The organism is Alphaproteobacteria bacterium (genome assembly GCA_041396705.1).
Taxonomy (GTDB): Bacteria; Pseudomonadota; Alphaproteobacteria; order CALKHQ01; family CALKHQ01; genus CALKHQ01.
The window spans coordinates 56,768-166,146 of the sequence record JAWKYB010000007.1; the positions used below are offsets into that span (position 1 = coordinate 56,768).

The 109,379-nt window shown below is 71.8% G+C and carries 114 protein-coding genes and 1 tRNA gene (1 of these 115 cut by a window edge); 57 read left to right on the forward strand and 58 right to left on the reverse strand.

All coding sequences use genetic code 11. From position 1 onward, the window contains the following. The 7 genes from hisH to R3F55_11370 all read left to right on the forward strand — a co-directional run. Positions 1-173, forward strand: the 3' portion of a protein-coding gene (hisH, locus tag R3F55_11340) for an imidazole glycerol phosphate synthase subunit HisH (GenBank protein ID MEZ5668004.1). It extends 490 nt beyond the left edge of the window; 173 of the gene's 663 nt are visible here — the last part of the coding sequence; the start codon falls outside the window, past its left edge; it ends in the stop codon at positions 171-173. A gap of 3 nt (positions 174-176) precedes the next feature. Beyond that, positions 177-746 (forward strand): GNAT family N-acetyltransferase, encoded by a 570-nt coding sequence (locus R3F55_11345; GenBank protein MEZ5668005.1) that lies wholly within the window; start codon positions 177-179, stop codon positions 744-746. A gap of 128 nt (positions 747-874) precedes the next feature. Continuing rightward, positions 875-1,624: a 1-(5-phosphoribosyl)-5-[(5-phosphoribosylamino)methylideneamino]imidazole-4-carboxamide isomerase gene (gene hisA / locus R3F55_11350; GenBank protein MEZ5668006.1), complete on the forward strand. Its 750-nt coding sequence runs from the start codon at positions 875-877 to the stop codon at positions 1,622-1,624. Continuing rightward, positions 1,618-2,394 carry an imidazole glycerol phosphate synthase subunit HisF gene (gene hisF / locus R3F55_11355; GenBank protein ID MEZ5668007.1) on the forward strand — a complete coding sequence of 259 codons (777 nt, stop codon included), beginning with the start codon at positions 1,618-1,620 and terminating at the stop codon, positions 2,392-2,394. Before hisA ends, hisF begins: the two co-directional genes overlap by 7 nt. A gap of 251 nt (positions 2,395-2,645) precedes the next feature. Then, positions 2,646-3,014 carry a phosphoribosyl-ATP diphosphatase gene (locus R3F55_11360; GenBank protein MEZ5668008.1) on the forward strand — a complete coding sequence of 123 codons (369 nt, stop codon included), beginning with the start codon at positions 2,646-2,648 and terminating at the stop codon, positions 3,012-3,014. After that, positions 3,011-3,373, forward strand: coding sequence for a histidine triad nucleotide-binding protein (locus R3F55_11365; GenBank protein MEZ5668009.1), 363 nt, complete (start codon positions 3,011-3,013; stop codon positions 3,371-3,373). Before R3F55_11360 ends, R3F55_11365 begins: the two co-directional genes overlap by 4 nt. Before the next feature lie 22 nt (positions 3,374-3,395). Continuing rightward, positions 3,396-3,830 (forward strand): integron, encoded by a 435-nt coding sequence (locus R3F55_11370; GenBank protein MEZ5668010.1) that lies wholly within the window; start codon positions 3,396-3,398, stop codon positions 3,828-3,830. Between the two features lie 444 nt (positions 3,831-4,274). Here R3F55_11370 and R3F55_11375 read toward each other — a convergent pair whose 3' ends face one another. From R3F55_11375 to R3F55_11385, 3 genes are all read right to left on the reverse strand, one after another. Further along, positions 4,275-4,958: a hypothetical protein gene (locus R3F55_11375; GenBank protein ID MEZ5668011.1), complete on the reverse strand. Its 684-nt coding sequence runs from the start codon at positions 4,956-4,958 to the stop codon at positions 4,275-4,277. Between the two features lie 264 nt (positions 4,959-5,222). Continuing rightward, positions 5,223-6,740 (reverse strand): YifB family Mg chelatase-like AAA ATPase, encoded by a 1,518-nt coding sequence (locus tag R3F55_11380; GenBank protein ID MEZ5668012.1) that lies wholly within the window; start codon positions 6,738-6,740, stop codon positions 5,223-5,225. A 284-nt stretch (positions 6,741-7,024) separates the two neighbouring features. Beyond that, positions 7,025-8,086: a S8/S53 family peptidase gene (locus R3F55_11385; GenBank protein MEZ5668013.1), complete on the reverse strand. Its 1,062-nt coding sequence runs from the start codon at positions 8,084-8,086 to the stop codon at positions 7,025-7,027. Between the two features lie 269 nt (positions 8,087-8,355). Here R3F55_11385 and R3F55_11390 point away from each other — a divergent pair, with 269 nt between their 5' ends. Beyond that, a complete protein-coding gene (locus tag R3F55_11390; protein ID MEZ5668014.1) occupies positions 8,356-9,156 on the forward strand; it encodes an ankyrin repeat domain-containing protein in 801 nt (266 codons plus the stop codon). Positions 9,157-9,168: 12 nt separating this feature from the next. Here R3F55_11390 and gshB read toward each other — a convergent pair whose 3' ends face one another. From gshB to rsmI, 5 genes are all read right to left on the reverse strand, one after another. Beyond that, positions 9,169-10,107: a glutathione synthase gene (gene gshB / locus R3F55_11395; GenBank protein ID MEZ5668015.1), complete on the reverse strand. Its 939-nt coding sequence runs from the start codon at positions 10,105-10,107 to the stop codon at positions 9,169-9,171. A 115-nt stretch (positions 10,108-10,222) separates the two neighbouring features. Beyond that, positions 10,223-11,110 carry a tetratricopeptide repeat protein gene (locus tag R3F55_11400; protein ID MEZ5668016.1) on the reverse strand — a complete coding sequence of 296 codons (888 nt, stop codon included), beginning with the start codon at positions 11,108-11,110 and terminating at the stop codon, positions 10,223-10,225. Positions 11,111-11,163: 53 nt separating this feature from the next. Continuing rightward, positions 11,164-11,472 (reverse strand): BON domain-containing protein, encoded by a 309-nt coding sequence (locus R3F55_11405; protein ID MEZ5668017.1) that lies wholly within the window; start codon positions 11,470-11,472, stop codon positions 11,164-11,166. 484 nt (positions 11,473-11,956) lie between these two features. Then, positions 11,957-12,178 (reverse strand): hypothetical protein, encoded by a 222-nt coding sequence (locus tag R3F55_11410; protein MEZ5668018.1) that lies wholly within the window; start codon positions 12,176-12,178, stop codon positions 11,957-11,959. A 180-nt stretch (positions 12,179-12,358) separates the two neighbouring features. Beyond that, complete coding sequence (rsmI, locus tag R3F55_11415) at positions 12,359-13,105, reverse strand: 16S rRNA (cytidine(1402)-2'-O)-methyltransferase (protein MEZ5668019.1); 747 nt, start codon at positions 13,103-13,105, stop codon at positions 12,359-12,361. A gap of 135 nt (positions 13,106-13,240) precedes the next feature. Between rsmI and R3F55_11420 the strand changes: the two genes are divergently transcribed. After that, positions 13,241-14,449: a penicillin-binding protein activator gene (locus R3F55_11420; protein MEZ5668020.1), complete on the forward strand. Its 1,209-nt coding sequence runs from the start codon at positions 13,241-13,243 to the stop codon at positions 14,447-14,449. A 19-nt stretch (positions 14,450-14,468) separates the two neighbouring features. Beyond that, positions 14,469-15,092, forward strand: a complete 624-nt coding sequence (locus tag R3F55_11425) for a glutathione S-transferase family protein (GenBank protein MEZ5668021.1) — start codon at positions 14,469-14,471, stop codon at positions 15,090-15,092. 93 nt (positions 15,093-15,185) lie between these two features. Here the strand turns inward: R3F55_11425 and hemW are convergent, their stop codons facing one another. The 3 genes from hemW to rph form a co-directional block, all read right to left on the reverse strand. Further along, a complete protein-coding gene (gene hemW / locus R3F55_11430) occupies positions 15,186-16,382 on the reverse strand; it encodes a radical SAM family heme chaperone HemW (protein MEZ5668022.1) in 1,197 nt (398 codons plus the stop codon). Positions 16,383-16,386: 4 nt separating this feature from the next. Beyond that, positions 16,387-17,007 carry a non-canonical purine NTP pyrophosphatase gene (locus R3F55_11435; GenBank protein MEZ5668023.1) on the reverse strand — a complete coding sequence of 207 codons (621 nt, stop codon included), beginning with the start codon at positions 17,005-17,007 and terminating at the stop codon, positions 16,387-16,389. 105 nt (positions 17,008-17,112) lie between these two features. Further along, positions 17,113-17,853: a ribonuclease PH gene (gene rph / locus R3F55_11440; protein ID MEZ5668024.1), complete on the reverse strand. Its 741-nt coding sequence runs from the start codon at positions 17,851-17,853 to the stop codon at positions 17,113-17,115. A 184-nt stretch (positions 17,854-18,037) separates the two neighbouring features. Here rph and hrcA point away from each other — a divergent pair, with 184 nt between their 5' ends. From hrcA to R3F55_11460, 4 genes are all read left to right on the forward strand, one after another. Next, positions 18,038-19,150: a heat-inducible transcriptional repressor HrcA gene (gene hrcA, locus R3F55_11445; GenBank protein MEZ5668025.1), complete on the forward strand. Its 1,113-nt coding sequence runs from the start codon at positions 18,038-18,040 to the stop codon at positions 19,148-19,150. An 80-nt stretch (positions 19,151-19,230) separates the two neighbouring features. Then, the gene (grpE, locus tag R3F55_11450; GenBank protein ID MEZ5668026.1) at positions 19,231-19,872 is read left to right on the forward strand and encodes a nucleotide exchange factor GrpE; all 642 of its coding nucleotides are present in this window, start codon (positions 19,231-19,233) and stop codon (positions 19,870-19,872) included. 164 nt (positions 19,873-20,036) lie between these two features. Then, positions 20,037-20,702, forward strand: a complete 666-nt coding sequence (locus tag R3F55_11455) for a hypothetical protein (protein ID MEZ5668027.1) — start codon at positions 20,037-20,039, stop codon at positions 20,700-20,702. Between the two features lie 479 nt (positions 20,703-21,181). Continuing rightward, on the forward strand, positions 21,182-21,583 hold the full coding sequence (locus R3F55_11460; GenBank protein MEZ5668028.1) for an adenylate/guanylate cyclase domain-containing protein: 402 nt from the start codon (positions 21,182-21,184) through the stop codon (positions 21,581-21,583). On the opposite strand, the gene R3F55_11465 is transcribed toward R3F55_11460, so the two are convergent. Continuing rightward, the gene (locus tag R3F55_11465; GenBank protein MEZ5668029.1) at positions 21,561-22,382 is read right to left on the reverse strand and encodes a class I SAM-dependent methyltransferase; all 822 of its coding nucleotides are present in this window, start codon (positions 22,380-22,382) and stop codon (positions 21,561-21,563) included. The genes R3F55_11460 and R3F55_11465 overlap by 23 nt on opposite strands. An 834-nt stretch (positions 22,383-23,216) precedes the next feature. On the opposite strand from R3F55_11465, the gene dnaK reads away from it, so the two are divergent. Together dnaK and dnaJ are read left to right on the forward strand one after the other, a co-directional pair. After that, entirely contained in the window at positions 23,217-25,142 is a 1,926-nt protein-coding gene (gene dnaK, locus R3F55_11470; protein ID MEZ5668030.1) for a molecular chaperone DnaK, read from the forward strand. Between the two features lie 179 nt (positions 25,143-25,321). After that, positions 25,322-26,488, forward strand: coding sequence for a molecular chaperone DnaJ (gene dnaJ, locus R3F55_11475; protein ID MEZ5668031.1), 1,167 nt, complete (start codon positions 25,322-25,324; stop codon positions 26,486-26,488). Positions 26,489-26,551: 63 nt separating this feature from the next. Here dnaJ and R3F55_11480 read toward each other — a convergent pair whose 3' ends face one another. Further along, positions 26,552-26,818, reverse strand: a complete 267-nt coding sequence (locus R3F55_11480; GenBank protein ID MEZ5668032.1) for a hypothetical protein — start codon at positions 26,816-26,818, stop codon at positions 26,552-26,554. A gap of 96 nt (positions 26,819-26,914) precedes the next feature. Between R3F55_11480 and R3F55_11485 the strand changes: the two genes are divergently transcribed. Further along, a complete protein-coding gene (locus R3F55_11485) occupies positions 26,915-27,835 on the forward strand; it encodes a LysR substrate-binding domain-containing protein (protein MEZ5668033.1) in 921 nt (306 codons plus the stop codon). 196 nt (positions 27,836-28,031) lie between these two features. Then, the gene (locus R3F55_11490) at positions 28,032-28,421 is read left to right on the forward strand and encodes a hypothetical protein (protein ID MEZ5668034.1); all 390 of its coding nucleotides are present in this window, start codon (positions 28,032-28,034) and stop codon (positions 28,419-28,421) included. Positions 28,422-28,433: 12 nt separating this feature from the next. On the opposite strand, the gene R3F55_11495 is transcribed toward R3F55_11490, so the two are convergent. The 6 genes from R3F55_11495 to R3F55_11520 all read right to left on the reverse strand — a co-directional run bounded on the left by R3F55_11495 (position 28,434) and on the right by R3F55_11520 (position 35,591). Beyond that, positions 28,434-29,216 carry a class III extradiol ring-cleavage dioxygenase gene (locus R3F55_11495; protein MEZ5668035.1) on the reverse strand — a complete coding sequence of 261 codons (783 nt, stop codon included), beginning with the start codon at positions 29,214-29,216 and terminating at the stop codon, positions 28,434-28,436. Positions 29,217-29,806: 590 nt separating this feature from the next. After that, positions 29,807-30,703, reverse strand: coding sequence for a LysR family transcriptional regulator (locus tag R3F55_11500; protein MEZ5668036.1), 897 nt, complete (start codon positions 30,701-30,703; stop codon positions 29,807-29,809). Between the two features lie 116 nt (positions 30,704-30,819). Beyond that, positions 30,820-31,794: a thioredoxin-disulfide reductase gene (gene trxB, locus R3F55_11505; protein ID MEZ5668037.1), complete on the reverse strand. Its 975-nt coding sequence runs from the start codon at positions 31,792-31,794 to the stop codon at positions 30,820-30,822. 121 nt (positions 31,795-31,915) lie between these two features. Beyond that, positions 31,916-33,841, reverse strand: coding sequence for a hypothetical protein (locus R3F55_11510; GenBank protein MEZ5668038.1), 1,926 nt, complete (start codon positions 33,839-33,841; stop codon positions 31,916-31,918). 29 nt (positions 33,842-33,870) lie between these two features. Next, positions 33,871-34,545 (reverse strand): 2OG-Fe(II) oxygenase, encoded by a 675-nt coding sequence (locus R3F55_11515; GenBank protein MEZ5668039.1) that lies wholly within the window; start codon positions 34,543-34,545, stop codon positions 33,871-33,873. 20 nt (positions 34,546-34,565) lie between these two features. Continuing rightward, entirely contained in the window at positions 34,566-35,591 is a 1,026-nt protein-coding gene (locus tag R3F55_11520) for a mitochondrial fission ELM1 family protein (GenBank protein MEZ5668040.1), read from the reverse strand. Between the two features lie 98 nt (positions 35,592-35,689). Here R3F55_11520 and R3F55_11525 point away from each other — a divergent pair, with 98 nt between their 5' ends. Continuing rightward, positions 35,690-36,199 carry an Lrp/AsnC family transcriptional regulator gene (locus R3F55_11525; GenBank protein ID MEZ5668041.1) on the forward strand — a complete coding sequence of 170 codons (510 nt, stop codon included), beginning with the start codon at positions 35,690-35,692 and terminating at the stop codon, positions 36,197-36,199. A 39-nt stretch (positions 36,200-36,238) separates the two neighbouring features. Here the strand turns inward: R3F55_11525 and R3F55_11530 are convergent, their stop codons facing one another. Continuing rightward, positions 36,239-36,790, reverse strand: a complete 552-nt coding sequence (locus R3F55_11530; protein ID MEZ5668042.1) for an ankyrin repeat domain-containing protein — start codon at positions 36,788-36,790, stop codon at positions 36,239-36,241. Positions 36,791-36,918: 128 nt separating this feature from the next. Between R3F55_11530 and R3F55_11535 the strand changes: the two genes are divergently transcribed. Genes R3F55_11535 through rsmD form a run of 3 tightly spaced genes read left to right on the forward strand, consistent with a single transcriptional unit; the run spans position 36,919 to position 39,183 of the window. Further along, positions 36,919-37,680, forward strand: coding sequence for an SDR family NAD(P)-dependent oxidoreductase (locus R3F55_11535; GenBank protein MEZ5668043.1), 762 nt, complete (start codon positions 36,919-36,921; stop codon positions 37,678-37,680). Next, a complete protein-coding gene (locus R3F55_11540; protein MEZ5668044.1) occupies positions 37,677-38,651 on the forward strand; it encodes a pseudouridine synthase in 975 nt (324 codons plus the stop codon). The genes R3F55_11535 and R3F55_11540 overlap by 4 nt, the downstream gene beginning before the upstream one ends. A 16-nt stretch (positions 38,652-38,667) precedes the next feature. Further along, on the forward strand, positions 38,668-39,183 hold the full coding sequence (rsmD, locus tag R3F55_11545) for a 16S rRNA (guanine(966)-N(2))-methyltransferase RsmD (protein MEZ5668045.1): 516 nt from the start codon (positions 38,668-38,670) through the stop codon (positions 39,181-39,183). 8 nt (positions 39,184-39,191) lie between these two features. Here rsmD and R3F55_11550 read toward each other — a convergent pair whose 3' ends face one another. Both R3F55_11550 and R3F55_11555 read right to left on the reverse strand, forming a co-directional pair. Then, entirely contained in the window at positions 39,192-40,325 is a 1,134-nt protein-coding gene (locus R3F55_11550) for a M14-type cytosolic carboxypeptidase (protein MEZ5668046.1), read from the reverse strand. A 12-nt stretch (positions 40,326-40,337) separates the two neighbouring features. Beyond that, positions 40,338-40,991: a hypothetical protein gene (locus R3F55_11555; GenBank protein MEZ5668047.1), complete on the reverse strand. Its 654-nt coding sequence runs from the start codon at positions 40,989-40,991 to the stop codon at positions 40,338-40,340. Positions 40,992-41,163: 172 nt separating this feature from the next. On the opposite strand from R3F55_11555, the gene phhA reads away from it, so the two are divergent. Further along, positions 41,164-42,033 carry a phenylalanine 4-monooxygenase gene (phhA, locus tag R3F55_11560; GenBank protein ID MEZ5668048.1) on the forward strand — a complete coding sequence of 290 codons (870 nt, stop codon included), beginning with the start codon at positions 41,164-41,166 and terminating at the stop codon, positions 42,031-42,033. A gap of 14 nt (positions 42,034-42,047) precedes the next feature. On the opposite strand, the gene R3F55_11565 is transcribed toward phhA, so the two are convergent. Further along, the gene (locus R3F55_11565; protein ID MEZ5668049.1) at positions 42,048-43,091 is read right to left on the reverse strand and encodes a glycosyltransferase family 4 protein; all 1,044 of its coding nucleotides are present in this window, start codon (positions 43,089-43,091) and stop codon (positions 42,048-42,050) included. A gap of 114 nt (positions 43,092-43,205) precedes the next feature. On the opposite strand from R3F55_11565, the gene R3F55_11570 reads away from it, so the two are divergent. The 12 genes from R3F55_11570 (at position 43,206) to R3F55_11625 (ending at position 55,802) form a co-directional block, all read left to right on the forward strand. Further along, positions 43,206-44,105 (forward strand): DMT family transporter, encoded by a 900-nt coding sequence (locus R3F55_11570; GenBank protein MEZ5668050.1) that lies wholly within the window; start codon positions 43,206-43,208, stop codon positions 44,103-44,105. A 109-nt stretch (positions 44,106-44,214) separates the two neighbouring features. Continuing rightward, a complete protein-coding gene (locus R3F55_11575; GenBank protein ID MEZ5668051.1) occupies positions 44,215-45,492 on the forward strand; it encodes a glutamate-5-semialdehyde dehydrogenase in 1,278 nt (425 codons plus the stop codon). Positions 45,493-45,554: 62 nt separating this feature from the next. Further along, on the forward strand, positions 45,555-46,214 hold the full coding sequence (locus R3F55_11580; GenBank protein MEZ5668052.1) for a nicotinate-nucleotide adenylyltransferase: 660 nt from the start codon (positions 45,555-45,557) through the stop codon (positions 46,212-46,214). Beyond that, positions 46,204-46,581 carry a ribosome silencing factor gene (gene rsfS / locus R3F55_11585; protein ID MEZ5668053.1) on the forward strand — a complete coding sequence of 126 codons (378 nt, stop codon included), beginning with the start codon at positions 46,204-46,206 and terminating at the stop codon, positions 46,579-46,581. Before R3F55_11580 ends, rsfS begins: the two co-directional genes overlap by 11 nt. Before the next feature lie 27 nt (positions 46,582-46,608). Further along, positions 46,609-47,061, forward strand: a complete 453-nt coding sequence (locus R3F55_11590) for a 23S rRNA (pseudouridine(1915)-N(3))-methyltransferase RlmH (protein MEZ5668054.1) — start codon at positions 46,609-46,611, stop codon at positions 47,059-47,061. A 94-nt stretch (positions 47,062-47,155) separates the two neighbouring features. After that, positions 47,156-48,439 carry a peptidoglycan DD-metalloendopeptidase family protein gene (locus tag R3F55_11595; protein MEZ5668055.1) on the forward strand — a complete coding sequence of 428 codons (1,284 nt, stop codon included), beginning with the start codon at positions 47,156-47,158 and terminating at the stop codon, positions 48,437-48,439. Further along, positions 48,436-49,695, forward strand: a complete 1,260-nt coding sequence (locus tag R3F55_11600; GenBank protein MEZ5668056.1) for a S41 family peptidase — start codon at positions 48,436-48,438, stop codon at positions 49,693-49,695. Before R3F55_11595 ends, R3F55_11600 begins: the two co-directional genes overlap by 4 nt. Before the next feature lie 76 nt (positions 49,696-49,771). After that, complete coding sequence (locus R3F55_11605; GenBank protein MEZ5668057.1) at positions 49,772-51,532, forward strand: divergent polysaccharide deacetylase family protein; 1,761 nt, start codon at positions 49,772-49,774, stop codon at positions 51,530-51,532. 8 nt (positions 51,533-51,540) lie between these two features. Next, entirely contained in the window at positions 51,541-52,059 is a 519-nt protein-coding gene (locus R3F55_11610; GenBank protein ID MEZ5668058.1) for an RNA pyrophosphohydrolase, read from the forward strand. A gap of 54 nt (positions 52,060-52,113) precedes the next feature. Continuing rightward, positions 52,114-52,899, forward strand: a complete 786-nt coding sequence (locus tag R3F55_11615) for a putative metalloprotease CJM1_0395 family protein (protein MEZ5668059.1) — start codon at positions 52,114-52,116, stop codon at positions 52,897-52,899. A 119-nt stretch (positions 52,900-53,018) separates the two neighbouring features. Next, on the forward strand, positions 53,019-54,062 hold the full coding sequence (locus R3F55_11620) for an alpha/beta fold hydrolase (protein MEZ5668060.1): 1,044 nt from the start codon (positions 53,019-53,021) through the stop codon (positions 54,060-54,062). A gap of 300 nt (positions 54,063-54,362) precedes the next feature. Further along, positions 54,363-55,802 carry a PASTA domain-containing protein gene (locus tag R3F55_11625; protein ID MEZ5668061.1) on the forward strand — a complete coding sequence of 480 codons (1,440 nt, stop codon included), beginning with the start codon at positions 54,363-54,365 and terminating at the stop codon, positions 55,800-55,802. 27 nt (positions 55,803-55,829) lie between these two features. Here R3F55_11625 and R3F55_11630 read toward each other — a convergent pair whose 3' ends face one another. From R3F55_11630 to R3F55_11645, 4 genes are all read right to left on the reverse strand, one after another. Then, positions 55,830-56,933 (reverse strand): DNA methyltransferase, encoded by a 1,104-nt coding sequence (locus tag R3F55_11630; protein ID MEZ5668062.1) that lies wholly within the window; start codon positions 56,931-56,933, stop codon positions 55,830-55,832. 88 nt (positions 56,934-57,021) lie between these two features. Then, complete coding sequence (locus R3F55_11635) at positions 57,022-57,648, reverse strand: ribonuclease HII (protein MEZ5668063.1); 627 nt, start codon at positions 57,646-57,648, stop codon at positions 57,022-57,024. 88 nt (positions 57,649-57,736) lie between these two features. Continuing rightward, positions 57,737-58,900 (reverse strand): PA0069 family radical SAM protein, encoded by a 1,164-nt coding sequence (locus tag R3F55_11640; protein ID MEZ5668064.1) that lies wholly within the window; start codon positions 58,898-58,900, stop codon positions 57,737-57,739. 288 nt (positions 58,901-59,188) lie between these two features. Beyond that, a complete protein-coding gene (locus tag R3F55_11645) occupies positions 59,189-60,166 on the reverse strand; it encodes a LysR family transcriptional regulator (protein MEZ5668065.1) in 978 nt (325 codons plus the stop codon). A gap of 173 nt (positions 60,167-60,339) precedes the next feature. Here R3F55_11645 and R3F55_11650 point away from each other — a divergent pair, with 173 nt between their 5' ends. Next, complete coding sequence (locus tag R3F55_11650) at positions 60,340-60,933, forward strand: DUF924 family protein (GenBank protein ID MEZ5668066.1); 594 nt, start codon at positions 60,340-60,342, stop codon at positions 60,931-60,933. Between the two features lie 37 nt (positions 60,934-60,970). Here R3F55_11650 and R3F55_11655 read toward each other — a convergent pair whose 3' ends face one another. The 4 genes from R3F55_11655 to dgcN form a co-directional block, all read right to left on the reverse strand. Then, positions 60,971-62,026 carry a phosphotransferase gene (locus tag R3F55_11655; GenBank protein MEZ5668067.1) on the reverse strand — a complete coding sequence of 352 codons (1,056 nt, stop codon included), beginning with the start codon at positions 62,024-62,026 and terminating at the stop codon, positions 60,971-60,973. Beyond that, entirely contained in the window at positions 62,023-62,898 is an 876-nt protein-coding gene (locus R3F55_11660) for a hypothetical protein (protein ID MEZ5668068.1), read from the reverse strand. The genes R3F55_11655 and R3F55_11660 overlap by 4 nt, the downstream gene beginning before the upstream one ends. 81 nt (positions 62,899-62,979) lie before the next feature. Then, positions 62,980-63,987, reverse strand: coding sequence for an N-acetyl-D-Glu racemase DgcA (gene dgcA / locus R3F55_11665; protein MEZ5668069.1), 1,008 nt, complete (start codon positions 63,985-63,987; stop codon positions 62,980-62,982). Continuing rightward, positions 63,984-64,982: an N-acetyltransferase DgcN gene (gene dgcN / locus R3F55_11670; protein ID MEZ5668070.1), complete on the reverse strand. Its 999-nt coding sequence runs from the start codon at positions 64,980-64,982 to the stop codon at positions 63,984-63,986. Before dgcN ends, dgcA begins: the two co-directional genes overlap by 4 nt. A gap of 115 nt (positions 64,983-65,097) precedes the next feature. Between dgcN and R3F55_11675 the strand changes: the two genes are divergently transcribed. Then, positions 65,098-66,882, forward strand: a complete 1,785-nt coding sequence (locus R3F55_11675) for a gamma-glutamyltransferase family protein (GenBank protein MEZ5668071.1) — start codon at positions 65,098-65,100, stop codon at positions 66,880-66,882. Positions 66,883-67,081: 199 nt separating this feature from the next. After that, on the forward strand, positions 67,082-67,810 hold the full coding sequence (locus R3F55_11680; protein MEZ5668072.1) for a protein phosphatase CheZ: 729 nt from the start codon (positions 67,082-67,084) through the stop codon (positions 67,808-67,810). A gap of 33 nt (positions 67,811-67,843) precedes the next feature. On the opposite strand, the gene R3F55_11685 is transcribed toward R3F55_11680, so the two are convergent. Beyond that, positions 67,844-68,821 carry an ABC transporter ATP-binding protein gene (locus tag R3F55_11685; GenBank protein ID MEZ5668073.1) on the reverse strand — a complete coding sequence of 326 codons (978 nt, stop codon included), beginning with the start codon at positions 68,819-68,821 and terminating at the stop codon, positions 67,844-67,846. 247 nt (positions 68,822-69,068) lie between these two features. On the opposite strand from R3F55_11685, the gene lepA reads away from it, so the two are divergent. Further along, a complete protein-coding gene (gene lepA, locus R3F55_11690; GenBank protein MEZ5668074.1) occupies positions 69,069-70,871 on the forward strand; it encodes a translation elongation factor 4 in 1,803 nt (600 codons plus the stop codon). Positions 70,872-70,905: 34 nt separating this feature from the next. Beyond that, positions 70,906-71,733: a TIM barrel protein gene (locus R3F55_11695; protein MEZ5668075.1), complete on the forward strand. Its 828-nt coding sequence runs from the start codon at positions 70,906-70,908 to the stop codon at positions 71,731-71,733. A gap of 156 nt (positions 71,734-71,889) precedes the next feature. Here the strand turns inward: R3F55_11695 and R3F55_11700 are convergent, their stop codons facing one another. The 6 genes from R3F55_11700 to R3F55_11725 all read right to left on the reverse strand — a co-directional run bounded on the left by R3F55_11700 (position 71,890) and on the right by R3F55_11725 (position 77,047). Beyond that, complete coding sequence (locus tag R3F55_11700; GenBank protein ID MEZ5668076.1) at positions 71,890-72,063, reverse strand: hypothetical protein; 174 nt, start codon at positions 72,061-72,063, stop codon at positions 71,890-71,892. A 329-nt stretch (positions 72,064-72,392) separates the two neighbouring features. Beyond that, positions 72,393-72,737 (reverse strand): hypothetical protein, encoded by a 345-nt coding sequence (locus tag R3F55_11705; GenBank protein MEZ5668077.1) that lies wholly within the window; start codon positions 72,735-72,737, stop codon positions 72,393-72,395. A gap of 132 nt (positions 72,738-72,869) precedes the next feature. Then, complete coding sequence (locus R3F55_11710) at positions 72,870-73,178, reverse strand: hypothetical protein (GenBank protein MEZ5668078.1); 309 nt, start codon at positions 73,176-73,178, stop codon at positions 72,870-72,872. Between the two features lie 12 nt (positions 73,179-73,190). After that, positions 73,191-74,600: an MBOAT family protein gene (locus tag R3F55_11715; protein ID MEZ5668079.1), complete on the reverse strand. Its 1,410-nt coding sequence runs from the start codon at positions 74,598-74,600 to the stop codon at positions 73,191-73,193. Between the two features lie 139 nt (positions 74,601-74,739). Continuing rightward, positions 74,740-76,197: a GDSL-type esterase/lipase family protein gene (locus tag R3F55_11720; GenBank protein ID MEZ5668080.1), complete on the reverse strand. Its 1,458-nt coding sequence runs from the start codon at positions 76,195-76,197 to the stop codon at positions 74,740-74,742. Then, on the reverse strand, positions 76,190-77,047 hold the full coding sequence (locus tag R3F55_11725; GenBank protein ID MEZ5668081.1) for a DUF459 domain-containing protein: 858 nt from the start codon (positions 77,045-77,047) through the stop codon (positions 76,190-76,192). The genes R3F55_11720 and R3F55_11725 overlap by 8 nt, the downstream gene beginning before the upstream one ends. A 242-nt stretch (positions 77,048-77,289) precedes the next feature. On the opposite strand from R3F55_11725, the gene R3F55_11730 reads away from it, so the two are divergent. Next, positions 77,290-77,377, forward strand: a tRNA-Ser gene (locus tag R3F55_11730). Positions 77,378-77,428: 51 nt separating this feature from the next. Here the strand turns inward: R3F55_11730 and R3F55_11735 are convergent. Beyond that, entirely contained in the window at positions 77,429-78,028 is a 600-nt protein-coding gene (locus R3F55_11735) for a TetR/AcrR family transcriptional regulator (protein MEZ5668082.1), read from the reverse strand. Between the two features lie 60 nt (positions 78,029-78,088). Between R3F55_11735 and R3F55_11740 the strand changes: the two genes are divergently transcribed. After that, positions 78,089-78,775 carry a hypothetical protein gene (locus tag R3F55_11740; protein MEZ5668083.1) on the forward strand — a complete coding sequence of 229 codons (687 nt, stop codon included), beginning with the start codon at positions 78,089-78,091 and terminating at the stop codon, positions 78,773-78,775. A 7-nt stretch (positions 78,776-78,782) separates the two neighbouring features. Here the strand turns inward: R3F55_11740 and R3F55_11745 are convergent, their stop codons facing one another. Both R3F55_11745 and R3F55_11750 read right to left on the reverse strand, forming a co-directional pair. Further along, on the reverse strand, positions 78,783-79,517 hold the full coding sequence (locus tag R3F55_11745; GenBank protein ID MEZ5668084.1) for a peptidoglycan-binding domain-containing protein: 735 nt from the start codon (positions 79,515-79,517) through the stop codon (positions 78,783-78,785). 4 nt (positions 79,518-79,521) lie between these two features. After that, positions 79,522-80,625: an LLM class flavin-dependent oxidoreductase gene (locus R3F55_11750; GenBank protein MEZ5668085.1), complete on the reverse strand. Its 1,104-nt coding sequence runs from the start codon at positions 80,623-80,625 to the stop codon at positions 79,522-79,524. Positions 80,626-80,773: 148 nt separating this feature from the next. Here R3F55_11750 and R3F55_11755 point away from each other — a divergent pair, with 148 nt between their 5' ends. The 3 genes from R3F55_11755 (at position 80,774) to R3F55_11765 (ending at position 82,819) form a co-directional block, all read left to right on the forward strand. Continuing rightward, entirely contained in the window at positions 80,774-81,697 is a 924-nt protein-coding gene (locus tag R3F55_11755) for a glycosyltransferase family 9 protein (protein ID MEZ5668086.1), read from the forward strand. A gap of 174 nt (positions 81,698-81,871) precedes the next feature. After that, the gene (locus tag R3F55_11760; protein MEZ5668087.1) at positions 81,872-82,261 is read left to right on the forward strand and encodes a tautomerase family protein; all 390 of its coding nucleotides are present in this window, start codon (positions 81,872-81,874) and stop codon (positions 82,259-82,261) included. Positions 82,262-82,393: 132 nt separating this feature from the next. After that, entirely contained in the window at positions 82,394-82,819 is a 426-nt protein-coding gene (locus R3F55_11765; GenBank protein MEZ5668088.1) for a CARDB domain-containing protein, read from the forward strand. A gap of 24 nt (positions 82,820-82,843) precedes the next feature. On the opposite strand, the gene R3F55_11770 is transcribed toward R3F55_11765, so the two are convergent. Beyond that, positions 82,844-83,185 carry a DOPA 4,5-dioxygenase family protein gene (locus R3F55_11770; protein ID MEZ5668089.1) on the reverse strand — a complete coding sequence of 114 codons (342 nt, stop codon included), beginning with the start codon at positions 83,183-83,185 and terminating at the stop codon, positions 82,844-82,846. Between the two features lie 143 nt (positions 83,186-83,328). Between R3F55_11770 and R3F55_11775 the strand changes: the two genes are divergently transcribed. Next, positions 83,329-84,216 carry an alpha/beta hydrolase gene (locus tag R3F55_11775; protein ID MEZ5668090.1) on the forward strand — a complete coding sequence of 296 codons (888 nt, stop codon included), beginning with the start codon at positions 83,329-83,331 and terminating at the stop codon, positions 84,214-84,216. Positions 84,217-84,223: 7 nt separating this feature from the next. Here the strand turns inward: R3F55_11775 and R3F55_11780 are convergent, their stop codons facing one another. Beyond that, a complete protein-coding gene (locus R3F55_11780; protein MEZ5668091.1) occupies positions 84,224-85,045 on the reverse strand; it encodes a GNAT family N-acetyltransferase in 822 nt (273 codons plus the stop codon). Positions 85,046-85,320: 275 nt separating this feature from the next. Between R3F55_11780 and R3F55_11785 the strand changes: the two genes are divergently transcribed. After that, positions 85,321-86,031: a TetR/AcrR family transcriptional regulator C-terminal domain-containing protein gene (locus R3F55_11785; GenBank protein MEZ5668092.1), complete on the forward strand. Its 711-nt coding sequence runs from the start codon at positions 85,321-85,323 to the stop codon at positions 86,029-86,031. Positions 86,032-86,053: 22 nt separating this feature from the next. Here the strand turns inward: R3F55_11785 and R3F55_11790 are convergent, their stop codons facing one another. Further along, positions 86,054-86,665, reverse strand: a complete 612-nt coding sequence (locus R3F55_11790) for a pyridoxamine 5'-phosphate oxidase family protein (protein MEZ5668093.1) — start codon at positions 86,663-86,665, stop codon at positions 86,054-86,056. A 763-nt stretch (positions 86,666-87,428) separates the two neighbouring features. Between R3F55_11790 and R3F55_11795 the strand changes: the two genes are divergently transcribed. The 3 genes from R3F55_11795 to arfB all read left to right on the forward strand — a co-directional run bounded on the left by R3F55_11795 (position 87,429) and on the right by arfB (position 89,672). Further along, complete coding sequence (locus tag R3F55_11795) at positions 87,429-87,869, forward strand: cytochrome c (GenBank protein ID MEZ5668094.1); 441 nt, start codon at positions 87,429-87,431, stop codon at positions 87,867-87,869. Between the two features lie 78 nt (positions 87,870-87,947). Then, entirely contained in the window at positions 87,948-88,922 is a 975-nt protein-coding gene (locus R3F55_11800) for a cytochrome c (GenBank protein ID MEZ5668095.1), read from the forward strand. Between the two features lie 327 nt (positions 88,923-89,249). Then, on the forward strand, positions 89,250-89,672 hold the full coding sequence (arfB, locus tag R3F55_11805) for an alternative ribosome rescue aminoacyl-tRNA hydrolase ArfB (protein MEZ5668096.1): 423 nt from the start codon (positions 89,250-89,252) through the stop codon (positions 89,670-89,672). Positions 89,673-89,702: 30 nt separating this feature from the next. Here the strand turns inward: arfB and R3F55_11810 are convergent, their stop codons facing one another. From R3F55_11810 to R3F55_11845, 8 genes are all read right to left on the reverse strand, one after another. After that, a complete protein-coding gene (locus tag R3F55_11810) occupies positions 89,703-90,734 on the reverse strand; it encodes a VIT1/CCC1 transporter family protein (protein MEZ5668097.1) in 1,032 nt (343 codons plus the stop codon). A gap of 27 nt (positions 90,735-90,761) precedes the next feature. After that, positions 90,762-91,247: a YajQ family cyclic di-GMP-binding protein gene (locus tag R3F55_11815; protein ID MEZ5668098.1), complete on the reverse strand. Its 486-nt coding sequence runs from the start codon at positions 91,245-91,247 to the stop codon at positions 90,762-90,764. A gap of 128 nt (positions 91,248-91,375) precedes the next feature. Beyond that, a complete protein-coding gene (locus R3F55_11820; GenBank protein ID MEZ5668099.1) occupies positions 91,376-91,924 on the reverse strand; it encodes a hypothetical protein in 549 nt (182 codons plus the stop codon). An 87-nt stretch (positions 91,925-92,011) separates the two neighbouring features. Next, entirely contained in the window at positions 92,012-93,589 is a 1,578-nt protein-coding gene (locus R3F55_11825) for a polyamine aminopropyltransferase (GenBank protein ID MEZ5668100.1), read from the reverse strand. 48 nt (positions 93,590-93,637) lie between these two features. Next, positions 93,638-93,862 (reverse strand): DUF350 domain-containing protein, encoded by a 225-nt coding sequence (locus tag R3F55_11830; protein ID MEZ5668101.1) that lies wholly within the window; start codon positions 93,860-93,862, stop codon positions 93,638-93,640. Positions 93,863-93,890: 28 nt separating this feature from the next. Then, positions 93,891-94,040 carry a hypothetical protein gene (locus R3F55_11835; GenBank protein ID MEZ5668102.1) on the reverse strand — a complete coding sequence of 50 codons (150 nt, stop codon included), beginning with the start codon at positions 94,038-94,040 and terminating at the stop codon, positions 93,891-93,893. A gap of 39 nt (positions 94,041-94,079) precedes the next feature. After that, positions 94,080-95,342: a DUF4178 domain-containing protein gene (locus R3F55_11840; GenBank protein MEZ5668103.1), complete on the reverse strand. Its 1,263-nt coding sequence runs from the start codon at positions 95,340-95,342 to the stop codon at positions 94,080-94,082. Continuing rightward, entirely contained in the window at positions 95,339-95,965 is a 627-nt protein-coding gene (locus R3F55_11845; GenBank protein MEZ5668104.1) for a DUF4178 domain-containing protein, read from the reverse strand. Before R3F55_11845 ends, R3F55_11840 begins: the two co-directional genes overlap by 4 nt. A 160-nt stretch (positions 95,966-96,125) precedes the next feature. Here R3F55_11845 and R3F55_11850 point away from each other — a divergent pair, with 160 nt between their 5' ends. From R3F55_11850 to R3F55_11875, 6 genes are all read left to right on the forward strand, one after another. Then, entirely contained in the window at positions 96,126-97,025 is a 900-nt protein-coding gene (locus R3F55_11850) for a phytanoyl-CoA dioxygenase family protein (GenBank protein ID MEZ5668105.1), read from the forward strand. 210 nt (positions 97,026-97,235) lie between these two features. Beyond that, on the forward strand, positions 97,236-98,633 hold the full coding sequence (locus tag R3F55_11855) for a nitronate monooxygenase (protein MEZ5668106.1): 1,398 nt from the start codon (positions 97,236-97,238) through the stop codon (positions 98,631-98,633). 77 nt (positions 98,634-98,710) lie between these two features. Next, positions 98,711-99,178 carry a Fur family transcriptional regulator gene (locus R3F55_11860; protein ID MEZ5668107.1) on the forward strand — a complete coding sequence of 156 codons (468 nt, stop codon included), beginning with the start codon at positions 98,711-98,713 and terminating at the stop codon, positions 99,176-99,178. A 166-nt stretch (positions 99,179-99,344) separates the two neighbouring features. Beyond that, on the forward strand, positions 99,345-99,764 hold the full coding sequence (locus R3F55_11865; protein ID MEZ5668108.1) for a rubrerythrin family protein: 420 nt from the start codon (positions 99,345-99,347) through the stop codon (positions 99,762-99,764). Between the two features lie 123 nt (positions 99,765-99,887). Then, positions 99,888-101,231 (forward strand): heterodisulfide reductase-related iron-sulfur binding cluster, encoded by a 1,344-nt coding sequence (locus R3F55_11870; protein MEZ5668109.1) that lies wholly within the window; start codon positions 99,888-99,890, stop codon positions 101,229-101,231. Positions 101,232-101,256: 25 nt separating this feature from the next. Beyond that, entirely contained in the window at positions 101,257-101,865 is a 609-nt protein-coding gene (locus R3F55_11875) for a DUF3501 family protein (protein ID MEZ5668110.1), read from the forward strand. Positions 101,866-101,889: 24 nt separating this feature from the next. On the opposite strand, the gene R3F55_11880 is transcribed toward R3F55_11875, so the two are convergent. From R3F55_11880 to R3F55_11905, 6 genes are all read right to left on the reverse strand, one after another. Next, complete coding sequence (locus tag R3F55_11880; GenBank protein MEZ5668111.1) at positions 101,890-102,531, reverse strand: glutathione S-transferase; 642 nt, start codon at positions 102,529-102,531, stop codon at positions 101,890-101,892. 7 nt (positions 102,532-102,538) lie between these two features. After that, positions 102,539-104,161, reverse strand: a complete 1,623-nt coding sequence (locus tag R3F55_11885) for a Rieske 2Fe-2S domain-containing protein (GenBank protein ID MEZ5668112.1) — start codon at positions 104,159-104,161, stop codon at positions 102,539-102,541. 14 nt (positions 104,162-104,175) lie between these two features. Further along, the gene (locus tag R3F55_11890; protein MEZ5668113.1) at positions 104,176-105,027 is read right to left on the reverse strand and encodes an aromatic ring-hydroxylating dioxygenase subunit alpha; all 852 of its coding nucleotides are present in this window, start codon (positions 105,025-105,027) and stop codon (positions 104,176-104,178) included. Positions 105,028-105,088: 61 nt separating this feature from the next. Then, positions 105,089-106,150 carry a BMP family ABC transporter substrate-binding protein gene (locus R3F55_11895; GenBank protein MEZ5668114.1) on the reverse strand — a complete coding sequence of 354 codons (1,062 nt, stop codon included), beginning with the start codon at positions 106,148-106,150 and terminating at the stop codon, positions 105,089-105,091. Between the two features lie 147 nt (positions 106,151-106,297). Continuing rightward, positions 106,298-107,362: a BMP family ABC transporter substrate-binding protein gene (locus R3F55_11900; GenBank protein MEZ5668115.1), complete on the reverse strand. Its 1,065-nt coding sequence runs from the start codon at positions 107,360-107,362 to the stop codon at positions 106,298-106,300. 117 nt (positions 107,363-107,479) lie between these two features. Then, the gene (locus R3F55_11905; GenBank protein MEZ5668116.1) at positions 107,480-108,040 is read right to left on the reverse strand and encodes an SH3 domain-containing protein; all 561 of its coding nucleotides are present in this window, start codon (positions 108,038-108,040) and stop codon (positions 107,480-107,482) included. Positions 108,041-108,240: 200 nt separating this feature from the next. On the opposite strand from R3F55_11905, the gene R3F55_11910 reads away from it, so the two are divergent. Continuing rightward, the gene (locus R3F55_11910; protein MEZ5668117.1) at positions 108,241-109,227 is read left to right on the forward strand and encodes a D-glycerate dehydrogenase; all 987 of its coding nucleotides are present in this window, start codon (positions 108,241-108,243) and stop codon (positions 109,225-109,227) included. Positions 109,228-109,379 lie beyond the last annotated feature (152 nt).

A 109,379-nucleotide genomic window follows, 5' to 3' on the forward strand; every position in this document is an offset into this window, starting at 1 on the left:
GCTATCACTACGTGCCCGACGACCGGCACGCGGTGCTCGCGCAAACCGACTATGGCGGCCCGATCGCCGCGGTGGTCGGACGCGACAGCCTGGTCGGCACCCAGTTCCACCCGGAAAAGAGCCAGGCGGTGGGGCTGGAAATCCTGTCCAACTTTCTGAACTGGCGGCCCTGACCCATGAACCGACGCTCCCCCGGCGCCCTGCGGAAGATCAATCACGAGCCGACCGTCGCGGTCGAACGGCTGCAGTCGTTCACCGACGGCGACCTAGCCGACCTGTGCGACGCGGCCTGCGACGCGATCGAGGCCGGCGGCGGCTTCGGCTGGGTGACGCCGCCGATGGCGGACGTCCTGGAGGCCTACTGGCAGGGCATCCTGCTGGTGCCGGGGCGCGAGCTGTTCGTCGGCCGGCTCGACGGCGTGATCGCCGGCTCGGCCCAGCTGGTCCACCCGCCGAAGAACAACGAGGCGCAGGCCTTCGCCGCCAGCCTGACCACCAGCTTCGTCGCGCCGTGGGCGCGCGGCCACGGGCTGGCGCGCGAGCTGGCGCTGGCGGTGGAGCGCGAGGCGCGCACCTGCGGCTACGAGATCCTGCGGCTTGACGTGCGCGAGACCCAGACCGCGGCCATCGCGCTGTACGAGAGCCTGGGCTATCTGCGCTGGGGCGAGGATCCGCACTATGCCCGCGTCGACGGCAAGGTGCTGCGCGGCTTCTACTACAGCAAGGCGCTGACCGCCGCGGGCTGAGCCGGCGCGCCGGCGCCGAACGCGGCGCTTGCCCTGCCGGCCGCACGCTCCCTATCCCGACGCCGGGGCCGCCGTGTGCGGCTCCCGGCCGCCCGCACGGGCGGCGGGCGGCGAGGAGCGAGCGCGGCGTGATCCTGTTTCCGGCAATCGACCTGAAGGGCGGCGCCTGCGTGCGGCTGCTGCGCGGCGACATGGCCGCGGCGACCACCTACAACCCTGACCCGGCGGCGCAGGCGCGGGCGTTCCGCGACGCCGGCTTCCGCTGGATCCACGTGGTCGATCTCGACGGCGCCTTCGCCGGCCGCAGCGAGAACGGCGCGGCGGTGGAAGCGATCCTGGCCGCGGTCGACCTGCCGGTGCAGCTGGGCGGCGGCATCCGCGACATGGCGGCGGTCGAGGGCTGGCTCGGCCGCGGGGTGCGCCGCGCGATCCTGGGCACCGCGGCGGTGCGCACGCCGGCGCTGGTGCGCGAGGCCTGCCGCGCCTTTCCCGGGCGCATCGCTGTCGGCATCGACGCGCGCGGCGGCCGGGTGGCGGTCGAGGGCTGGGCCGAGACCTCGGACATGCTGGCGGTCGACCTGGCCCGCGCCTTCGAGGACGCCGGCGTCGCCGCCCTCATCTACACCGACATCGACCGCGACGGCGCGCTGAGCGGCCCGAACGTGCAGGCGACGGCGGCGCTGGCCCGCGCGGTGTCGATCCCGGTGATCGCCTCGGGCGGGGTGTCGTCGCTGGACGACCTGAAGGCGCTGCAGGCGGTGGAGGCCTGCGGCGTGGTCGGCGTGATCAGCGGCCGCGCGCTCTACGACGGGCGAATCGACCCGGCGGCGGCGCTGGCGCTGCTCGACGGCGCGCCGGCACAGGCCGCGCCATGCTGAAGGCACGCGTCATCCCCTGCCTCGACGTCCATGCCGGCCGCGTGGTCAAGGGCGTCAACTTCGTCGACCTGCGCGACGCCGGCGACCCGGTGGAGCAGGCGGCGATCTACGACGCCCAGGGCGCCGACGAGCTGACGTTCCTCGACATCACCGCCAGCCACGAGGAACGGGCGACGATCTACGACGTGGTCGCGCGCACGGCCGAGCGGGTGTTCATGCCGGTGACGGTCGGCGGCGGCGTGCGGACGGTCGAAGACATCCGCCGGCTGCTGCTGTCGGGCGCCGACAAGGTCTCGATCAACACCGCCGCGGTGGCGCGGCCGGCGTTCGTCGCCGAGGGCGCGGAGAAATTCGGCACCCAATGCATCGTGGTGGCGATCGACGCCAAGAAGGTCTCGGCCGACGGCGAGGCGCCGCGCTGGGAAGTGTTCACCCACGGCGGCCGCCGGCCGACCGGCCTCGACGCGGTCGACTGGGCGCGCCGCATGGTCGACCTCGGCGCCGGCGAGCTGCTGCTCACCTCGATGGACCGCGACGGCACCCGCAAGGGATTCGACCTGCCGATGACGCGGGCGATCGCCGACGCGGTCAGCGTGCCGCTGATCGCCAGCGGCGGCGTCGGCAATCTCGACCACCTGGTCGAGGGCGTGCGCGACGGCCACGCCTCGGCGGTGCTGGCCGCCTCGATCTTTCATTTCGGCGAGGCAACGATCGGCCAGGCCAAGGCCCACATGCGCGCCGCCGGCGTGCCGGTGCGGCTGGACGACTGAACGCGCGCCGGTCTATCGAGGGGCGGGCGCATCGCAACGGCGCGGTGCGTCCTTCGAGACGCCGCCCAAGGGCGGCTCCTCAGGATGAGGATGGAGTCGTGGTGGCACGGGCCGCTGCGCCGGCGGTTGACCGGCAACGGTGTGCCGCCGCACCCCCGTCCTCATCCTGAGGAGGCGTCCGCAGGACGCCGTCTCGAAGGACGCACCTGCGTCGATGCGGCGTGTGGCAGCGGACGCGGGGAGGAAGCGGCATGACGGAACGGCCGGGAGCGGAGGTGCTGGAGCGGCTCTATGCCACCATCGCGTCGCGGCGCGGGGCCGACCGGGCCTCGTCCTACACCGCGCGGCTGTTCGCCGACGGGCCGGAGAAGATCGCCCAGAAGGTCGGCGAGGAGGCGGTGGAAACGGTGCTGGCCTCGGTCGGCGCCGACAGCCGCGGCTGCGGCCGGCTGGTGTCGGAAAGCGCCGACCTGCTCTATCATCTGCTGGTGCTGTGGGCGGCCTGCGGGGCAGAGCCGGCGCAGGTGTGGGCGGAGCTGGCCCGGCGCGAGGGCACCTCGGGCGTCGCCGAGAAGGCGGCGCGCGCAACGATGGCGGAAGGGGGAGACGACGGCGAATGAGCTATGACGACGGCAACATCTTCGCCCGCATCCTGCGCGGCGAGATTCCGTGCGACCGGGTCTACGAGGACGCGCATGTGCTGGCCTTCCGCGACATCGCCCCTCAGGCGCCGGTGCATGTGCTGGTGATCCCGAAGCGGGCCCATGTCTCGGCGCAGGACTTCGGCGCCAACGCCACGCCGGAGGAGGCGCAGGCGCTGTGGGCGGCGATCCCGCGGATTGCTGCGCAGGAAGGGCTGGACGGCGACGGCTATCGCCTGATCGCCAACACCGGCCGCAATGGCGGCCAGGAAGTGCCGCATTTCCATGTTCATATCCTCGGCGGCCGGCCGCTCGGCCGGATGGTGCAGAAGGCCTGAACCGGGCCGGGAGGATTTCGAGATGTCGCGACGCGCGGGATTGCTGGCGGCCGGCTGCGCCGGGTTGGCATTGGCGGGTTTGGCCCTGGCCGGCGCCGCCCAGGCGCAGCAGACGCCGGAGGTGCCGGTGATGGTCGGCGTGCAGCCCGACCTCGATGCCTGCCTGACCCAGGGCGTGGTCAGCGGCCTCGACGCCAGCGGCGACAATTTTCTGGCGGTGCGCTCGGGTCCCGGCTCCGGCTATGGCCAGATCGACGCGCTGCACACCGACGACGTGGTCGCGATGTGCGAGACGCGCGGCCGCTGGATCGGCATCGTCTACCAGCCCGGCGACCGCCAGGTGCCCGGCCCGTCCGATTGCGGCGTCGGCTCGCCGATCTGGCCGCGCCAGGCCTATCCCGGCACCTGCCGCAGCGGCTGGGTCTTCGAGGCCTACGTCACGCCCTACGCCGGCTGACCCCGGCCGCCGGCGTGCCTCCTTCGAGACGGCGCGCGCGGCGCACCTCCGCGGGATGAGGACAGGCGGTGCTCGGCCGGCGGTGCGTCCTTCGAGACGCGGGGCTGCGCCCGGCTCCTCAGGATGAGGACGGTCGGTGCCGGATTGGCGGCGCGTCCGTTCGAGACGGCGCGCGCGGCGCACCTCCGCGGGATGAGGACAGGCGGGGCGGCGGGCGTCCTCGAGACGCTGGCTGCGCCCGGCTCCTCAGGATGAGGACGGTCGGTGCCGAGGCGGCGCGTCCGTTCGAGACGGCGGCGCGGCGCTCCTCGAAGAGACAGGCGGGCCGTCGACGGCGGCGGATGGAGCGCACACACCCATCCTCATCCTGAGGAGCCGCCCGCAGGGCGGCGTCTCGAAGGACGCACGTCGCCGGACCGCGAACCGTGGAGAACCCTCGCGCGCTCAGTAGCTGCCCGGCAGCGACGGGAACTCGAAGTAGCGCTGGGAGAAGACGAAGCGGTTGCCGCGGCCGGACTCGAACACGAAGCCGACCACCGGGTTGCGGGCCTCGGCTCCGTCCTGCGGCGGCGCGCAGGCGCGCGGGGCGCCGTCGGGCCCGTATTCGCAACGCCCGGCGAAACCGTTGCGGAACACGTCCTGCTCGCTCTCGCGCAGCCAGGCCTCGAACGACGGCTGGTCCTTCAGGCCGTCGAAATAGTCGTCGAAGGCGACGCCGACATTGGTCAGGTAGAGGGTGGCGTCGATCGCCAGCCGCTTGGTCTCGCCCGGCCGGAATTCCAGCGGCGCCTCGACCAGCGTGCGCGGCGCGTCGGCGCCGGAATCGGACAGGCGCAGGCTGCACTCGGCCGCCGCGAAATCGGGGAAGAAGTCGCCGGCCAGCCCGCAGCGGATCAGCCGCGCCTCCACCGCCGACAGGTTGGTGACATAGAGCGACCACGTCGTCGCCAGCGCCACGGTGCGCTCGTCGTCGCGAATGTCCAGCGCGGTCGACGCCTTGTGCAGCTGGAAGCCGAAATTCTCGCGGGTGCCCTGCCAGGCGTCGTAGGCGAAGAACACCGCGCCGGCCGAGATCAGCACGGCGACCGCGGAGACGACGATGGAGGGCGTGATGCGCGGGCGGGCCATGCGGGCGGCGGGCTTGTCTGCGGGATGGCCGGACCATAGGCGGCGGGCGGGGCAAACACAACGGATCGCGCCGCGGTGCGTCCTTCGAGACGCCGTCCGGCGGACGGCTCCTCAGGATGAGGATGACCGGTGCGGGTCCGGCGTCGGCGCCGGATGGCGCGCTCCCAACCTGCCTCATCCTGAGGAGGCGCGCGCAGCGCGCCGTCTCGAAGGACGCACCGGCCATCTCCGCTCGTCCAGATGCACCGCCGCGTGTGCCGCGGCTCAGGCCGGGGGCTGGCGGCGGTAGCTGAGCGCTTCGGCGATGTGCGGGCGGGCGACGCGGTCGTCGCCGGCGAGGTCGGCCAGCGTGCGGGCGACGCGCAGCACGCGGTGATAGGCGCGGGCCGACAGGCGGAAGCGGTCGACCGCCTGGGTCAGCAGCGCCTGGCCGGCGGCGTCGGGGCCGGCGATCGCGGTCAGCAGTGCGCCGTCGGCCTGGGCGTTGGTGCGCACCGACGGGTCGGCCTTCAGCGCGGCGAAGCGGCGGGTCTGGCGGTCGCGGGCGGCGGCGACCCGGGCGGCGACCGCCGCGGTCGGCTCGGCCGGCGCCGGGGTCGCCAGCGCGTCGGGGCGCAGCGCGCGCACCGCGACGAACAGGTCGATGCGGTCGAACAGCGGGCCGGAGATGCGGCCCTGATATTCGACCCCGCACTTCGGCGCGCGGCCGCAACCCTGGGCCGGGTCGTCGAGATGGCCGCAGCGGCATGGGTTCATCGCCGCCACCAGCTGGACCCGGGCCGGATAGCTGACATGGTGGTTGGCCCGCGCCACCACGGCGCGGCCGCTTTCCAGCGGTTGGCGCAGCGCCTCCAGCGTCGCCCGGTTGAACTCCGGCAGCTCGTCGAGGAACAGCACGCCGTGGTGGGCCAGGCTGATCTCGCCGGGCCGGGCGCGCAGGCCGCCGCCGATCAGCGCCGGCTGCGAGGCGGAATGGTGCGGGTCGCGGAACGGCCGGGCACGCAGGATGGCGCCGCCGGCGAGCAGGCCGGCGACCGAATGCACCATGCTGACCTCCAGCGCCTCCTGCGCGGTCAGCGGCGGCAGCAGGCCGGGCAGGCGCGCGGCCAGCATCGACTTGCCGGCGCCTGGCGGCCCGGTCATCAGCAGGTTGTGGCCGCCGGCCGCGGCGATCTCCAGCGCCCGCTTGGCGGTCTCCTGGCCCTTGACGTCGGCGAGGTCGGGCACCGCCGGCAGCGGCACCGGCCGCGGCTCCGGCGGCGGCGGGATCGGCTGGCTGCCCTTGAAGTGGTTGATCAGCGCCAGCAGGCTGGGCGCGGCCACCACCTCCACGTCGCCGGCCCAGGCGGCCTCCGCCCCGCAGGCCGCCGGGCAGATCAGGCCCAGGTCCTCGGCGCTGGCGCCCATCGCCGCCGGCAGCACGCCGGCGACCGGCAGCAGCGCACCGTCCAGCGCCAGCTCGCCCAGCACCATGAAGCCGGCCAGCGCGTCGGCCGGGATCGCGTCCATCGCCGCCAGGATCGCCAGCGCGATCGGCAGGTCGAAGTGGCTGCCTTCCTTGGCCATGTCGGCCGGCGCCAGGTTGACCGTGACCCGGCGTGCCGGCAGGGCGAGGCCGAGCGCGTTCAGCGCGGCGCGCACCCGCTCGCGGCTCTCGGCCACCGCCTTGTCGGGCAGGCCGACCACGGTGAAGGCGGGCAGGCCGGCGGCGAACTGCACCTGCACATCGACCGGCATCACCTCGATGCCCTGGAAGGCGACGGTGGCGCAGCGGGCAACCATGGGTGGAAGGCGGCTCCGGTCGGACAGGTGGAGCGCGCAGTCTACAGGCGGATCGCCGCGGCGCCAGCGCGGAATGGCGGGTCGCGGGGCGGGTCGGTTCCCAGGATGCCGTTGCAGGTCGCGGATCGGTGCGTCCTTCGAGACGGCGCGCGGTGCGCGCCTCCTCATCCTGAGGAGTTTCGGTGCGGCGGCCGCAGGATCGCCGCGGCGCTTTCGCGCCTCGCGATGACGGCTTCCGTCATCGCGGGCCGCCGCGAGGCGGCGCGGCAATCCGGGCGCGCCGGCTACAGGTGCATGGCGGCGGCGTCGGGTTGGGCGCGCTTCAGCCTGTCCGGCTTCGGCCAGGCGGGAAAGGTGTTGAGCACGCCGGGGAACTGGACGACGGCGCCGTCCTGGCCGGTGCCGCGCACGGTCTTGGCGTTGCGCTTGAGCAGGGCGCGAAACAGCTCGACCCGCCGCCAGCCGTCATAGCCTTTCCTGGCGAGGTCGTCGGCGAAGCGGCGCACGAACAGGGCGGCCAGGCCGGCGACGACGGCGGTGGCGTAGGACGTGCCCTCGCCCCAGTCGTAGCGGTAGGTCGCGGTGCCGTTGTCGGGCGGCGCGGCCTGGGCGCGCCACACCGCGGCACCGGGGGCCCAGATGTCGGGCCGGGCGCCGGACGGGCGATAGGTCCAATAGGGCCAGTTGCCGGGACGGATGCCGCCGGCGCTGACCGTCTGCGGATATTTGCCGGGATAGACCACCTCGCTGATCACCTGGCCGGCGGCGGCGACCACGATGACGCCGTTGTCGTAGGCGTGGTCGACCGCCTCGCCCATCGCCTGCCAGCCGAACAGGCTGCCCAGGCTGATCGAGATCACCGGGCACTCGTTCTGGTCGACCGCATGGCGGATCGCCTTGGCGACGTTGGTGCCCTCCGGCTCCAGCAGGGTGCCGCCGGGCAGGTCCAGCACGCTGCGGTTGGTGACGCGATAGGGGATCAGCGGCACCTTGGGCGCGACGCCGAGATAGCCCTGCTGCGGGTCGAAGCCGGCCAGCGTCGAGCCGGTGCGGGTGCCGTGCCCGCGCACGCCGAAGGTCTCGGCATAGTCCATCGGGTCGCGCGGGTCGTCGCTGCCGGGGTCCATGTAGTTGCGGCCCAGCTTCGGGTGCACGCTGCCCAGGGTCGCCGGGTGCAGGGTATAGCCGTGGTCGACTTGGCCGACCGTGACGCCGGCCCAGTCCCAGCCGGCGATGCGGGCCCAGTCGGGGTTGGCCGGGTCGACCGCCGCGCCGCCGAACACCATCTGCCAGGCGCGCGGCACGCCGGCGGTGGTCAGGAACCAGGTTTTCGCGGGCGCAGGCAATCGTGCATCCTCCCGGTGTGGAATGCGGCGTCATGGTTGCGCCGCGACCCTATCATGCACGCGCAGTGGGGCATGGGCGAGGGCCCGGCGGCTGTGGCCTTTGCCACGCGGCACGCGCTTCCACGCCGGGCGATCCGGCCCGGTGCGCGCAGGCGGCTGGACATGCCGGCCAACGTCGATCACCCTCGCCGCGCGGCTGAGACCGGAGGCGCCGGCTGTCGCCAATGCAACCGCCGCGCCCAGTCGGGACAACCAGCGGGAGGCTATTCATGCGACGAACGATCAAACCTCGCGGCGTCGTCGCGGCGTGCCTGCTTGCGATGCCGGCCTTCATCGCCGGCGGCAAAGGCGCGGCGGCCGGCGCGTTGCATGACGCCGTCGCGGCGGGCGATGCGGCGGCACTGGCCGCGCTCATCGACGACGGCGCACCCATCGACGAATCCGACGGGGTGTCGGGCTCGGCGCTGATCGTCGCCGTCACCCGGGGCAGCACCGAACTGGCCGCGGTCCTGATCGACCGCGGCGCCGACGTGGAGGCGCAGAGCGTGCAGCGGGACTATCGCCCGCTCCACCTCGCCGCGGACCGCGACGACGTCGCCATGCTGCAGTTGCTGCTCGACAGCGGCGCCGACATCGAGGCCCGCTCCGCCCGCGGCGAGACGCCGTTGTTCATGGCTGCCGGCGGTGCCCGCCTGGAGGCGCTGCGCCTGCTGATCGCCAGCGGCGCCGAGATCGACGGGCGGGTGCCCGGCCCCGAATGGACGCCGCTGATGATGGCGGCGATGATCACCAGCCCGGAGACGGTGCGCATGCTGGTCGAGGCCGGCGCCGACGTCGACGCCCGCGACCAGACCGGCGACACGGTGCTGATGCTCGCCACGGCGCCGCTGACCTGGCACTCGGCCGGCTCCGACGCGATCGTCGCGATCCTGGCCGAGGCCGGCGCCGACCTCGACGCCGCGGACCGCAACGGCATGACCGTGCTGGATCGCGCCATGGCGCGCGCGGCCGAGGACGACGCCTATGTGCCGCTGGTCGCGCAGCTGCAGGACCTCGGCGCGACGCAATAGCGGGGACGACGGCTACAGCCGCGCCTCGATCGCGTCCCAGATCTGCGCTTCCAGGCTGACGCCGTCGAAGCGGTCGATTTCCTGCAGGCCGGTCGGGCTGGTGACGTTGATCTCCGTCATATAGTCGCCGATCACGTCGATGCCGACGAAGATCAGCCCGCGTTCCTTCAGCACCGGGCCGATCGCCGCGCAGATCGCGTGCTCGCGGGCGGTGATCGCGGTCTTCATCGCCTTGGCGCCGGCGTGCAGGTTGGCGCGGGCCTCGCCGGCCTGGGGCACCCGCAGCACCGCGCCGGCGGCGCGGCCGTCGACCAGGATGATGCGCTTGTCGCCGCCGCGCACGGCCGGCAGGTAGCGCTGCACGATCACCGGCTCGCGGTAGATCTGGGTGAACAGCTCCAACAGTGCGTTCAGGTTCTCGTCGTCGGGGCCGATATGGAACACGCCGGCGCCGCCGTTGCCGAACAGCGGCTTGACGATGATGTCGCGGTGCTCGGCGCGGAATTCCTGGATCGCGGCGCGGTCCGAGGTGATCAGCGTCGGCGGCATCAGCTCCGGGAAGTGGGTGACGAACAGCTTCTCCGGCGCGTTGCGCACATGCACCGGGTCGTTGACCACCAGGGTCTGCGGGTGGACGTGCTCCAGCAGGTGGGTGGCGGTGATATAGGCCATGTCGAACGGCGGGTCCTGGCGCATCAGCACCACGTCGGCGTCGGCCAGCGCCAGCGTTTCCGCCGCGCCGAGGGTGTAGTGGTCGCCCTGCACCCGGCGCACCGCCAACGGGCGGGCCCGGGCGGTGACCGTGCCGTGGTTCAGCGACAGGTCGCGCGGCAGGTAGTGGTAGAGGCGGTGGCCGCGCCGCTGCGCCTCCAGCGCCAGCACGAAGGTGCTGTCGGCGTTGATGTCGATGGCGTGGATCGGGTCCATCTGGATGGCGACGACTAGGCTCATGCGGGTCTCGTGCGGTTGGGCGGGTTGGCGCGCATCTATGCCACGTCCGCGGCTGCGGCAGAAGGTGGTGCGGGCGGCGGGGCGGGTCCAGCCGGTCGCGACAGCGGGCGGCGGCTCAGTTCAGGCGCTGGCGCAGCTTCTGGATCAGCGCGGCGGTGAGGTGGCGGCGCGAAGGCTGGTCGTCGCAGCCGAGCGATTCCTCCAGCGTCATCAGCGCGGCGCGCAGGTTGCCGAGCTCGGCATGCAGCATGCCCATGTCGCGCCAGGCGGCGGCATCGTGCGGGTTGAACCAGGTCACCGCCTCGGCGGCCAGCAGCGCCGGCTCGAACGCACCCTGGCGCACCAGCCGGGTGCGCAGGTTGTTCTGCAGCCGGGTCAGGATCGCGCGGTTGCCGGCCGGCGCGAACAGCGCGGGCGACAGCTCCGCCTCCGGCCCCTGCATGCGCTTGGCCAGCGCGCGCAGTTCGTGCGGCTGGCGCGGCGCGCCGCCGTCGAACGGGTCGAGGATGGCGCGCCCGCCGGCGCCGTCGAGCGCGACCAGGAAATGGCCGGGGAAGCCGAGGCCGTGGATCGGCCAGCCCAGCGCGCGGCCGACGTGCAGATACAGGATCGCCAGCGTGATCGGCAGGCCCTTGCGGCGGTCGATCACCCGGATCAGGCTGGCGTTGGCCAGGTCGTCATAGGTCTCGGCGTCGCCGGAGAAGCCGTAGTCGCCGGCGATCGCGCCGGCCAGCGCCGCGGCCCGGTCGCTGAGGCCGAGCGCGTTGCGGCCGCCCACGGCCGCGGTCATGTCGGCCAGCAGGGCGCGATAGGGGTCGAGGTCGGCGCCCGGCTGCAGCAGCAGCGCGATGTGCAGCGCCGCCTCGGTCAGGTCGATGGCGTCGTCGTCGAGGCTGCCGAGCGCGCGCAGATGGTCCCTGGCCCGCGGGTCGACCGCGCCGTCGCGATCCCAGTCCTGCCCCGGCCCGTTCCGCCCCGGCCCCACCCCCCCCGGGTAGACCATGCCGCGGGCGCCGCTTCCTTCCGAGGCCGGCCCGCGGCCTGGCGCGCCCCTCGCTACGGCTCCGGTGCGGCCGCGTCCGCGCGCACACGCACATGGCTGACCACGCCGCGCACATAGGGCGTGTTGCGGGCGTGGGCGATCACGCGGTCCAGTTCCCACGCGCTGCGCGCGACGCCCATCAGATAGACCACGGCGTTGTGGGTCAGCACCCCATAATTGACCGCCTTGATTCCGCTGTCGAACAGCAATGATTCCAGCCGCTGGCTGATGATGGTGTCCTGGAACGTTGAGTTCGCCGCGGGGCCGACCGACAGCTCGTCATGAACCGCGACCACGCCGGGCACCGCGGTGGCCAGGCGCACCGCCTCTCCGCCTGGTCCGCCTCGGTCGGCACGCCGCGACCAGTAGCACGGCGCGGCCCTCGCGCACCATGGTGGCGACCGGCCGGTTCGCCGGCCTCGTCGAGGAAGGCGCGGTTGACCGCCAGCTGTGAAGCCGGTGTCGTTGAAGGTGCCGTCGATGCCGCGGTCCTCGAACGCCGCCAGCCTCCGACGCGGGCGCCGGCGCCGACCACCATCGAGGCCGGGCTGCAGGCGCCGAGCAGGCGGCGGCGGCCAGCACCAGCTCCTGGCCAGCATGGCGCTGACCCCCGCACTGCTGCTGCTGCCCCACGGGCGCGATCGCGGCTGCCATCGCCAACGTCCTGGCCGGCGTCGGCCAGGGTGGCGGGCAGCCGGCCCGGCACGATGGCGACGACGTCGAACTGACCGCGAGCGGCGAGGTCGGCCCGGCGGCCGAGAAAGGCGCCGCGGCCGCCAGCCGGCTCGCTGGCGCAGGTCACCGCCGTCAGCGCGCCGTCGGCGTCGCCGCGCTGCTTGACCTCGACCACGGCCGCACGCCGCCGCGGCGCGGCGACCAGGTCGATCTTTGGCCGGCGGGGGTGCGCACGTCGGCGGCGACGATGGCATAGCCCTTCAGCCGCAGCCACCAGGCGGCCAGCCGCTCGGCGCGCAGGCCGCGGCGGCGGGCGGCCTGGCGCAGCTGCCGGTCCGCGCCCGCCATGGTCATCGCGCCGTGCCGGCGCCGGCGAAGCGGCGGGCCAGCGCCCGGCCGTAGACCCGGCGCCGCGGCAGGCCGCGCGCGCGGCGACCGCGTCGGCGGCATCGCGCACGCTCATGGTGGCAAGCGCGTCGTCGAGGCGCGGTCGACGGCGGTGTCGTCGGCTCGCCGCGGCCGGCGCCGGGCCGATCACCAGCACCACCTCGCCGCGCGGCGGCCCGGCCTCGCGCATAGTGGGCGGCCAGCGCGGCCAGCCCGCCGCTGCGCACCTCCTCGTGCAGCTTGGTCAGCTTCGCGGGTAGATCGCGGCCGGCCGGTCGCCCAGCCGGGCGGCCAGCAGGGCGAGCGTGTCCGGCAGCCGGCGCGCGGCCTCAGCACCAGGCTGCCGGGTGCGGCCGCCAGCCGGTCGAGCAGCGCGGCGCGGCCCGACGCCTTGGCCGGCAGGAAGCCGGCGAAGGTGAAGGCGTCGGTGGGCAGCCCGGCCAGGCTCAGCGCCGCCATCACCGCCGACGGGCCCGGCGCGCAGTGGACCGGGATGCCGCGCTCGCGCGCCTCGACCACCAGCCGGTAGCCGGGGTCGGAGATCAGCGGGGTGCCGGCGTCGGAGACCAGCGCCAGCGTTTCACCGGCGGCGAGGCGCTGCAGCAGCCGCGGCCTGACTTTCGCCGCATTGTGCTCGTGATAAGGGGCGGTCGGGGTGGCGATGGCGTAGTGGCGCAGCAGCACGGCGGTGACGCGGGTGTCCTCGCAGGCGATCAGGTCGGCATGGCGCAGGGTGTCGAGCGCGCGCAGGGTGATGTCGCCCAGGTCGCCGATCGGCGTCGCGACCAGGTGCAGGCCGGGCTCGGGAAGGCGGCGCGGCGCCCGGCCGGCGGCCGCATCGCCGGGCCCGGCGGCGGGATCCGGCGGCGGGGTGCGGCGTTTACTTCCCGGCATGGCGCCGATAGGCTCGGCCCCGACGGCCGGGAGCGGCTGAAACAGACGATTCGCGCGGCGACATGAGCGTGATATTAGCATGATCCCCCCACGCACGACCCCCTGCGTGACCGGTACAGCGAAGGAGAGCGCGCAATGACGGCGATGGCCAGCGGACGGACGGTGACAGAGGCACTTGCGCGTCTCGCGCGCTGGACGGCGCTTGGGCTCGGGCTGGCCGCGCTGGCCGCGTGCCAGGGCTCGCGCCAGCAGACCGGCGGCCCCGCCGGCCCGACCGGTCCCCTGCCCGCCATCGGCGCGCCGACCGCGCTGGCCACCCCGGACGCGTTCGGCGACGGCGTCACCACGGTGGCGATCCTGGCGCCGCTGACCGGCGCCGACGCCGCCATCGGCCAGCAGCTGGTCAACGCCGCCCAGATGGCGGCGGTGGAGCGCGGCGGCCAGAACTTCGTGCTGATCGCCAAGGACACCCAGGGCACGCCGACCGGCGCGGCGGCGGCCGCACAGCAGGCGATCCTGGAACGGGCCGACATCATCATCGGGCCGCTGCGCTCGCAGAACGTCGCCGCGGTCGCGCCGATCGCCGCGCAGGCGGGCATCAACGTCGTCGCCTTCACCACCGACGCCACCGTCGCCGGCCCGAACGCCTTCGTGCTGGGCCTGACGCCGGAGGGCGAGGTGGAGCGGATCCTCAGCTATGCCGCGCGCCAGGGCTCGTCGGTCATCGCCGCGCTGGTGCCGCAGACCGCCTATGGCTCGGTCGCGGCCAACGCGCTGCAGGCGATCGCGCCGCGCGTCGGCCTCGCGGTCGGGCCGATCCAGGTCTACAACCCGACCGATTCCGATCATACCCCGGCGGTGCAGTCGCTGCAGTCCGGCGGCTTCGACACGCTGTTCGTGCCCGGACGGCGGGGCCAGCCTGGCCCGGGTGATGCCGTTCGTCGCCTACTACAACGTCGACCGCGGCCGGCGGGTGCTGGGCACCGGCCAGTGGCTGGACGCGAACACGCTGACCGACCCGTCGACCAACGGCGGGCTGTTCGCCACGCGTCGACCAGACCCTGCGCGACGCCTTCTTTCGCCAAGTACCAGAGCGCCTATGGCACGGCGCCGTCGCTGGTCGCCGGCCTGGCCTACGACGCGGCAGCGATGGCGGCGGAGCTGGGCCGCGCCAACAATTTCTCCGGCGCGGCGATCGCCAACCAGAACGGCTTCGGCGGCGTCTACGGCGCCTATCGCTTCGGCGCCGACTCCGTTGCCGACCATGCGCTGGCGGTGCTGCAGGTCGCCAATGGCGGCTTCGTGGTGATCGACCCGGCGCCGACCAGCTTCGTCGGCTTCTGACCGGTCGCCGGCGCGGCGCATGCAGCTCTACGGCCGCAAGCTCTGGGGCTCGATGCTGATCGAGCCCCAGCTCGACTGGTACGGCATGGCCTATGACTTCGTGCCGGTCGGCGACCTGCTGGCCGCGCCGGAGGCGCGGGCGCAGATCCTGCCGCTCAACCCGGTCGGCCAGATCCCGATCCTGGTGCTGGATTCCGGCGTCGTCATGACGGAATCGGCGGCGATGACGCTGCATCTGGCCGACCTGGCCGGCAGCGACGACCTGGTGCCGGGCCCGCAGGCGGCGGAGCGCGCCGCCTTCCTGCGCTGGCTGACCTTCCTGGTCGCGACGCTGTATCCGGCCTATTTCTACGGCGACGATCCGGCCCGCTTCGTCGCCGACGAGGCGGCGCGCCCGGCCTTCCGCGCGGCGACCGACGCCCATCTGCAGCGGATGTTCCGCATCGTCGACGCCGCCGCCGGCACCCCCTGGTTCCTCGGCGAGGGGCTGTCTGCGCTCGACATCTTCGTCTGCTGCATGACGCGGTGGCGGCCGGGGCGTGACTGGTTCGCGGCCGAGGCGCCGCGGCTGCACGCCATCGCGCTGCGCGCCGACAGCCACCCGCGGCTGCTGCCCGCCTGGCAGCGCAACCTGGCGCCGTAGCGGCCGCCGCTGCGCATCCTGTGTCCTCAAGGACGCAGACTGGCTGCTCTAAGCTATCATGACCGATAAACATTTCTCCGATCGGCGGTTGATCTAGCCGACCAGATAGGCGAGCACCGCGTTCAGCCGCTTGGCGCCCTGGGCGGTGGCGCGCAGCGCGGTGTCGTCGTCGACGAGGTCGCCGGACGCGACCAGCCGCGCGATGCGGTCGGCCGGCAGTGCGTCGGCCAGCGTCCGGCCGGTATTGGCCGCGAAGCGGGCCTTGTCGATCCCGGCGGTCAGCCTCAGCCCCATCATCGCCGCCTCCTCCGCCGCCGCATCCGGCGCGACCGGGTCGCGCAGCCGCTCGCCATGGCCCTGGCCGGCGACCGCGTCGGCCCAGGCCTCCGGCGCGCGGATCGCCTCGGTGGCGATGCGGGCGGCGTCCCCGCCGGGCGGCGCCGGCAGACGGCCGTGGGCGCCGGGGCCGACGCCGACATAGGCGTCGTAGCGCCAGTAGGTCAGGTTGTGCCGGCATTCCGCCCCCGGCCGGGCGTGGTTGGAGATCTCGTAGGCCGGCAGGCCGGCCGCCGCCAGCGCCTCCAGCGTGGCGTCGTACAGCGCCTCGCCGGCGGCCTCGTCCGGTATGGCCAGCCGGCCCTGCGCGAACGCGCGGGCGAAGGCTGTGCCCGGCTCGATGGTCAGCTGGTAGACCGAGAGGTGGTCGCCGGCCAGCGCCAGCGCCTCGCCCAACTCGCGCCGCCACGCCGCCACGGTCTGGCCGGGCCGGGCATAGATCAGATCGAAGCTGAAACGATCGAAGGTGCGCGCGGCGATCGCAAGGGCGGCCCGGGCCTCGGCGGCGTCGTGGCGCCGGCCGAGGAAGGCGAGCGCGGCGTCGTCCAGCGCCTGCACGCCGATCGAGACGCGGTTGACGCCGGCGGCGCGATAGCCGGCGAAGCGCCCGGCCTCGACCGAGTTCGGGTTGGCTTCCAGCGTGATTTCAAGGCCTTGCGCCACCGGCCAGCGTGCGGCGACGCGGTCGACGATCCGCGCCACCGCGGCTTCCGGCAGCAGCGACGGCGTGCCGCCGCCGAAGAACAGGCTGGTGACCCTGCGCCCTGCCGTTTCGTCAGCGTAACGATCCAGCTCGCGCAACAGCGCCGCGACGAACGTTTCGGTGTCGATACGGTCTCGGACGTGGCTGTTGAAGTCGCAATAGGGGCATTTGGCGACGCAGAACGGCCAGTGGACATAGATGCCGAGCGGCTCGGCCAACAGGTCCGGCCGGGGCGCCGCGGCGCCGCGCATCGGCTCAGGCGTCCGACACCGCGGCCAGGAAGGCGCGGATGGCGCGGCCGCGGTGGCTGATCGCCTGCTTGGCGGCGAAGGGCATCTCGGCGAAGCTGCGGCCGGCGGCGGGATCCTCGCCCTCCGGCACGAACATCGGGTCGTAGCCGAATCCGCCGTCGCCGCGCGGCGGCCATACCAGCGTGCCGTCGACCCGGCCCTCGAACACCTGCTCGCGCCCGTCGGGCAGCGCCAGCACCACGACCGAGATGAAATAGGCGTCGCGCGCCGGCCCGGCGGCGCAGACCGCGCGGTTGAGCCGGTCCATCGCCATGGCGAAGTCGCGCGCCGGCCCGGCCCAGCGGGCGGAATGGATGCCCGGCGCGCCGCCGATCGCCGGCACCACCAGGCCGGAATCGTCGCCGACGGCGGCCAGCCCGGTGGCGTCGCGGGCCGCCTCGGCCTTCAGCCGGGCGTTGGCGACAAAGCTGTCGCCGGTCTCCTCCGGCTCCGGCAGGCCGCGCTCGCCGGCGCTGGTCACCGGCACGCCGAGCGGCGCGACCAGGTCGCGCATCTCGACCAGCTTGCCGGCGTTGTGGGTGGCCAGCACCAGACCGTCGCGCAGGACTTCGAGGACGTTTCGCATCTGCAACAAACCTTCTGCCGGACCGGCTCGATCGTTTCGCAATCGAAACCGGATCGGCGGGGATCGTTTCGACGTCGAAATCGTGTCGGCGGCGGGCGGGTCCGCCTAGCCGCCGATGACCAGCCCGCCGAGCGCGGCGCGCTGCAGCACCACCAGCTTGCCGACCGCGCCTTCCGCCATCGACAGCATGGTCGACAGCACCTGGCGCGGGAACGGCGCGGATTCGGCGGTGCCCTGCACCTCGACGATCAGCCCGCCGGCGGTCAGCACGAAATTGGCGTCGGCGTCCGCGGTCGAGTCCTCGGCATAGTCCAGGTCCAGCACCACCTCACCGCCGACCAGGCCGCAGGAGATCGCCGCCACATGGTCGCTGATCGGGATGCGGTCAAGCGCCCTGGCCTCGACCAGCTTCTGGAAGGCCAGCGCCAGCGCGACGAAGCCGCCGGTGATGGCGGCGGTGCGGGTGCCGCCATCGGCCTGGATCACGTCGCAGTCGATCTTGATCTGCCGCTCGCCCATGCGGTTGAGCTCGGTGACCGAACGCAGGCTGCGGCCGATCAGCCGCTGGATCTCGAGCGTGCGGCCGCCCTGCTTGCCGCGCGAAGCCTCGCGGTCGGTGCGGGTGTTGGTCGCGCGCGGCAGCATGCCGTACTCGGCGGTCACCCAACCCTGGCCGCTGTTGCGCAGGAACGGCGGCACCCGCTCCTCGGTCGAGGCGGTGCACAGCACATGGGTGTCGCCGAAGCGCGCCATGCACGAGCCCTCGGCGTGCTTCGACACATTCGGCTCGAGCACGATGCGGCGCAGCGCGCCGGCTTCGCGGCCCGACGGGCGCTTGCTGGTCATTGGGCCGCCTCTGCCACCGTTCCCCCGCTTTGCTGTTCGGTCGGCGGCACGCTACCCCGCCGCCCGGCGGGCGTCTACCGCGCCGGGCGGCGCTTCCGGAAAAAGCCGCCCGGGGCGCGGCGTTGACGCACCTCCGCCGCTTGCCTACATAGCCTGCAGTCAACCGGGGGCGGCAGAACGGACCATGGACAGGCCGGACGAACGGTGCAGCGGCGGGATCGGACGGTCCGGCTTCGACGCGATCGACAGCCGGTCGCGCGACATCCTGCGCCACATCGTGGACGCCTATGTCGAGACCGGCGCGCCGATCGGCTCGCGCACCATCTCGCGCTCGATGGGCATGCGGCTGTCGCCGGCGACCATCCGCAACGTGATGGCCGACCTCGAGGAGGCCGGGCTGCTCTATGCGCCGCACACCTCGGCAGGGCGGCTGCCGACCGAGGCGGGGCTGCGCCTGTTCGTCGACGGCATCCTGCAGGTCGGCCAGCTCGGCGACCAGGAGCGGGCCAGCATCGAGGCCAGCTTCGGCGGCGAGAACCGCTCGCTGCAGTCGGCGTTGGAGGATGCCTCGCAGATGCTGTCGGGGCTGGCCGCCTGTGCCGGGCTGGTGATGGCGCCGAAGCAGGAAAGCCCGCTGAAGCATATCGAGTTCGTCAGCCTCGGCCCCGGTCGCGCGCTGGTGATCATCGTGCACGAGAACGGCCAGGTGGAGAACCGGGTCATCGACCTGCCGCAGGGCCTGCCGCTGTCGGCGCTGGTCGAGGCGACCAACTACCTCAATGCCCGGCTGGGCGGGCGCACCCTGGGCGAGGCGCTGAACGACATCGAGGCCGAGCTGACCAGCGACCGGGCCGAGCTCGACGCGCTGAGCGCCAAGGTGGTGGCGGCGGGCCTGGCCTGCTGGACCGACGACGGCAGCGACGACGGGCTGCTGATCGTGCGCGGCCAGGCCAACCTGCTGGAGGACGTCACCGCGCTCGACGACCTGCAGCGCATCCGCCGGCTGTTCGACGCGCTGGAGCGCAAGCGCACGATCCTGGAGGTGCTGCGCCAGACCGGCGACGCCGAGGGCGTGCGCATCTTCATCGGCGCGGAGAACGAGCTGTTCAGCCACGCCGGCTGCTCGCTGATCATCGCGCCGTTCCGCAACAGCCGGGCCCAGGTGGTCGGCGCCATCGGCGTGATCGGCCCGACCCGCCTGAACTATGCCCGCATCATTCCGGTGGTCGACTACACCGCCCAGGTCATCGGCCGGCTGATGCCGGGCGGGGCCGCCATGCAGGACGTCGACCGCTAGCCACAGCCGACCCACGCCGCCCCGCACCGCGCCAGCAGGCCTGCGGGCGCCGGGGCCAACGATACAGGATCGAAGCGACCATGACCGGACAGGACAGGCCCGACCCGACCCCCGAAGACACCGCCGCGCCGCAGCAGGACGGCGAGCCGGCGCCGGTGGAGCCGGGCCAGGCCGCGGCCGCCTATGCCCGCGCCCAGGGCGCGACGGAGCCGGCGGCCGACGCCGGCGCCGCACCCGAGGGCGCCGCCGATGCCGAGGCGCTGGCCGCGCTGGCGGCGGAGAACAGGGACCTGCGCGAACAGATGCTGCGCACGTTGGCCGACATGGAGAACCTGCGCCGGCGCACCGCGCGCGAGAGGGAGGACGCGGGCAAGTTCGCCATCTCCAAGTTCGCCAAGGACCTGCTCAGCGTGGCCGACAACCTGCAGCGCGCGCTGCAGGCGATCCCGACCCACGGCGCGGACGACGACGACCTGATGCGCACGCTGGCCGAGGGCGTGTCCGCGGTCGACCGCGAGCTAGCGGCGGTGCTGGAGCGCAACGGCGTCAGCGCCATCGACGCGCTGGGCCAGCCGTTCGACAGCAACCTGCACGAGGCGGTGATGGAGCAGCCGAGCGCCGAGCATCCGGCCGGCCACGTCGCCCAGGTGTTCCAGACCGGCTATCTGCTCAACGACCGGCTGCTGCGTCCGGCGATGGTGGTGGTGGCGAAGGCGCCGTAGCGCTGCGGCCGGAGACGCGCCGACGCATCGGCCCGACGAACCGACCGGCTGACCAGACTGCGCGTTGAACCAAGCCCGCAGCCGGCGCGACCGACAACGGCGAAGAGCAACAAGCGAGTCCGCCAGGCAAGATATCGGGCCGGCGCGGCCGGAGGAGGCACGTCTTGCTGGGGATCGAACCGGCACGGACCAGGTGGGGCACCAGGCTTGCCCTGGTCGCTGCCGTCGGCGCGGTAATGTGGGCATACGGGCCGAGCCCGGATTCATTGAAGCGTGACATCGCGGTCGGGCCGACGGCGGACGATCTGCGCCACGACATCTATGGCGGCAGCCGCCCCGAAACGGTCGCCGACGTTGGCGCGATTCTGTCCATCCTGGAAACGCACCCGTGGGTCTGTGTCGACCCGGCAGTCGACGGCAGCTGCGGCCGGCTCGAGCAACTGTCCGCAGAATCGCCCGGCGCGCTCACCGCGACGACGCAGGTGGTGATGTCCTGGCATGGCATGACAGCCTTCGTCGAAGGGACCGTAGCACAGCGGGTTACGGACATCGGCTTCTGCGCGCCGGCACGCGCCGGTTTCGAGAATGTCACCGTGGACGGCCCAGCCGCCCTGGAGGACCGGATCGCCGAACAGATGGATTTCCTGGCGGATGTCTATGACGAAGCCGGCGAGCTGCTGTGTACGCTGTACGCTCCACCGCAATACGACGCCGCGAGCGATAGCTTCGCGTCTTTCCAGTATGACGCCTTGGATTCGGGCTTCGCCACCGAGCCCTTGCCGGTCCGCTTCCTTGCGGCCCCGCCAGCATTGCGGCCGCGTGAACTGTGAGGCGCCGGCGGGTCCGGCTGGCAGCCTCGTTGCCATGCGCACGAACGGGTGCAGTCGGGTCCCGCGAAGCGGGCCGGGCTCTTGCGGGCTGCACGTGCAAGTCGAATGAACCGCAAGGCGCGGAGCGCCGGTCACGCTCGCCCACGGCGCATCGGCCTTCGCATCACCGGCCACGACGTGCGACAACCACTTGGGGGCGCGGCAATTCCGCCATGGTGATCGAGAATTCGGAGGGCCCGCTCACGACCCCGTCGTTGGTGGCGTTCCCGGACGCCGGCGTGCGGCTGTGCGCCAGCTTGGCTCAGCCGCGACGTGGCGCTGCGCGCAACGTCAACGAGTTCCTGCAGCGCTTCTCGCTGCGTGGCGACCACTGCGCGCGGCCCGTGCCCCCGTCGGGCGGGCCGCCGTCGCCCCGGGTAGACGGTGCCGCCGGGCATTCATAGGAACGCGGTCCCGTCCGCGCCTCTGCAGAGGGCTCCATGTCAGAGGCACGCGTCCAGCGTCGGCTTGGGGCGATCGTCGGCGCCGACGTGGTCGGCTGTTCCGGCATGATGGGCCGCGACGAGGCGGGCACGCTGGCGCGGCAGAGGGCGCTGCGCGCCGAGCCGATCGACCCGAAGGTCGTGGATCTTGGCGGCCGGCCGGTCGAGACCTCCGGCGACGGGCTGCTGATCGAGTTTCCCAGCGCGGTGGATGCAGTCGCCTATGCGCGCGATGTCCAGCGCGGGCCTGAGCAGCGCTACCGCGACGTGGCCGTAGACCCGGCGATCCGGCTGCGAGTCGGGATCAATGTCGGCGACGTCATCGTCGACGACGACGGCCACATCGATGGCGACGGCATGAACGTCGCCGCCCGGCTCAGCCGCCCGCATTCTCCATGACCATGACGAAACCGAGCGGCGGCTTGGTCGGGCTGCGCTCCAGGTCGCTGCAGAACATCGAGATGTCGTAGTCGAGCTCCTTGAAGCTTTCCAGGCGGAGGCCGTTGCCGAGTCCCGCCATCAGGATCTCGTCGAGCCGATGCATGAAGCTGAAGCAGGGCTTCGCGGCGTAGGCGGTGCCGCCGTAGTAGTCCAGGCCGCCGGTCTCTTCCCAGATCTGCCGGGCGAAGTACGAATAGGCGACCGTCGAGACGCCGGTCGCGGGATTCGGCTCGTACATCAGCAGGACCGGGTGCATTTCCTCCATGACCAGACGGCCGCCCGGCTTCAGCAGGCGACGAATGACCCCGAAGAAGGCGTCGATATCCGGCATCCAGCCGACCACGCCGATCGTGGTCAGCACGATATCGAAGCAGCCGTCGAGTGCGGCGGGCAGATCGTAGATGTCGGCGCAGACGAACTCGACGTCGTCCGCGACCCCGGCCGCTTCGGCGAACTGCCTGCCGTGCGCCAGGAATTCCTCGGCGGCATCGACGCCGACACAGCGCGCCGCCCCCATGTTGCGCAACGACACGGTCTCGCGCCCGTTGTTGCAGGCGAGCTGGATGACGGCCTTGCCTTCGACGCCGACCCGCCTCAGCGCCTCGAGGATATCCCGTGTGAAGGTGACGCGACCGGGATGCGCGAACGCGTCGAGCAGACGCGCGTTGTTGTGCGCGGCGTGGAAGTGCGGTGCCGCCTGTTCCAGGCCGCCCGGTTGGCGGCGGTATACTGTCTCGCGATTTCGGCATCTTCGCAACCGGCGCAGGTTTCCCATGGCGCATAGGCTGTGCTTTTTCCAATCGGTCAACGCCTTTGGCCCTGCCCGGACGAACGCTCTGACCGGGGCCCTGGCCTCGCGGCCTGCCCTGAAGGGTGTCTGCGGCGGAGGGAGCGGTAGCCCTGCCGGCCGCCGGTTTCAATGCCGCCGACGCCGTGCCGGCCGGCCTGTCGCGCGCTGGCGGGCGACGACGAATGCGCCGGTCAGCACGATGCCAAGGGCGATATCGAGCAGGACGCTCTATGTCTCTGCCGCTGGAGCCGCCAGGAGCAGCGTGCCGCGGCCGCCGATCTGCCGAGCGTAGCCGCCCTTAGGGTCCGCGACTGAACAATGCGGATCGCGAACAGGGACCAGCAGCACGATGAGGGCCACGCTCTCGACCACGGTGCGGAAATGCGCCGGCCGGCGGCGCGACCGCGCGATGGCGAGGGCGACGCCGGCAACGATCAGGCCGACGATCCAGGGTGCCGCGGCACAGCCGAGCGCACGGCCCAGCCGGTCGTGCCGGCCAGCGCACCGAGCGCGTCGTAGCGACATAGGCCAGGCCGGCGGTGAGCGCGGCCAGCAGCAGCGTGAAGGCGTTTCGCATGCGCATATCGGCGGTTCGGCTGCCGCGCCGATTCGGTGCACGGCGGTTGCGGCTGTCGGAGTCGGACCCTATATACGAGCCAATGCCGGCGCGAAAAGGGCGAACCGCGCCCGCTTGCCGGCACTTTCGTCCACTGCGCGCGGCCGCGCGCGACAACCACATGGGGGCCTCGAACGGCGCCGTCGAACGGGCCGTAGCAGAGCCTGCCGCAAAGGGGTGTGACCATGAGCAAAGTGATCGGCATCGACCTCGGCACGACGAACAGCTGCGTCGCCGTGATGGACGGCAAGGATGCCAAGGTGATCGAGAATTCCGAGGGCGCGCGCACGACCCCCTCGATGGTGGCATTCTCGAATTCCGGCGAGCGGCTGGTCGGCCAGCCGGCCAAGCGCCAGGCGGTGACCAACCCGAAGTCGACGCTCTATGCGATCAAGCGGCTGATCGGCCGGCGCTATACCGACCCGGTGATCGAGAAGGACCGCGACATCGTCCCCTACGAGATCGTCAAGGCCGACAATGGCGACGCCTGGGTGCGTGCCGCCGACAAGACCTACAGCCCCAGCCAGATCAGCGCCTTCATCCTGCAGAAGATGAAGGAGACCGCCGAGGCCTATCTCGGCGAGGAGGTGACCAAGGCGGTCATCACCGTGCCGGCCTATTTCAACGACAGCCAGCGCCAGGCGACCAAGGACGCCGGCAAGATCGCCGGGCTGGAGGTGCTGCGCATCATCAACGAGCCGACCGCGGCCGCGCTCGCCTACGGGCTTGAGAAGAAGAACAGCGGCACCATCGCGGTCTACGACCTCGGCGGCGGCACTTTCGACGTGTCGGTGCTGGAGATCGGCGACGGCGTGTTCGAGGTGAAGTCGACCAACGGCGACACCTTCCTCGGCGGCGAGGACTTCGACAAGCGCATCATCGACTACCTGGCCGACGAGTTCAAAAAGGAGCAGGGCATCGACCTGCGCGGCGATTCGCTGGCGCTGCAGCGGCTGAAGGAAGCGGCCGAGAAGGCGAAGATCGAGCTGTCGTCCTCGAACCAGACCGAGGTCAACCTGCCGTTCATCACCGCCGACCAGTCCGGCCCGAAGCACCTGAACATCAAGCTGACCCGGGCCAAGCTGGAGGCGCTGGTCGACGACCTGATCCAGCGCACCGTCGGCCCGTGCAAGGCGGCGCTGAAGGATGCCGGGCTGAAGGCGAACGAGATCGACGAGGTGATCCTGGTCGGCGGCATGACCCGCATGCCCAAGGTCATCGAGACGGTGAAGCAGTTCTTCGGCCGCGAGCCGCACCGCGGCGTCAACCCGGACGAGGTGGTCGCGATCGGCGCGGCGATCCAGGCCGGCGTGCTGCAGGGCGACGTCAAGGACGTGCTGCTGCTGGACGTGACCCCGCTGTCGCTGGGCATCGAGACGCTGGGCGGCGTGTTCACCCGGCTGATCGACCGCAACACCACGATCCCGACCCGCAAGAGCCAGACCTTCTCCACCGCCGAGGACAACCAGAACGCGGTCACCATCCGCGTGTTCCAGGGCGAGCGCGAGATGGCGGCGGACAACAAGCTGTTGGGCCAGTTCGACCTGGTCGGCATCCCGCCGGCGCCGCGCGGCATGCCGCAGATCGAGGTCACCTTCGACATCGACGCCAACGGCATCGTCAACGTCTCGGCCAAGGACAAGGGCACCGGCAAGGAGCAGCAGATCCGCATCCAGGCCTCCGGCGGCCTGTCCGACGCCGACATCGACCGCATGGTCAAGGAGGCCGAGGCGCACGCGTCGGAGGACAAGGAGCGGCGGTCGCTGGTCGAGGCCCGCAACCACGCCGAATCGCTGGTCCACCAGACCGAGAAGAACCTGGCGGAATATGGCGACAAGGTTCCGGCCGCCGACAAGGCGGCGATCGAGGCCGGCGTGGCCGACCTGCGCCAGGCGCTGGAAGGCTCCGACAAGGCTGCGATCGAGGCCAAGACCCAGGCGCTGGCCCAGCTGGCCATGAAGCTGGGCGAGGCCATGTACAAGACCGAGGAGGGCGCCGGCGACGGTGCCGCCGCCTCGGCCGAGGGCGGCAGCGCCGAAGGCGACGACAAGGTCGTCGATGCCGACTTCGAGGAAGTCGACGACGACGACCGGAAGAACGCGGCCGGCTGATCGCGGCTGGCGAATCACGGCACCGGGCCGGGCCTGCATGCCGGGAACCTCCACCATCATCGCCGGAGTCCGGCCCCGCGACCTGAATGCGCCCCGTCCGCCGCGGCGGGGCGCCCGGGTGCGCGGCGGCCGGGCCGGCCACGCGGCCGCGCGGCGGGCGCGGCGCTGAGGGCGCAGCCATGGCAAAGCGCGACTACTACGAGGTCCTGGGTGTCGCCAAGGGGGCCGGCGCGGCCGACCTGAAGGCCGCCTATCGCAAGCAGGCGATGAAGTTCCATCCCGACCGCAACCCGGACGACCCGGAGGCGGAGCGGAAGTTCAAGGAAGTCAACGAGGCTTACGACGTCCTCAAGGACGACGAGAAGCGCGCCGCCTACGACCGCTTCGGCCATGCCGCCTTCGAAGGCCCCGGCGCCGGCGGCGCGGGCGCCCGCGGCTTTTCCGGCGAGTTCAACTTCGGCTCCGGTTTCGCCGACTTGTTGGACGAGTTGTTCGGCGACTACATGGGCCGCAGGGGCGGGCGCGGTGCCGGCGGCGGCCGCCGCGCCGGGCGCGGCGCCGACCTGCGCTATGCCATGGAGATCACGCTGGAGGAGGCCTTCGCCGGCAAGCAGGCCTCGCTGCGGGTGCCGTCGTCGGTGAAGTGCGACAGCTGCGGCGGCAGCGGCGCCGAGAAGGGCTCGTCCACGGTGAACTGCTCGACCTGCGGCGGCGACGGCCGGGTGCGGGCGCAGCAGGGTTTCTTCACGGTGGAGCGCACCTGCCCGGCGTGCCAGGGCGCGGGCCAGGTGATCGAGAAGCCATGCAAGGGCTGCAGCGGCAGCGGCCGCCAGCAGAAGGAACGCCAGCTGTCGGTCAACATCCCGGCCGGCGTCGAAGACGGCACCCAGATCCGCCTGTCGGGCGAGGGCGAGGCCGGGCTGCGTGGCGCCGCCAGCGGCGATCTCTACATCTCGCTGTCGGTGCGCCCGCACGCCTTTTTCCGGCGCGAGGGCGCCGACATCAGCTGCACCGTGCCGATCACCATGGTCGACGCCGCCCTCGGCGGCGCCATCGAGGTGCCGACCATCGATGGCGGCCGCGCCAAGATCAACCTGCCGCCGGGCACGCAGAACCAGCAGACCTTCCGCCTGCGCGGCAAGGGCATGTCGGTGATGCGGTCGTCGGCCCGCGGCGACATGTACATCGACATCCACGTCGAAACGCCGGTCAACCTGTCGCCGCGACAGCAGGAGTTGCTGCGCGAGTTCGAGGCGGAGGGCGGCGCCAAGCGCAGCCACAGCCCGCAGTCGGCCGGCTTCTTCAGCAAGGTCAAGGAGTTCTGGGAGGACCTGACCGACCGCTGACGTACCTCGGTGGGCTTCTCACCGAACGCCCCGCCGGCGCGCGCCGCCGTTCAAATCTCCCGGTCAGCAGGCGGCCGGTGCCGCCGCGCCGGCCGCAACCGCACGCCCGCGGTCGTGTCGCCGTGCCGGCGCCGTTGCGCAGACGCATGCGTCGCCGGGGTCGATCGCCCGCGGATCGAACGGCAGGTCGGCCAACTGGTCGGCCGTCATCGCACGCAGTGCCGGGTGGGCCAGCGGGTCGCTGCACCAGCAGCGGCAGGCGTCGTGCCGCCGCCGCCCGCCGTGCGGCCTGGACCGGCCGCGGGCGAAGATCTTCAAGAAAATCTGCATGGCGGCGAATCCCCGAACCTGTGATATCGGGAGATATCGGCTCTTTTGCCGTACCGACAAGCGAGATTGGCTGTTGGCAGGTTCAGGAAAACTGAAGTGAAGGCCCTGTCGCGCGTCCACCTCAACGGCCTGCGTGCGCTGGAGGCGACCGGCCGACTCGGTTCGCTGCAGGCGGCGGCGGACGAACTCGGCGTCTCGCCGGGCGCGGTCAGTCAGCAGGTCGGCAAGAGCGAGTCCCAGCTCGGCCGCGCCGTGTTCCGGCGCACGCCGCGCGGGCTGGTGCCGACCGCGTTCGGGTCGACCGTGCTGGCCCGCCTGACCGCCGGGTTCCGCGAGCTGGAGCGGGCGGTGGCGCTGGCCGACATCCGCGCCGAGGCGGTGCTGACCGTCAGCGTGCCGCCGGTGCTGGCCGCCAAGTGGCTGGTGTGGCGGCTGGCGCATTTCCGCGCGGCCAACCCCGACCTGCAGGTGCGGATCGAGGCGACGACCGAGCTGGCGGCGCTCGACGGCTCCGACATCGACCTGGCGATCCGGCTGGGGCGCGGCGGATGGCCCGGGGTACGGGCGGAATGGCTGATGGATCAGGAGGTCTTTCCGGTCTGTACGCCGGAACTGGCCGGCAAGATGAAGACGCCGCGCGGCGTGCTGTCGCTGCCGGCGCTGATCGACGCCAACGCGCGCTTCGGCTGGGACCTGTGGCTGGCCGAGGTCGGGCTGGCCGGCCAGCCGATGAACAGCGGCTACACCTTCACCGACGCGGCGCTGTGCCTGGATGCCGCCATCGCCGGCCAGGGGCTGATGCTGGCCTGGCCGACGCTGGCCTGCGACGCCATCGCGCGCGGCTGCCTGGTCGCGCCGTTCCGCGAGCGGGCGCGCACCGGTCACGGCTACTGGCTGGTCACGGCCGGGGACGAGCGCGAGTCGGCCAAGGTGGCGCGGTTCAAGGCCTGGGTGCGACAGGAGATGGCGGAGACCGCGGCGCTGTTCGCGACGGCGGTGCCGGAACGCCCCGCCTGAGGCCGGTCGGCCGATGGCCGCGCCAGGGGGGTTGCGAAGGCCCTTGCCGGCCGCCACGGACTGGACGAACAATCGGCGGCGCCCCGTGCGGCCGGACGGCGGCAGCCGCAGCCGGCCTCGCAGGGTTCGCGACCGTCCGCCGTATCAGACGCCCAGGCCGCGGCGTTCCCGCGGCCCTTGTGGAAGGAAAATGTCGATGAGAAGCCTGACGCGTCTTGTCTCCGTCGCCTCCCTGCTTGCCGCGGTCGGCCTGTCCGTCCCGGCCATGGCCGAAGAGCCGGCCCAGTTCAACCCCGAGGACGGCGTGTCCAGCGCCACGATCCGGGCGCAGGGCTTCCAGCTGCAGCTGACCGACGGCACGGTGGTGAAGCTGATCGGCGCCAGCATGCCGCGGCGGCCGAACCAGGACTGCCTGGTCCACATCCCGAGCGTGCGGCTGGCCGTCGAGCGCGGCATCCGCGCCGGCACGCTCGGCCCGATCGGCACGGCGGCGCAACAGATCAACCTGCAGGCGCTGCAGGACCCGAACACCGGCGAGGTGTGGTGCCGCGGCGCCGGAACGGGCTGCGCGATCATCATCCAGTAGCGGCCGCGCCGCTCAGGCCGCGGCGTCGAAGCGATAGCAGTCCATCGCCAGCGCGCCGTATTCGAGGCTGGTGTGATCGCGACGGCCGGGTTCGCCGTCGTCGGCGGCGCCGACGGCGGCGAACAGCGGCAGCAGGTGCTCCGGCGTCGGGTGGTTGGCGCGCGCCGACGGCGCCCGGGTCCAGTCGCGCAGCGCCGCATCGTCGCGGGCGGCCAGCGCGCCGGCCAGCCAAGCCGCGAAGTCGGCGACCCAGGCGGGTGCCGTTCGGGCCCGGGGGTCGAGCGCGCCCAGATTGTGCGTCGCGGCGCCGCTGGCCAGCACCAGCACGCCGTCGTCGCGCAGCGGGCGCAGCGCCCGGCCGACGGCGATGTGATGGGCGGCGTCGCGCCGGGGCTGGATCGACAGCGGCACCACCGGCACGTCGGCCTGCGGCCAGGCCAGGATCAGCGGCACCCAGGCGCCGTGGTCGAGCCCGCGCACCGGGTCGGGCGCCGGGTCCAGCCCGGCGGCGGCCAGCAGCTCGAGCGCCCGCGCCGCCACCGCGGCATCGCCGCGGGCGGGATAGCGCATGCGGTAGAGCGCGTCGGGGAAGCCGCCGAAGTCGTGGATGGTCTCGAACGCCGCCGCGGTACCGACCAGCGGGCGCTGGCTGCCCCAATGGGCCGACAGCACCAGGATCGTCCGCGGCCGCGGCACGGTCGCCGCCAGCCCGCGCAGATAGCGGCTGGCCGGGCTGTCCTCGACCGCCAGCATCGGCGACCCGTGGGAGACGAACAGGACCGGCGGTCTCGGCATCGGCTTGCCCCGGTTGCTGCGCGCCGCAGGCTGCGGACGCGCCTGCCGCTCTATGTACCGCGCCCGCGCCGGAGGCAACGGCTGACGCGTCGGTGCGTCCTTCGAGACGCCGGCCTGCGCGGCTCCTCAGGATGAGGGGCTGGGCGTGGCGGCGAGGATCGGTGCGGGCAGTGGCGCAGTGCGCCCTCGAGACGCCGCGGGGCGGCTCCTCAGGATGAGGTGGGCTGGTGCGTGGCGGCAACGGCGGGCCGGGATAGCAGTGCACCGCGGCGCCGCTCGCCATCCCGCCGTCGATGGCGCCCCGACGCTCCTCGATCCTGAGGAGGCCGCCGGCAGGCGCCGTCTCGAAGGACGCAACGGCCTGCCGGCGCGCCGTCGATGGCGCTCTCCGACGCCTCATCCTGAGGCCGCCGGCAGGCGGCCGTCTCGAAGGACGCAAGCCTCCGCGCGCCGTCGATGGCGCCCCCGACGCTCCTCATCCTGAGGAGGCCGCCGGCAGGCGGCCGTCTCGAAGGACGCAACGGCCCTGCCGCGGCGCGCCGTCGATGGCGCCCGCACGCGGCCGGAGGCGCAGCCCGGCAGGCCGCCGCTCAGAACGGCGTTTCCGGAATGCGGCTCAGCAGGAAGTCGCGGAAAACCTGCAGGCGGGCGGAGTTGCGCAGCTCGGACGGGTAGACGAAATAGGCGTCGTAGCTGGGCCCGTCGATGGTGGGCAGCACGCGGACCAGGCCGCTGACCGATTCGGTGATGAAATCTGGCAGGCCGGCGATGCCGATGCCGCTCGCCACCGCCCGGCCGATGGCATAGATGTTGTTGATCTCCAGCACCGGCGTGCGCGGCTGGGTGTCGTCGCGGCCGACATAGAGCGCCCAGTTGATGTCGTTGACCGGCGGCCGGCGCGAAAAGCCGTAGGCGATCATGCGGTGGCGGTCCAGGTCTTCCGGCCGCTCCGGCGCGCCGTAGCGGTCGAGATAGGGCCGGGCGGCGTAGACGTGGGTGTGCACGGTCATCAGCTTGCGGCGGACCAGGTCGCCCTGTTGCGGCTGGCCGAGCCGCACGGCGCAGTCGGCCTCGCCCATGCCGAGGTCGACGTCGCCGTCGTCGGCGATCACGGTGACCCGGATTTCCGGATAGCGGTCGATGAAGGCCTGGATGCGCGGCGCCAGCCACGAGGTCGCCAGCGCCAGGGTGCAGGTGATGCGCAGCGTGCCGACCGGCGCCGCCTTGCTGTCGGTCAGCGCCCGTTCGGTCGCCGCCAGCTTGCCGAACACCTCGTGCACGGTGGCATAGAGCCGCTCGCCCTGCTCGGTCATGATCAGGCCGCGCGCATGGCGGTGGAACAGCGGCACCGACAGGCTTTCCTCCAGCGCGGAGATCTGGCGGCTGATCGCCGACTGGCTCAGCTTCAGGGTCTGGCCGGCATGGGTGAAGCTGCCGGCCTCGGCGACGGCGTGGAAGACGCGCAACTTGTCCCAGTCAAGCGCCATGGCGCGTTGTTCCGTTCGTTTCGGCCACCCGCGGCGGGGGCCCTGGCGGGCCGGAGCGCACGCTCCGGCGGGGGGCGGGCCGGAGCGCGGGCTCCGGGGCAGGGCGGGGCGCCGGCCTATTCCGCCGCGCTGCGCAGGGACGAATCCTGCTCGGCGAGGAATTTCTCCGCCTCCAGCGCGGCCATGCAGCCCATGCCGGCGGCGGTGACAGCCTGGCGGAACACGCGGTCCTTGACGTCGCCGGCGGCGAACACGCCGGGCACGTCGGTCGCGGTGCTGTCGGGCCGGGTGACCAGATAGCCGCCCTCGTCCATCCGCAGCTTGCCCTTGAACAGGGCGGTGGCCGGGTCGTGGCCGATGGCGACGAAGACGCCGTCCAGCGCGACGTCGGACTCGGCGCCGGACTCGCGGTTGCGGATGCGGATGCCGGTGACGTATTTCATCGGCCCGCCGCTCTCGCCCAGCACCTCGACCAGCTCGCTGTTCCACACCACCGCGATCTTCGGGTTGGCGAACAGGCGATCCTGCAGGATCTTCTCCGCCCGCAGGCTGTCGCGGCGGTGGATCAGGGTCACCTTGGCGGCGTGGTTGGTCAGGTACAGCGCCTCCTCGACCGCGCTGTTGCCGCCGCCGATCACCGCCACCTGCTTGCCGCGGTAGAAGAAGCCGTCGCAGGTGGCGCAGGCGGAAACCCCGAAGCCCTGGTAATGCTGCTCGCTGTCCAGCCCCAGCCAGCGCGCCTGCGCCCCGGTGCAGATCACCAGCGTGTCGCCCAGATAGGTGTCGCCGCTGTCGCCGACGGCGCGGAACGGCCGGCTGTCCAGGTCGACCGACACGATGGTGTCGGTGATCATCCGGGTGCCGACGTGGGCGGCCTGCGCCTGCATCTGCTCCATCAGCCACGGCCCCTGGATCACGTCGGCGAAGCCGGGATAGTTCTCCACGTCGGTGGTGATGGTCAGCTGTCCGCCGGGCTGCAGGCCCTGCACCACGATCGGCGCCAGGCTGGCGCGCGCGCCGTAGATCGCCGCGGTGTAGCCCGCCGGCCCCGAGCCGATGATCAGCATGCGGGTGGAATGGGTCTCGGGCATGGCGGCTGGCTCCGGCGGATCGGCAACGACGACTTCGGGTTGAACATAGGCAGAGGCCGGGGCGAGGGCAATTGCCGATGGCCGGCGGGCGGCGCGCCCGGTCGAACGGACGCCGCGCCGCTCAGAACCCGAACATGTGGTCCAGGCTGAACGCCCGTGCGGAGGTCAGGCCGTGATAGCCGAACAGCCGGCAGGTGGTGTCGCGGATCAGCACGTAGGTGCCGGGGCCGGCGGCGTGGGCGGCGGCGCGGGCGTCGTCGTCGAACATCTCCGACATCCGCCACAACAGCGAGCCGGAGCAGGCGATGGCGATGCGCTTCTCGGCGACCGGCCGGCCGTCGGCGGCGTGCAGAGTCAGCGTCGTGTCCGAGGTCGCGTGCCACGGGGTCGAGGCCGGGTAGATCAGCTGGCACAGCGTGTCCAGCGGCGGCGCGCCGACGCGCAGGAACAGCCGGGTCGACAGGCCGGGCGGGCGGCCGGCGTAGGACTGCGGCTCGCCGCGATAGGTCAGCACGGTGTTGAAGACGTGGCCGCCGAAGCTGGTCTCGGCGGTGTGGCCGGTGGCCGCGTCGTGATAGCGGAACAGGCCGTGCAGCCAGCCGTCGGCGCCGCCGCCGTCGGCAAAGTCGTAGACCAGCTCCATGTGGCCGTAGCCGCCGGGCAGCGCGCGGCTGTCGAGCAGCTCGGCGGCATCCAGCGCGGCGGCGTGGTCGCGCGGCAGCCGTCCGAATGCCCGGCGGCCGACCTCGCGGCCGTCGCGGTCGTACAGGATCGCGGCCAGCGGCAGGTCGGCCTGGCCGCGCGCCATCGGCGTCGGCAGCGCGATCGAGCGGAAGCGGTCGACCGGCAGCACCGGCGCCGGCAGCAGGTGACCCTTGCCAAGCAGGTTGGCAAGCTCGCGGATCTTCGGGTCGGGCTTCAGGTCGATGCGCTGGACGTTGGGGTGGGCGATGCGCTGGCGGCCGACGCCGTCCGGGCCTGCGTCCTCCAGCACCTCGTAGCGCGGGCGGACGAAATGGCGGCCGGCGGTGATCTCCACCTGCTCCGGCCAGCGCAGGCCGGGCAGCAGGTCGGCCACGTCCAGCGGCGCGGTGCCGTAGGCCGGCACGGCCCGGTCGAACGCCGCCTCCTCTGCCCGGCCCATGCGGTTGAGCCGGACGGCGCCGGCCGGGATCGGGCAGGGATGGCTGTTCTGCACCCACAGCACCACCCGCTCGCCGTCGCGCGGCGCCGGCAGCCCGGCGTAGTAGTCGGCCGGCCAGGCATTGGCGTCGTGGGTGCACGACAGCACCGCGTCGTCGTCGCCATAGGTGTCGAGCGCGTATTTGACCACGTCGTGGCCGTGCGCGCCGACCACGTGGATGAACAGCTGGCCGCAGAAGGCGGGCAGGCCGAACCGTGCGCGTACATCGGCGCTGTCGAGCACGATCGCGGCACCGTTGCCGGCGACCGGCTGTTCCCACTCCGCCAGCGTGCGGCCGTCGGCGTCGAACAGCCGCAGCCACAGACGCACGTCGGGCGCGCCGTAGCCGGACCAGTAGTTGCAGGTGGCGACCCGGGTGTGGTGGCCGTCGCCGTCGCGGAAGAAGGCGAAGTTGGTGGCGAAGTTGAGGCCGTCGAGGTAGCGCCGCGGGTTCGACAGCAGGCTGTCGGGCAGGCGCACCCGGTCCAGCGTCACCACCTCGCAGCCCGCCGGCACCAGGTGGCGGATGTGATCGACCAGCCGGCCGGCGTCGAACGCCGGCAGCAGCAGCGCGTCGATGCGGGCGTCGGCCAGCGCGGTGACCGGCTCGGCGGAACAGCCGAGGACGGGCGTGCCGACCGCGGTCACCGCCTGCACGTACACCGCGACCGGGTCGAGCGCGGCGATGTCGAACAGCTCGGCCAGCGGCGCGGCCAGGCCGTCCGGGTCGTACAGGGCGACGCGCCGGCCGTGCAGGCCGGCGAGCAGCGCCTGCAGCCGCTCCGCGGTGTAGGGATGGCCGACCGCCTTGAAGAAGGACGAGCCGCCGGTGGCGTTGTCGAAGGTCTCGATTCTGAGTGCCATCAGGCCGCTCCGCTGTCGTAGGGCGCCGCTCAGCCCGCCGCGGCGCGGGCGCGGCCCGAGGATAGCCGCTTGCCGAAGGCCGACAGGCTGTGGCGCAGCTGCTCCTTGACCACGTAGCGCCGGCTCGACACCCAGTTGAGCTGGATCGCGCGGCGCGGCCCGCTGAAAGGTTTGTGGCCGTGCCAGCTGCGGTCGCTGCGGCGGAAGGCCAGCATGGAGCCCGCCTCCGGCGGCGCCTCGGCGGCATAGTCGTCCAGGTCGGTGCCGGAGCGCAGGATGCGCAGGCGCCCGCCCCGGTCCTGCCAGTCGGGATTGAGGTAGATCAGCACGGTCACGACCTTGTCGACCGAATCGGTGTGGATCTTGCCGTCGGTCGGCCGGCATTCGCCGCGCACCGTGACCATGGTCGGCAGGCCGGCGAGTTCCAGCCCGAACTTGGCGGCGAAGGCGTCGCGCACCGCCGGCCCGCGCAGGGCGGCGAGCAGGGCGGCGAAACGGGGCCCGTAGTGCAGGCCGCGCACCGGGAAGCTGCCGGGGCCGCCGGGGTCGGGGAAATCCGCCATCACGCCGGCGATCGCCTCCGGCCGCAGGAAGGCGGGCACGATCACATGATCATAGGGGTCGCGCACCAGCGGCGCCGCGGCGAAGGCCGCGAGGTCGATCATCGCGTCGCCGGCGGTCGCGGCAGTGTCCGAGTCGGTCATGGCACCCACGATAGCGGCGCTCACCCGGCGCGGCGCGCAGCATTATCGTCGCACCGCCCGGCCGTACCGGTCCGCTGCCGGTCGAACAACGCGGTGACGGCCGCGACCGCGCGGCGCATGTCGTCGGGCGGGTCGTAGGTCCAGTGCTCGAGCCGGCCGGCGAACGGTCGGGTCAGCCCGTGGCTGCGCAGCGCCTCATGGAAGCGGGCGAACTTCGGCGAACCGCCGGGCAGGTCGGCCACGTGGACCGGCTTGCCGGTGGCCAGCGCCTCGGAGACCATGTTGACCGAATCGCAGGTGACCACGATGGCGTCGGCCAGCGCGAGCAGCCCGAAATAGGGGTTGTCGCCGCTGCCGTCCCACAGCGCGGCGGGGGCGTCGGCCAGGGCGTCGCGCAGGGCGGCGACCGCCTCGCCGCCGGTGCGGCGCGATGCGGTGACGGCCAGCCCCGCGCCGGACTGATGCGCCATCCGGGCCAGGCCGGCGCCGAGCGCCGCCGCCGTGTCCGCGCCGAATGTGAAGGCCTTGTTGGCGCCGCCGACCAGCACCGCGACCAGGGGGCGCGGCAGCGCGGCATAATGCGCCTCGAACCGGGCCTTGGCCTCGTCGAGCCGCGCCTGGCTGACCCGGTGCATCGAGCCCATGGTGCTGAGCACGTTCGGGCCCTCCACCTGGTCATGCGCCGGTGTGATCACCAGGTCGAAGGCGTCCAGGCGCACGCCGGGATTCTGGATCTGCACCAGCCGCAGGTCGGGCCCGGCCCGGCGCTTGACCGCCAGCACCGGCGCCACCGAATGGCGGCCGGTGGCGATGATCAGATCCGGCCACGGCGGCTGCAGCCGGTCGCCCTTGGCGCGCAGGCTGCCGAGCGCGTTCAGGGTCAGCGTCGGCTGCAGCCAGCGCCACGGCTTGCCGACGACGATGCGCTTGACCTCGGGCGCAAGGCCGAGCGCCTCCGCCAGGCCGAGGCACTGGGTCTCCATGCCGACCTTGCCGTCGGAAACGATCCAGCTGGAGCGGATCGCGGGGGGTGGCCGTTGCAGCATGCCGTTGAAAGAATCTTTCGTGCGCGTGGCTGCGATCGCTATAGTGCAGACGGCGCATCCGCGCCAGCCCCACGACTTCCGGAGACGGATCGCCCGCCGTGCGCGAATTGAAGCTGGACCGCATCGACCTGAAGATCCTGCGCGACCTGCAGGACGACGGGCGCATGACCAATGTCGAGCTGTCGCGCCGCGCCGGCATCTCCGCGCCGCCGTGCCTGCGGCGGATGCGGGCGCTGGAGGATGCGGGCTATATCCGCGGCTATCACGCCAGTCTCGACGGCGAGCGGCTGGGCTGGGAGGTCACGTTTTTCGCGCTGGTCGGCCTGGACAGCCAGGCCGAGGCGGTGCTGACCGGCTTCGAGGCGCTGGTCGCCGACTGGCCGGAGGTGCGCGAGTGCCACATGGTGCGCGGCGGCGGCGACTTTCTGCTGCGGCTGGTCGCCCGCAACACGGCGCACGAGAACCGGCTGACCACCCGCCTGACCTCGGCCGACCACGTGGTGCGGGTCACCACCTTCCCCGCGATCCGCACGGCGAAACAGGTCGCCGGCGTGCCGGTCGATCCGGAGCGCGCGACGGACCACGCCCCCGACCAGGCCGCGGGCTGAATGGCCGGCGCGCGGTGGGGCCGCGGCGCGCGGCGCCGGTCAGGAATGGGTCGCCGCGCCGCGCAGCAGCTCGGCCGCGCGCTGGTGGTTGTTGATGTCGGCCCACGAGGCGGCGTCGCGGCCGGTGTAGTCGGTCAGGTCGACCAGCGCGCCGGCATCCAGCAACAGCCGGATCGCACCGATCGCGCCGACCTGGGCCGCGCGCATCAGCGGCGTGATGCCCTGCTGGTTGGCCCAGTTGATCTGCGCGCCGGCGGCGATCAGCTTCTCGACCGCCTCGACGTTGCCCAGCGCGCAGGCATGGACCAGCGGGCTGTTGCCCAGGTTGTCGGTCTCGTTCGGGTTGGCGCCGAATTCCAGCAGCAGACGCAGCATCGCCGCGTCGTCGTTGGCGACCGCAATCACCGTCAGCGGCCTGCGGTTGGTGTCGCGGCCCTGCGGCGCATTGCCGGCCAGCAGCAGCGCCCGGGCGGCGCCGAGGTCGCGGCCGAGCACGGCGGAGACGAGCGGATCGCCGCCCAGCAACGGCTGCTGGGCAAGGGCGGAGCTTGCAAGGGCCAGGGCACACAACAGCGCGACGACGGCTCTCAAGGCGCTCCTCGGTTCTCGGTTCGACGTTGCCGCAATTCAGTCCCCGACGGCGAATGGCGTCAAGGGGCATTACCATGTGGCAAGGATTCGCAGCGCCATTGCAGCGCGGAACAGAAGGGGTGCGGGCGATGACGGGCGTGGCGGCGCGGTTCCGGCTGGACGGGAAACGGGCGCTGGTCACCGGCGCCGGCGCCGGCATCGGGCGCGCCACGGCGCTGGCCCTGGCCGAGCTGGGCGCCGGCGTGATCGCCAGCGACCGCGACGCCGCCGCCGCGGCGGCGACGGCCGGGCTGGTCCCGGGCGCGCAGGCGCTGGCGCTGGACGTGACCGACCAGCCGGCGGTCGCCGCCGCCTTCGCGGAGATGGCCGGCGCCGGCGGGCTCGACATCCTGGTCAACAACGCCGGCCGCGGCGCGCGGGTGCCGGCCACCGACATGGCGACGGCGGACTGGGACGCCGTGCTCGCCGTCAACCTCAGCGGCGCCTTCCACTGCGCGCGGGCGGCGGCACCGCTGTTGCGGGCGCGCGGCGGCGGCGCCGTGGTCAACGTCGCCTCGATCATGGGGCTGGTCGGCGGCGGCCTCTATCCCAACGCCGCCTATCACGCCAGCAAGGGCGGGCTGGTGACCCTGACCAAGGCGCTGGCGCTGGAATGGGCGGGCGACGGCATCCGCGTCAACGCGGTGGCGCCGACCTTCGCCCGCACGCCGCTGACCGAGCGGCTGTTGAGCGACGCGGCGATGGAGCGGGCCATCGTCGGGCAGACCCCGCTCGGCCGGCTGGTCGAGCCGGAGGAGGTGGCGGCGGCGATCGCCTTCCTGGCCAGCGACGCGGCCGCCATGATCACCGGCGTCACCCTGCCGGTCGACGGCGGCTGGCTGGCGCGATGACCGCGGCGGCCGGCAAGCGGGCGGCCGCCGCCGACGCGGCGGAGCGGATCGCCAAGGTGATCGCGCGTTCCGGCCGCTGCTCGCGGCGCGACGCCGAGAAGCTGATCGCGGAGGGGCGGGTCAAGCTGGCCGGGGCGGTGGTGACCACGCCGGCGACCCTGGTCCGCGCCGGCGACCCGATCCTGGTCGACGACGCGCCGCTGCCGGAGCGCGAGAAGGCGCGGCTGTGGCGCTATCACAAGCCGGAAGGACTGGTCACCAGCCATCGCGACGAGAAGGGCCGGCCGACGGTGTTCGACCGGTTGCCGGACGGCATGCCGCGGGTGATCTCGGTCGGCCGCCTCGACCTGACCTCGGAAGGGCTGCTGCTGCTGACCAACGACGGCGAACTGGCCCGGGTGCTGGAGTTGCCGTCGACCGGCTGGAAGCGCCGCTATCGCGTGCGCGCCTTCGGCCGGGTGACCGACACGGACCTGGAGAAGCTGGGCAAGGGCCTGACGGTCGACGGCGTGCGCTACGGCCCGGTCGAGGCGGCGCTGGAGCGCGAGCAGGGCGGCAACGTCTGGCTGACCGTCAGCCTGCGCGAGGGCAAGAACCGCGAGGTGCGCAAGGTGCTGGAGCATCTCGGCCTCACGGTCAACCGGCTGATCCGGATCGCCTACGGCCCGTTCCAGCTCGGCACCCTGGACCGCGGTGCGGTCGAGGAGGTCAGGCGCGGCGTGCTGCGCGCCCAGCTGGGCAGCCTGCTGCCCGACGGCGGCGGCACCGAGGGCGCGGCTGTGGCCCGGCCGCGCCCGGCGCCGACCCCGGGCGAGCGCGCGGCGCGCCGGCGCGCCCAGGCCAAGGCAGCCGAGGGCGGCGATGCGGCGCCCAGCGCCGCCGGACGCGACCGGACACCACGTGCGGGCAGCAAGGCCGGTGGACCGCGGCCGGGCGGCGCGGGCCATGCGCATCGTCGGCGGAAGCCTTAGGGGCCGGCGGCTGGTCGTGCCGCCCGGCGACGCGGTGCGGCCGACCGCCGACCGGGTGCGCGAGGCCGTCTTCTCCATGCTGGAGTCCGGGCGCTATGGCGGCAACCGGGTGGCCGGCGCCCGGGTGCTCGACGCCTTCGCCGGCAGCGGCGCATTGGGGCTGGAGGCGCTGTCGCGCGGCGCGGCCCATGCCACCTTCATGGACAATGCGGGTCAGGCGATTGCCGCGGTCGAGGCCAACGTCCGCGCGCTCGGCGTCGGCGCGCGGGCGCGGGTGCTGCGCGCCGACGCGACCCGGCCGCCGCCGGCGCCGGCGGCCTGCGACCTGCTCTTCCTCGACCCGCCCTATCGCGACGGCGCGATCGGTGCGGCGCTGGCCGCGCTGGCCGCGGCGGGCTGGATCGCCGCCGGGGCGCTGCTGGTGGTCGAGCGCGAGGCGAAGTCGCCTTTGGACCTGGCTGAAGGCATGCGGCTGGAGGCCGAGCGCCGCTATGGCCGCGCCGCGATCGCGCTGGTCGCGGCGGCAGGCTGACCGGCGGCTCAGCGCAGCTCGTCGACCACCGCGGCGAGCGCGTCGAGGCTGGACCGGGCCAGCTTCATCGAACGGTCGGGCGACCAGCCGAAGTCCGGGTCCGGCGCGGCGGCATTGTCCTTGAACGGCATCTCCAGCGTCATCGCCAGGCAGCCGAAGGTCTCGGCGACGGCGTTGGTGGCCATGGTCAGGTTGGCGCGGCCGGGCGGTGCCTTGCCGTAGCCGTGCTCGGTCTGGAAGTCGGGATTGGCGCGGACATGGGCGGCGCAGAAGCCGTCGTGCAGCCGCTCCAGCCGGTCGCTCCACGACGGGATGCCGTGCGCCCCGGCGATGAAGTTGTAGGGGATCTCCTCGTCGCCATGGACGTCGAGGCAGAAGTCGACGCCGGTCTCGCGCATGCGCGCCAGTACCAGCGCGACCTCGGGCGACGCCTCCATCGTCGGCTCCGCCCAGGCCCGGTTCAGGTTGGTGCCGGCGGCATTGGTGCGCAGATGCCCGCGGCGGCTGCCGTCCGGGTTCATGTTCGGCACCACGTGGAAGGTGCAGCGCTCCAGCAGCGCGCGGGCCAGCGCGTCGGCCGGATCGGTCAGGCGGGCGAGGAAGCCTTCCATCCACCACTCGGCCATCGACTCGCCCGGATGCTGGCGGGCGATCACCCAGCAGCTGCGCCGTGCCGGCACCGGTGCGCCGACGGTCAGCAGGTCCAGGTCCTGGCCGTCCAGCGTCCGGCCCAGCGTCTGCAGCCGCACCCCCGGCTTGGCCGCGGTGGCGGCGACCAGGGCGTGGTGCCGCTCCATCGGATAGGGTGCGAAATAGCTGAAGGCGACGCTGTCGGCCTGCGGCGTGTGGCGGATGGTCAGCACGCCGTCGTCATAGGCGGTTTCGGCGCGGCGATGGGTCTGCCGGTCCTCGGTATAGACCGCACGGTAGCCGGGCCAGCCCTTCGGATAGGCGCAGGCCCCGGCGTTGGTCAGGCGCACCGTCAGCGGCACGCCGCGCACCCCGGCCAGCCGGAAATGGAACCACTGCAGGAAGTCCGAGCGGTGGTCCGGGGCGATGGCGATGCGGATGTCGTTCGGGTCTTCCGCCGCCTCGACGATGCCGTTGCCGCTGTCGAAGGCGGCCGAGACCTGGATTGCCACGGGGCCGGCCGCTCAGCGCTTCGGCGTCACGCACTGGTAGGCGTAGTAGTAGCCCCAGGCGAACAGCCAGCCGATCAGCCAGATCACCCAGAACAGCCCGCCGACGGCACCGCCGGTGATGGACAGCACCAGGATCAGCCCCAGGATCTGCAGCCCGGCATAGACCCAGGCCATGACCAGGCTGAAGGTGCGGGCGGTGTTGATGTTGCCGTCACGCAGGGCCTTGTAGCCGACCAGGAAGGTCAGGATGCTGATGCCGGCCTGAATCACCAGGCTGAAATAGTCGCCGCCGATCAGCGACAGCACGGCAAAGATGCCGACGATGATGCCGAGCGCGAGCAGGATCGATTCGGCGCGTTTGACCCCGGCCGGGTCGACGTCGCCCACCGGCGGGCGGGCCGGCGACGGCCGCGGCCGTGGTGCAGCCGACGGCCCCGACGCCGCGGATGCGCCCGAGCCGGCGCCGGCCGCGGCGCGCTGCTGGTCGATCTTCTCCAGCCGGGCGATGTCGGCCTGGACCTGCTCGAACTCGTTGGAAAGCGCGTCGATCTTGGCGCGTTCCTCGTCGTTCAGCGACCGGCCCAGCGCCTCGGCCGCGGTGCGGATGGCGTCGGACTGCTTGCTGATCTCGCCCAGCCGGGCGCGCAAGGATGCAATGTCGCTCATGGTTCCGTCCCCCAGTGCCCTTTCGGCCGCCTCGCCGCGACGATATCGTGGCGCGACGCTGCGTGGCAATCGTGGCGCGACCATGGGCGATCCGAAGCGGCACCCCATATCAATGGCTTGATCGGCGCGCCGGCGACCGGCCGCCGACGGGCCACAGCCAGGGAGACGGGGCATGGGCGCGTCCAGCCCCCAGCCGCCGGCGGCCGTGCCGGACTTCACACCCTTCGTTGTCGCGCAGCCGCGCGACCGCTACACGGCGGAGGACCATGCCACCTGGGCCACGCTGTTCCGGCGCCAGGCGGCGCTGCTGCCGGGCCGCGCGTGCACGGCGTTCGTCGACGGCATGGCCAGGCTGGGCATGGCGGCGGCCGGCATCCCCGATTTCGAACGGCTCGGCGACCTGATGGAGGCGGCTTCGGGCTGGCGCATCGTCGCGGTCGAGGGGCTGGTGCCCGACGACGCCTTCTTCGCCATGCTGGCGGCGCGCCGGTTCCCGGTGACCTGGTGGATCCGCGCGCCGGCCCAGCTCGACTACATCCAGGAGCCGGATGCCTTCCATGACCTGTTCGGCCACGTGCCGATGCTGATGAACCCGGTGTTCGGCGACTACATGGCCGCCTATGGCCGCGGCGGGCTGAAGGCGCTGCGGCTCGGCGCGCTGCAGCGGCTGGCCCGGCTGTACTGGTACACGGTCGAGTTCGGCCTGATCCGCGAGGGCGACGGGCTGCGCATCTACGGCTCCGGCATCGTCTCCAGCCACGGCGAGGCGCTGTACTGCCTCGACAGCCCGAACCCGAACCGGATCGGCTTCGATCTGGAGCGGATCATGTGCACCCGCTATCGCATCGACACTTTCCAGCAGAGCTATTTCGTGATCGACAGCTTCGACCAGCTGTTCGCCGCCACCCGGCCGGATTTCGCCCCGATCTACGCGCGGCTGCGCGACCGGGCGGACATCGGCGCGGGCGAGGTCGTGCCGGGCGACCGGGTGCTGCAGCGCGGCGCGGGCCGCGACTGGACCGCCGATTCGCCCGACGTGTGAGGCGGGATGCCGCGCTATGCCGCGCGGCGCGCCGCCGAGACCCGCAGCGAGCGCAGATAGATGGTGAAGCCGAGCCCGAGCAGCGCCGCGCCGGCGATGCCGATCGCCCAGTGGACCGCCTCGCCGGCCAGCGCCAGCCCGACCAGCCCGGCGTTGCAGCCGAGGATCAGGACGCAGACCCGGGCATGGTCCAGCCCGCGCTGGTGGGCGCGCTGATAGGCGTGCTCGCGATGCGCCTGCCACGGCTTCTCGCCCCTCAGCGTGCGGCGGGCCAGCGTCAGCGTGGCGTCGGTCAGATAATAGGCCGGCAACACCAGCGCGGCGACCCAGGCGCCGTCGGCGGCCAGCCGGACCAGCATCCAGCCGAGCAGGAAGCCCAGCGGCACGCTGCCGACGTCACCGAGGAACAGCCGGGCCGGGTGCCAGTTCCAGGCCAGCCAGCCGAGCGCGGCCGCCGCCAGGATCAGGCCCTCGAGCGGTTCGCTGCCGACGGGGCCGAACACCCAGGCGGTCAGCGCGGTGCCGATGCCGATCGACAGCGTCTCGACCCCGCTGATGCCGTCGATGCCGTCCATGAAGTTGAAGATGTTGATGAAATAGACCACCGCCAGCCCGGCGGCGATGCGGTCGGCCCATAGCGGCAACAGCCCCTGGGCGACCAGCGCGCCGGCCGGCAGGCTCATCACCGCGATGGCGGCGGCGAGGATGTGCGCGGCCAGCCGCGGCCAGGCGCTGAGCGTGCGGGTGTCGTCCAGCCAGGACACGGCGGCCAGGATCGCCGCGGCGACGACCACGGCATAGCCGCCCCATGCCGCCGGGTCGCGGCCGATCCACAGGATGGCCAGCGCCGGCAGCAGCGCCAACATCAGCCCGATGCCGCCACCGCGCGGCACCGGCACGGTGTGCGAGCTGCGCGCATTGGGCCGGTCCATGATCGCGCGCCGGCGCAGCCAGGCCAGCACGCGGCCGACGGCCAGCCAGCTGGCGACGCCGGCGGCCGGAACCAGCAGCAGGTACCAGGACCAGTCCATCGCCGGGTTATAGGAGCGGCGCGGCACCCTGCCAACAGCCGCCCGCGGCCGGCCGCGATGCGCCGATTGCATTTTTTCGGCCGCTGCGGCGATGTGGGGCGACGCCGCCGGGACAGGGACATTCGCCGCTTGCGCTCCTCGATGCCGTTTACCTTCGCCCTGCTCGCGATCGGGCTGGCCGCCGTCGCCCACGGCGCGATCTTCGCGCGGCTGGCCGAGGCCGATCCGATCCTGATCTCCGCCGCACGCACCGGCATCGGCGCGCTGGTGCTGCTGCCGGCGGGACTGGCGACCGGCTGGGCGGCGATGCGTGCCGGCGGCCTCGCCGCGCTGGGCCGGTCGTTCGTCGGCGGCGCCTTCCTGGCGGCGCATTTCGCCGCCTGGATCGCCTCGCTGGACCACACCTCGATCGCCAACAGCGTGGTGCTGGTCGCGCTGTCGCCGATCTGGCTGTCGCTGTGGGCTGTGCTGGTGCGCGGCGAGCCGGTGACCCGGGCCATGGTGCTGAGCGTCGGGCTGAGCGTCGCCGGCAGCGCGGTGATCGGTTTTGCCGGCGCCGAGGGCGCGGCCGGCGAGACCGGCCTGCTCGGCGACGGGCTGGCTCTGGCCGGCGGGGTGTTCGTCGCCGGCTATTTCCTCGCCGGGCAGCGGGCGATGGTGACCGCGCCGGACCGGCGGCTGCCGCTGCTGGCCTATCTCGGCCAGTGCTACGCCATCGCGGCGCTGCTGCTGTGGGCGGCCGTGCTGATCCTCGACCTGCAGGTCGCCGGCCTCGGCCAGACCACCTACCTGGCGATGGCCGGGGCCGGCGTGGTGTCGCAGGTGATCGGACACAGCACCTACAACTGGGCGCTGGGCCGTTTCAGCCCGCGCTTCGTCGCGGTCTGCCTGCTCGGCGAGCCGATCCTGACCACGCTGCTCGGGCTCGCCTATTTCGGCGAGGCGGTGCCGGCGCTGGCGGTGCTGGGCGGCGCCATGGTGCTGGTTGCGATCTATGTCGGCGCGATGGCGGAACGGCGCCCCGAGCCTGCGCCGTCCTGAGCCCGGCCCGGCCTGCCGGGGCCGCGGGATTTGACGTTGCGGCGTTGTGCGCTATGAGTCGCAGCACCCGAACGAGGCGAGCGAGCGGACGATGACGGTGGTCAAGCAGATGGCGGCGGATGCCGGCGCCGACGCGATCGAGGCGCAGATGCGCGCGCTGGGCGCCGCGGCGCGCCAGGCGGCGCGCACGCTGGCGCTGACTCCGCCGGCGGCGAAGGTCGCGGCGCTGCACGCGATGGCCGCGGCGATCCGTGCGCGCCGGGCCGAGATCCAGGCGGCCAACGACGCCGACATGGCCGCGGCCGCCGACAAGGGTCTCGGCGGCGCGATGCTGGACCGGCTGAAGCTGAACGACGCCCGGATCGAGGCGATGGCCGTCGGGCTGGAGGACATCGCCGCCCTGCCCGACCCGGTCGGCGCGGTGATCGCCGAATGGACGCGTCCGAACGGGCTGAAGATCGCACGCATACGCACGCCGCTGGGCGTGATCGGGGTGATCTACGAATCGCGGCCGAACGTCACCGCCGATGCCGGCGGCCTGTGCCTTAAGGCCGGCAACGCCGTGATCCTGCGCGGCGGCTCGGAGAGCGTGCACTCGGCCCGCGCCATCCACGCCTGCCTGCAGCAGGGCCTGATGCAGGCAGGTCTGCCGGAAACGGCGATCCAGATGGTGCCGACCACCGACCGGGCCGCCGTCGGTGTGTTGCTGACCATGGCCGAGTATGTCGACGTGATCGTGCCGCGCGGCGGCAAGTCGCTGGTCGAACGCGTGCAGCGCGAAAGCCGCGTGCCGGTGTTCGCCCATCTGGAGGGCATCTGCCACACCTATGTCGACCGCGCCGCCGATTTGGACAAGGCGGTGCGGCTGGTGGTCAACGCCAAGATGCGGCGCACCGGCATTTGCGGCGCGACCGAGACGGTGCTGGTCGACGCCGCGGCGGCCGAGCGGCTGCTGGCGCCGGTGGTGGGCGCGCTGCTGGACGCCGGCTGCGCCGTGCGCGGCGACGCGGCGACCCGGGCGGTCGACCCGCGGGTGGAGCCGGCGCAGGAGGCGGACTGGAGCACGGAGTATCTCGACGCCATCGTCTCGGTGAAGCTGGTCGACGGCGTCGCCGACGCGATCGAGCATATCGCGCGCTACGGCTCCAGCCACACCGACTGCATCGTCACCGAGGACGCGGCGACGGCGGAGCGGTTCCTTGCCGACGTCGATTCGGCGATCGTGATGCACAACGCCTCGACCCAGTTCGCCGATGGCGGCGAGTTCGGCATGGGAGCGGAGATCGGTATCGCGACCGGACGGATGCACGCACGCGGGCCGGTCGGCGCCGAACAGCTGACCAGTTTCAAATACGTCGTGCGCGGTACCGGGCAGACCCGGCCCTGAGCGACGGCACGCCGCGCCGCCGGACGCCCTTCGCGGCGCCGCCGTTTCCGCGGTCGGCGCTGGTGCCGCGCGGCGCCGGCTGGCGGATCGGCATACTCGGCGGCTCGTTCAACCCGGCCCATGCCGGCCATCTGCACCTCAGCCGCCAGGCGATGCGCTGGCTCGGCCTCGACCGGGTGTGGTGGCTGGTGTCGCCGCAGAACCCGCTGAAGCCGGCGGCGGGCATGGCTTCGCTGGCCGATCGCGTGGCCGGGGCCCGCGCCGTCGCCGCGGCCGACCGGCGGATCGTGGTCAGCGCGATCGAAGCGGAGCTCGGCTTGCGCTTCACCGCGGACACGGTCGCCTGCCTGCGCGCGCTGTGGCCGGGCCAGCGCTTCGTCTGGCTGATGGGCGCCGACAATCTGGGCCAGATCGCGCGCTGGCAGCGCTGGTCACGGATTTTTCACACCTTGCCGATTGCGGTTTGCGATCGCGATTCCTATGCTTATGGGGCGTTGGCAGGCAAAGCCGCCACTCGATTCCGGCAGCGGCGCCTGACCGGCCGGACGGCGCGGCAACTGGCCGACATGCGACCGCCGGCCTGGGTCTTTCTGGCGGTCCGCCGGCACACGGCATCTGCCACCGCAATCCGGGCGCAGCGCGCTGCGGACACGCATGCGACCGGTGTCTTGGGAACGTCCGCAGGAGGAAAGCGCCATCACAGCGGTTGTGATGCCGTTTAACAAACGGTCGATTGGGGTCGAGTCCGTCTTGAATGCGGTCACACGATCCCTGGACGACGACAAGGCCCTCGATGTCGTCACGATTGATCTGCGGGGCAAATCCTCGATAGCCGACTACATGGTCATCGCCTCCGGGCGCAGCCATCGTCACGTGCACGCGATCGCGGAGCACCTGATGACGGCGCTGAAGCACCTGGGGCTCGGCCGGGTCGCGGCGGAAGGCCTGCAGCAGTCGGACTGGGTGCTGCTGGATGCGGGCGACGTGATCGTCCACCTGTTCCGGCCCGAGATCCGCAGCTTCTACAACCTCGAAAAGATGTGGGGCCACGACGCCCCGGCGGCGGATCTGGCGGGTGCCACCGCCTGAGCGGCGCAAGCGCTAGCCGATACCGGCTTGCACCTCCTCGTCGCAGCCGTCGGCCGGATGCGCGGATCGCCGCTGCGCGCGGCCTGGGACGACTATGCCGGGCGGATGGGCTGGCGGGTCGATCTGCGCGAGGTCGAGGCGCGCGCGGCCGACGGACCGCAGCGGACCGCCGAGGAGGGCGCGCTGCTGCGCCGCGCGATCGCGCCGGCGGCCTGCCGGGTGGCGCTGGATCGCGGCGGCGAGAGCCTGTCCAGCGAGGCGCTGGCAGGACGGCTGGGCGGATGGCGGGACCAGGCGCGGATGCCGGTCGCCTTTCTGATCGGCGGCGCCGACGGGCTGGCCCGCGACCTGGTCGAAAAGGCCGACCTGGTGATCGCCTTCGGCCGGCAGACCTGGCCGCACCTGCTGGCCAGGGTGATGCTGATCGAACAGCTGTATCGCTGCCAGGCGATCCTGTCCGGACATCCCTATCATCGCTAGGCGGGCCGAGGGCCGGGCGGCGGAACCGGCGGGCGCGAATGCGCTTGCGCCGGCCGCCCTATGGTTGCCACAGTCCCCGGCGAGCAATGGGAGGATGAACATCGTCCGTGGGCGGCAATTGAGGCGGGCGGGCGTCGCGCTGCTGGCGGCGGCGTGCCTGATGCGGCCGCTGGCCGCCCAGGACCCGGCCCGGATCCCGACCCAGATCCCCTCGGCGGGCCTGGCCGAGGCGCTGGCCGCCGCGGCCGAGGCGAAGGCCGAGGCCGAGGCCCGCGCCGCGCGGATGGCGGCGGAGACGGCGCTGGCCGCCGAGCGGCTGGAGGCCCTGCGGCAGGAGCTGGTCGTCGCCGCCTATGCGGTGCAGGACGCCGAGACCGTGGTCGACGCCTTGCAGCGGCGCATTGCCGGCGTGCGCGCGGAGCGGGACGTGCTGGCGCCGTCGCTCGGCGACACCCAGGCCCGGCTGTTCCAGTCGGTGCTGGCGCTGCACCGGGTGGCGACCGATTCGCCGCTGGCCCGGCTGGCGGCGCGCGAGGACCCGAACCGGGTGGTCCGTGCCGGCATCGTGATGGCGACACTGGTGCCGGCACTGGAGCTGCAGGCACGCGAGACCGCGGCGCGGCTCGATGAACTGCGGGTGCTGGACGCCACGCTGTCGGGCCAGCTCGACGAGGTCAGCGCCGCGCGGGACCGGCTGGCGGCCGAGCGGGCGCGGCTCGATGCGCTGCGGGCCGAGACCGACAGCCTCTATGCCAGCCAGAGCGCGGCGCTCGGCGCCGCCCGCGCCCGTGCCGATGCGCTGTCCGGCGAGGTGGAATCGCTGTCGGGGCTGATCGCCGCGCTGCGGCGGGCGGCGGCGGAGGCACCGCAGGTGACGGTGGAGATTGCGGCGGCGGACCCGGCCCAGGCAGGCGCCGCGGCGCCCGCGCCGGGTGCCGCGCTGGCGCGGGGCAGCCTGGTGGCGCCGGTGCACGGAACGGTGGTCGAGCCGTTCGGCGCCGTGGTGGCGGGCGTGCGCGCCAACGGCTTGCGGCTGCAGGCGATCGACGATGCCCAGGTGGTCAGCCCGCAGGCGGGGCACGTCGCCTATGCCGGCGACTTTCCGGGCCGTGGGCTCGTCTTGATCATCGATCACGGCGAAGGATCTCATAGCGTGTTGACCGGTCTGGCCCGGATCGACACGGCGGTCGGCCGTCTGCTGCTTGCCGGCGAGCCCGTCGGTGTGCTCGGCGGTCGGGAAGCGGCGGCAAGTGGTGAGATCAGCGATGGCGGACCGAACCCCGGCGGCGCGTCGCTCTATTACGAGCTGCGCCGGGATGGCGTGCCCATCGATCCGATGCCTTGGTTTTCAACAGTCAGTGACGGGATAAACGGATGAACCGGAAATTGCTGGTGGCGGGCCTGGCTTCCGCGGCCCTGGTGTACGTCGTCTCGGGCGCGCCGTCGGCGACGGTCGGCCAGGAGACGACGTCGGAGACCTACCGCATGCTCGACCGCTTCGGCGAGGCGTTCGAGCAGGTCCGCGCCAACTATGTCGAGGAGGTCAGCGACGAGGAGCTGATCGAAGCGGCGATCAACGGCATGCTCGCCTCGCTCGATCCGCACTCGAACTTCCTCAACCTCAACAATTTCTCCGAGATGCAGGTCGACACCCGCGGCGAATTCGGCGGGCTGGGCATCGAGGTGACGATGGAGAACGGCTTCGTGCGGGTCGTCTCGCCGATCGACGACACGCCGGCGGCCGAGGCCGGCATCCAGGCCGGCGACTACATCACCCAGATCGACGGCAAGCCGGTGCAGGGCATGAACCTGAACGACGCCGTCGACCTGATGCGCGGCCCGGTCGACACCGAGATCACGCTGACCATCGCCCGCGAGGACGTGGAGCCGTTCGACGTCGTGCTGAAGCGCGCGGTGATCACCATCGAGTCGGTGCGCAGCCGGGTGGAACGCAACGTCGGCTACATCCGCATCACCCGCTTCACCGAGCAGACCCAGCCTGGGCTGGAACGGGCGCTGGAATCGATCCGCGAAGAGGCCGGCGAGAACCTCGAGGGCCTGGTGCTCGACCTGCGCAACAACCCGGGCGGCCTGCTGGAGCAGGCGATCTCGGTGTCCGACACCTTCCTGGAGCAGGGCGAGATCGTCTCCACCCGCGGCCGTCACGAATCGGATACCACCCGCTTCAACGCGCGGCCGGGCGACCTGGCCGAGGGCCTGCCGCTGGTGGTGCTGATCAACGGCGGTTCCGCCTCGGCCTCCGAGATCGTGGCCGGTGCGCTGCAGGACCATCGCCGCGCGATCATCCTGGGTACCCGTTCGTTCGGCAAGGGCTCGGTCCAGACCATCATCGAGCTGCCCGGCAACGTGGCGATGAAGCTGACCACGGCGCGCTACTACACGCCGTCGGGCCGGTCGATCCAGGCGGTCGGCATCGTGCCGGACATCGAGGTCGAGCAGGCCCGGCTGGAGACGCTGGAGGAGGGCGGCATCCGCGAATCCGACCTGCGCGGCGCGCTGGACGTCGGCGCCAACGGCGAGGACTCCGACAACGGCCCGGCCGAGGTCGAGGACTACCAGCTGCAGCGTGCCCTGGACCTGGTCCACGGCATCTCCCTGGCGCTGGGCGGCTGAGGCCGGTCGGCGACGCAGTCGATGGCAGGTACGGCCGGCCGCACCGCACTGATCGCCGCCTGGATCGTCGTCCTCGGTGGGCTGGCGGGCGGCGCGGCCTATCTGCAGGTCCTCGGCCCGCCCGAGGCCGGCCGGCGGCCACCGTTCCGAAGCGGCGCCGCCGTCGAGCGAGCCGCCGGCGCATCTGGGCTCCGACCCGCCTGCGCCCGGCGCGATCGAGGCGGAGGAGCCGCATGCCGCGGCCGAGCCGGACCACGCGCCGGCGCCGGCCGGGCCGGACGAGGCCCATCACGAGGGCGAGCCGGCGGCGCTGGCCGATGCCGGCCACGGCGCCGAGCCGCCGCCGCAGCTGCCCCGCCTCGACGTCCCCGCCGCGCCCGACGCGGCGCCGGCGGGCGACCACGGCGCACAGCCGGCGCCCCCGGCCGCGGCCGACGCCGCGCACCAACAGACGCCGCCGGCGCTGGAATCCGGCCCGGCGCCGCCGCTGCTGACCGCGACGCTGCCGGACGCAACCCCCGGCATGACCTATCAGGCGCCGCCGCCGGAGGCGTTCCACCCGACGACGGACTGGCCGGTGCAGACGCCGAGCCTGCATGGCCCGATGCCGATGCTGGAGCGGCAGCCGATCGATCTGGCCGCGCTCGGCGCCCCGCCGGCGCCGGAACAGCACGGCACGCCGGACGCCGCCGACGCCGCCCATCCGCCGGCTGGCGACGCGGCGGATCCGGCCGGGCACGATCAGCCCGGCGCGACCGCGGCGGAACCGTCGCAGGCCGTACACCCCGAGCCGGAGCACGCTGCCGAGCCGGCTGAGCCCGCCCACGCCGGCTCCTCGGACGCGACCGCCGCACCGGAGCACATGGCGGACGACCACGGCGCGCCCGACGCGGCGCCGCACGAGCCGCCGCCGGCGGACCATGCCGACGCGCCGCCGGTCGAAGGCCACGACGCCCCGCCGGCCGCCGAGGCGCAGCACGATGCACCCGCGCACGAAGAACCGGCGCACGCCGGCGCCGGCGACGGCCACCCGGCGGAGGTGGCGGTGGCGGAACAGACCGACGCCGGCGCGCATCCGGCCGAGCCGGCCGAGGCCGCGTCGACGGTGGTGGCGGCCCAGGACCAGCCGCACGGCACCGACGGCGGCACCGCCGCCGAGCCCGGTACCCGTGCGGTGGTCGCGGTCGTGATCGGTGGCCTCGGGCTCAGCGGCGCGGCGACGGAAGCGGCGATCCAGCAGCTGCCGGCGGCGGTGACGCTGTCGTTCTCGCCGTACAGCGGCCGGCTGCAGGACTGGATCGCGCGGGCGCGCGCCGCCGGCCATGAAGTGCTGATCGACCTGCCGATGGAGCCGGCGGACTTCCCGAACAGCGACCCGGGTCCGCAGGCGCTGATGACGTCGCTGGACAGCGCCACCAACATGCAGCGGCTGGACTGGGTGCTGTCGCGCGCCGAAAGCTATGTCGGCGTCGGCAGCTTCATGGGCTCGCGCTTCGCGGCCGACGCGGCGGCGATGCGGCCGGTGCTGGACGCGATCAGGGCGCGCGGCCTGCTCTATGTCGACAACGGCCAGGCGCTGGGCAATGTGGCGGCGTCGCTCGGCGCGGAGATCGGCCTGCCCGTGGTGGTCAGCGACCTGCGCGTCGACCGGATGGCGGCGCGGCCGGTGATCGACGAGGCGCTGGCGGAGATCGAGGCGATGGCGCTGAGCGACGGCGCGGCGATGGCGTTCGGCACCGCCTATCCGGTGACCATCGAGCGGATCGCCGCCTGGTCGCAAGGCCTGGCCCGGCGCGGCATCGCGCTGGCGCCGGTCTCGGCGCTGGTCGGCCGCTGAGCGCCACGGTGGCAAAGGGCACGACGCCGCGGGACGCGGGCTATCGCCGCTGCGTGGGCGTGATGCTGTTCAACGGCCGCGGCCAGGTCTGGGTCGGTCAGCGCGCCGACCGTGCCGAGCCGGCCTGGCAGATGCCGCAGGGCGGAATCGACAAGGGCGAGGCCCCGGAACGGGCCGCCAGGCGCGAGCTGTGCGAGGAGATCGGCCTGGAGGGCGCGCTGCTGCTGGCCGAGGCGCCGGGCTGGTACACCTACGATTTTCCGCCCGGCGTCGGCCGCGGCCGCCACCGCGGCCAGAAGCAGCGCTGGTTCGCCATGCTGCATCGCGGCGACGACGCGGCATTCGACCTCGACGCCCACTCGCCGCCGGAATTCTCCGCCTGGCGCTGGGTCGGCCTCGACGAGGCGGTGGCGCTGGTGGTGGCGTTCAAGCGCCCGGTGTATCGCGCGGTCGCCGCGGCCTTCGCCGACCTGCCGCGGCGGATCCGCGAAGGCGCGGTCAACCTGCCGTTAACCTGCCGAGGCTAGCATGGCGCTGCCCGCAGGATTGCGGGCCGACCATGGCAGAATGCAGGGTCCAGGATGGACGCGGTCTTCACCGAGCTGACCGGCGGGCAGGCCGCCCGCCACGCCACCCCGTCGCGCACGGCGTCGGCGCCGATCGGCGAATCGACACCGCCGACCCCCGAAGCGACCGTCGACGCGATCCGCGGCGACAAGATCAGCCTGTCGGCCGCGGCAGAGGGCGCGTTGCGCCGCGATGCCGCCGGCAAGGACGGCGAGACGGCGAGATCCGACGATACCGACAAGGAAGGCCAGCGCGGCGCCGCGCAGAAGGGTGTCGACGGCGAGCCGCTGAGCGACGACGAGCAGCGCGAGGTCGAGCGCCTGAAGGCGCGCGACCAAGAGGTCCGCACCCACGAGCAGGCCCACCAGGCGGCCGGTGGCGGCCACGCCGGCGCGCCGAGCTACGAGTACGAGTCCGGTCCCGACGGCAAGCAATATGCGGTGTCCGGCGAGGTGAAGATCGATGTCGCCGCGGTGCCCGGCAACCCGCAGGCGACCATCGACAAGATGGAAACGGTGAAGCGGGCGGCGCTGGCCCCGGCGGAGCCTTCGGGCGCCGACCGCGCCGTGGCGGCGAAGGCCGACCAGGCCATCCTGAAGGCCCGGCAGGAACTTCGCGAGCAGGCCGCACCGGAGAGCGGCGAGGCGCCGGCGGGGCCTGGGTCGGACGCAACCGCTGCGGCCGACTCCCGGACCGTCGAGGCGCGCCCCGGCGCCCCGCTCGCAGGCCAGGTCGAGCCGGTGGTGCGGGCGGCCGCTGGTGGGCCCGAGCGCGGCAGTCTGCTGTCGCTGGTCGCCTGAGTCCGCCCTCCGGCCCGGCGGCGCGCCGGGACAGATCGCCAAATTCGCACCATGTTTCGCCGGCAGTGATAGGATCGCGCCGGCCTGCCGGTGCAAATGGCGAGGGACGCGGAACGACGATGCGAACGGGTCGGGCAGCCGATGCAAGGCGTGGCGGTGCGGGCAGGCTGCTCGCGGCCGCGCTGGTTCTGCTGGCGGCCGGCTGCGCGCCGCGCACCCAGGAGATCGGGCCCGACATCGTGCAGCCGCGGCTGCTGGCCGACGCACTGGTCACGCCCGACGGCGATGTGCTGCCGGTATCGGTCTGGCAGCCGGACTCGGCCTATGCCGCGCCGACCGCGGTGATCCTGGCCCTGCATGGCTTCAACGATTACAGCAACGCCTTCGCGCGGCCGGCGCGGGCCTTCGCCGGTGCCGGCCTCCTGGTCTATGCCTACGACCAGCGCGGTTTCGGGGCGACCCGCGAGCCCGGCATCTGGCCCGGTGCGGACGTACTGGTCGCCGACGCCGAGCGGGCCATCGCCATGGTGCGCGCCGCCCATCCCGACCTGCCGCTATATGTCATGGGCGAGAGCATGGGCGGGGCGGTCGCCACGGTCGCGGTGGCCCGCAGCGCGGTGCCGGTAGCGGGGCTGGTGCTGGTCGCGCCGGCCTATTGGGGCTGGCGCTCATTGACCACCGTCGAGGGGATGTCGCTGGAGCTGCTGACGTGGCTGGCGCCGTGGCTTCCGCTGACCGGGCAAGGGCTCGACATCACCCCGTCCGACAACATCGAGGTCCTGCGCGAGATGGCGCTGGACCCGCTGGTGCTGAAGGAGACGCGGGTCGACAACCTGTTCGGCCTGGTCACGCTGATGGACGTCGCCTACGACGCGCTCGGCAACCTCGACGTGCCGGTGCTGATGCTCTACGGCGGCAACGAGGACATCCTGCCGTCCAGCGCGGTGCAGGCCGCGGTCGACCGGCTGGAAAGCTGCACCGGCGTCTCGGCCGCCTGCGCGCCGCGGGTGGCGTTCTACGAGCACGGCTATCACATGCTGCTGCGCGACCTGGATGCGCCTGTGGTGCTGGGCGACATCGTCGCGTGGGTCGCGGATCACCGGCGGCCGCTGCCTTCGGGCGCCGACGGCGGCCACGCACAAGGCACGGCATCGCTGCGCTGACCCGGCCGGCCGGTGCGCCGGTCCCGTCGCGCGTGCCGGAACGGGTGGCCGGGCGACTCGTGCCAAGCGTCCGATCCGACCGCCGCCGCGCGGACGCCGATCAGCGGCGATTTACGTCTCTTGCACGCAATACGGCGATGATGGTGGAAGCTCGGCGAGGCGGGCCGCTCGACCGGCACGTGGCCGGGTCGACGTCAATCCGCCCTGCTCCGCCGACGAATCTATCGTTCTTCCGCTCCTTCGTCCGCCCCTGGACCGCCATCGACGACACGCACACGCAGTTCGCGAGGACCGACGACGATGCCGACACATTTCCTGCGGACCCTCCCGCTCGCGCTGTTCGCGATCGCCTTGGCGGTCGCGGCGCCATCTGCCGCCGCCCGCGCCAGCACCCCGCTGGTGGTGTTCCAGCCGGTCGGCGCATCGCTGTTCTGCGACGGCCAGCAGCGCGCCGGCGACGACATGCGGGCCGGCTGGCAGGTCGCCGTGCCGCCGGTGGCGCCGGGCGACATGCCGCGATGCGTGCTCAACCTCGTCGCGCGGTATGTCGGCGATCCGCAGGTCCCGGCCGCACATCATGGCATCGAGGCGTTCGACGGCCTGTGGCGCAGCGGCGGCGAGGTCTCGTTCCGCACGGGAAGCGGCAATGTGGGCGGGCTACTCGCCAACGAGCTCGGCGCGGGCAGCCTCGGCTCGCGGATCCAGGTCGTCCGTCCGTTTGCCGGCGCCGACGTCTATCAGGCCTCGATCCATCTCGACGTGCTGGCACCGGCTGCCGGCGAGGCACGGTTCGAGTGGTTCGCGCGGACGCCCGACTACACCTACCGCAGCGGCGCATTCGCGGTGACGATGGCGACGATTCCGCGGATAGCCGGCGCCGACGCCGTCATCGGCGGCGGTCCGGCGCCCGAGATCGAGATGCGCTCGATCCCGTCGGTGGTGGGAATGACCCTGGCCGACGGCGAGCCGCGGATTGCCAATTTCGCAGGCCAGGGCAGTTTTCGGGTCGCGGTCGTCGACATCGTCACGGTCGACCCGGCGGTCGTCGGCATCATCGCCGGACAGGACCCGCCGGGCGGCAGCACGATCCCGGTCGGTTCGACGGTGACGCTGCAGGTCTATCGGTTCGACCCCGCCCGCGCGGTCGTGCCGCCGGTCGCCGGGCGTCCGGTGGCCGAGGCCCGCGCGAATATCGGGCGCGCCGGCCTCGCCGTCAGCCAGACCGACTTCGTCGCCTGCGCCGGCGAGCTGCGGTACGACAATGTCGATCAGTGCCGCGCACGGGCCGGCCTGGTCGCGACGCAGAATCCGCCGGCGGGATCCATCGTGCCCGCGGGCAGCACGGTGCAGATCGGGGTGGCACAGTGGCCGGAGCCGCGCCCTGTGCCCGACACCACCCGCGGCAACGACATCGGCGCATGGTGGCCGGACGCGGCGGAGACGCTGCGCGCCGCCGGCTTGTTTGCCCGGATCTCGCCGGTGATGCACATGAACTGCCGCGCATTCGGCACCGTGTTCAGCCAGCGGCCGGCCGGCGGCACGGTCGTGCCGTTCGGGACCACGGTCGAGATCGCGCTGTGCGGCGACTGCCTGAGCTGGAACGACGGCGGCTTTCACACCGGCATTTTCGATTTCGACCGGTGCAACCAGGACTTCGCGGTCACGCTGCTGCCGCTCGGCATGGACGTCGATGCGATCGTGCCGGGCAGCTATCCCCATCCGCGCCACGCCGCGCCCTGACCGCAGCCGGGCGCACGCAAGCGCGGCTCAGTTCAGCTCGGCGCGCAGGCGCTGGCGCAGCAGGTCGATCGGGTGGTGCCGGCCCTGGTGCTCGAAGTGCCAGAACATCCAGCCGTTGCACGACGGTGCGCCCTGGGCCAGGGCGCCGATCTGGTGGATCGAGCCGCGCTGGCCGCGATAGAGCAGGGCGCCGTCGGCCGCCACCCGCGCACGCTCGGTCCGGCCCGGGTCGGTCAGCTCGGCGCCGGGACGCAGCAACCCGCGCTCGACCACCCAGCCGAACGGAATTCGCGGCTCCTGGCGCTTCGACGGGGTGTGCAGCAGGTCGGCATCCTCGACCGGCGCGATCCCGCGCAGCCGCTCGGTCGCGAGCGTGACGTAGTCGGGGTCGCGCTCCAGCCCGATGAAATGGCGGCCGAGCTTGCGGGCCGCCGCGCCGGTGGTACCGGTGCCGAAGAACGGGTCGACGACGACGTCGCCGGGGTCGGTCGACGACAGGATCACCCGGTGCAGCAGCGCCTCGGGCTTCTGGGTCGGGTGGGCCTTGTTGCCGTCGCCGTTCTTCAACCGCTCGGGCCCGGAGCAGATCGGCAGCACCCAGTCCGACCGCATCTGCAGGCCCTCGTTCAGCGCCTTCATCGCCTCGTAGTGGAAGGTGTAGCGCGAATCCTTGTCGCGCGCGCACCACAGCAGCGTCTCGTGCGCGTTGGTGAAGCGCTTGCCGCGGAAGTTCGGCATCGGGTTGGTCTTGCGCCAGACGATGTCGTTCAGCAGCCAGAAGCCCAAATCCTGCAGGATCGCGCCGACCCGGTAGATGTTGTGGTAACTGCCGATCACCCACAGCGCACCGTCGGGCTTGAGGATGCGCCGGGCGGCGGCAAGCCAGGCGGCGGTGAAGCGGTCGTAGTCGGCGAAGCTGGCGAACTGGTCCCAGGCGGCGTCGACGCCGTCGACGCGGGTGTTGTTCGGCCGGTGCAGCGTGCCTTCCAGCTGCAGGTTGTAGGGCGGATCGGCGAAGACCAGGTCGACGCTGGCCTCGGGCAGCGCATGCATCGCCGCCACGCAATCCCCCTGGATCACGCGGTCCAGCGGCAGGACGGACCTGATCTTGTCGCGCTTTCGGGCCGGCATGGCGCGACCATGCGGGACTGTGGATAAGTGGTCAAGATGGATTACTGTTCAGAATCAGGTTCTTTTGGCTTGCGCTGCGCACGCGGGTTTAAAAAAGGGCCGCAACCGGAGCAAAGCTGCGCCGGTGATGCGGCGTCGGCCCGTGCCGGCCGAGTGCCGCCAGGTGCTCGGCGGTGCCGTAGCCGGCATTGCGCTCCCAGCCATAGCCCGGATGCGCCGCGGCCAGGGCGGCCATCAACCGGTCGCGGTGCACCTTGGCGACGATCGACGCACAGGCGATCGACAGGCTGAGCCCGTCGCCGCCGACCACGGTGGTGCAGCCGATTCCGCCATCCAGACCTGGGTCGCGGTTGCCGTCGACCAGCGCATGCGCCGGCCGGCACGGCAGCGCTGCGACCGCGCGGCGCATCGCCAGGTGGCTGGCGCGCAGGATGTTGAGACCGTCGATCTCTTCCACCTCGGCGACGCCGACCGCCCAGGCGATCCAGCCGGCGCCGGGCGCGGTCAGCAGGGCGTGCAGGGCCTCGCGGCGCCGCTTGGCCAGGGTCTTGGAATCGTCGGCCTGCGCCAGCACCGCGGCAGGGACCGCCGCCGGGTCGAGGCAGACGGCTGCGGCGACCACAGGCCCGGCCAGCGGGCCGCGGCCGACCTCGTCGATGCCGCAGACGATATGGGCGGGCGCACCGGCCGCCCGCTCCAGCCGCAGGTCGGGCATGGCCGATTCGCTCCAGGCCGTCGGGGCGGCCAGGGTGCGGCACCGTCCGCGACGCGGTCAAGCCGGTGCCGGCTTCGCCGCTATCGGCTCAGAACAGGGCGAGCTGCCGGTCCTCCGCCCGTGGCGGCGGGCGGAACAGGCCGGTCTCCAGCGGCCGCCATGAGCGGTTGAGGCCGTATTTGCGGCAGGCGACCGCGAATCGGGCGGCCAGCATGTCGGCATAGGGGCCGGCGCCGCGCTGGCGGTGGCCCCAGGCCGCCTTGTAGGCGCGGCCGCCATGCGCCTGGCGCAGCAGCGCGAACACCTTCTTCGCCAGGCCGGGCCGGTGCGTGTCCAGCCACTCGCCGACCAGGCCCTCGATCTCCAGCGGCACCCGCAGCAGCACATAGCCGGCGCCGGTGGCGCCGTGCCGGCTCGCCGCCTCCAGGATCGCCTCCAGCTCGGCGTCGTTCACCGCCGGGATCATCGGTGCGGCCAGCACCGAGACCGGAATGCCGGCCTCGGCCAGCGCCGCAATCGCCTGCAGCCGCGCCGGCGGGGTCGGCGCCCGCGGCTCCATCGCCCGCGCCAGCGCCGGATCGAGCGTGGTCACCGACACGGCGACCGAGGCCAGGTTGTCGGCGGCCATCGCGCGCAGGATGTCGAGATCGCGCAGCACCCCGTGCGACTTGGTGACGATGCCGACCGGGTGGCGGCAGTCGGCCAGTACCTGCAGCAGGCCGCGGGTGATGCGCAGGCGCCGCTCGATCGGCTGGTACGGGTCGGTGTTGGCGCCCAGCGCGATCGGCGCGCAGCGATAGCCGGACCTGGCCAGCTCCTGGCGCAGCAGTGCGGGCCCGTCGTGCTTGGCGAACAGCTTGCTCTCGAAGTCCAGGCCGGCCGACAGCCCGAGATAGGCATGGGTCGGCCGCGCGAAACAGTAGACGCAGCCGTGCTCGCAGCCGCGATAGGGGTTGAGCGAACGGTCGAACGGGATGTCCGGGCTCTTGTTCCAGGCGATCACCTTGCGGGTCGCGTCCGGCGCCACGACGGTGCGCAGCGGGCCGGGGTCGGTGTCGTCGCGCCACGCCGGCCAGCCGTCGTCGACCGGCTGGCCCTGCAGCGGCTCGAACCGGCCGGACCGGTTGCTGAGCGCTCCGCGCCCCGGCGGCGGCTTCGACTGGCCGGCTGCCTTCGCACCGGTGCCGCGGGCCGGGCGGCTGGCGCGGACCGGCTTGGGCGAACGGGTTGACTCGCGCTGCGGTCCGGTCATGGCGTCCATCCGGGCGATGCCCACAAGATACCCGTGCGTTCACGGAACAAACCATGAAAATACCAATCTGTTGGTGCCGTCAAGCCGAGTCGGAAATGGCCGAATCGCGCGGTTTTCCGACTCGCCCGAGTCGCGCGCCGAGTCGCTGCCCCATTTCCGCCACAAAAGACGCAAGATGTTGGCGCAATCGGGGAACGTTCCGGGAACTCGCCGAGTCGCTTGTTGGTCGGTCGAATCGGGCGAACGTCCGCCGCATGCGGCGGACGGCCGATCGCGCGGTCGGGCTTCCTAGGAGGCCGGCTTGCGGTCCGCACGCGGGCTTGATGCCGGGCCGGCGCAGTCGAGCACCGTATCGTACAGCCAGGCGATGCCGGCGTCCGCCATCGCCGACCGCGGCACGACGACCCGCATGTCGCCGACGGCGACAGACAGCGGCAGCGCGGCGGTATCGAGCCCGAACCGGGTGGCGAAGGTGACGGCCAGCCGCCGCGGCATCGCCGCGACAAGGTCGCTCTCGGCGAGCAACGCCAGTCCGATCATGAAGTTCGGTGCGGTGACCGCGACGCGACGGGTGCGGCCGTGCTTCTCCAACGCCTCGTCGACGAAGCCGAAGGCATGTCCGGGCTGCGAGACCAGCAGGTGCCGCAGCGCGCAGTAGTGGTCGAGACTTGGGTCGGTCGCGAACGCATGCCCCTTGCGGAACACCGCGACAAAATCCTCGCGATACAGCACCCGAGCCTCGAACCGCGCCGGCACGCCGTCGATCGGCAGGATGGCAAGATCGATCTCTCGCGCCTCCAGGATCGGCAGGATGCCTTCCCATGCTCTCTCTGACAGGCGCCCGCGTCCGGCGAGCAGGTGCCGCAGGCCGATGTCGACATCCGGTGCCTTCCGTCGAACGTCGTCGAGCAACGCACGGCTGACGACCGCCAGCACAGCGTCGGGCGCGCCGATCAGGAACCGCCGGGTCGACGTCGCCGGATCGAACCCATCGGCTGTGGCTATGACGCCGCGCACGCGGGCCAGGATCTCGCCCACCGGGCCGGCCAGTTCTTCCGCACGCTCTGTCGGAACCACGCCTTTCGGCGTGCGCAGGAACAGCGGGTCGTTGAGCAGCCGCCTGAGCCGCCCGAGACCGTGGCTGACCGCCGACGGGGTCAGGTTCAGCCGTGCGGCGGCCCGACCGACATTCCGCTCGCGCAGCACCGCTTCGTAGAGCACGAGCAGGTTCAGGTCGACGCGCGATAGATCAATTTCGTTCAGCATATCGTAGAAATCGTATCACTGGACTCAGCTTGTTGCCAGCGACACCCTGAGCCTTGGCAACCGCTGCCCCGTCACACGCGAAGACGCGACGCCGCGGTGGCTCTCCCGCCGGCCGGTCCCTTCGGTCCCGGTCGGGTTGGATTGCGGACAGCGTGCCACATCAGGAGATCCGGATGACTGCGCAAGCGCTCCCCTTGTTTGCCGACGCCGGGACCGATGCCGGCGGGACCGACGCATTGCGCGACGCCTTGATTGCGTTCTGGCGCGAAGCCGGACCGCAGAAATGGTTCGCCAAGGACCCCGCCTTCGACGTTGTCTTCCGCGACCGGTTCGCCACCGCATATTCCCGGGCGGTACGGGGCGCTCTGAACCGGTGGGCGGACTCGCCCGAGGGCGCGCTGGCGCTGGTGCTGCTGCTCGACCAGTATCCCCGCAATGCCTTCCGCGGCACCCCGTGGATGTATGCGACCGATCCGATCGCGCGGCTCGTATCCGAGCAGGCGCTCGGGCGCGGCCTCTGGGAGCGGGTCGCGGACGACGTCCGCTTGTTTCTGCTTCTCCCGCTCGGCCATTCGGAGGATCCCGCAGACCAGGAGCGGTCGGTGACACTGGCCGACGCATGCGTGCCGGCCAGTGCCGCGCGTGCGCGCCATCATCGCGACATCGTGCTGCGATTCGGCCGGTTTCCGCATCGCAACGCGATCCTTGGCCGAACCTCGACGGCGGAGGAACGGGCTTATCTCGAAGCCGGCGGCTATGCCGGCTGATCCGTTGCGCCTGGCCTGCTCCGCCGGCTGCGGGCCGTTACCACCGCGGCAGGATCGCCTGTATCCCGCGCAGCGCTTGCGGTGCCAGCGAGCTGGCGACATGGGCGGCCATGTGCGCGCGCAGCGGCGGCGGCAGGTCGGCCGCGCTCCACGGATCGCCGGCAAGGCCGCTGCGCGCGCGCCAGCGGGCGAACCAGGTCACCGTGCGCAGCCAGGTCAGCCGACGCAGGGGCGCAAGCCACGGCCGCACCGCATCGGCCACCGGCGCAGGCACCGCCGCCAACCAGGCGGACTCGAATGCGGCGACGTCGGCGGCGGCGACAGAGCCGGCCACCCGGCGGTCCCAGCCGGTGGAGGTCGGCAGGGTGACGTGGGCGATGTCGATCGCCGGCTGGCCGTAGGCCGCCTTTTCCAGGTCGACGAACCAGGCCTTGCCGTCGGCGTCGACCAGGTAGTTGCCGGGATGGGCGTCGCTGACCACCAGCGCCTGCAGGTGCGGCGGGCGGCCGGCAGGCAGGGCCGGGGCGGCGGCCTGCGCCATGGCGATCTCGCCGCGGATCAGCGCCACCGAGTCGGCCGCAAGGTCGGCCCGGTCCAGCCAGGCGGCCTGCTCGGCGATGGCGGCCAGGGTGGCGCCGACCGGGTCGGCGTGCAGCGGCAGTGGCGCGAAGGCGGGCGGCGCCGGCAGGGCGTGGATGGCGGCGAGGCAGCGGGCGATCGCCGGCAGGTCGTCGGGCAGCCGCGGCGGCCGGCCGGCGACGGCGTCGACCACCAGCCCGCCCATCGGCCAGTCCGCGCTCGGCTGCAGCAGGCCGTGCAGCCGCGGGGTGGCGCCGCTGGCGGCGGCGCGTGCGAAGCAGGCCGCCTGATAGGTCAGGTTGTCGGCGGCCGCGCGCCCGCTCTGGCTCATCCGCGGCAGGCGGACCACACGCCCGGCGCCGCGGATGGCCACGTGGTCGTGGGCGACGCCGGCCGCCGGCAGCGGCACGAGATCGGCCGCGGTCGGCGCCGCGGCGGTGCCGGCCAGGCCGGTTTCGGCGAGTGCCGCGGCGAGCCGGGCCAGCCGCGGCGCCGGCCAGCCGGTCGCGGTCACGTGGACGCCTTGGCGCCGAGCCGGCCGCCGGGCCCGGGAATGCCCGTGGTTTTCCAGTAGGCGAAGCCGAGCGCGGTCCACAGCGCCGCGTCGGCCACCGCCTGCACCGCCAGCATCAGCACGGTGCCGACCAGCGGCACGCTTGCCAGCACCATGCCGAGCAGCAGGGTCGGCACCAGGAAGACGAGGCCGACGATCAGGGTCAGCACCAGCAGCTTGAAGGCCTGGCCGCGGCTTTCCTGCCAGGCCCGGCCGAGGCCGCCGGCGAGCCCCATCGCGGTTGGCGGAAACACGAAATAGAGCCGGGCGCCGATCCACAGCGCGAGCCCGATTCCGCCGAGCAGGAACAGGGCCGCCGCGGCGCCGCCGATGACGCCGCCGATGCCGGCGAACAGCATCAGGATCGCGGCCATCAACGCCGCAACGCCGAGGGTGTAGCCGAGGAAGCGCAGCTCGCGCGGGCCGAAGCGATAGCCGGGCCGCACCGGCTCCGCCTGCGGTCCAAGCAGGGAATAGCGCAGCCAGGCGACCTTGAACGGCAACGGCACGATCAGCAGGGCCAGCACGGAGATCAGGTTGACCAGCAGCACCGGTCCGAAGTCGAGGCTGTGGCCGGACGGCAGCGAAATGACCAGCCCCTGGATGGCGACCTCGATGTCGGGGTCCGGACCGGTCTGCGCCAGATAGTCCTGGAACGCGGCCATGTCGGCCTGGAACCGGGCCATGTGCTCGGCGGTGGCATAGTCGATCAGGATCAACGCGCCGACCAGCAAGCCATAGGGCACCACGGCCAGCACGGCCATCGCGCGCAGCTGGCGGAACAGGAAGCGCAGGCTCTCGCTGAAGACCTCGCCGATGTTGAATGTGGACATGGGGCCGGGCGTGCTGGTTGCGTCAGGGCAGAGATAGCGGCTCGATGGTCGGATTGACAGGGGGCAGACGCGATTGCTGCGTCAACCCCACAGCTCGGCGGCCGGCGGATCGATGCGGCTTGCGGCGTCGATGGCCAGGGCCGGGATGCGGTCGCGGGCGAGCCACAGCGGGGCGTCGAGGTCGACGACGTCGGCGCCGGCCGCGACCAGCAGCGCCGGGGCCATCGACAGCGAGGTCGCCAACATGCAGCCGACCATCACCTTCATGCCGGCCGCGCGTGCCGCGTCGCGCATGGCCAGCGCCTCGGTCAGCCCGCCGCTCTTGTCGAGCTTGATGTTGACCGCATCGTAGCGACTGGCGAGGCCGGCGACGTCGGCGGCGATATGGGCGGATTCGTCGGCGCAGACCGGCACCGGGTGCGGCAACTCGGCCAGCGCCGCGTCGCGGTCGGCGTGCAGCGGCTGCTCGATCAGGGCGACGCCGCGTTCGCCCAGCGCGGGCGCCAGCGCGCGGTAGTCGTCGACGGTCCAGCCTTCGTTGGCGTCGACGATCAGCCGTGCGGCCGGCGCCGCGCCGCGCACGGCGTCGACCCGCTCCAGGTCGCGGCCGTCGCCGACCAGCTTGATCTTCAGCAGCGGCCGGCCGGCATGGGCGCGCGCCGCATCGGCCATCGCTGCCGGCGCCTCGGCGCTGAGGCTGTAGGCGGTGACGACATGCGCCGGCATGGCGACGCCGGCCAGGTCCCAGGCGCGGCGGCCGGCCCGCTTCGCCTCCAGGTCCCACAGCGCGCAGTCGAGCGCGTTGCGGGCCGCGCCGGGCGGCAGCAGCGCGGCCAGGGCGGCCCGGTCCGGATGGCGGGCCAGCGCCGGCGCGGCCGTCGCGATCGCTTCCAGCGTCTTCGCCGGCGTCTCGTCGTAGCGCGGATAGGGGATGCACTCGCCGCGGCCGGCGAACGGCCCGGCCCGCACCGTTGCGACCACGGCCGCGGCCGACGTCTTGGCGCCGTGGCTGGTGACGAAGCGCTGCCGCAGCGGCCAGCTCTCCAGCCGTGCCGTGATGACGGCCGCAGTCGTGACAGCAGTAGTCACGCCAGCGCGTCCGCGATCGCGGCCACGCCGGTCAGCACCGGGTCGACGCAGGGCAGGTCGAACCGGGCCGCGGCCGCGTCGAGCGCGCGGCGACGGTCGGCCTCGGGCAGGCCCGAGGTGTTGAACGACAGGCCGACGAAGCGCGCCTCGGGCGAGACCATCCGCGCACACAACAGGTTGAGGTCCATGCATTCCGCCAGGTCAGGCAGCGGCCGGTCGCCGAGCCCGCGCATGGTCTTGCGGGCGGGGTCGTGGCACATCACCAGCGCCTGCGGCTGGGCACCGTGCAGCAGGCCCAGGCTGACGCCGGCATAGGAGGTGTGGAACAGCGAGCCCTGGCCCTCGATCAGGTCCCAGTGGTCCGGGTCGGCCGCCGGCGACAGCCATTCCGCGGCGCCGGAGACGAAATCGGACACCACCGCGTCCACCGAGACGCCGCTGCCGGCGATCAGGATGCCGGTCTGGCCGGTGGCGCGGAAATCGGCCTTGCCGCCGCGGGCGCGCAGCTCCCGTTCCAGCGCCAGCGTGGTGTACATCTTGCCGCAGGACACGTCGGTGCCGACCGCGAGCAGGCGTCGGCCGCTGCGCGGCGCGCCGGTGGCGACGGCGAATTCGCGGTCGGGGTGACGCACGTCATAGAGCCGGCGGCCGTGCCGGCGGGCCGCCTCGGCGATTGCCGGGCGGTCGGTCAACCGCTGGTGCAGGCCGCTGGCCACATCCATGCCGCGTTCCAGCGCCTCGACGATGACCGGGATCCAGCCGTCGGCGATGACGCCGCCGCGGTTGGCGACGCCGACCACCAGCGTGCGGGCGCCGGCGATCTCCGCCTCGCGCACCGTCATGTCGGCCAGGCCCAGGTCGGCGTTGCAGCCGGGAAGCCGAAGCTGGCCCAGGCACCATTCCGGCCGCCAGTGCACCACGCCGCGCGCGGTCTTCGCCGCCAGCGCGTCGTGGGCGTCACCGATGAACATCAGATAGGGGTGCGGAATCGGCATGGTCGCCCTCTGGTCAAATGCGCTAAGCATCTTGGGGGTGCGCCGGGTGCCGTGCAAGGGCGCGGCGGTCCGTTTCGATCCCTGCCCGACTGCCGGCGACGACAAGGAAATCCTCATGTTCACCACCCGCCCCGAACTGCGCGGCACCTTCGGCATGGTCGCCTCGACCCACTGGCTGGCCTCGGCGACGGGCATGGCGATGCTCGAGCGCGGCGGCAACGCGTTCGACGCCGCGGTCGCGGCCGGCTTCGTGTTGCAGGTGGTGGAGCCGCATCTGAACGGCCCCGGCGGCGACATGCCGCTGCTGGCCTATCGCGCCGACACCGGCGACGTCGACGTGATCTGCGGCCAGGGCGTCTCGCCGCGGGCGGCGACCATCGCGCATTACCGCGGCCTCGGCCTCGACCTCGTCCCCGGCACCGGACTGCTGGCCGCCTGCGTGCCGGGCGCGTTCGACGCGTGGATGCTGCTGCTGCGCGACTACGGCACCATGGACCTGGCCGCCGTGCTCGAGCCCGCGATCGGCTATGCCGCCGGCGGCTATCCGCTGGTGCCCGGCATCGTCGAAGCGATCGGCGCAGTCGCCGACCTGTTCCGCGACGAGTGGCCGAGTTCGGCCGCGGTCTATCTCAGGAACGGCGCCCCGCCGCCGCTGTCCGAGCTGTTCGGCAACGCGGCGCTGGCGGCGACCTATCGCCGGCTGCTGGCGGAGAGCGCGGCCGCCGGCGGCAGCCGCGAGAACCGGCTGGAGGCGGCGCGCGATGCCTGGTACGGCGGCTTCGTCGCCGAGGCGATCGACCGGTTCTGCCGTACCCAGGCGGTGATGGACACGTCCGGCGCCCGCCACACCGGGCTGCTGACCGGCGACGACATGGCCGGCTGGCGCGCGACGGTGGAGCCGCCGCTCAGCCTGGACTATCACGGCTGGCGCGTGTTCAAGCCCGGCTTCTGGAGCCAGGGCCCGGTCCTGCTGCAGCAACTGGCCATGCTGGCCGACATGCCGCTGGCCGGAATGGATCCGCTCGGCACGGATTTCGTGCATACCGTCACCGAGGCGGCGAAGCTCGCCTTCGCCGACCGCGACGCCTGGTATGCCGATCCGCTGCATGTCGACGTGCCGGCGGACCGGCTGCTGTCGGCCGGCTACGCCGCGGCGCGCCGTGCGCTCATCGACCCGCAGGCGTCGTCGGCGACGCTGCGCCCCGGCGATGCCGGCGGCACGCCGTTCATGCCCAGCGGCACCGCGATGGCGGCGGCGGAGTTGCGGGCCGCCGGCGCCGCCGGGTTCGGCGAGCCGACGGTGCAGCATACCGGCGCGATGCCGGGCGACACCTGCCATCTCGATGTGGTCGACCGCTGGGGCAACATGGTCTCGGCCACGCCCTCGGGCGGCTGGCTGCACTCCAGCCCGGTCATCCCCGAACTGGGCTTCTGCCTCGGCACCCGGGCACAGATGTTCTGGCTCGACGAGCGCGCGGCGGCGGCGCTGAAGCCGGGGATCCGCCCGCGCACCACGCTGTCGCCGTCGCTGGCGCTGGGCCCGGACGGCGGCATCGCCTTCGGCACGCCGGGCGGCGACAACCAGGACCAGTGGTCGCTGGTGCTGTTCCTGCGCTGGCTGCATCACGGCCTGAACGCGCAGGCGGCGATCGACGCACCGATGTTCGACATGGTCCACTTCCCGTCGTCGTTCTATCCGCGGGCCACGGTGCTGAACCGGCTGAAGATGGAGGGCCGATTCGCGCCTGCGGTGATGGCGGCGCTGCGCGACCGCGGCCACCAGGTCGATGTGGAGGCGGACTGGTCGCGCGGCCGGCTGAGCATGGCCGGACGGCGCGGCGACGCGCTGTTCGCCGCCGCCAATCCCCGGTTCGCCCAGGGCTACGCCGTCGGCCGCTAGGGCCGGCGCCGCGGTGTCGGCGGCGCGGTGTCGGCGGCGCGCCGCAATCGCTTCGGTGCCCGTCGACGGAGCCGGCGATTTACCGAAGCTTTAGGCCTTTGCCGGATAGTTGGCCGGTCATTCACCGGCCGGCGGCGTGGCCGCGGGCGTCATCCGCCGGCGGCGGCGCCGCGCAGGTCAACATTTTCGGGGCTTCGGCATGGCAAGCGCACCTCACCAGAAGGTCTTCAGGATCGAGCGCCGTCTCAACGGGCAGGCGGGCCCGAGCGCGGCATCGGCGGGGGGCGATCTGTCCGCCGTCGGCGACGAGGCGCTGCAGGAGATCCGGGACCTGGTCAAGGCGCTGGACACCAAGGTCAGCGCCCTGCCCAAGCTGGAGGAGATCGAGGAGCGCCTGGTCAAGGACGTCCTCGACATGCAGGGGCGGATCAAGGAGACCAAGGAAGAAATTGCGGCGCTGCGTCATCCCAAGGCGCAGAACGACAACATCACCCGGGCCAGCCTGCAGCTCGACGCCATCGTCGAGCAGACCGAGCAGGCCACCTCGACGATTCTGGAAGCGGCGGAAAAGCTCGAAGAGCAGATCTCGCACATGAAGGACATGATGCCCGACAACCAGATCGTCGCCAACGCCACCGACATGATGGTCGACGCGATCACCGCGATCTACGAGGCGTCGAACTTCCAGGACATCACCGGCCAGCGCACCCGCAAGGTCGTCGATGTGCTGAAGTACATCGAGGACCGGCTCGGCCGCATGGTCAACCTGTGGGGCTCCAACGAACTCGAGGCGATGCCGGTGCCGGAGCATCTGGACCGGATGGACGACGACGTGGCGCTGACCGGGCCGGTGCTGTCGCAGGCCGCGCCGGCGACGGATGCCGAGGCCGCCATCAGCCAGGACGACATCGACGCCCTGTTCGGCTGACGCCGGGCGCCGGGCGCCGGGCCCGCGCGGCCGTCAATGCGGCCGGGTCAGGCGCAGGAACACGTCTTCCAGGTCGGATTCGACCGTGCTGAGGTCGACGATGCCGAGGCCGGCGGCGCGGACGGCATCGAGGATGCGTTCCACCGGCGTCGCGCTCGGCTGGTAGCTGACCCGCAGGGTGTTGGGTGCGCTCAGCGCGACGGTCATGCCCGCCATGCTGTCGGGCGGCGCGGTCAGGTCGTGGTCGACGCGGATGATCAGGTCCTTGGCGTCGAGCGAGCCCAGCAGCTTCTGGGTCGGCTCGCAGGCGATCACCTTGCCATGGTTGATGATGGCGATGGTGTCGCACAGCTCCTCGGCTTCCTCCAGATAGTGGGTGGTCAGCACGATGGTGACGCCGCCGGCGTGCAGCTCGCGGACATAGGACCACAGCTGCTGCCTGAGCTCGATGTCGACGCCGGCGGTCGGTTCGTCCAGCACCAGCACCGGCGGCTGGTGCACCAGCGCCTTGGCCACCAGCAGGCGCCGCTTCATGCCGCCGCTGAGCGTGCGGGTGTAGGCGCCGGCCTTGTCGGCGAGGCCGACCGCCTTGAGGATGTCGTCGGTGCGCCGCTCGGCCGGCGGCACGCCGTAGAGCCCGGCCTGCACCTCCAGCGCCTCGCGCGGGGTGAAGAACGGGTCGATGTGCAATTCCTGCGGCACCACGCCGATGGCGGCGCGGGCCTGGCGCGGGTCGCGGTCGATGTCGATGCCCCAGATGCTGCCGCCGCCGGACGTCTTGCGGGTCAGGCCGGCGAATATGTTGATGAAGGTCGACTTGCCGGCGCCGTTGGGCCCGAGCAGCCCGAAGATCGAGCCGCGCGGCACCGTCAACGTGACGTCGTCGAGCGCGCGGACCGGCGCCGCCTTCTTGCGCTGGTAGGTCTTGGTCAGGCCCACCGCCTCGATCGCGGCGGCCGGCACGCCGGGTTCGGCGGCGGCCTGGGCATGGGTGGACAGCGAGGCGTTCATCGAGGCGTTTCCCGGTTCAATGGGTGCGCGGGGCGCGCGAAACGGGCGGCAATGGCTGCGACTTGCGCCGCCGGCCGCGGTGACTATATTCGCCTGTCCGTCGCACGGGGGACCGTCAGGCGGAAGGGACCGGCATAATATAGGCATTGCCGCGCCGATGTCGCCCCGGACCGCAGGTCCGGCGGCGCCGGGCGCTGCCGCTGCCGACCGCCCACCTCGTATCGCAGGCCCTCGACCGAAGCGCGCAATGACCGATCTCGCACACATCCGCAACTTCGCGATCATCGCCCATATCGACCATGGCAAGTCGACGCTGGCCGACCGCCTGATCGAACGCTGCGGCGGCGTCGACCAGCGCGAGATGCGCGCCCAGATCCTCGATTCGATGGAGATCGAGCGCGAACGCGGCATCACCATCAAGGCGCAGACGGTGCGGCTGCGCTACACGGCGAAGAACGGCGAGGACTATGTCCTCAACCTGATCGACACGCCCGGCCATGTCGACTTCTCCTACGAGGTCAGCCGCTCGCTCGCCGCCTGCGAGGGCTCGCTGCTGGTGGTCGACGCCAGCCAGGGGGTGGAGGCGCAGACGCTTGCCAACGTCTACCAGGCGATCGACGCGGACCACGAGATCGTGCCGGTGCTGAACAAGATCGACCTGCCGGCGGCGGAGCCCGACCGCGTGCGCAGCCAGATCGAGGACGTGATCGGCCTGGATGCCAGCGACGCGGTGCTGATCTCGGCGAAGACCGGGCTCGGCATCGAGGACGTGCTGGAGGCGCTGGTCCGCCGCCTGCCGGCGCCGGCCGGCGACGCCAAGGCCCCGCTGAAGGCGCTGCTGGTCGACAGCTGGTACGATTCCTATCTCGGCGTGGTCATCCTGGTGCGTGTGCGCGACGGCCGCCTGGCCAAGGGCATGAAGCTGAAGATGATGCAGACCGGCGCTGTGCACGAGATCGACCGGGTCGGCGTGCTGACGCCGAAGGGCGTGCTGGTCGACGAACTCGGCCCCGGCGAGATCGGCTTCGTCACCGGCTCGATCAAGTCGGTGGCCGACTGCAAGGTCGGCGACACGCTGACCGAGGCGCGCCGGCCGGCCGACCGGCCGCTGCCCGGCTTCAAGCCGTCGGTGCCGGTGGTGTTCTGCGGCCTGTTCCCGACCGACGCCGGCGAGTTCGAGAATCTGCGCGACAGCCTGACCAAGCTGGCGCTGAACGATTCCAGCTTCCATTTCGAACCCGAAACATCGGCGGCGCTCGGCTTCGGCTTCCGCTGCGGCTTCCTCGGCCTGCTGCACCTGGAGATCGTGCAGGAGCGGCTGGAGCGCGAGTTCGACCTGGACCTGATCACCACCGCGCCGAGCGTGGTCTACAAGATCCACATGACCAACGGCCAGACGATCGCATTGCACAACCCGGCCGACTTCCCCGAGGTGGTCAAGATCGACCATATCGAGGAGCCGTGGATCAAGGCGACCATCCTGGTGCCGGACGAGCATCTCGGCGCCGTGCTGGCCCTGTGCACCGAACGCCGCGGCGAGCAGCTGGAGCTGACCTATGTCGGCAACCGGGCGATGGCGGTCTACCTGCTGCCGCTGAACGAGGTGGTGTTCGACTTCTACGACCGGCTGAAGTCGGTCAGCCGCGGCTATGCCAGCTTCGACTACGAGGTGGCGGAATACCGCCGCGGCGATCTGGTCAAGGTGGCGATCCTGGTCAATGGCGAGCCGGTCGACGCGCTGGCGCTGATCGTCCACCGCGACCAGGCCGAGTTCCGCGGTCGGATGCTGTGCCAGCGGCTGAAGGACCTGATCCCCCGCCAGCTGTTCAAGATCGCGGTGCAGGCGGCGATCGGCGGCAAGGTTATCGCGCGCGAGACGGTGAGCGCATTGCGCAAGGACGTCACCGCCAAGTGCTACGGTGGCGACATCACCCGCAAGAAGAAGCTGCTGGAGAAGCAGAAGGCGGGCAAGAAGCGCATGCGCCAGTTCGGCAATGTCGAGATCCCGCAGTCGGCCTTCATCGCCGCGCTGAAGATGGGCGACGGCTGAACGCGCCGACGCCGGGCGCGGAAGGAGACCAGCAATGGCCGAAGGCAGGGGCAGGTTCGACGGATCGCCGTTCACGCTGGCGGTCTGCGCGGAAATGGTGTTCCGGCAGCTGCCGATCGCGGAACGGATCCGGCGCATCGACGCGCTGGGCTTCCAGGTCGAGATCTGGGACTGGACCCGGCACGACATCGCCGCGCTGGTCGACACCGGCGCCACCTTCTCGTCGATGACCGGCTACGTCACCGGCACGCTGGCCGACGACGACGGCGCGGACGAGCTGATCCGCACCGCCGAACAGTCGATCCCGGTGGCGAAGCGGCTGGGCATCCCGCGGCTGAACCTGCACGGCACCGGGTTGGACAACCGCGGCCTGCCGGTGCAGCCGGCCGGCGCGGTGACCGGCGCGATGTGGCTGAAGGCCGCACAGACGCTGGATCGCATCGCCGGGCTGGGCGCGGCCGAAGGCGTGACGTTCGTGCTGGAGAACCTGAATGCGCCGGTCGACCACCCCGGCGTGCCGTTCGGCCGGGCGGAAGACACGCTGGCGCTGGTCAGCGCGGTCGACAAGCCGGCGCTGCGGCTGATGCTGGACGTCTATCACGCCCAGATCGGCGAAGGGAACCTGATCGAGCTGATCCGCCGGGCGGCGCCGTGGATCGGCGAGGTGCAGGTGGCCGACGTGCCCGGCCGCTGCGAGCCCGGCACCGGCGAGATCAACTATCCCGCGGTGGCGCGGGCGCTGGCCGAGACCGGCTGGCGCGGCACGGTGGGCATGGAGGCCTTCGCGTCCGGCGACGACGAACTGGCGCTGCGCCGGTTCCGCGACGCGTTCAGCGTGGCTGCGACCGACGCGCCGGCCTGAGCGGCGCGGCCGCTGCGAAAACATCCGTCGGCGCGAGCCACAGGCCGCGCTGTCCAAGAACGAGAAGCGGCGTTCAAATGAAAACAGCGCGAGGCAACCAGCCTCGCGCTGCTTCGAATCCGGGATCCGGCGGGCCCGGCAGGGCCCGCAGCGGGATCAGCCCTCGGACGACGCTTCCGGCGCCGACAGACCCAGCGGCAGCGGGCCGTCGCCATAGGGGTTGCCGACCTGGTCGTCGGACGGGCCCGGGAAGGTACCGGAGTTGCTGCAGCCAGCGACGGCGAACCCGAGCGCGATGGCGACAGCGGCAAGCTTCGAAGCAGTCGTCATTGAGGAACCCCTTCTCTCAGCGTCATGCCAACCGAATGGCGTAGAAACCTTGTTATGCATCCGGTCGCGTCGCAAGCCCATCGCGGACTCGCTCGGCGAATGTGCCGCCATAATAAACACCAAAATCGGGCCTTCGCAATCGGATGGCCGCAGCATCGCGGCCGACAGTTGCCATTTTCACACAACTAGCCCGACTTCGTGGTATTTGTGCAACATGGCGGCCAACGCCTTGTGCGCAAACCAGACATGCCGAACGCGAATCCGCACGCGCCGGTTCCATATTAAGGATTTGTTGCCCGTCGGCCACGCGAGCGCACGCCCGCGCAGCCTCAGTCGACCGGACGGCGGCGGCCGATGCCGCCCAGCCGCCACAGGATCAGGCCGATCACGGCCGCGCCGAACATCACCGCCAGCACGGCCTGCCACGCGGGCCAGCCCAGCAGCGGCACCACCGCGTCGTACCACAGGTCCGGATAGAACACGTTGGGCGCGACATAGCGGTCGACGATGGCCTCGGCCAGGTTGAGGCTGGGCGAGTCCAGCTCGGTCCAGACCTGGCCGGCCGGCAGCGACACGTCGACGCCCTGCACGATCATGTAGACCGCGGCCGCCAGCGTGGCGAGGGCGGCGACAAGGAACGGAAGGGCCAGCAGGCGGATCAGGAAACGCAGCATGAGGCTGCTCCGGACTGTGAGGGGGCGGGTCCAGGCGTTGCAGCGGCCCGGCGGGCGGCGGCCGGCTGCCGGTCGGCGCGGGTCTCGGCATGATAGATAGGCAGCGCCCGGCCGCTGCGCAATCGGGCCCGCTCAGCCGGCGGCACCGGCCATGCGCAAGTCCTCGACCGCGCGTCCGATCCAGTCGTGCGGGGCGGTGGCGCCGATTGTCTGCATCCAGCCGTGCCAGGCGGCGGTCGCGTCGACCGTCCAGTCGTTGACCGGCGCCATCCACAGCGGCAGGTCGACCGCATAGCGGTGCAGCGCCTCCGAGCCGAAGACGGCGAGCAGCGCCATGCCGACCAGCACCAGGCGGATCACGGCGGCGAGCGGGATCGCGCGGCCGAGCCGTGCGGGGTCGACATGGCCGGGAACCGGCGGCATGGCTGCGGGTGCGCTCATTCGTCCCTCCGGTCAGAACTGGAAATAGATGAAGGGAGCGACGCCCTCCGGCGCCATCGCGCCGATGGCGACCAGGGCGATGGCGGCGACCGCGCCGATCGCCGCCGCCGGCAGCCGGCTCAGGGCGGCGCCGGTCCGCTCCACGCCGTTGGGCGGGACGAAGTGGAAGGCGAGCCCGACCAGCACCAGCCCGACCACGAACGGCGTCGCCAGCATCGACGGCTCCACGCTGCCGACCAGCGCGTCGAGATACTGCCAGGCGTAGTCGATGCTCTCCGCCCGGAAGAAGACGAAGGCGAGGACGACGAAGTGGAAGGTGTAGAGCACGCCCAATCCACGCAGCAGCACCGAGCGGACCGCAAGCTGACGGCGGTGGGTGACCAGGTTCTCCACCGCCAGCGCCAGGCCGTGCATCAGGCCCCAGACCACGAAGGTCCAGGCCGCGCCGTGCCAGATGCCGCCCAGCAGCATGGTGATCATCAGGTTGCCGGGTCTTCCACGGCCCGTGCCGGCTGCCGCCGAGCGGGATGTAGAATAGTCGCGCAGCCAGCTCGACAGCGAGATGTGCCAGCGTCGCCAGAATTCGCGGATGCTGGCGGCGCGGAACGGCTGGTCGAAATTCTTGTCGAAGCGATAGCCGAGCAGCGCCGCCGTGCCGATCGCCATGTCGCTGTAGCCGGAGAAGTCACAGTAGATCTGCACCGCATAGGCATAGGCGCCGACCAGCAGGTCCCAGCTGCCGTAGTAGGTGGGGTCGAAGAACACCTGGTCGACCAGCTCGGTGGCCAAATAGTTGGCGACGATCAGTTTCTTGAACAGCCCCACCAGGATCAGAACGACCCCCCAGCCGGCCAGGATCGCGCGGCTGTCCGGCTCGCGCTGGATCTGCGGGATCAGGGTCGAGGCGCGCACGATCGGGCCGGCGACCAGCTGCGGGAAGAAGGAGATGTACAGCAGGATGTCCAGCACCGAGGTCGAGGCGCGGATCTCGCGGCGATAGACGTCGACGACGTAGGAGATGCCCTGGAAGGTGAAGAACGAGATGCCGACCGGCAGGATCACCGCCATGTAGGGCAGCTCGCGGTCCATGCCGAGGTTCAGGAACAGGTCGTTCAGCGATTCGACGAAGAAGTCGAAGTACTTGAAGAAGCCGAGCACGGCCAGGTTGCCGGCGGCCGCGACGATCAGCACCTGCTTGCGCCTGCGCGGGCTATGCAGGCGGTCCATCAGCAGGCCGGCGGCGTAGTTGAACAGCGAGCTGCCGAGCAGCAGGAAGCAGAAGCGCCAGTCCCACGCCGCGTAGAAGACGTAGCTGGCCGCGATCAGGAACAGCTTGCGGCCGTCATGCCGGCGGTACAGCAGCCAGGCGCCGAAGAACACGACCAGGAAGAAGATCAGGAAATCGACGGTCGGGAACAGCACGGCGGCGCGGGCCTCTCAACGGCCGCCCGGAGGGGCGGGCCCCGGCGCCGGCGGAGACCGGGCCGGAAATGGCGGCGCACCGGGTTCTGGCCCGGCCGGAGCGGGAGGAAGGGCCGCCGCCTTCTCCCGCCGCGCGGCCTCAGGGCGGCGACAGCTCCATCATGCCGTCCAGCGCGTCGCGCAGGCCGGTGTCGTCGAGCCCGCGGCCGGGCTGGTCGCCGCGCGGCACGCTGGCGACCGCCCCGCTGCCGGTCAGATCGCGGAACAGGGCGTCGGCGCTGAGGCGATAGCCTTCGTCGGTCAGGTGGATATGGTCGCGCCGGGCCAGCGGCGGCTCGCGCTGCGCCCATTCGTGCACGCTGCAGGCGCCACCCATCGCGCGCGACCAGTCCCAGAAATAATAGCCGCGCTGGTTGGCGACCTGGGCCTGGATGGCGCGGACCATGTCCAGGTTCGGCGGCTGGTGCCAGCGGCAGGCCGCGCCCTGGGCGTTGTCGCCGAACAGCGCGCGATAATTGGCGCGGTCGCTCTGGCTCAGCGGGCCGCAGGGAAAGGTGATCGATTCGACGTCGTCGCTGCGGCAGTTGGCCGGCAGCCGCGCGGCGTCGGGCGGGCCGACGATGACGATCGACGCATTGGGCGCCGCCGCCTCGATCTGCGACAGCTGTGCGGAGAACTCGGCGCGGTACTCCTCGGGCTCGAGGTCGTCGTTGAAGCCCTCGTTGGTGCCGTAGGCGAGGATCACCATCGCCGGGTCGGCGGCGGTCAGCTCGCTGAGATAGGCGTCGCGGTCCCAGCGGTTGGAGATGCCGACGGTGGCGCCGACGATGCCGTGGCTTTCCAGCACCACGCCGCGGGTGTTGCGGTAGGTGTCCCAGCTGGACAGCCAAACCTCGCCGTCGCCGATCGGCCGCAGCACCAGCTGCCGGCTGCCGCGCAGCACCTGCTGGCTGAACCGGACCAGCCGGTTGCGGTTGGCGTTGGTGCGCATCACCCCGACCTGGCGGCCGTCGACCAGGATCTCCAGCGAGCCGCCGCCGGGATGCTCGAAGGCGCCGATCTCGATCACCTCGAATCCGGCCGGCTCGGTGCTCTGCAGCACCATCGAATCGGTCGGGCTGTCGCCGATCACGGTGTAGCCGCTGATCGAGAACGGGCCGATCGCGGCGCCGGAACGGCTGTTCTCGATGCGCCAGCCGTCGGTCTGCACCACGGCCACCAGGCTCGGCTCGAAGAAGCCGAACGGCGAGCCGGCGCCCATCTCGCCGCGGCCGGCGCCGCCATAGCGGTTCTGGAACAGCTCGCGCAGCCGGCCGGAGAACTTGTCGCCGGCAGTGTGGCTGTCGCCGAGCTGGATGATCGTGACCGGGCCGGGCGCGCTCGACACGATGGTCTGAAGCCGGGCCATGAACGGGGCCGGGTTCACGTTGCCGGCCGGCATCTGCCACGACAGCTGCGGGATCTGGCCCGGCGCGGAGGCATCGCCGCGCGACGCGCCGCAGCCGCCGATCGCCAGGACGGCCGCCAGTGCCGTTCCGGTCCGCACCAGCCCGCGCAAGCCACGCATCGCCGCCGGCACCGCCGCCAGCTCAGCCATTGGCACTGTCGTCCACGACGATGTAGGTCAGTTCGCGCTGCATGGCGGCAAGCAGTTCCTTGGCGATCATCTCATAGCCGCGGCCGGTGAAGTGCACGCCGTCGTTGGCCCGCACCAGCCGGTTGCGCCCGCTCTCGTCCGGCAGATAGGCGGAATAGGCGCCGTCGGCGTCGGCGGTGATGGCCAGCGTCGGCACGAAGGTCGCGTCGGCCAGCAGCGCCTCGGTGGCGTAGATGTCGTTCAGATGCGCCATCTGGGCGCCGAAGTCGTCGTCGCGCACCGTCGGCAGGCCGACCCAGAACACCGGCACGCCGGACTGCTGCAGCCGGTCGATGAATGCGGCGACGCGCTGGGTATAGACCTGGTTCCATTCGTCGGAGGCGAAGGAGAACTGGCGCCGACCCTCGTAGTAGACCGGCTGGTTGTCGTTCAGCCCGAAGCAGACCACGGCGACGTCGATCGTCTCCGACGCCAGCACGTCGCCCAACTCCGCCTCCCAGTCGAAGAAGTCGGGCCGCGCCAGCCCGCTCGACACCTCGGTGTGGCGGGCGACCTCGAAGCGCTCGTTGCGCTGCAGGGTGCGGTACAGCCCGGCCCAGATGCCGTCGGCCAGCGAATCGCCGAACACGCCGATGCGGATCGGCCGCCACTCGGTATCGGCCGGGGCGGAAAAGTCGGAGCCGTCGGCCAGCAGCACGCCGGCGGCACGCGACGGCGGCGCCGCAACGAGGCCGACGCCGGCGGCGGCCGCGACCACGGCCCCGCCCGCCCAGCTCAGCAGGCGGCGGCGGCTGGCCGGCTTGCGGTGTTGCGTCGCCTCGCTCGGGGCGGGCCACTTGTGCGGGTCCACGAATCGGGCTCCTTCGCCTAGCGCTGACGCGGTGGCATTACCGTGATCCGTCCCGGCCGCGTCAAGACCCAACGCCCGGCCCGGTCCAAGGTTTCATGTTGGCCCGCGCCGGGTCGGCGCGGGCGGATCGGCGGGCAGATTTGCCCGCGATTGCGGCGGCTTTTCGGCCATTCCGCTTGGCGCCGCCCGCCCCAGTTGCTATGTAGACCCCCGCCGTCCACCGGCCGCTGCCGGTGGCCTGCGGAGGGGTGGCCGAGTGGCTGAAGGCGCACGCTTGGAAAGCGTGTTTACGGAAACGTAACGCGGGTTCGAATCCCGCTCCCTCCGCCAGAATTCCCGATTTCCTCGCTCCACTTACCGTGGCGTTGCGCCCGTCCGGAGTCAGCCCGCGAGCAGCGTGCGGTCGATGACCGCGTGGCAGACCGAGCGGAACCGGGCCGGCGTCCAGCCCTGGCCCTCGACCAGGTTCTTCCAGGCGTCGATGTGGGTCAGCGACCAGCAGAAGGCGGCCGCGTCCTTCGGCTGCCAGTCGCCGACAAGCCCGCCTGCCCGTGCCAGGCGGACCAGGATCGCCGCGTATTTGTCGAGCAGGCTGCCTTCCATGCGGTCGCGCACCACCGAGGCGGCGGCCGGATCGGTGACCGCGGCGGCGACCAGCAGCACGCCGACGGGATAGATCTCGGGCAGGTGGTCGAGCCAGGCGTCGACGAAGGCGTGCAGCGCGGCGCCGTCGGCGCCGTCTCCCGACGCGATCGCCTGCATCCGCCGTGAATGCGCGCTGGCCGCGTCGGCGCGGCGCGCCATCGCCACCAGCAGGCCGGTGCGGTCGCCGAACGCCAGGTACAGCGCCTGGCGCGAGACGCCGGCCAGCCGGGCGATCTCGGCCAGGCTGACGTCGCTGCGCCCGGTGCGCACGATCAGCGACCAGGCGGTGTCGAGGATGCGGTCGGTGGTCTCGGCGGTGAGGCTCGTCGTTTTCATTTTACACATGTAAAGTTCGATGCTAGTTTACATATGTAAATAATCTGCGGGAGCCGGTCCATGTCACAGTTGCTGATCTATGGTCCTCACGCCGCCGTCGGGTTGCTTGCGCTGGCGATGTACTGGCAGGCGCTGACCGCGCCGAAGGGATCGGACCGCCATCGGCGGTGGGGGCGGCGCTATCTGATCCTGCTGGCGCCGCTGCTGGTCAGCGTGGTGCCGATCACGCTGCAGGCGGTGCGCGACGAAGGGCCGGCCAAGGCGATGCAGCTGGTCTATCTCGCGGTCGTGCTGGCCACGGCGGGCTGGACCGCCTGGCGGGCGGTGCGCGAGCGCGGCGATGCCGGCCGGTTCCGCGGGCGGACCTATCTGACGCTGGCGACGCTCATGGTCGGACTCGGCGCCGTGCTGCTGGTGGTCGGCATCCTGAAGTGGGACGTGCTGGCCGTCGGCTTCTCGGTCATCGGCCTGGTCTATGGCGGCGCGATGCTCGGTTTCTCGCCCGGGCGGGCGGCGGCGGACTGGTGGCTGACCTGGCACCTGAACGGCATCTGCCTGCTGTTCGCGGCGACCCACGCCTCGTTCGTCGGGCTGGTGTTCCGCACGCTGCTGCCGGCACAGGACGGCCGGGCGATGCACGCGCTGACGCAGCTCGGCACCATCGCGCTGGCCTATCTGCTGCGGCAGTGGATGGGGCGCCGGTTCCAGGGCGAAGCAAGGGTACCGGCGCCGGCGCCCGCCGGCTGACGGGCCGTCACGGCGCCGGCGGCAGCAGCGGCACCAGGGTCAGGCCGCGGTCGGTGAACGGGTCGATGTAGGTGCCGATCGCCATCGCCAGCGACAGCCACAGCGGGTTTTCGCGCGGCATCGTCAGCTGGAACACGGCGGCGGTCGCGGCCGGCCGGCGGGCGAAATAGACGACGTACTGGCCGCCGCTGGTGCCGTTGACCGAAATCTGGCTGTCGCCGTGGTACTCATAGGCGACGCCGTCCAGGTTGGCGCGTACCCCATCGTAGACCGAATCCCAGCATGCCGCGTCGGGGCAGGGAAAGCGGCTGAGCGTCATCGAGGCGGTGCCGTCGGCAGCGACATACTCCACGCCATACTGGTCCAGCGGCCGCGGGATCGCGTCCATCAAAACGAAGGGGAAGCCGACGGTGATGCCGGTGGCCGGGTCGCTGAGCAGGCCGAAGCCGATCTCCTGGCGCAGAGCCGCCGCCGCGTCGACCAGCCGCGCCGCCTGCGCCGGCTCCAGATAGCCGGTCGGGGCATAGCCGTTGTCGCCCTGCCAGTCGGCGATCGCGCGCCGGGTCAGGTTGCCGACCTGGCCGTCGATCAGGCCGAAATAGTCGCCGGACCAGATCAGCGATTCCTGCACCGCCTTGGCCTCGTCCGCCGACCATCCGGCCTGCCAGGCCGGCTGGGCCCGGGACGCGGGCGCGAGCGCCAGCCAGGCGAACAGTGGCAGCAGCAGCCACGCACGTGCCATCGCCTCAGGTCCCCGCCGCCATGCCGAGCGCGGCGCGCAGCCGGGGCATCACCGCCTGCGCCAGCAGTGCCATCGACCGGCGGCAGAACGGCTCGTCGTCCCAGTCGTGGAAGGCGGCGAGCAGGCCGCCGAACGGGCCGACGGTCTCCGCCAGCCGCAGCAGGCGGGCGACGACGGTGTCGACCGAGCCGGCGACGACCATGCGGTCGATGCAATAGGCGTCGGTGACGTCGGCGTCGGCCATCGCCTCGTCTTCCTTCAGGATGCCGAGCAGCTTGGCGCCTTCGAATTGGACGCGCAGATAGTGGTAGTAGGCGGTGACGCCGCTGTCGGGCCGCGCCAGATAGGACGCCGCCTCGGCGTCGGTGTCGGCGACGACGATGCTGCGGGCGATGCGCCACAGTCCGCGGTCGGGCCGGCGGCCGGCCTCGGCGGCGCCGGCGGCATAGCCGGCCCAGTGGGTGGCGGTGTGGCCGTCGACGTTGAAGTTGGCCGAGATCAGGCCCCAGCCGCGGCTGCCGGCGAGCCGCGCCATGCCGGAATTTCGGTTCATCGCCGAGGTGAACACCGGCGGCCCGCCCGGCTGCAGCGGCTTCGGCATCACGCCGATGTCGAGGTCGGGGTCGAAGCTGTCGACGATCCGCACCGACTGGAACCGGCCGGGCAGGTCGTAGGGCGGGTCGCTGGCCCAGATCCGCTGGATCAGGTCGAGGGTGTCGAGCATGCGCTGGCCGCGCTGCGGCGGGTCGTCCAGGCCGAACAGCTCGTGGTCCGACGGCAGGCCGCCGGGCCCGATGCCGAACAGCAGGCGGCCTCCCGACATGTGGTCGAACATGGCGAGGTCGGCCGCGGTCTTGGCCGCGTTGTGGTGCGCCAGCGCCAGCACACCGGTGCCGAAGGCGATGTGCGGCGCCTGGTAGATCAGCGCCGAGAGGAACTGCAGCGGGTTGGTGATCGGCTCGACCTTGGCCGAGTAGTGCTCGCCGACCCAGGCCTCGTCATAACCCAGCGCGTCGGCATGCAGGATGGCGGCGCGGTCCTGCGCATACATCGCGCCGTAGCTCAGGCCGCGGCGGTGTAAGGGCATCATGAACAGGCCCAGCCGCATGGTCTCGCCCCCTCCCTCATGCCGGCACGTGTTTTGTTGACCATAGGCGGGTCCGCCTTTCCGGGTCCACCGCCACGGCCGCTGCGGTGCGGCGGGACGAAAACCGGCTGCGATGGGTTATCGTGATGCAATGAGCGACGGAGGCGGCGTGGACGGCGCAACGGCAAGGGACGGGACGGCGGGCGACGGCCCGCTGATCGACATGCGCGACCGCGGCGTGGGCGACGTGGTGGTCGCCTGCTGGCTGGTGCACGCCGCACGGGCGGTCGGGCGGCCGGTCCGCCTCAACCCCCGCGGCCTGACGGACGTCTGCCGCATGCTCGGCGTGGAGGCGCCCGCGCTGAGCGACGCGGAGGGCGACAACTGGGCCAAGACCGACGGCCTCGGCCACCGCCACGAATATGCGCTGGTGGCGCACGGCACCCCGCGGCCGCGCTTCACGGCCTGGGCGGAGGCGCTGGGCCTGCCCGGCCTGGCGCCGGTGCGGCCGCCCTATTGCGAGACGGTCGCGGCGGCGGGCTGGGCGGACGCGGCCTGGGCGGAATCGGCGGAACCGGGCCAGCTGCGCGTGGCGATGTTCCCGGAGGTCGCCTGGCTGATCCGGCGCTGGCCGCCGGCCTATTTCATCGACCTGGCGGATATGCTGAAGGCCAAGGGCGCGGCGGTCGTCATGGTCGGCGTCGACAAGGCCAAGGTCGGCGCGATGGGCTGCCGCTGGTACGCCGGGTTCAGCCTGGCCAGGACCGCCGCGCTGATGGCGCGGGCCGACGCGGTGATCGGCAACGATTCCGGCCCGGCCCATCTCGCCGGCACCCTGGGCGTGCCCACCTTCGTGCCCTGCGGGCCGACCGACGGCGCACTGGTCTTCGCCCACGACCCCAATGTCCGCTGCACCGGACTGCCGCCCGGCCGGCTGGCCTGTCACCCCTGTCACTTCGCGGTCGAGCGCGGCTATCGCGACGCCTGCAAGGTCGGCGGCTGCCGGGCGCTGATGACGCTGACGCCGGAGCCGGTGTTCGACTGGCTGTGGCCGCAGATCGAGGGCTTGCGCACGGCCGGTGCGGCGGACTAGCCTCCGCGCCATGATGAGCGCAGCACGCAACCGGGGTTGGTGGCCGTCCTGACAGGGCGGTTCGCGGTCATCTGACAGTCCGACGGGTCGCATCGCGGTTGGGTGCGGCCCTTTTTTCTGCCGGCTTTCCCGCATGCGCGCCGTCGGGTTCCACGGAACCGAGGGGAGGCCGAGATGGCACAGATCAAGATCTACGGGTTCGAAGACCGGCTGCAGGACCGCATGGCGGCCCTGTCCGAGGTGATCCACGGCTGCGTGATGGAGGCGCTGGCCTATCCGGCGGAAAAGCGCGTCCATCGCTTCTTTCCGCTGGCCGCGGCCGCGTTCTTCGTCCCGCCCGACCGCAGCCGCGACTATACCATCGTCGAGATCAGCATGTTCGAGGGCCGCTCGGTCGCGGCGAAGAAGCGGCTGATCCATCTGCTGTTCGAGCGGGTCGAGGCGGCGCTCGGCATCGCGCCGGTCGACCTGGAGATCACCATCAGCGAGACGCCGCGGGCGAACTGGGGGATTCGCGGCCAGCCCGGCGACGAACTGACGCTCGGCTACCGCGTCGAGGTGTGAACCGGGCGGCTCGCTGCGGCGTCCTATGATTCACGCGTCATCGGTGCAATATTGTATGCGGAAGCCCGGCCCGAGCGCACGGGCCGGGCGGCACGCCAGCAGGGAGCGAGAGCGATGCTTGCCAGGAGAGGAATGGCCGCGATCGGCGCCGCGGCGGCGCTGTGGCTGGCCGGTGGCCAGGCCGGATCGGCGCAGCAGGTGCCGGACCTGACCGTCACGCGGATCGACGTCGCCCAGCCGGGCCCGCCGCTTCGGGTCGGCTCGTGCAACACGGTGACGGTGACGGTGCGCAACCTGGCCAACCGCAACGTGCCGGCGCGGGTCAGCATGGCGCTCGCGGTCGAGGTGCTCGGCTCGCCCGCCCGCACCTACGAGCAGCAGCTGCCCAGCATGGCCGGCAACGGCACCACGACGGTCACCTTCTCCGGCGTTGCGGTGCCGGATACGGCCGAGGTGCGGCTGAACGCGGAGGTCGATCCGGGCAGCGCGGTGCCGGAGGCGATCGAGACCAACAACGCACGCACCCAGATGCAGGCGGTGCTGGGCAGCTGCCCGTAGCGCGGTCCGGCCGCGCACCCGCCGTCAGCCGTCGGCGGGCTGCAGGGCGGCGAGGTCCAGCGGCAGCATCTGGCCCATCCACAGCGCATGGCGGGTGTGGTCGGCCAGCGCGTCGCCGGTCTCGGGGTGAACGAACACCACCAGCCGGTCCCGGTTCAGCGCCAGCCACGGCACCAGCGTGCCGAACAGGGCGGGCGGAAAGGCCAGCTGGCAGCTCCACACCGGGTGCGGCCCGACCGGGCGGCGGTGCATCCGGCCCATGACCGCGCCGAAACGGTCGCGCGCCGCCTCGCACAGCAGCCGCGCCTGCTCCGCGGTCTCCTCGCTGAAATAGACGTGGGCGTGAAAGCCGTCGATCCCGGTCATCGTGCGTGGCCCCTGCGCAAGCGCGTCGACACAGCATAGGGCGCCGAGCGGGCGGGGGACAGCGGGGCCGCTTGCGCCGCCCGCCGCGTCGGCCGATCATGCGCCGCAGGACCGGACCGGCCGACACTGCAGGGGAATGCGAGATGATCAGGACAGGACTGGCGGCGGCCGCCGCGCTTGCGTTCTCGGCGCTGTCGCCCGGCGCGGCCGGCGCGGCCGACCGCTGGATCACGGTGTCGTCGGGCATCGAGCTGCATGTGATCGACGAGGGCGAAGGCCGGCCGCTGGTGTTCGTCCCCGGCTGGACCTTCGCCGGCGAGATCTTCCGGCAGCAGATCGAGGCCTTCTCCGCCGACTGGCGGGTGATCGCCATCGACCCGCGCAGCCAGGGCCAGTCGACGGTGACGGTGGAGGGCAACGACTATGTCACCCACGCCGAGGATCTGACCAACGTGCTGCAGAAGCTGGGCGTCGAGCGGCCGGTGCTGGTCGGCTGGTCGTTCGGCTGCCTCACCACCTGGGGCTTCGTCCGCCAGAACGGCGTCAACGCGGTAGCCGGCCACGTCTGCATCGACCTGTCGCCGGTGACCCTGTCCGACGATCCGGCCGACTGGACCGAAGGCCCGCTGCGCGACATCGCCGGCGCCTATCACGTGTTCCTGCGCACCGACACCGGCCAGCGCGAGTTCGTGCGCTGGTACGCCGACGAGGTGATGGTCGAGCGCGAGCTGACGGCGGAGGAGATGGACTGGATCGTCGGCCAGTCACAGCAGGTGCCGCACTGGGCGGCGGCGGCGCTGTTCGCGTCGGGCATGTTCATGGACATGCGCGAGACGGCGATCGCCCTGGACGGCGCGGTGCCGACCATGCACGTGATCGCGGAGCACTGGCAGGACACCGCCGTGCCGTTCGTCGAGCGCACCCTGCCGCACGCCCGCGTCGAGGTGATGGGCGGGCACATGATGTTCTGGGAATATCCGGAGAAGTTCAACGCGGCGCTGGCGGACTTTCTGGCCGCTATCCCGGAATAGGGCGCCGTCAGGCGTAGCCGGCCAGCGCCAGGTTGGGGCGCAGGTGGACGATGCGGAACCCGGCCCGGCCGATGTTGGCGTAGGACGGCCCCGGCTCGCCGGGCAGCGGCTGGCCGGTCTCGGTGACGATCGCTTGCGCGCCGTGGGCGCGAGCATCGGCCACACGGCGCGCCAGCAGGGCCGACTGGGCGCCGCGGCGGCGCGCTTCGGGCACGGTGGCGCCGATGCCGAGCCAGGCGCCGTCGGCGCTGAGCAGCAGGGCGCCGGCCGCCACCGGCTGCGCGCCGTCATAGGCGCAATAGCAGTGCCAGCCGGGCCGCCCGACCAGCGCGGCCAGCCACGCCTGGAACGGCGGCGGCGCGCCGAAGCCGCGTTGGGCGGCGCCGGCGAAGTCGCCGGCCCGGTCCGGCCCGACCTCCTCGACCCGCAGGTCGGTTTCCGCCGCCGGCTGCGGCCCGCCGCCGTGGGCGAACTTGGCCCAGATCCGCTGCACCGGCGCCAGCCCGCGCGCGGCAAGCCATGCCGCCAGCCGGTCGGGCCTGGCGGCCGGACTCGGCTGCAGCCACCAGCGCGCCGCGCCGACACGGGCATAGTGAGCGAGGATGGCATCGAGGTCGTCCTCGGTTGCCGGTGCCGCTATGCCGAGCCCGAATGCGCGGTTGAACAGGGGATCCGGCACGGCGGCCAGGCTCAGCAGCGCGGTACCGCCGCGTTCGGCGACCTCGAGGCCGGTTGCGGCGGCCAGGCCGACCGGCGCCGCCCGATACATGTCGACGAACGCGTCGCGTTCCAGCGTCTCCACCAGTTCCGCCAGGTTGCCGGCGCTCACCTCCGGGTCCTCCGCGCGCCGCGACGTTCGCCGACGCCAGCCATCGGCGTTGCGCCGCGCCGCGGCCCGCGCGAAGCCGACTGCGCCGACGACGGACGGCAGGTCGGCAAGGCCGCCCGACCGGACAATGCGAACGCGACCATCATCGTTTCCCTCGACAGGATGCAACACGCCCTGCCGGCCGGATCCGTGAAAGGTGACGCGGGCGCGGGCCCACCGTCACCTTACAGTGCAAGGTTTGCGCTTGGTACGCCTTGCACTGTAAGGTGTCAAGCGTGACCAGGAGCGACGGCGGCGCGGACGAGGTGCGAGGGAAAGGCAGCGGCCGGCGACCGCTGGACCGCGACCGCATTGCGGCGGCGGCGCTGCGCCTGATCGACGCGGAAGGACTGGACGGGCTCAGCACGCGCAAGCTCGGCCGTGCGCTGGGGGTAGAGGCGATGTCGCTCTACCATCACTTCGCCAGCAAGGGCGATTTGCTCGACGCGGTGGCGGAACGCCTGCTGTCGGACGTCGCGGTGCCGGCCTGGCGGCCGGGCGCCGACTGGGTAGACTGGATCCGGCAATTGGCCCGGTCCTATCGTGCCGTCGCGCTGCGCCACCCGAACGCGTTCCTGCTGCTGGCGGGGCGCCGGTTCAACACCGACGCCGCATTCCGCTTCCTCGAGACCCATCTGGGCGTACTCGCCGACGCCGGGTTCGACCCGCCGTCGGCGGCGCGGGTGTTCCGCACCGTCGGATATTTCCTCAACGGCGCCGGCCTCGCCGACGTGGCCACGCTGACGGCGGCCGCCGACCGCTCGGCGCCGCCGCGGATGGAGACGCTGGCGCACACCGAGGACTTCCCGCACGTGCGGCGCGCGGCGCCGCATCTGGCGAGGCCCGCGCTGGACGGGATCTTCGAATTCGGTCTGGAGACCCTGCTCGACGCGCTGGCCCGGGCGCCGAAACGCCGGCCGCCCGATACGGCCCGACATGACGGGTGAGCGGATCGGGCGGCGTCCGCTCTCACCACATCGATTTGCGGGCCCGCTCCGGCCATTCGCGGTCATAGGGCGCGCCGCCGACCCGCCCGCTGCTGAGGTCGGCGAGGATGCGGCCCGGGGTCGGCAGGCTGGCCGGGTCGACATGGCGCGCCGGGTTCCACAGGTCGGCACGGACGATGGCGCGCGCGCACTGGAAATAGACCGCATCGACCGCGATCACCACCACCGAGCGGGGCGGCTTGCCGTCGACGGCGAAGCTGGCCAGCAGGTCGGGCTCGACCGACAGCCTCGCCCGGCCGTTGACGCGAAGGCTGTTGCCGCTGCCGGGAATCAGGAAGACCAGCGCCACCCGGGGATCGCGCACGATGTTGCGCAGGGAATCGACACGGTTGTTGCCGCGCCGGTCGGGCAGCAGCAGCGTGCGGTCGTCGTGGACGCGGACGAAGCCCGGCCGGTCGCCGCGCGGCGAGCAGTCCAGGCCTTCCGGCCCGACCGTCGCCAGGGCGGCAAAGGGCGATGCCTCGATCATCGCGCGATAGTGCGGCGTTACATGGTCGACTTCCTTCACCGTCGAAGTCGGCTGGGGGATGCCGTAGAGGCTCTCGAGCTGCTCGATCGAGGTGATGAAGGTCATGTCCGCTTTCCGATGATCGCGCCGGTGTGGATCAGTCAATCCGGATCCGCGCGGACGATCAACCGCCGGATGCGCCGCCGGTACGACACGCCATCCCGGCAACGTGCCCCAGGCTACGCATGTGTCGATTTTCCGCGGCGCCGGCATGTCGGGCGAAGCGGTATGCGCCGGTCGTCACCGCCACCCGAACAGCGCCGTCACCCCCCGGGTTCTCGCGAGTTGACGTGAAATTGCGGCAATGCGCTAAATGCGGCACTCCCTCCGGGGGCCCCCCCAAAGCGCCGGGAGGGAGTACCGGTCGGCGGCGATTGTCCCGATACCGATCGGGTTCAATCGCCGCCGGCTACGCATCCTGAAGACGACTGTTCCGTGGTCCTGCGCCGTGCCACGTCGTGACGGCGAGTACGGCTCGCAAGCGGCCCTATCTCCAGGTAGACCGCCATTTTCGCGGCCCTTTGCCCAAATCGTTAATGGGCCGATCGTCGCTGCGCCACGGTGGGAAAAGTCACACCATGATATGGCGGAATAAAGGCAAGCCGGCGGCGGTCCGACGCTCGCAATGGACCGCGGTTTCCACCCGGCCATCGGCGCTAACACCTTAGCCGGTTCAATCCTTCCAGCCTGCGTGCGCAAATTTCAGTGAGTTGCGCCGCGGAATCGCGCGCGACAAGATGCCGCCGCCATGATCGGGTGTGCGACGCTGCGCACCGGCCGGGTCCGACAACATGGGAGAAGTGCCGTGAAGAATTGGCGGAATTCGTTGGTGGCGGCAGGCGCCATCGCGGTGACGATGGTGGCGGCGGGGTCGTTCTCGGCCGCAGAGAGCACGGGTGAGGGCCTGATCAAGTACCGCCAGTCGGTGATGGGTGCGCTCGGCGCCCACATGGGCGCGATCTCGCGCATCGTGCGCGGCGAGGCGGACCACCCGGACCAGCTGCTGGCCCACGCCCAGGCGGTGCAGGCGCTGGCGATGATGATTCCCGAGGCCTTCGCCGACAACGCCGAGGGCGCCGAGAACGAAGCCAAGCCTGAGATCTGGAGCGACGCCGCCGGCTTCGCCGCCAAGGCCGAGGCATTGCAGACGGCGGCAGCCGATTTCGTCGCCGCGGCCGAGACCGGCGACATGGCCGCGGCCGGGGCAGCGCTCGGCGGCGTCGGCGGCGCCTGCAAGGGCTGCCACGACAATTACCGCGAAGCGGATTAGGGCCGGCGCGTCCGTCGGTCTACACTGCGCCGGCCGCGGGTCCGCGTCGGACCCCGGCCGGGCAGGGAAACAAGGCCGATGAAGGCGCGACGGACCGTTCGCTGGCTGTTGGGTCTGGCCGTTGCCGGCGTGGTGGCGCTGGCAGCGGCCTTCGCCGTTGCGCGCTGGCTGACGCGCGACGCCGTGACGGTGCCCGACTACCAGCCGTCGGCCGAGCGCGGGGCGCTGGTTCTGGCGGCGGCCGGGTGCACCGGCTGCCACACCGCCGAGGGAGCCGACGCAAAGCCGCTGGCGGGCGGCCGGGCGCTGGACACGCCGTTCGGCACCTTCTACGGGCCCAACATAACCCCGGACCCGGTGCACGGCATCGGCGCGTGGTCGGACGAAGACTTCCTGCGCGCGCTGGGCCAGGGCGTCGCGCCCGACGGCAGCGACCTCTATCCCGTCTTCCCCTACACCAGCTTCACGCGGATGACGGCCGAGGACATGCTCGACCTCAAGGCCTATCTGTTCAGCCTCGAGCCGGTGGCGCAGCCGAACTCGCCGCACGAGATCGGCTTCCCGTTCTCCGTCCGCCAGACGCTGACCTTCTGGAAGCTGTTCTTCTTCGCGCCGGGTCCGGATCCGGCCGAGGCCGGCCGCGACGAGGCCTGGCATCGCGGCCGCTATCTGGTTCGCGCGCTCGGCCATTGCGGCGAGTGCCACACGCCGCGCGACGCCACCACCGGCGCGCTGGACGAGACGATGGCGCTCGCCGGCACCGAGGACGGCCCGGGCGGGGCGGCGATCCCCAACATCACCCCCGACGACGCCACCGGCATCGGGCGGTGGAGCGAGGGCGACATCGCCTTCTTCCTGCAGTCGGGCATGACGGCGGACGGCGATTTCGTTGGCGGCGAGATGGGCGAGGTCATCCGCGGCACCGGCCGGCTGTCGCCCGAAGACCGCGCCGCGATGGCGGCCTATCTCAAGAGCATCGCGCCGGTGAGCCACCAGATCGGCCGGCCGCGACCGGCCGAGGATGGCGGCGGCGACGACAATCCCTGGGACTGAGCGCCGCCGCCGACGCCGCGACGCCTCTGCGCAAAGCAACAGGGCCGCCCGAAGGCGGCCCTGCACGAATTTGGGCGCGGTGATCGGCCCCGGGTCGAATCGACCCTCGAGTTGTCAGGCGGTCGTCAGAGGCTGCTCCACCGTCCGCGAGCCAACCCGGGCCGCACGCACCGCGCGCAATTCGCTAGACATGGGATCACCTCCTTTCCGTTGTTGCATCGATGCCGTCAAATATGGGCCCAACGGACCCGGCGGGCAAGCGAACCGATGTGCGGGTCCGCCGGCGCGTCGGTGGACGGCCGGCGCATCACAACGGGACGGATACCGATGATCGCGATAACCGACCGGATCGCCATCGATCCGCGCGAGATCGCGGAGAGCTTCGTGCGCGCCGGCGGACCCGGCGGCCAGAACGTCAACAAGGTCGCAACCGCGGTCCAGCTGCGCTTCGACCTGATGCATTCCCCGTCGCTGCCGGAAGAGGTGCGCGACCGTGCAGCGCGGCTCGCCGGCCGGCGGCTGAACAAGGACGGCGTGCTGGTGATCGTCGCCGCCCGCTTTCGCACGCAGGAACAGAACCGGGCCGACGCGCTGGCGCGGCTGGTCGCGCTGCTGGCCCATGCCGCCGAGCGGCCCGAACCGCGACGCCCGACACGGCCGACCCTGGCCTCGAAGCGGCGCCGGCTCGACGCGAAGGCCCAGCGCAGCCGAACCAAGCAGCTGCGCGGCGGCCCGGCGGCGGAGGACTGACGCGCGCCGACCGGGCGCCTGCCGTCCCCGTCAGCCGGCTGCCACGCCTAGCGCGGCGCCGATGGCATAGGTGGCGCCGCCGGCCAGTGCGCCGATGCCGACCATCCTGAGGCCGCCCAGAACGGCACGGCGGCCGGAGAACAGGCTCATCACCGCACCGACCGCGAACAGCGCGATCGCGGTCAGCCCGGCGGCGATCGGGACCGCGCCGCCGGCCAGCCCGGACAGGAACGGCACCAGCGGCACCGCCGCGCCGACGCCGAACGCCAGCAACGACCACAGCGCGGCACGCCAGGGCGAACCGAGGTCGTCCGGGTTGAGGCCCAGCTCCTCGCGCGACAGGGTATCGAGCGCCACCTTCGGGTTGGCGATCAGTTGGCGCGCGATGGTGCGGGCGTCGTCCAGGTCGACGCCGCGGGCCTCGTAGATCAGCGCCAGCTCCTCCGCCTCCTCCTCGGGATAGAGCTCCAGTTCCTCGCGCTCCTGTGCGATCTGGTGCTCGAACATCTCGCGCTGGGTGCGCATGGAGACATATTCGCCGGCCGCCATCGAGAAGGCGCCGGCGAGCAGGCCTGCGACGCCGGTCAGCACGATCACGCCGGGCTCCACCGCCGCGCCGGCCACGCCCATCACCAGGCTGGCGTTGGAGACGAGCCCGTCGTTGACCCCGAACACGGCGGCCCGCAGCGCGCCGCCGCCCGCGCCGGTGTGGCGCCCGCCGATATGCTCGACGGACGTCGGCATCGGGTGGCCCAGCTCCGGCGCGGGCGCGCTGTAGACGGAAATGCCGCGCACCTTGGAGGCGGCGAGCAGGGGCCGGGCCGCGCGCGGCCCGAACCAGCCGGTCAGGCGCGCGACCAGGCGCGCGCGCAGGCGCGGCCGGAACGCCGGAACGGGGTCCAGATCGCGGCCGATGATGCCGGCCTGCTCTTCGGCCGCGCCGGCCATCGCCCGGAACAGCGCCTGCTTGGCCGGGTCGGGCTCGGCCGCGGCGACGGCTTGCGACAGGAAGGCAGCCGTCTTCTCGGCGTGCCAGCGCTCGTAGGTCTCCTGGCCGCTCATCGCCGGCAGCGCGCGGCCGCGGCGCGGTCAGTCACGGAAGTTCACATACTGCAGCGGCTGCTCGATCTTCTGGTCCTTGATCAGCGCGATCGCCGCCTGCAGGTCGTCGCGCTTCTTGCCGCTGATCCGCAGCTCGTCGCCCTGGATCGCCGCCTGCACCTTCAGCTTGGCCGCCTTGATCGCCTTGATGATCGTCTGCGCCAGCTCGCGGTCGATGCCCTGGCGGACGGTCACGGTCTGGCGCAGGCTGTTGCCCGACGCGGTCTCGGGCTTGGCGAAGTCGAACGCGCCCGCGTCGACCTTGCGCCGCGCCAGATAGCCGCGCAGCAGCTCCTGCACCTGCTTCAGCCGGAAGTCGTCGTCGGCCTTGAGCGTCAGCACGGTGTCGGCGCGCTCGATCGAGCAGTTGCTGCCCTTGAAGTCGTAACGGGTGCCGATCTCGCGCATCGCGCCCTGGACGGCGTTGTCGACCTCGGCCAGGTCGGTCTTCGAGACCACATCGAATGTCGGCATGGGGATGGGGGCCTTTCGCGGTGGCGGGTGCGGTCATCCTAGACCAGAACCCGGCCGCGGCCGAAAGGTCGTGTATGCCCGCGCCGCCGCGCCGGGCGCCGCGATGCCGGCCCGCGGCCGGCGCCGTCCTATTCCGCCGTCAGGCAGGCGGTGCCGACGTCGTCGTTGCCGGTCGGCGTCATGTCGGCGGGACAGCTGTAGCAGGCGTCGTCGATCTGGAAGGTGCCGGCCTCACAGCCGGGCATGCCGAGGTCTTCCGCCTCGGCCAGAATGCCGACCCCGGCCTGGGGCCGGCACGCGGCCGGCTGGTCGATCGCTGTCGCCAGGTCGCGCACATAGCCCTGCGGGCAGGCGAAGCAGCTGCCCGATGCGGGATCGAGGAAACCCTCGCCCAGGTTGAGCCCGATGCGGTCGTCGCAATCGACCTCGTTGTGGAAGGTGGCCGCCACCTCGCGCGGGCCGTTGACCGCGGTCGGCAGCGATTGGCCCGACGCGGCCGTGCCGGGCGCGAACAGGCTGTTGCCGAACAGCGACAGGGCGTTGGTCGAAAAGCCGAAGCCGCCGGCCGAGATGCGGATGCCACCGGGCACGCAGGCCGCGCTGCCGAGGGCGAGAACGAGACCGGCGGAGATGGCCAGTGGCCGGACCGGGGCGGTCTTCCGAGGCTCGATTCGCATCGCCGACTCCCATTGCCGCAGACGCAACCGAACCAGCATGGCCGACGGAGATGGCGAAAAAGTGGCGGGCCGTTCACGCTGCGCGCGCTACTGGAACCAGTCCTGCCAACCCTGCTCGTAATATTGCACAAGCGTGTGGTCGAGGATCGAATTCGGCTCGACCGGCACCGGCGCCATATCGGGCGGGAAGTCGAACAGCCGCGGCAGCGACTCCGCGGTGAGGAAGCGCAGGCCGGCCGGCAGCGGCGCGTGCGCGCCGCTGCGCAGGCGGGCGCCGGCGATGACGAAGCCCCATTCGCCGAAGCTCGGCACATAGGCGTGGTAGGGCCGGGTCGCCAGCGTCTCGCCCGCCTCGGGTGCGGCATAGGGGTTCGGCGCGGCGGCCAGCGTGTCGTGTACGCACCAGAACGCCTCGCGGGCGTACAGCGGCGACGACGCCTGGGTGACCAGCACGCCGTCCGCGGCGAGGCGGCCGGCGAGGTCGGCATAGAACTCGATCGAGTAGAGCTTGGAGACGGCCAGCGTATGCGGGTCCGGCAGGTCGACGATGACGACGTCGAACAGCCCGGGCTCGGCACGGACGAAATCCCAGGCATCCCGGTTCAGCACGCTCACCCGCGGGTCGGCCAGCGCGCCGCCGTTGAGCGCGGCGAGGTCGGGCCGGTCGCGGAACAGAGCGGTCATGGCGGGATCGAGGTCGACCAGCGTGACCGCGACGACGTCGGCGTAGCGCAGCACCTCGCGCGCCGCCATGCCGTCGCCGCCGCCCAGGATCAGCACCTGCGCGCGCCGCGGTGCCAGCGTCATCGCCGGGTGGACTAGCGCCTCATGATAGCGGTACTCGTCGATGGTGTCGAACTGCAGTCCGCCGTTCAGATACAGCTGCGTATGCGTGCCGTTGGTGGTCAGCACCAGCCGTTGGTAGGCGGTGTCCTCTGCGTACAGGATTTCGCTGTCATAGAATCGGCTTTCCAGCAGGCCGACCAGCCGGTCGGTCAGCGCCAGCGCGGTCGCGGTGGCGACGATCGCCAGCGCGAGCAGCGTCCAGGTGCCGCGCGCCACCGTGCCTCGGAACAGCCAGGCGCCGAGACCGGCCACCGCCAGGTTGAGCAGGCCGAAGACCAGGCTCGCCGCCATCAGGCCCAGCTGCGGCACCAGCACCAGCGGGAACAGCAGCGCGGCGACGAGCGCGCCGAGATAGTCGGCAGTGAGGATGTTCGAGATGTTGACCGCCAGCGCCCGCTGGCGCTGCAGGATGCGCACGACCAGCGGGATCTCCAGTCCGACCAGGCTGCCGACGACGATGCAGACCAGGAACAGGAAGGCCTGGTAGTTGTCGATCGCGACGAAGGCGAAGAACAGCAGCGGGGCGCTGAACCCGCCGACCAGTCCGAGCGCGACCTGGACCCCCACGAACGCGGCCTCCAGGCGGCGGACGTAGCGGGACAGCCAGGCGCCGAGGCCCATCGCGGTCATGAACAGCCCGATCACCAGCGAGAATTGGGTGACGGAATCGCCGAGCAGGTAGCTGGAGACCGTGCCGGCGATCAGCTCGTAGACCAGCCCGCTGACGGCGATGACCAGGGTCGCCGCCAGCAGCGGCAGATAGGCCTGTCGCGGCAGCTCCGTCGCCTCGGCCGGCGGCTGTGGCGCCTCTTCGCTCATCGCGGCCGACGGGTCAGCGGCGGCATTCCCGCACGCGCCGGCCGACGCTCAGGATCGGATGACGCTGGAGATGAGGATGGCGAGCGAGATGGCGACCGACCCGATCAGGATGGCGACGGCCACGTTCTTCTTCTCGGCGATCTCCTCGTGCAGCGAGAAGTGGGTGATCTTGTCGATGATGATGTAGCTCAGGATGAACAGGCCGAGGCCGAGCAGCGTGTAGAAGACCGTGGCGATCACCTCGGCCAGCCTGATGTCGGAGAAAAGGTCCACCGGCGGTCACTCCCCTATTTTTTCGGTGCTATTTGATCGCGACGATGCCGCCGTTGCCGGCGCTGCCGCCGCGCACGCTGCGGTCGATGTCGAAGCTCTCGGCGCCGACGCCGTAGAACGTGGCCGCGCCGGCCCCGGCGGTCAGCACCCCGAACACCAGGATCATGATCTTCGTCATCCACGCACCTCCCGGCCGGACCGGCCCGATTGCCGCCGGTCAGTCATCGTCGTCGCCCATCACCGGCTTCCAGCGCTGCTTTTCGTACAGGAACGACAGCACCGGGTCGACCGCCGCCGCGATCAGCATCAGCACGAACAGCGCCAGGAAATAGCGGCTGACGAACACGTTCTCCGCGACCACCACGGTGACCGGGTGGTTCGCGGCCTCGCTCTCGGCCTCGACCAGCAAGACCTCCAGCTCGTACTCGCCGGCCTCGGGCACATGGAAGGTTGCGGTGGCCGCCTGCGAGCCTTCCGACCAGCTGCCGTCGCTGTCGGTGCCGGTGTAATACTCGATGTCGCGGCCCAGGCTGCCCAGCTCCACCTCCTCGCCGTCGCGATTGAGGCCGACCTCGTAATAGGCCCAGGTGTTGTTGACGCTGGCTTCCAGCGAGACCTGATAGAGATAGCCGGCGTCGGGCGCGTTGAACGGCACCACGGCGCCCGTGCGCGGGTCGTCGATGCGCATCCGCTGGATCTCGGTGCCGCCCACCGCCAGTGTGGCGAGCAGACCGACCAGGGCGATCGGCGCGAAGATGCGGCCGGCCCTGCCCATCGCCCTGATCAACGGCCGCGGCGGCTCCGGCTGGGCCGGGTGGATGCCGCTGCGCCAGGGCGAGATCACGGTATCGCCCGCCGCCTCGCTGACCTGGGTGGCGGTCAGGTATTCGCCGAAGGCATATTCCAGCTCGTTCGCGCTGCGCTCGTAGGCGAACAGATAGGGCGGCGCGATCGCCTCGGTGCTTTCGGTCTGGTCGCCCAGCCTGGCGACCCAGGTCAGCTCGCCCTCGACATAGCTGATCCGGGCCGTGCAGGTCTCGTAGACCTGGAAGCTCATGCCCATCGCCCGGATCGTCGTCTTCGGCCCCAGCCGGTCGGCGCGCGCCGGCTGCGGCACCTCGCGCACCCGGTAGCTCCAGACGAAATGGCCGTCCTCGAAGGTCAGCCAGCTGTAGCCGTGGGTCGGCGAGAAGAGCTGGTGGTCGACCCAGCGGTAGGTCTGCCCCTCCTCGCGCATCTGGCTCTCGACGATGCCGATCAGGGTATGCTCGACCCCCTTCAGCGTCAGCGTCATGCCGATGCGCAATGGCGTCTGCGGCCGTTTCAGGTCCTTGTACTGCGCCAGCACCTGATAGTCGGCGTGGGCGTCCATCACAGCGCCGCAATAGCTGCAGTTGACCGCACGCACCCGATGGCCGCCGTTCAGCTGCAGCGCGCCGCCGCAGCTGGTGCAGTTGATCGCGGCGACCCGGTCGCTCATGCCCGGCCCGCCGGCCGCGCGGCGATCGCATAGGGGTTCAGCCAGCGGCCGCGGGTCGCCGTGACCTCGGCACCCTCGGCCTCCAGCGTGACCAGCGCGCCATCGGCGCCGCTCAGGTGCCAATAGGCGAAGCGGTCGCCCGGCGCGATCGCCTCCGGTATCTCGCCGCGCACCGCCCGGCAGACCGCCTCGCCCGCCTCGGTGATCAGAAATTCGCCGGCATTGACGCGCACGGTGGCGCCGACGGCCAGCGCCGCCGGGTCCACCGGCCGGCTCAGCTCGAGCGGCTCCTCGATGGCGATGTCGCCCTCGTCGACGCTGATCCAGCAGGCGCCGTCCGCGGTCTCGGCCCACCATTCGTCCCAGAAGCCGTGGGCGTAGTCGAAGCGGATGTGGCCGACCGGGGTATAGGTCTTGCCCTGGTAGGCGAACGGCTCGTGCAGGGTCAGCAGCGAGGGCATGTCGGCCATCACGCCCTGCTTGCCGGCCAGCCGCACCACCGCGTCCTCCAGCATCACCATGCTGTCGCAGTGGTCGCAGGCGACCTGCTTGGCGTAGCGCAGCGACGCCTTCAGGGCGGCGCCGCAATTGGGGCAGTTGAACTGGCGGGTCGTCTCGGTCATGCGCCGAACCGTCGTTGCGTCGCGGCAGGCTAACCCAGGCGGCGCACGGGTGTCGACCGCGCGGTGGCCCTGGCGCGGGCTTGGCGGCGGCCGGCTTTCGTGGGAAAGTCCGGCCGGGCCGCGCACTGTCGCCGCGCCCGGTTCCTGGGGAGGATCCGCGATGCGTCTGTCACCCGAGCAGGTCGCCTTCTATCACGAGCAGGGCTACGTCATGCTCGAGCGAGTGCTGGGCGAATCGATCCTGGCGGAGATCCGCGGCACCATCGCCGCTCTGCTCGCCGGCGCCCAGGGCCTGACCGGCAATACCGAGGTCTACGACCTCGAAGACAGCCACCGGCCCGACCGGCCGCGGGTGCGGCGGATCAAGAAGCCGCATGTGCACAGCGCGGTGTTCGACCGCGTGGTGCGCCTGCCCGAGGTGCTGGGACCGGTGCGCCAGCTGCTCGGCCCCGACGTGCGGCTGCAGAACAGCAAGCTGAACCTGAAGTCCGCCGGTTACGGCGCGCCCGTCGAGTGGCACCAGGACTGGGCCTTCTACCCGGCCACCAACGACGACGTGCTGGCGATCGGCATCGTGCTCAACGACGTCGACGCGGAAAACGGTCCGCTGATGGTGGTGCCGGGCAGCCACCGCGGTCCCGTCTTCGACCACCACAGCAACGGCGTGTTCTGCGGCGCGATGGACCCCGAGGCCGCCGGGCTCGATCTCGCCAACGCGGTCAAGCTGATGGGTCCGGCGGGATCGATGTCGATCCACCACGCCCGGCTGGTGCACGGCTCCGACCTCAACCGCTCGGGCCGCGACCGCGGCCTGCTGCTCTACGAACTGGCGGCTGGCGATGCTTGGCCGCTGGCCGGTTCCCTCGCCGCCTACGGCAGCTACGACGCTTTCCAGGCCGAACTGATTTGCGGCACGCCGTCGAACCGGCCGCGGCTGGCCGACGTGCCGGTGCGGATTCCGGCGCCGCTGCCGGCCGACGCCACCTCGATATACCAGGCCCAGCGCAACGCGGCCCGGCGCCATTTCGCGGTGCTGGAGGACGAGCCGGCGGCCGGCTGAGCCGGCATTTGCCGTCGGTCGGGGCGCGGTCCGGCCGGGCGCGCGTTAACCATGTTTCAACCGACGCGGCGCCTAAGGTGCGACGGAACCGCGGCGCGCGCCGGCCGTTGCAGAGGCAACGCCGAAAAAAATATTCTGAACAGTGGTCATTCGGCATCGGGCGGACACACATAGTCCACGAGCGCAGTTTCTGAGGAAGGTTGCCTGTCCATGGTCGCTTTGCAGCCCATCCGCATGTCGGGCAAGGAAGTCCTGCCGCTGATCGAGGGCGGGAAGGGCATTTCCGTCTCGAACGGGCGGTCGTCCGGGGCCTGGGCCGCCGCCGGCGGCATCGGCACCTTCTCCGGCGTCAACGCCGACTCCTACGATGCCGATGGCAACCTGATCCCGCAGATCTATCGCGGCCGCACCCGGCGCGAGCGTCACCAGGAGCTGCTGTCCTATGCGATCGAGGGCGCCTGCGACCAGGCGCGGATCGCGCACGAATATGCCGGCGGCGAGGGCCGCATCCACATGAACATCCTGTGGGAGATGGCCGGCGCCGAGACCATCCTGCGCGCCGCGCTGGACCGCGTGGGCGACCTGGTCCACGGCGTGACCTGCGGCGCCGGCATGCCCTATCGGATGGCCGAGATCTGCGCGTCGCACGGCGTCTACTACTACCCGATCGTGTCCTCCGGCCGCGCCTTCCGCGCGCTGTGGAAGCGCGCCTATCACAAGTTCGGCGAATGGCTCGGCGGCGTGGTCTACGAGGACCCGTGGCTGGCCGGCGGCCACAACGGCCTGTCCAACGCCGAGGACCCTACCCAGCCGCAGCAGCCGTATGAGCGGGTGGTCGCGCTGCGGGCGCAGATGCGCGAGTTCGGTCTGCACGACACCCCGATCATCATGGCCGGCGGCGTCTGGTACCTGCGCGAGTGGGAGGACTGGATCGAAGACCCGGACGTGGCGCCGGTGGGGTTCCAGTTCGGCACCCGCCCGCTGTTGACCATGGAAAGCCCGATCTCCGACGCCTGGAAGCAGCGTTTGCTGACCCTGAAGGAAGGCGACGTGCTGCTGCACCGGTTCAGCCCGACCGGCTTCTATTCCTCGGCGGTGCGCAACCAGTTCCTGCAGAACCTGGTCGAGCGCAGCGACCGGCAGATCGCCTATACCAGCGAGCCGCTGGGCGACCACGACGCCGAGCTGGCGGTCGGCGCGCGCGGGCGCACAGTGTTCGTCACGGCGCATGACAAGACGCGGGCCGAGGCGTGGATGGCGGACGGCTTCGGCGAGGCGATGCGCACGCCGGATTCGACACTGATCTTCGTCACGCCGGACGAAGGCCACCAGATCCGCAAAGACCAGATCGAGTGCATGGGCTGCCTCAGCGCCTGCCAGTTTTCCAACTGGTCGCAGGACGAGCCCTATTCGACCGGCCGCAAGGCCGATCCGCGCTCGTTCTGCATCCAGAAGACGCTGCAGGAGATCAGCCACTCCGACCGGATCGAGGACCAGCTGATGTTCGCGGGGCACAACGCTTATCGTTTCGCCTCCGACCCGTTCTATTCGAACGGCTATATCCCGACGGTGCAGGAACTGGTCGCGCGGATCGCCACCGGCGACTGACCGGCCCCGCCGGCTCTTCCGTCGTTTACACGGTGAACGATTGCCTGCGGCAGCCGGCGGTCCTATCTTTGCCTGTCATGAGCAAGCATTCGAAACGGCAGGACGCCGCAGCCCGGGCCAATAGCGACCCGGCGCTGGTGGCGCGGCTGAAGGCGGCGGGGCTGCGCCCGACCCGCCAGCGCCTGGCGCTGGCCCAGTCGCTGTTCGGCAGCTGCGACCGCCACGTCACCGCCGAGCAGCTGCACGGCGAGGCGCGCGCCGCCGGCGCCCACATCTCGCTGGCGACGGTCTACAACACCCTGCACCAGTTCACCGCGGCCGGCCTGCTGCGCGAGGTGCTGGTCGAGCCCGGCCGGGTCTATTTCGATACCAACACCGGCGCACATCACCACTTCTACCACGAGGACAGCGGCGACATCGTCGACATCGCGGCCAACGAGGTCGCCTTCGCCCGGCTGCCGACGACGCCGGACGGGCGCGTGATCAGCGCCGTCGACGTTGTCATCCGGGTGCGTCCTAACCGCACGGGCGCGGCTGGCGGCTGACGCAGACCCCAGGCTTTCCGCCAGTCTGGCCAATTCGTCTCAGATTTGAATGGTTCTAAACTGTTGACAGCCCCGTCTGCCCGGCTCATATCTTGACCGTGCGCCTCACGTGCGTCGGAGGGCCGGCGTGCACACAAGGGCGCGAAAATTCGGGATGGAGACAGCGATGCCAGCATTGAAGGGGACCAAGACGGAACAGAACCTGAAGGACGCCTTTGCCGGCGAGTCCCAGGCCAACCGTCGCTACCTCTATTTCGCACAGAAGGCCGACGTCGAAGGCTACAACGATGTCGCCACCGTGTTCCGGTCGACCGCAGAGGGCGAGACCGGTCACGCCCATGGCCACCTCGAGTTCCTGCGCGAGGTCGGCGATCCGGCGACCGGCGAGCCGATCGGCACCACGGTGCAGAATCTGAAGGCCGCGGTGGCGGGCGAGACCCACGAATATACCGACATGTATCCGGGCATGGCGCGCTCGGCCCGCGAAGAAGGCTTCGACGAGATCGCCGACTGGTTCGAGACCCTGGCCAAGGCCGAGAAGTCGCATGCCGGCAGGTTCCAGAAGGCCCTGAACGACATTTCCTGATCCGACCGTCTGCGGCCGGGCCGGGGCGCCATCGGCGCCCGGCCCGTTCGCGGGCGGCTCCGGCATAGTCCAAGCATAGGCCCGCCCGCCCGTTTGCCCGGGCGGCGCCGGAAAGGTCATGCGATGCGCGAAGGCAGCCTGGAAGCGCCGATCCGCCACCCGATCGACTGGACCGACCCCGATTTCACCGATCCGGCCAAGCTCGACGCCGAGCTGCGCCGCGTGTTCGACATCTGCCACGGCTGCCGCCTGTGCTTCAACCTGTGCGACAGCTTTCCGCGGCTGTTCGACCTGATCGACGAATCGCCGACCGGCGAGCTCGACAGCGTCGACAGCGCCGGCTTCAAGCCGGTGGTCGAGGCCTGCACCCTCTGCGACATGTGCTTCATGAGCAAGTGTCCCTACGTGCCGCCGCACGAGTTCAACCTCGACTTCCCGCATCTGATGCTGCGCGCCCGCGCGGCGGAGCGGGCCCATGGCGGCGGCAACAAGTGGGAAGAGCGGCTGACCGAGACCGATCGCAACGGCAAGCTGGCCGGCATGGCGCCGGGCCTCGCCAACTGGGCGTCGAAGCGCGGCAACGGCCTGACCCGGCCGCTGATGGAAAAGGTCGCCGGGGTGCATCGCGACGCCGCGCTGCCGAAATACCACGGCAAGACGCTGGTCGCGCGCGCCAAGGCCAACCCGCCGGCGGTCAACGCCGCTGCGCCGGCCCACGGGCGCAAGGCCGTGCTCTATGCCACCTGCTTCTGCAACTACAACAACCCCGACATCGGCACCGCCGCCCAGGCCGTCCTCGCCCGCAACGGGATCGAGACCGAGGTGGTCTATCCCGCCTGCTGCGGCATGCCGCAGCTGGAGCACGGCGACATCGCCCGGGTGGCGGAGCGGGCCCGCCAGGTTTCCGCCGCACTGAACGCCTATGTGGATCGCGGCTACGACATCGTCGCGCTGGTGCCGTCCTGCGCGCTGATGCTGAAGTTCGAATGGCCGCTGATCCTGCCCGACGACGCCGGGGTCAAGAAGCTGTCACAGGCTACGTTCGACATCACCGAATATGTCGTCGATATCGCCAAGCGCCACGGGCTGGCCGACGGCATGCAGCCGCTGGACGGCGGCGTGTCGCTGCACATCGCCTGCCATGCGCGCGCCCAGAACATGGGCCAGAAGGCCGCCGAGATGCTGCGCCTGATCCCGTCCGCCGACCTGGAGGTGATCGAGCGATGCTCCGGCCACGGCGGGTCGTGGGGGGTGATGAAGGAGAATTTCGAGGTCGCGCTCAAGGTCGGGCGTCCGGTCGCGCGCAAGGCGCTGGAGGCGAAGAAGGCCCATCTGGCCTCGGAATGCCCGCTGGCCGGCGAGCATATCGTACAGGGCACCGAGCGGCTGGGCGACGACGGCAGGCCGGTGGTGCCGCATTCGCGCCATCCGATCGAGCTGATGGCCCAAGCCTACGGGCTGGCCTGATCGGGCGCGAGCGGAAGAGGAAGCGATGAGCAGGACAGAGATCACCCGCGACGACGTCATGCCGCTGGCCGCCTACGAGGCGGTGCGGGCGGAGCGCCGACGCGCCATGGCGGCCGTCAAGCGCAACCGCCGCGTCGAGGTCGGCCCGTTCGCCACCTTCTACTTCGAGTGCTTCGCGACGATGCTGCACCAGGTGCAGGAGATGCTGTTCATCGAGAAGGGCGGCGACGAGCAGCTGGCCGACGAACTCGCCGCCTACAACCCGCTGGTTCCCAAGGGCGACGAGCTCGTCGCCACCGTGATGTTCGAGATCGACGACAAGATCCGGCGCGAGAACGTGCTGGCGCGCCTCGGCGGCATCGAGAACCACATGCTGCTGACGGTCGGCGGCGAGCGGATCGCCTGCCTGCCGGAGGAGGACGTCGACCGCACCTCGGCCGCCGGCAAGGCAAGCGCGGTGCAATTCGTGCATTTCAAGTTCACGCCGGCGCAGATCGCGGCCTTCCGCCGCGCCGGCGCCCAGGTCGTGCTCGGCTTCGACCACCCGGACTATGGCCACATGGCCGTGGTGCCGGAAGCGGTGCGGGCGGAGCTTGCCGGCGATTTCGCTGCCGAACCGGCTTCGGCCGCCTGAGGGCGGCCGGCCCGGCGGCCGCGGTCAGCGGCCCGGGCTTGCCGGCAGCACGCCGGCCATCACGACGAATCCGGGAATGCGCTTGAATCGATCGGTCCAGCGGCGGATCGCCGGATAGTCCTGCCGCGCGATGCCGCCCTCCTCGGACAGGACGACATAGGGGAAGCAGGCGATGTCGGCGATCGTCGGGTGGTTGCCCGGTACCAGCCAGTCGTCGCCGGCGCGCTCGGCGAACCACAGATGCTCGTCGAGGATGCGGAACAGCCGGAGGGCGCCGGCGCGCGCCGCCTCGACGTCGAGGTCGTAGAAGAACCCCGCGTGCAGGCGCGCAGCGCCGGCCGTCGAAGAGATCGAATCGGCGAAAGCCAGCCACTGCGCCACCGGGCCGAGCCGTGCCGGCCGGTCCGCCGGCCACCAGCGCCGGCTGGCGTCGTAGCGCGCGGCGATGTGGATCAGGATCGCCTGGGCGTCGCGCACCACCACGCCGCCGTCGTCGATCACCGGCAGCTGGCCCAGCGGGTTGAGGGCCAGGAACTCGGGCGTCTTGTGCGCGCGGCCCGGGTAGAAATCGACCTTATGGGTGCGATAGTCGAGCCCGCAGAAATGCAGCAGCAGCCGCACCTTGTAACAGTTCCCGGACAGCTCGTAGTCGTAGAGTGTCAGCATCGGAGGGCTACAGGTCGAGCGTGAGCTGCGGCGTGCGCGAGCGGCTGACGCACAGTGCGATCCGGTCGCCCTTCGCCTTCTCCGCATCGGACAGATAGACGTCCTGGTGCTCGGGCTCGCCCGCGATCACGCCGCACAGGCAGGTGCCGCAGGCACCCTGCTCGCAGGACGACTCGACCGCGATCCCGGCGGCACGCACGGTCTCCAGGATGGTCCGGCCCGGGTCGACCGCCAGCGTGATGCCGCTGCGGGCGAGCACCACCTCGAACCGGGTCGACTTGTCGATTTCGGCGTCGTTGGCGAAATACTCGAAATGGACCTGGCTCTCGTCCCAGCCCGCCGCCTCGGCGATGCGCCTGCCGGCGTCAAGCATCGGCCGCGGCCCGCAGATGTAGACATGGCGGTCCTGGCCGGGCCGGGCGAGCAGCCCTGCGAGTGCCGCCTCGGTACCCGCCGCATCGAGGCCGAGATGGGTTTCGGCACGGAGCGCAGCCAGGTGTTGCGCCAGCGGCAGATGGGCGGCCGAACGGGCGAAGACGTGGAAGGCACAGCCGAGCCGCATGCGGGCCAGCGCCTTGGCCATCGCGACCAGCGGCGTCACGCCGATGCCGCCGGCGATCAGCAGGGTCTCGTCGGTGTCGCGGCGCAGGGTGAAGTTGTTGTGCGGCGCGGACGCGGTCAGCACGTCGCCGACGCCGATCCGCTCGTGCACGGTGCGGGAACCGCCGCGCCCGTCGGCCTCCAGCTTCACAGCCAGCGCATAGCCGGTGACGTCCTCCGGCCCGTTGGTCAGCGAGTACTGCCGGACCAGGCCGCCGGGCAGGTGCAGGTCGACATGGGCGCCCGGCTGGAAGGCCGGCAGGTCTGCACCGTCGACGGGCTCGAGCCGCAGCGCGACGATGCCCTCGCCGGCCGCATCCTTGGCCACGACCCGCATCGCCAGGCTGCGCGGCCGTGCCGGAGCCGGCGTCGCAACGGCGGCCGGGACCGATTCCGCCGCGACCGCGGCGCCGGCGGCCGCGGCTTCCAGTCGGTCGCGCAGCGCGGTCAGTCGGGCGATGGCCGCCCGCAACGCGCCGACCGCGTCGGCCGGCCGGGCGAGGAACACGCCGCGCACGGTGCATCGCCCGGCATCGACCGGCTGCACGAAGCAGCGGATTGTCGCGTCGAACCCGGCAAGCGCGGCTTCGACCGCCGCCGACGGCGCGTCGACCGCGATGCCGCGCAGGGCGAGTGCATCGTGCGGCACGCCGTCGAGGCGCGGCAGGTCGCCGTCGCCTGCGAAGGTGGTCCAGATCAGGCCGTGGCGCTCGACGGCCGGAAAGCGCCGCGCGCACAGCGTGGCCGAAGGCGCCTCGCCGGGATGGGAGGGCACGTAGGTGCAGCCGCCGCTGCGGCTGGCGAAGCGCCAGCCGTGATAGGCGCACTTCAGCTCGGCACCGTCGTTGCCGCCGATCGACAGCCTGACGCCGCGATGCGGGCAGCGGTTCTCCCACACATTGACGTGGCCGTCGTCGGCTCGCCATACCGCCAGCTCCTGGCCCAGCAGCTGGCCGTGGAACACATGGCGGAAAGGCAGGTCATGGCCGGCGCAGACCGGGTACCAGGTACCGGGGCCCGCGGCCCGCACGGGGCGTGTCGCCGTCATGCCGCGGCAGCGGGGATCACGCCGTAGCGCACGCCCCGCTCGGCAAGCCAGCGCCGGTAGGCGACCGAGGTGCGGTCGGAACGGAGCGGCGTTTCGGCCCGCGGGTCCAGTGGCAGCCGCTTCGGCAGCTGGTTCTCCAGGATCGGCTTGTCCTGGCCGAAAATGGTCTGCTGGAAGGCGCGGATGTCGGTGTCCGAGCTGACGTCGTCGATCACCGACATCAGCAGGTGGGCGCGCACCCGTTCCTCGCCGACAGGCTGGCCCAGCAGCGCCACGATGTCGTTGCGGGTCCGGTCCCGCCCCGACGTCTTGTACAGCACCGAGCAATAGGGGTGCGGCACGCGGTAGATGTACTCGGTCTTGGCCCCGCCCAGCGAATTGGCCGCCGCCTGCGGCTGCCAGAACTCGCAATCGACGGCCCGTACCTCCGCCGCGTCCGCCACGATGCGGTAGTCCAGAACCTCGGTGTGCGGCTCGACGCCGAGGATGTCGGTGTGGACGAACGGGAAGTGGCCCATGTCGAGAAAATTCTCGACCGCGCGCGGCGCCGACACGGCAACGCCGATGGTACCGGTGTGGACGTTGCGCCGGTCGGGCTCGTCCATCTCCGGGATGTCGAACAGCGGCTGCGGCTCAGCGCCGAGAACGGTCCACAGATAGCCGAACGCCAGCTGCGCCGGCAGGGCCGCGCCCGGTGACGCCGTGCGCCACACCCGCGGCGCACCGGCGTCGAGGCGGTATCCGAGCCGCTCGTCCAGCAACACGGTCTCGGCGCCGGCGGCGGGAATGTCTTCCACCGCCGCCAGCACGTGCCACAGGTTCAGGATCACCGGGTCGTTGCAGGGCATGGCCGTCGGCTCGTCGCGAGGGCCCGGCGGACGCTCGGCGTCCACCGGGCGCGCATGCGGGTCAGGGCAGCGTGTCGCCGACGCCCTGGACGTACCAGTCCATGCCGGCCAGCTCCTCGTTGGCTATCACCTCGCCGGCCGCGATCCTCTCCACGCCCTCCTGGTCGTAGATCGGCCCGGTGAACGGGTGGAAGCTGCCGTCGCCGATGCGGGTCACCAGGTCGGCGATGCCGGCCTTGACGTCGTCTGGCAGGTTGTCGTTGACCGCGGCCACGACGATCATGCCGTCGCCGATGCCGCCCCAGACGTCCTCGGACTGCCAGGTGCCGTCCATCACCGCCTGCACGGTGTCGATGTAGAAGCCACCCCATTCGTCGACCACCGAGAAAAGGTGAGCGTTCGGGCCGAACTGCGACATGTCAGATGCCTGCCCGACCGCGCGGATGCCGGCTTCCTCGGCCGCCTGCATCGCCGCCGGGCTGTCGGTGTGCTGGATGATCACGTCGGCGCCCTGGTTCATCAGCGCCTCGGCCGCCTCGCGCTCCTTGCCGGGATCGTACCAGGTGTTGACCCAGACCACCTTGAGCTCGGCGTCGGGGTTGACCGACTGCATGCCCAGCATGACCGAGTTGATGTCGCGGATCACTTCCGGGATCGGGAAGGATCCGATGTAGCCGACCACGCCGGTCTGGGTGACGCTGGCCGCGGTATAGCCGGAGACGTAGCGGCCCTCGTAGGTCAGCGACAGGTAGGTGCCCAGGTTGTCGGCCCGCTTGTAACCGGTGGCGTGCTCGAAGATCACGTCGGGGAACTGCTGCGCCACCGCGGCGGTGGGGTTCATGAAGCCGAACGACGTTGTGAAGATCAGCTTGTGGCCGCTCGCCGCCAGGTTGCGGATCACGCGTTCGGCGTCGGCGCCTTCGCTGACGTTCTCGACGAAGGTGGTCTCGACCGCATCGCCGAAGTGCTCCTGCACGGCCAGACGGCCCTGGTCGTGCTGGTAGGACCAGCCGAAGTCGCCGACCGGTCCGACATAGACGAAACCGACCTTCATCGGGTCGTCGGCCAGCGCGGTGCCGGCCAGCGCGGTGGCGAATGCCAGCCCGAGCGCGGTGCGAATCATGCTCTCCATCCGAGTCCCCCTCTGGGTGCGTGGCTCCGGCATCGTCCCCGCCCGATCGCGGCGGTGCCGGTTGCACGAGAATGTGCAACAAGCGCGCCAGCGATGCACCTGTTTCGTCACGCGGCGCGGCTGCAGCGCCCCTGTCCGCTAGGGCAGCGGCTGCTCGATCCCGCGGACGAACCAGTCCATCGCCGCCAGCTCGGCATCGCTCATCACGTGACCGGCCGCGACGCGTTCCGCCCCCCGCTGGTCGTACAGCGGACCGGTGAACGGATGGAAGCTGTCGTCCGCCATCGAGGCGACGATCGCCTCGGCCTCTGCGCGGACGTCGGCCGGTAAGGCCTCGTTGAGCCCGCGCACCGCCACCACGTCGTCGCTGATCCCGCCCCAGAAGTCCTGCGACTGCCAGGTGCCGTCCATCACGTCCTGGACGACGTCGACATAGAACGGCGCCCAATTGTTGATCACCGACAGCAGATGTGCATGCGGCCCGAACTGCGACATGTCCGAGGCATAGCCGATCGCGTGGACGCCGGCCTCTTCCGCTGCCTGCATCGGTGCCGCGCTGTCGGTATGCTGCATCAGCACGTCGACCCCCTGGGCGATCAGCGCATCGGCCGCCTCGCGTTCCTTGCCCGGGTCGAACCAGGTGTTGAGCCAGATGACCTGCAGCCGCGCGTCGGGGTTGGACGCCTGCAGCCCCAGCATCACCGCGTTGATGTCGCGGATCACCTCGGGGATCGGAAAGGACGCGATGTAGCCGACCAGGCCGGTCTCGGTGACGTGGCCGGCGACGAAGCCGGCGACATAGCGCCCCTCGTGGCTGGCCGCCATGTAGGTGCCCATGTTGGCGGCGCGTTTGTAGCCGGTGGCATGCTCGATCACCACGCCGGGATAGGCCTCGGCCACGGCGAGCGCGCCGTTCATGTAGCCGAACGAGGTGGCGAAGACGATGTCGTATCCGCCGGCGGCCAGGTTGCGGATCACGCGCTCGGAGTCGGCGCCGTCGGCCACGTTCTCGACATAGGTGGTCTCGACCGCGGCGCCGAAATGCGCCTCGACCGCCAGGCGGCCCTGTTCGTGCTGGTAGGTCCAGCCATGGTCGCTGATCGGCCCCAGATAGACGAAGCCGACCTTCAGCGGCTCGGCGGCGGCTGCCGCGGAGACGGAAACCGCCGCCGCCAGTGCTGCGGCGCTGCCCATGCGCTTCATTGCGAATCCCCCCTGGTCGGTCCGGCCGTCGGCTGCGCGCCATCGAGTCCGGCGGCGCTTCGGGCGGCAGCCCAATGCCACGGCCGCTCACGCGGCGGCGTGGCAATTGCCACGCGGTCAGTCGTTGCCGACCGCCTCGTCCGGATAGACGCCCCACACGGCGTCGCGTGTGACCCAGCCGTCGCGGCCGTCCGCCTCGACCTCGCACCAGTCGCCGTCGCACCGCACCAGGTTGGCGACCACGCCGGGCTCGGCCAGCGCCACCGCGGCGGCCGCGGGGTCGGGCGCGGCGCGCAAGGTGGCGGTCTGTCCGGTCACGATCACGCTGCGGCGGCTGGACAGCAGCGCCTGATAGATCCAGCCCTCGTCGCCGTCCCAGTCGCGGATGCGGCGCCAGTCCTGGTGCTCGGCGATGATCTCGACCGGCAGCGGCGCCTGGCGATAGACCCACAGGATCTCATGGTCGCGGCCGGGGCCGCGGCGGACATTGGCCGGGCTCGACTTGATCGACACGAAGCGCGGCACCGGCAGGTCGGAATCGGCATGGGCCGGCCGGTCGCGCAGGAAGGCGGCCAGCGCCAGCAGCAGCGCGAACAGGATCAGGATTCCGCCCTTGATCAGGCGCCGGCGAAACGGGACCGTCTGGTCGCTGGTCGGGTCGGGCGTCGGATCCGCCATCGTGCATGCCTGTCGCGGCGCCGCGGCGTCGCACGGCACCCGGCGGGCGGGCGGGTGTCGACTCGCGGACGGGGGTCGTCTGCGGTCCATCCATGTGCACCGCAGGCCGGACGGGGTCAACCGGCGCGAGCCGGCTGGACATCGCGGGAGCGGCTTGCTAACCGCTTGGCAGCAGCCGCGCCCGGAGCCAGCGCCAGCCGATGACGCATCGCAGCCTGAAGGTGCACGTCACCCGCAAACTGCCGGAGATCATCGAGACCCGGTTGATGGAGCTGTTCGACGCGCGGCTGAACGGCGACGACCATCCGCTCGCGCCGGCCGAACTCGCCGCGGCGATGGCGCAGGCCGAGGTGCTGGTGCCGACCGTCACCGACCGGATCGATGCCGCCGCGCTGGCCGCCGCCGGCCCCGACCTCAAGCTGATCGCCTCGTTCGGAACCGGCGTCGACCATATCGATCTGGCCGCGGCCAAGGCGCGCCGGATCACGGTCACCAACACGCCCGGCGTGCTGACCGACGATACCGCCGACATGACCATGGCGCTGATCCTGGCGGTGCCGCGGCGGCTGACCGAGGGCGAGCGGCTGATCCGCGCCGGCCAGTGGACCGGCTGGGGCCCGACGACGATGCTGGGCCGCCGCATCACCGGCAAACGGCTGGGCATCGTCGGCATGGGCCGGATCGGCCAGGCGGTGGCGCGGCGGGCACGCGGCTTCGGCCTCGCCATCCACTATCACAACCGCAACCGCGTTCATCCGGACACCGAGGCGGAGCTGGAGGCGACCTACTGGTCCAGCCTCGACCAGATGCTGGGGCATGTCGACATCGTCTCGGTCAACTGTCCGCGCACGCCGGCCACCTATCACCTGCTCAACGCGCGCCGGCTGGCGCTGCTGGCACCGCACGCCTATCTGGTCAACACCTCGCGCGGCGAGGTGATTGACGAGGACGCGCTGGTGGAGCGGCTGGCGGCCGGAGAGCTGGCCGGCGCCGGCCTCGACGTGTTCGAGCACGAACCGGCGGTCAACCCGCGGCTCCTGCAGCTGGGCAATGTGGTGCTGCTGCCGCACATGGGGTCGGCGACCATCGAGGGTCGGGTCGCCATGGGCGAGCGCGTCGTGCTCAACATCCAGAGCTTCGCCGACGGCCACACCCCGCCCGACCGGGTTCTCGCCACCGAGTTCTGACCGGCGAAGCCGATTGTCGCGGCGCGCCGGCGCGCCTAGACTGCGCGCAGAGGGGAGCGATCGCGGGGGGAAGCGATGGTCCGGACTTCGGGTCTTCGGCAAGGATGGCGGCTGCTGGCCGTAACGATCGGCGTCGCTTTCGCGCCGCCGGC

Bases quoted from the DNA above. Each gene is read 5' to 3' on its own strand.
- R3F55_11345 (MEZ5668005.1), top strand. From the start codon at position 177: ATGAACCGACGCTCCCCCGGCGCCCTGCGGAAGATCAATCACGAGCCG.
- hisF (MEZ5668007.1), top strand. From the start codon at position 1,618: ATGCTGAAGGCACGCGTCATCCCCTGCCTCGACGTCCATGCCGGCCGC.
- R3F55_11360 (MEZ5668008.1), top strand. From the start codon at position 2,646: ATGACGGAACGGCCGGGAGCGGAGGTGCTGGAGCGGCTCTATGCCACC.
- R3F55_11365 (MEZ5668009.1), top strand. From the start codon at position 3,011: ATGAGCTATGACGACGGCAACATCTTCGCCCGCATCCTGCGCGGCGAG.
- R3F55_11370 (MEZ5668010.1), top strand. From the start codon at position 3,396: ATGTCGCGACGCGCGGGATTGCTGGCGGCCGGCTGCGCCGGGTTGGCA.
- R3F55_11375 (MEZ5668011.1), bottom strand. From the start codon at position 4,958: ATGGCCCGCCCGCGCATCACGCCCTCCATCGTCGTCTCCGCGGTCGCC.
- R3F55_11380 (MEZ5668012.1), bottom strand. From the start codon at position 6,740: ATGGTTGCCCGCTGCGCCACCGTCGCCTTCCAGGGCATCGAGGTGATG.
- R3F55_11390 (MEZ5668014.1), top strand. From the start codon at position 8,356: ATGCGACGAACGATCAAACCTCGCGGCGTCGTCGCGGCGTGCCTGCTT.
- gshB (MEZ5668015.1), bottom strand. From the start codon at position 10,107: ATGAGCCTAGTCGTCGCCATCCAGATGGACCCGATCCACGCCATCGAC.
- R3F55_11400 (MEZ5668016.1), bottom strand. From the start codon at position 11,110: ATGGTCTACCCGGGGGGGGTGGGGCCGGGGCGGAACGGGCCGGGGCAG.
- R3F55_11410 (MEZ5668018.1), bottom strand. From the start codon at position 12,178: ATGACCATGGCGGGCGCGGACCGGCAGCTGCGCCAGGCCGCCCGCCGC.
- rsmI (MEZ5668019.1), bottom strand. From the start codon at position 13,105: ATGCCGGGAAGTAAACGCCGCACCCCGCCGCCGGATCCCGCCGCCGGG.
- R3F55_11420 (MEZ5668020.1), top strand. From the start codon at position 13,241: ATGACGGCGATGGCCAGCGGACGGACGGTGACAGAGGCACTTGCGCGT.
- R3F55_11425 (MEZ5668021.1), top strand. From the start codon at position 14,469: ATGCAGCTCTACGGCCGCAAGCTCTGGGGCTCGATGCTGATCGAGCCC.
- hemW (MEZ5668022.1), bottom strand. From the start codon at position 16,382: ATGCGCGGCGCCGCGGCGCCCCGGCCGGACCTGTTGGCCGAGCCGCTC.
- R3F55_11435 (MEZ5668023.1), bottom strand. From the start codon at position 17,007: ATGCGAAACGTCCTCGAAGTCCTGCGCGACGGTCTGGTGCTGGCCACC.
- rph (MEZ5668024.1), bottom strand. From the start codon at position 17,853: ATGACCAGCAAGCGCCCGTCGGGCCGCGAAGCCGGCGCGCTGCGCCGC.
- hrcA (MEZ5668025.1), top strand. From the start codon at position 18,038: ATGGACAGGCCGGACGAACGGTGCAGCGGCGGGATCGGACGGTCCGGC.
- grpE (MEZ5668026.1), top strand. From the start codon at position 19,231: ATGACCGGACAGGACAGGCCCGACCCGACCCCCGAAGACACCGCCGCG.
- R3F55_11460 (MEZ5668028.1), top strand. From the start codon at position 21,182: ATGTCAGAGGCACGCGTCCAGCGTCGGCTTGGGGCGATCGTCGGCGCC.
- dnaK (MEZ5668030.1), top strand. From the start codon at position 23,217: ATGAGCAAAGTGATCGGCATCGACCTCGGCACGACGAACAGCTGCGTC.
- dnaJ (MEZ5668031.1), top strand. From the start codon at position 25,322: ATGGCAAAGCGCGACTACTACGAGGTCCTGGGTGTCGCCAAGGGGGCC.
- R3F55_11480 (MEZ5668032.1), bottom strand. From the start codon at position 26,818: ATGCAGATTTTCTTGAAGATCTTCGCCCGCGGCCGGTCCAGGCCGCAC.
- R3F55_11490 (MEZ5668034.1), top strand. From the start codon at position 28,032: ATGAGAAGCCTGACGCGTCTTGTCTCCGTCGCCTCCCTGCTTGCCGCG.
- R3F55_11495 (MEZ5668035.1), bottom strand. From the start codon at position 29,216: ATGCCGAGACCGCCGGTCCTGTTCGTCTCCCACGGGTCGCCGATGCTG.
- R3F55_11500 (MEZ5668036.1), bottom strand. From the start codon at position 30,703: ATGGCGCTTGACTGGGACAAGTTGCGCGTCTTCCACGCCGTCGCCGAG.
- trxB (MEZ5668037.1), bottom strand. From the start codon at position 31,794: ATGCCCGAGACCCATTCCACCCGCATGCTGATCATCGGCTCGGGGCCG.
- R3F55_11510 (MEZ5668038.1), bottom strand. From the start codon at position 33,841: ATGGCACTCAGAATCGAGACCTTCGACAACGCCACCGGCGGCTCGTCC.
- R3F55_11515 (MEZ5668039.1), bottom strand. From the start codon at position 34,545: ATGACCGACTCGGACACTGCCGCGACCGCCGGCGACGCGATGATCGAC.
- R3F55_11520 (MEZ5668040.1), bottom strand. From the start codon at position 35,591: ATGCTGCAACGGCCACCCCCCGCGATCCGCTCCAGCTGGATCGTTTCC.
- R3F55_11535 (MEZ5668043.1), top strand. From the start codon at position 36,919: ATGACGGGCGTGGCGGCGCGGTTCCGGCTGGACGGGAAACGGGCGCTG.
- R3F55_11540 (MEZ5668044.1), top strand. From the start codon at position 37,677: ATGACCGCGGCGGCCGGCAAGCGGGCGGCCGCCGCCGACGCGGCGGAG.
- R3F55_11555 (MEZ5668047.1), bottom strand. From the start codon at position 40,991: ATGAGCGACATTGCATCCTTGCGCGCCCGGCTGGGCGAGATCAGCAAG.
- phhA (MEZ5668048.1), top strand. From the start codon at position 41,164: ATGGGCGCGTCCAGCCCCCAGCCGCCGGCGGCCGTGCCGGACTTCACA.
- R3F55_11570 (MEZ5668050.1), top strand. From the start codon at position 43,206: ATGCCGTTTACCTTCGCCCTGCTCGCGATCGGGCTGGCCGCCGTCGCC.
- R3F55_11575 (MEZ5668051.1), top strand. From the start codon at position 44,215: ATGGCGGCGGATGCCGGCGCCGACGCGATCGAGGCGCAGATGCGCGCG.
- rsfS (MEZ5668053.1), top strand. From the start codon at position 46,204: ATGCCGTTTAACAAACGGTCGATTGGGGTCGAGTCCGTCTTGAATGCG.
- R3F55_11595 (MEZ5668055.1), top strand. From the start codon at position 47,156: ATGAACATCGTCCGTGGGCGGCAATTGAGGCGGGCGGGCGTCGCGCTG.
- R3F55_11600 (MEZ5668056.1), top strand. From the start codon at position 48,436: ATGAACCGGAAATTGCTGGTGGCGGGCCTGGCTTCCGCGGCCCTGGTG.
- R3F55_11615 (MEZ5668059.1), top strand. From the start codon at position 52,114: ATGGACGCGGTCTTCACCGAGCTGACCGGCGGGCAGGCCGCCCGCCAC.
- R3F55_11620 (MEZ5668060.1), top strand. From the start codon at position 53,019: ATGCGAACGGGTCGGGCAGCCGATGCAAGGCGTGGCGGTGCGGGCAGG.
- R3F55_11625 (MEZ5668061.1), top strand. From the start codon at position 54,363: ATGCCGACACATTTCCTGCGGACCCTCCCGCTCGCGCTGTTCGCGATC.
- R3F55_11630 (MEZ5668062.1), bottom strand. From the start codon at position 56,933: ATGCCGGCCCGAAAGCGCGACAAGATCAGGTCCGTCCTGCCGCTGGAC.
- R3F55_11635 (MEZ5668063.1), bottom strand. From the start codon at position 57,648: ATGCCCGACCTGCGGCTGGAGCGGGCGGCCGGTGCGCCCGCCCATATC.
- R3F55_11640 (MEZ5668064.1), bottom strand. From the start codon at position 58,900: ATGACCGGACCGCAGCGCGAGTCAACCCGTTCGCCCAAGCCGGTCCGC.
- R3F55_11645 (MEZ5668065.1), bottom strand. From the start codon at position 60,166: ATGCTGAACGAAATTGATCTATCGCGCGTCGACCTGAACCTGCTCGTG.
- R3F55_11650 (MEZ5668066.1), top strand. From the start codon at position 60,340: ATGACTGCGCAAGCGCTCCCCTTGTTTGCCGACGCCGGGACCGATGCC.
- R3F55_11660 (MEZ5668068.1), bottom strand. From the start codon at position 62,898: ATGTCCACATTCAACATCGGCGAGGTCTTCAGCGAGAGCCTGCGCTTC.
- dgcN (MEZ5668070.1), bottom strand. From the start codon at position 64,982: ATGCCGATTCCGCACCCCTATCTGATGTTCATCGGTGACGCCCACGAC.
- R3F55_11675 (MEZ5668071.1), top strand. From the start codon at position 65,098: ATGTTCACCACCCGCCCCGAACTGCGCGGCACCTTCGGCATGGTCGCC.
- R3F55_11680 (MEZ5668072.1), top strand. From the start codon at position 67,082: ATGGCAAGCGCACCTCACCAGAAGGTCTTCAGGATCGAGCGCCGTCTC.
- R3F55_11685 (MEZ5668073.1), bottom strand. From the start codon at position 68,821: ATGAACGCCTCGCTGTCCACCCATGCCCAGGCCGCCGCCGAACCCGGC.
- lepA (MEZ5668074.1), top strand. From the start codon at position 69,069: ATGACCGATCTCGCACACATCCGCAACTTCGCGATCATCGCCCATATC.
- R3F55_11695 (MEZ5668075.1), top strand. From the start codon at position 70,906: ATGGCCGAAGGCAGGGGCAGGTTCGACGGATCGCCGTTCACGCTGGCG.
- R3F55_11700 (MEZ5668076.1), bottom strand. From the start codon at position 72,063: ATGACGACTGCTTCGAAGCTTGCCGCTGTCGCCATCGCGCTCGGGTTC.
- R3F55_11705 (MEZ5668077.1), bottom strand. From the start codon at position 72,737: ATGCTGCGTTTCCTGATCCGCCTGCTGGCCCTTCCGTTCCTTGTCGCC.
- R3F55_11710 (MEZ5668078.1), bottom strand. From the start codon at position 73,178: ATGAGCGCACCCGCAGCCATGCCGCCGGTTCCCGGCCATGTCGACCCC.
- R3F55_11720 (MEZ5668080.1), bottom strand. From the start codon at position 76,197: ATGGCTGAGCTGGCGGCGGTGCCGGCGGCGATGCGTGGCTTGCGCGGG.
- R3F55_11735 (MEZ5668082.1), bottom strand. From the start codon at position 78,028: ATGAAAACGACGAGCCTCACCGCCGAGACCACCGACCGCATCCTCGAC.
- R3F55_11740 (MEZ5668083.1), top strand. From the start codon at position 78,089: ATGTCACAGTTGCTGATCTATGGTCCTCACGCCGCCGTCGGGTTGCTT.
- R3F55_11745 (MEZ5668084.1), bottom strand. From the start codon at position 79,517: ATGGCACGTGCGTGGCTGCTGCTGCCACTGTTCGCCTGGCTGGCGCTC.
- R3F55_11750 (MEZ5668085.1), bottom strand. From the start codon at position 80,625: ATGCGGCTGGGCCTGTTCATGATGCCCTTACACCGCCGCGGCCTGAGC.
- R3F55_11760 (MEZ5668087.1), top strand. From the start codon at position 81,872: ATGGCACAGATCAAGATCTACGGGTTCGAAGACCGGCTGCAGGACCGC.
- R3F55_11765 (MEZ5668088.1), top strand. From the start codon at position 82,394: ATGGCCGCGATCGGCGCCGCGGCGGCGCTGTGGCTGGCCGGTGGCCAG.
- R3F55_11770 (MEZ5668089.1), bottom strand. From the start codon at position 83,185: ATGACCGGGATCGACGGCTTTCACGCCCACGTCTATTTCAGCGAGGAG.
- R3F55_11775 (MEZ5668090.1), top strand. From the start codon at position 83,329: ATGATCAGGACAGGACTGGCGGCGGCCGCCGCGCTTGCGTTCTCGGCG.
- R3F55_11790 (MEZ5668093.1), bottom strand. From the start codon at position 86,665: ATGACCTTCATCACCTCGATCGAGCAGCTCGAGAGCCTCTACGGCATC.
- R3F55_11800 (MEZ5668095.1), top strand. From the start codon at position 87,948: ATGAAGGCGCGACGGACCGTTCGCTGGCTGTTGGGTCTGGCCGTTGCC.
- arfB (MEZ5668096.1), top strand. From the start codon at position 89,250: ATGATCGCGATAACCGACCGGATCGCCATCGATCCGCGCGAGATCGCG.
- R3F55_11810 (MEZ5668097.1), bottom strand. From the start codon at position 90,734: ATGAGCGGCCAGGAGACCTACGAGCGCTGGCACGCCGAGAAGACGGCT.
- R3F55_11815 (MEZ5668098.1), bottom strand. From the start codon at position 91,247: ATGCCGACATTCGATGTGGTCTCGAAGACCGACCTGGCCGAGGTCGAC.
- R3F55_11820 (MEZ5668099.1), bottom strand. From the start codon at position 91,924: ATGCGAATCGAGCCTCGGAAGACCGCCCCGGTCCGGCCACTGGCCATC.
- R3F55_11825 (MEZ5668100.1), bottom strand. From the start codon at position 93,589: ATGAGCGAAGAGGCGCCACAGCCGCCGGCCGAGGCGACGGAGCTGCCG.
- R3F55_11835 (MEZ5668102.1), bottom strand. From the start codon at position 94,040: ATGACGAAGATCATGATCCTGGTGTTCGGGGTGCTGACCGCCGGGGCC.
- R3F55_11840 (MEZ5668103.1), bottom strand. From the start codon at position 95,342: ATGAGCGACCGGGTCGCCGCGATCAACTGCACCAGCTGCGGCGGCGCG.
- R3F55_11845 (MEZ5668104.1), bottom strand. From the start codon at position 95,965: ATGACCGAGACGACCCGCCAGTTCAACTGCCCCAATTGCGGCGCCGCC.
- R3F55_11850 (MEZ5668105.1), top strand. From the start codon at position 96,126: ATGCGTCTGTCACCCGAGCAGGTCGCCTTCTATCACGAGCAGGGCTAC.
- R3F55_11855 (MEZ5668106.1), top strand. From the start codon at position 97,236: ATGGTCGCTTTGCAGCCCATCCGCATGTCGGGCAAGGAAGTCCTGCCG.
- R3F55_11860 (MEZ5668107.1), top strand. From the start codon at position 98,711: ATGAGCAAGCATTCGAAACGGCAGGACGCCGCAGCCCGGGCCAATAGC.
- R3F55_11865 (MEZ5668108.1), top strand. From the start codon at position 99,345: ATGCCAGCATTGAAGGGGACCAAGACGGAACAGAACCTGAAGGACGCC.
- R3F55_11870 (MEZ5668109.1), top strand. From the start codon at position 99,888: ATGCGCGAAGGCAGCCTGGAAGCGCCGATCCGCCACCCGATCGACTGG.
- R3F55_11875 (MEZ5668110.1), top strand. From the start codon at position 101,257: ATGAGCAGGACAGAGATCACCCGCGACGACGTCATGCCGCTGGCCGCC.
- R3F55_11880 (MEZ5668111.1), bottom strand. From the start codon at position 102,531: ATGCTGACACTCTACGACTACGAGCTGTCCGGGAACTGTTACAAGGTG.
- R3F55_11890 (MEZ5668113.1), bottom strand. From the start codon at position 105,027: ATGCCCTGCAACGACCCGGTGATCCTGAACCTGTGGCACGTGCTGGCG.
- R3F55_11895 (MEZ5668114.1), bottom strand. From the start codon at position 106,150: ATGATTCGCACCGCGCTCGGGCTGGCATTCGCCACCGCGCTGGCCGGC.
- R3F55_11900 (MEZ5668115.1), bottom strand. From the start codon at position 107,362: ATGAAGCGCATGGGCAGCGCCGCAGCACTGGCGGCGGCGGTTTCCGTC.
- R3F55_11905 (MEZ5668116.1), bottom strand. From the start codon at position 108,040: ATGGCGGATCCGACGCCCGACCCGACCAGCGACCAGACGGTCCCGTTT.
- R3F55_11910 (MEZ5668117.1), top strand. From the start codon at position 108,241: ATGACGCATCGCAGCCTGAAGGTGCACGTCACCCGCAAACTGCCGGAG.